The sequence below is a fragment of the Arthrobacter sp. BPSS-3 genome, assembly GCF_044628475.1.
Taxonomy (GTDB): Bacteria; Actinomycetota; Actinomycetes; order Actinomycetales; family Micrococcaceae; genus Arthrobacter.
Window position 1 is genome coordinate 57,672 of record NZ_JBIMMV010000007.1, and the last position, 113,243, is coordinate 170,914.

Annotated in this window: 102 protein-coding genes, 1 tRNA gene, 1 pseudogene and 2 riboswitches (2 of these 106 cut by a window edge); of the genes and pseudogenes, 41 read left to right on the forward strand and 63 right to left on the reverse strand. The window is 69.5% G+C overall.

Going from position 1 to position 113,243, the window contains the following annotated elements; genetic code table 11:
* Both ACFVY3_RS11940 and ACFVY3_RS11945 read right to left on the reverse strand, forming a co-directional pair.
* A protein-coding gene (locus ACFVY3_RS11940; RefSeq protein ID WP_400159880.1) for a Tex family protein crosses the window boundary here: on the reverse strand, nt 1-840 show its 5' portion. 1,566 nt of this gene lie to the left of the window's left edge; the window shows 840 of its 2,406 coding nt (coding positions 1-840); the start codon lies at nt 838-840; the stop codon falls past the left edge of the window.
* Between the two features lie 14 nt (nt 841-854).
* The gene (locus tag ACFVY3_RS11945; protein ID WP_400159881.1) at nt 855-1,436 is read right to left on the reverse strand and encodes an SOUL family heme-binding protein; all 582 of its coding nucleotides are present in this window, start codon (nt 1,434-1,436) and stop codon (nt 855-857) included.
* A gap of 137 nt (nt 1,437-1,573) precedes the next feature.
* Between ACFVY3_RS11945 and ACFVY3_RS11950 the strand changes: the two genes are divergently transcribed.
* On the forward strand, nt 1,574-5,227 hold the full coding sequence (locus ACFVY3_RS11950; protein ID WP_400159882.1) for a TM0106 family RecB-like putative nuclease: 3,654 nt from the start codon (nt 1,574-1,576) through the stop codon (nt 5,225-5,227).
* A gap of 76 nt (nt 5,228-5,303) precedes the next feature.
* Here the strand turns inward: ACFVY3_RS11950 and ACFVY3_RS11955 are convergent, their stop codons facing one another.
* From ACFVY3_RS11955 to ACFVY3_RS11965, 3 genes are all read right to left on the reverse strand, one after another.
* Nucleotides 5,304-6,374, reverse strand: a complete 1,071-nt coding sequence (locus tag ACFVY3_RS11955) for an alkene reductase (protein WP_400159883.1) — start codon at nt 6,372-6,374, stop codon at nt 5,304-5,306.
* 118 nt (nt 6,375-6,492) lie between these two features.
* A complete protein-coding gene (locus ACFVY3_RS11960; protein ID WP_400159884.1) occupies nt 6,493-6,882 on the reverse strand; it encodes a hypothetical protein in 390 nt (129 codons plus the stop codon).
* A gap of 533 nt (nt 6,883-7,415) precedes the next feature.
* Nucleotides 7,416-8,093: a DUF6318 family protein gene (locus tag ACFVY3_RS11965; RefSeq protein WP_400159885.1), complete on the reverse strand. Its 678-nt coding sequence runs from the start codon at nt 8,091-8,093 to the stop codon at nt 7,416-7,418.
* A gap of 161 nt (nt 8,094-8,254) precedes the next feature.
* Between ACFVY3_RS11965 and ACFVY3_RS11970 the strand changes: the two genes are divergently transcribed.
* The 3 genes from ACFVY3_RS11970 (at nt 8,255) to ACFVY3_RS11980 (ending at nt 9,775) form a co-directional block, all read left to right on the forward strand.
* Complete coding sequence (locus ACFVY3_RS11970) at nt 8,255-8,689, forward strand: pyridoxamine 5'-phosphate oxidase family protein (protein ID WP_364138627.1); 435 nt, start codon at nt 8,255-8,257, stop codon at nt 8,687-8,689.
* Nucleotides 8,690-8,763: 74 nt separating this feature from the next.
* Entirely contained in the window at nt 8,764-9,276 is a 513-nt protein-coding gene (locus ACFVY3_RS11975) for a very short patch repair endonuclease (protein WP_400159886.1), read from the forward strand.
* 241 nt (nt 9,277-9,517) lie between these two features.
* On the forward strand, nt 9,518-9,775 hold the full coding sequence (locus ACFVY3_RS11980) for a hypothetical protein (RefSeq protein WP_290258644.1): 258 nt from the start codon (nt 9,518-9,520) through the stop codon (nt 9,773-9,775).
* A gap of 15 nt (nt 9,776-9,790) precedes the next feature.
* Here ACFVY3_RS11980 and ACFVY3_RS11985 read toward each other — a convergent pair whose 3' ends face one another.
* From ACFVY3_RS11985 to speB, 10 genes are all read right to left on the reverse strand, one after another.
* Nucleotides 9,791-10,987 (reverse strand): restriction endonuclease, encoded by a 1,197-nt coding sequence (locus ACFVY3_RS11985; protein ID WP_364138847.1) that lies wholly within the window; start codon nt 10,985-10,987, stop codon nt 9,791-9,793.
* Nucleotides 10,988-11,063: 76 nt separating this feature from the next.
* Nucleotides 11,064-13,295 carry an McrB family protein gene (locus ACFVY3_RS11990; RefSeq protein ID WP_400159887.1) on the reverse strand — a complete coding sequence of 744 codons (2,232 nt, stop codon included), beginning with the start codon at nt 13,293-13,295 and terminating at the stop codon, nt 11,064-11,066.
* Between the two features lie 92 nt (nt 13,296-13,387).
* Complete coding sequence (locus ACFVY3_RS11995; RefSeq protein ID WP_290258646.1) at nt 13,388-13,642, reverse strand: hypothetical protein; 255 nt, start codon at nt 13,640-13,642, stop codon at nt 13,388-13,390.
* Nucleotides 13,643-13,827: 185 nt separating this feature from the next.
* Nucleotides 13,828-14,247, reverse strand: coding sequence for an acyl-CoA thioesterase (locus tag ACFVY3_RS12000; RefSeq protein WP_400159992.1), 420 nt, complete (start codon nt 14,245-14,247; stop codon nt 13,828-13,830).
* Nucleotides 14,248-14,300: 53 nt separating this feature from the next.
* On the reverse strand, nt 14,301-16,241 hold the full coding sequence (locus ACFVY3_RS12005; protein WP_400159993.1) for an ABC transporter ATP-binding protein: 1,941 nt from the start codon (nt 16,239-16,241) through the stop codon (nt 14,301-14,303).
* A gap of 134 nt (nt 16,242-16,375) precedes the next feature.
* Complete coding sequence (locus tag ACFVY3_RS12010) at nt 16,376-18,109, reverse strand: ABC transporter ATP-binding protein (RefSeq protein WP_400159888.1); 1,734 nt, start codon at nt 18,107-18,109, stop codon at nt 16,376-16,378.
* 209 nt (nt 18,110-18,318) lie between these two features.
* A complete protein-coding gene (locus ACFVY3_RS12015; RefSeq protein ID WP_400159889.1) occupies nt 18,319-20,469 on the reverse strand; it encodes an MFS transporter in 2,151 nt (716 codons plus the stop codon).
* Nucleotides 20,470-20,473: 4 nt separating this feature from the next.
* Nucleotides 20,474-20,959, reverse strand: coding sequence for a MarR family winged helix-turn-helix transcriptional regulator (locus ACFVY3_RS12020; protein WP_290258649.1), 486 nt, complete (start codon nt 20,957-20,959; stop codon nt 20,474-20,476).
* Between the two features lie 178 nt (nt 20,960-21,137).
* A complete protein-coding gene (locus ACFVY3_RS12025; RefSeq protein ID WP_400159890.1) occupies nt 21,138-22,802 on the reverse strand; it encodes a thiamine pyrophosphate-binding protein in 1,665 nt (554 codons plus the stop codon).
* On the reverse strand, nt 22,799-23,890 hold the full coding sequence (gene speB / locus ACFVY3_RS12030) for an agmatinase (protein ID WP_400159891.1): 1,092 nt from the start codon (nt 23,888-23,890) through the stop codon (nt 22,799-22,801). The genes ACFVY3_RS12025 and speB overlap by 4 nt, the downstream gene beginning before the upstream one ends.
* 329 nt (nt 23,891-24,219) lie before the next feature.
* Between speB and ACFVY3_RS12035 the strand changes: the two genes are divergently transcribed.
* Complete coding sequence (locus ACFVY3_RS12035; protein WP_400159892.1) at nt 24,220-25,032, forward strand: DUF559 domain-containing protein; 813 nt, start codon at nt 24,220-24,222, stop codon at nt 25,030-25,032.
* A 139-nt stretch (nt 25,033-25,171) separates the two neighbouring features.
* On the opposite strand, the gene ACFVY3_RS12040 is transcribed toward ACFVY3_RS12035, so the two are convergent.
* Entirely contained in the window at nt 25,172-25,747 is a 576-nt protein-coding gene (locus ACFVY3_RS12040; protein WP_400159893.1) for a helix-turn-helix domain-containing protein, read from the reverse strand.
* Nucleotides 25,748-26,016: 269 nt separating this feature from the next.
* Here ACFVY3_RS12040 and ACFVY3_RS12045 point away from each other — a divergent pair, with 269 nt between their 5' ends.
* Entirely contained in the window at nt 26,017-27,543 is a 1,527-nt protein-coding gene (locus ACFVY3_RS12045) for a sodium:solute symporter (RefSeq protein ID WP_400159894.1), read from the forward strand.
* An 86-nt stretch (nt 27,544-27,629) separates the two neighbouring features.
* On the opposite strand, the gene ACFVY3_RS12050 is transcribed toward ACFVY3_RS12045, so the two are convergent.
* Together ACFVY3_RS12050 and ACFVY3_RS12055 are read right to left on the reverse strand one after the other, a co-directional pair.
* Nucleotides 27,630-27,863, reverse strand: coding sequence for a hypothetical protein (locus ACFVY3_RS12050; RefSeq protein WP_400159895.1), 234 nt, complete (start codon nt 27,861-27,863; stop codon nt 27,630-27,632).
* A gap of 198 nt (nt 27,864-28,061) precedes the next feature.
* Complete coding sequence (locus ACFVY3_RS12055) at nt 28,062-29,963, reverse strand: FAD-binding monooxygenase (protein ID WP_400159896.1); 1,902 nt, start codon at nt 29,961-29,963, stop codon at nt 28,062-28,064.
* A gap of 250 nt (nt 29,964-30,213) precedes the next feature.
* On the opposite strand from ACFVY3_RS12055, the gene ACFVY3_RS12060 reads away from it, so the two are divergent.
* From ACFVY3_RS12060 to ACFVY3_RS12095, 8 genes are all read left to right on the forward strand, one after another.
* Nucleotides 30,214-31,692 (forward strand): fumarylacetoacetate hydrolase family protein, encoded by a 1,479-nt coding sequence (locus ACFVY3_RS12060; RefSeq protein ID WP_400159897.1) that lies wholly within the window; start codon nt 30,214-30,216, stop codon nt 31,690-31,692.
* Nucleotides 31,685-32,365 (forward strand): GntR family transcriptional regulator, encoded by a 681-nt coding sequence (locus ACFVY3_RS12065; RefSeq protein WP_400159898.1) that lies wholly within the window; start codon nt 31,685-31,687, stop codon nt 32,363-32,365. The genes ACFVY3_RS12060 and ACFVY3_RS12065 overlap by 8 nt, the downstream gene beginning before the upstream one ends.
* Nucleotides 32,366-32,397: 32 nt before the next feature.
* Complete coding sequence (gene hpaE / locus ACFVY3_RS12070) at nt 32,398-33,924, forward strand: 5-carboxymethyl-2-hydroxymuconate semialdehyde dehydrogenase (protein WP_400159899.1); 1,527 nt, start codon at nt 32,398-32,400, stop codon at nt 33,922-33,924.
* 53 nt (nt 33,925-33,977) lie between these two features.
* Nucleotides 33,978-35,063 carry a 3,4-dihydroxyphenylacetate 2,3-dioxygenase gene (gene hpaD, locus ACFVY3_RS12075; protein WP_400159900.1) on the forward strand — a complete coding sequence of 362 codons (1,086 nt, stop codon included), beginning with the start codon at nt 33,978-33,980 and terminating at the stop codon, nt 35,061-35,063.
* 2 nt (nt 35,064-35,065) lie between these two features.
* Entirely contained in the window at nt 35,066-35,851 is a 786-nt protein-coding gene (gene hpaH / locus ACFVY3_RS12080; protein ID WP_290258661.1) for a 2-oxo-hept-4-ene-1,7-dioate hydratase, read from the forward strand.
* Complete coding sequence (locus ACFVY3_RS12085) at nt 35,836-36,687, forward strand: HpcH/HpaI aldolase/citrate lyase family protein (RefSeq protein ID WP_400159901.1); 852 nt, start codon at nt 35,836-35,838, stop codon at nt 36,685-36,687. Before hpaH ends, ACFVY3_RS12085 begins: the two co-directional genes overlap by 16 nt.
* Before the next feature lie 233 nt (nt 36,688-36,920).
* Nucleotides 36,921-38,006 carry a VIT1/CCC1 transporter family protein gene (locus tag ACFVY3_RS12090; protein ID WP_400159994.1) on the forward strand — a complete coding sequence of 362 codons (1,086 nt, stop codon included), beginning with the start codon at nt 36,921-36,923 and terminating at the stop codon, nt 38,004-38,006.
* On the forward strand, nt 38,006-38,965 hold the full coding sequence (locus tag ACFVY3_RS12095; protein WP_400159902.1) for a matrixin family metalloprotease: 960 nt from the start codon (nt 38,006-38,008) through the stop codon (nt 38,963-38,965). Before ACFVY3_RS12090 ends, ACFVY3_RS12095 begins: the two co-directional genes overlap by 1 nt.
* 6 nt (nt 38,966-38,971) lie before the next feature.
* Here the strand turns inward: ACFVY3_RS12095 and ACFVY3_RS12100 are convergent, their stop codons facing one another.
* On the reverse strand, nt 38,972-40,105 hold the full coding sequence (locus ACFVY3_RS12100; protein WP_400159903.1) for an LOG family protein: 1,134 nt from the start codon (nt 40,103-40,105) through the stop codon (nt 38,972-38,974).
* Nucleotides 40,106-40,111: 6 nt separating this feature from the next.
* Complete coding sequence (locus ACFVY3_RS12105; protein WP_400159904.1) at nt 40,112-40,600, reverse strand: polyketide cyclase / dehydrase and lipid transport; 489 nt, start codon at nt 40,598-40,600, stop codon at nt 40,112-40,114.
* 73 nt (nt 40,601-40,673) lie between these two features.
* On the opposite strand from ACFVY3_RS12105, the gene ACFVY3_RS12110 reads away from it, so the two are divergent.
* Complete coding sequence (locus tag ACFVY3_RS12110) at nt 40,674-41,450, forward strand: gamma-glutamyl-gamma-aminobutyrate hydrolase family protein (protein WP_400159905.1); 777 nt, start codon at nt 40,674-40,676, stop codon at nt 41,448-41,450.
* Here ACFVY3_RS12110 and ACFVY3_RS12115 read toward each other — a convergent pair.
* Nucleotides 41,447-42,715, reverse strand: coding sequence for an MFS transporter (locus tag ACFVY3_RS12115; RefSeq protein WP_400159906.1), 1,269 nt, complete (start codon nt 42,713-42,715; stop codon nt 41,447-41,449). The genes ACFVY3_RS12110 and ACFVY3_RS12115 overlap by 4 nt on opposite strands.
* A gap of 169 nt (nt 42,716-42,884) precedes the next feature.
* Here ACFVY3_RS12115 and ACFVY3_RS12120 point away from each other — a divergent pair, with 169 nt between their 5' ends.
* From ACFVY3_RS12120 to ACFVY3_RS12130, 3 genes are all read left to right on the forward strand, one after another.
* Entirely contained in the window at nt 42,885-43,334 is a 450-nt protein-coding gene (locus ACFVY3_RS12120; RefSeq protein WP_400159907.1) for a MarR family winged helix-turn-helix transcriptional regulator, read from the forward strand.
* Between the two features lie 196 nt (nt 43,335-43,530).
* Nucleotides 43,531-43,890, forward strand: a complete 360-nt coding sequence (locus ACFVY3_RS12125; RefSeq protein ID WP_364138691.1) for a metalloregulator ArsR/SmtB family transcription factor — start codon at nt 43,531-43,533, stop codon at nt 43,888-43,890.
* Nucleotides 43,887-44,369, forward strand: a complete 483-nt coding sequence (locus ACFVY3_RS12130) for an SRPBCC family protein (RefSeq protein WP_400159908.1) — start codon at nt 43,887-43,889, stop codon at nt 44,367-44,369. Before ACFVY3_RS12125 ends, ACFVY3_RS12130 begins: the two co-directional genes overlap by 4 nt.
* Before the next feature lie 19 nt (nt 44,370-44,388).
* On the opposite strand, the gene ACFVY3_RS12135 is transcribed toward ACFVY3_RS12130, so the two are convergent.
* From ACFVY3_RS12135 to ACFVY3_RS12150, 4 genes are read right to left on the reverse strand one after another with little or no spacing between them, the layout of a single operon-like run.
* Complete coding sequence (locus ACFVY3_RS12135) at nt 44,389-44,859, reverse strand: RpiB/LacA/LacB family sugar-phosphate isomerase (protein ID WP_400159909.1); 471 nt, start codon at nt 44,857-44,859, stop codon at nt 44,389-44,391.
* A 17-nt stretch (nt 44,860-44,876) separates the two neighbouring features.
* Complete coding sequence (locus tag ACFVY3_RS12140) at nt 44,877-46,628, reverse strand: dihydroxyacetone kinase family protein (protein ID WP_400159910.1); 1,752 nt, start codon at nt 46,626-46,628, stop codon at nt 44,877-44,879.
* A 48-nt stretch (nt 46,629-46,676) separates the two neighbouring features.
* Nucleotides 46,677-47,450 (reverse strand): SDR family NAD(P)-dependent oxidoreductase, encoded by a 774-nt coding sequence (locus tag ACFVY3_RS12145; protein ID WP_400159911.1) that lies wholly within the window; start codon nt 47,448-47,450, stop codon nt 46,677-46,679.
* Between the two features lie 26 nt (nt 47,451-47,476).
* A complete protein-coding gene (locus tag ACFVY3_RS12150) occupies nt 47,477-48,304 on the reverse strand; it encodes a sugar phosphate isomerase/epimerase family protein (protein ID WP_400159912.1) in 828 nt (275 codons plus the stop codon).
* A 184-nt stretch (nt 48,305-48,488) separates the two neighbouring features.
* On the opposite strand from ACFVY3_RS12150, the gene ACFVY3_RS12155 reads away from it, so the two are divergent.
* The 4 genes from ACFVY3_RS12155 (at nt 48,489) to ACFVY3_RS12170 (ending at nt 52,621) form a co-directional block, all read left to right on the forward strand.
* Complete coding sequence (locus ACFVY3_RS12155; protein WP_400159913.1) at nt 48,489-49,826, forward strand: MFS transporter; 1,338 nt, start codon at nt 48,489-48,491, stop codon at nt 49,824-49,826.
* 36 nt (nt 49,827-49,862) lie between these two features.
* Nucleotides 49,863-50,819, forward strand: a complete 957-nt coding sequence (locus ACFVY3_RS12160) for a transketolase (RefSeq protein WP_400159914.1) — start codon at nt 49,863-49,865, stop codon at nt 50,817-50,819.
* Nucleotides 50,816-51,841: a transketolase family protein gene (locus ACFVY3_RS12165; protein ID WP_400159915.1), complete on the forward strand. Its 1,026-nt coding sequence runs from the start codon at nt 50,816-50,818 to the stop codon at nt 51,839-51,841. The genes ACFVY3_RS12160 and ACFVY3_RS12165 overlap by 4 nt, the downstream gene beginning before the upstream one ends.
* Before the next feature lie 114 nt (nt 51,842-51,955).
* Nucleotides 51,956-52,621, forward strand: a complete 666-nt coding sequence (locus tag ACFVY3_RS12170; RefSeq protein WP_364138709.1) for a GntR family transcriptional regulator — start codon at nt 51,956-51,958, stop codon at nt 52,619-52,621.
* A gap of 92 nt (nt 52,622-52,713) precedes the next feature.
* Here the strand turns inward: ACFVY3_RS12170 and sucD are convergent, their stop codons facing one another.
* The 5 genes from sucD to ACFVY3_RS12195 all read right to left on the reverse strand — a co-directional run bounded on the left by sucD (nt 52,714) and on the right by ACFVY3_RS12195 (nt 59,221).
* Nucleotides 52,714-53,616: a succinate--CoA ligase subunit alpha gene (sucD, locus tag ACFVY3_RS12175; RefSeq protein WP_290258672.1), complete on the reverse strand. Its 903-nt coding sequence runs from the start codon at nt 53,614-53,616 to the stop codon at nt 52,714-52,716.
* A 10-nt stretch (nt 53,617-53,626) separates the two neighbouring features.
* Nucleotides 53,627-54,796, reverse strand: a complete 1,170-nt coding sequence (gene sucC / locus ACFVY3_RS12180) for an ADP-forming succinate--CoA ligase subunit beta (RefSeq protein WP_290258673.1) — start codon at nt 54,794-54,796, stop codon at nt 53,627-53,629.
* Nucleotides 54,797-55,020: 224 nt separating this feature from the next.
* On the reverse strand, nt 55,021-55,728 hold the full coding sequence (locus tag ACFVY3_RS12185) for a hypothetical protein (RefSeq protein WP_400159916.1): 708 nt from the start codon (nt 55,726-55,728) through the stop codon (nt 55,021-55,023).
* A gap of 55 nt (nt 55,729-55,783) precedes the next feature.
* A complete protein-coding gene (gene pcrA / locus ACFVY3_RS12190) occupies nt 55,784-58,291 on the reverse strand; it encodes a DNA helicase PcrA (protein WP_400159917.1) in 2,508 nt (835 codons plus the stop codon).
* Nucleotides 58,292-58,336: 45 nt separating this feature from the next.
* Nucleotides 58,337-59,221: an inositol monophosphatase family protein gene (locus ACFVY3_RS12195; RefSeq protein ID WP_400159918.1), complete on the reverse strand. Its 885-nt coding sequence runs from the start codon at nt 59,219-59,221 to the stop codon at nt 58,337-58,339.
* Nucleotides 59,222-59,278: 57 nt separating this feature from the next.
* On the opposite strand from ACFVY3_RS12195, the gene ACFVY3_RS12200 reads away from it, so the two are divergent.
* Nucleotides 59,279-59,920, forward strand: a complete 642-nt coding sequence (locus ACFVY3_RS12200) for a hypothetical protein (RefSeq protein WP_400159919.1) — start codon at nt 59,279-59,281, stop codon at nt 59,918-59,920.
* Here ACFVY3_RS12200 and ACFVY3_RS12205 read toward each other — a convergent pair.
* On the reverse strand, nt 59,917-60,987 hold the full coding sequence (locus tag ACFVY3_RS12205; protein WP_400159920.1) for a hypothetical protein: 1,071 nt from the start codon (nt 60,985-60,987) through the stop codon (nt 59,917-59,919). The two genes, ACFVY3_RS12200 and ACFVY3_RS12205, sit on opposite strands and share 4 nt — an antisense overlap.
* Nucleotides 60,988-61,183: 196 nt before the next feature.
* Here ACFVY3_RS12205 and ACFVY3_RS12210 point away from each other — a divergent pair, with 196 nt between their 5' ends.
* Nucleotides 61,184-61,330, forward strand: a complete 147-nt coding sequence (locus ACFVY3_RS12210) for a hypothetical protein (protein ID WP_400159921.1) — start codon at nt 61,184-61,186, stop codon at nt 61,328-61,330.
* Nucleotides 61,331-61,430: 100 nt separating this feature from the next.
* On the opposite strand, the gene ACFVY3_RS12215 is transcribed toward ACFVY3_RS12210, so the two are convergent.
* The 3 genes from ACFVY3_RS12215 to ACFVY3_RS12225 form a co-directional block, all read right to left on the reverse strand.
* Nucleotides 61,431-62,963 (reverse strand): putative bifunctional diguanylate cyclase/phosphodiesterase, encoded by a 1,533-nt coding sequence (locus ACFVY3_RS12215; RefSeq protein WP_400159922.1) that lies wholly within the window; start codon nt 62,961-62,963, stop codon nt 61,431-61,433.
* The gene (locus ACFVY3_RS12220; RefSeq protein WP_400159923.1) at nt 62,960-63,370 is read right to left on the reverse strand and encodes a hypothetical protein; all 411 of its coding nucleotides are present in this window, start codon (nt 63,368-63,370) and stop codon (nt 62,960-62,962) included. Before ACFVY3_RS12220 ends, ACFVY3_RS12215 begins: the two co-directional genes overlap by 4 nt.
* A gap of 283 nt (nt 63,371-63,653) precedes the next feature.
* Nucleotides 63,654-64,427 (reverse strand): DUF998 domain-containing protein, encoded by a 774-nt coding sequence (locus ACFVY3_RS12225; protein WP_400159924.1) that lies wholly within the window; start codon nt 64,425-64,427, stop codon nt 63,654-63,656.
* Nucleotides 64,428-64,512: 85 nt separating this feature from the next.
* Between ACFVY3_RS12225 and ACFVY3_RS12230 the strand changes: the two genes are divergently transcribed.
* The 3 genes and pseudogenes from ACFVY3_RS12230 to ACFVY3_RS12240 all read left to right on the forward strand — a co-directional run bounded on the left by ACFVY3_RS12230 (nt 64,513) and on the right by ACFVY3_RS12240 (nt 65,525).
* Nucleotides 64,513-64,585: transfer RNA gene (locus tag ACFVY3_RS12230), tRNA-Arg, on the forward strand.
* 70 nt (nt 64,586-64,655) lie between these two features.
* A pseudogene (locus ACFVY3_RS12235) lies at nt 64,656-65,066 on the forward strand (DUF6314 family protein); the annotation flags it as partial.
* A 60-nt stretch (nt 65,067-65,126) separates the two neighbouring features.
* Nucleotides 65,127-65,525, forward strand: coding sequence for an NUDIX domain-containing protein (locus ACFVY3_RS12240; protein ID WP_400159995.1), 399 nt, complete (start codon nt 65,127-65,129; stop codon nt 65,523-65,525).
* Between the two features lie 78 nt (nt 65,526-65,603).
* Here the strand turns inward: ACFVY3_RS12240 and ACFVY3_RS12245 are convergent, their stop codons facing one another.
* Together ACFVY3_RS12245 and ACFVY3_RS12250 are read right to left on the reverse strand one after the other, a co-directional pair.
* Nucleotides 65,604-67,517 carry an ABC transporter ATP-binding protein gene (locus ACFVY3_RS12245; RefSeq protein WP_290258685.1) on the reverse strand — a complete coding sequence of 638 codons (1,914 nt, stop codon included), beginning with the start codon at nt 67,515-67,517 and terminating at the stop codon, nt 65,604-65,606.
* A complete protein-coding gene (locus ACFVY3_RS12250) occupies nt 67,514-69,184 on the reverse strand; it encodes an ABC-F family ATP-binding cassette domain-containing protein (protein ID WP_400159925.1) in 1,671 nt (556 codons plus the stop codon). Before ACFVY3_RS12250 ends, ACFVY3_RS12245 begins: the two co-directional genes overlap by 4 nt.
* 235 nt (nt 69,185-69,419) lie before the next feature.
* Here ACFVY3_RS12250 and ACFVY3_RS12255 point away from each other — a divergent pair, with 235 nt between their 5' ends.
* The 4 genes from ACFVY3_RS12255 (at nt 69,420) to ACFVY3_RS12270 (ending at nt 72,514) form a co-directional block, all read left to right on the forward strand.
* Nucleotides 69,420-70,199: a hypothetical protein gene (locus ACFVY3_RS12255; RefSeq protein WP_400159926.1), complete on the forward strand. Its 780-nt coding sequence runs from the start codon at nt 69,420-69,422 to the stop codon at nt 70,197-70,199.
* A 102-nt stretch (nt 70,200-70,301) separates the two neighbouring features.
* Nucleotides 70,302-71,021, forward strand: a complete 720-nt coding sequence (locus ACFVY3_RS12260; protein ID WP_290258688.1) for a hypothetical protein — start codon at nt 70,302-70,304, stop codon at nt 71,019-71,021.
* Nucleotides 71,018-71,767, forward strand: coding sequence for a hypothetical protein (locus tag ACFVY3_RS12265; protein ID WP_400159927.1), 750 nt, complete (start codon nt 71,018-71,020; stop codon nt 71,765-71,767). The genes ACFVY3_RS12260 and ACFVY3_RS12265 overlap by 4 nt, the downstream gene beginning before the upstream one ends.
* A 12-nt stretch (nt 71,768-71,779) precedes the next feature.
* Nucleotides 71,780-72,514 (forward strand): hypothetical protein, encoded by a 735-nt coding sequence (locus ACFVY3_RS12270; protein WP_400159928.1) that lies wholly within the window; start codon nt 71,780-71,782, stop codon nt 72,512-72,514.
* 231 nt (nt 72,515-72,745) lie between these two features.
* On the opposite strand, the gene ACFVY3_RS12275 is transcribed toward ACFVY3_RS12270, so the two are convergent.
* The 9 genes from ACFVY3_RS12275 to ACFVY3_RS12315 form a co-directional block, all read right to left on the reverse strand.
* On the reverse strand, nt 72,746-75,766 hold the full coding sequence (locus ACFVY3_RS12275) for an alpha-mannosidase (protein ID WP_400159929.1): 3,021 nt from the start codon (nt 75,764-75,766) through the stop codon (nt 72,746-72,748).
* Nucleotides 75,767-75,851: 85 nt separating this feature from the next.
* Nucleotides 75,852-76,739, reverse strand: a complete 888-nt coding sequence (fdhD, locus tag ACFVY3_RS12280) for a formate dehydrogenase accessory sulfurtransferase FdhD (RefSeq protein ID WP_400159930.1) — start codon at nt 76,737-76,739, stop codon at nt 75,852-75,854.
* Nucleotides 76,740-76,895: 156 nt separating this feature from the next.
* Entirely contained in the window at nt 76,896-78,269 is a 1,374-nt protein-coding gene (locus ACFVY3_RS12285; protein ID WP_400159931.1) for a molybdopterin-binding protein, read from the reverse strand.
* Nucleotides 78,266-78,550 carry a DUF6457 domain-containing protein gene (locus ACFVY3_RS12290; RefSeq protein ID WP_364138734.1) on the reverse strand — a complete coding sequence of 95 codons (285 nt, stop codon included), beginning with the start codon at nt 78,548-78,550 and terminating at the stop codon, nt 78,266-78,268. Before ACFVY3_RS12290 ends, ACFVY3_RS12285 begins: the two co-directional genes overlap by 4 nt.
* Before the next feature lie 10 nt (nt 78,551-78,560).
* Nucleotides 78,561-79,208: an NTP transferase domain-containing protein gene (locus ACFVY3_RS12295; RefSeq protein WP_364138735.1), complete on the reverse strand. Its 648-nt coding sequence runs from the start codon at nt 79,206-79,208 to the stop codon at nt 78,561-78,563.
* A 36-nt stretch (nt 79,209-79,244) separates the two neighbouring features.
* A complete protein-coding gene (locus tag ACFVY3_RS12300) occupies nt 79,245-79,745 on the reverse strand; it encodes an HNH endonuclease (protein WP_364138737.1) in 501 nt (166 codons plus the stop codon).
* Nucleotides 79,746-80,000: 255 nt separating this feature from the next.
* Nucleotides 80,001-80,771 (reverse strand): NlpC/P60 family protein, encoded by a 771-nt coding sequence (locus ACFVY3_RS12305; protein WP_400159932.1) that lies wholly within the window; start codon nt 80,769-80,771, stop codon nt 80,001-80,003.
* Between the two features lie 266 nt (nt 80,772-81,037).
* A riboswitch (cyclic di-AMP (ydaO/yuaA leader) is annotated at nt 81,038-81,231 on the reverse strand.
* A 112-nt stretch (nt 81,232-81,343) separates the two neighbouring features.
* Nucleotides 81,344-82,162 carry a M23 family metallopeptidase gene (locus ACFVY3_RS12310; protein ID WP_290258699.1) on the reverse strand — a complete coding sequence of 273 codons (819 nt, stop codon included), beginning with the start codon at nt 82,160-82,162 and terminating at the stop codon, nt 81,344-81,346.
* A gap of 2 nt (nt 82,163-82,164) precedes the next feature.
* Nucleotides 82,165-82,407, reverse strand: a riboswitch (cyclic di-AMP (ydaO/yuaA leader).
* Between the two features lie 119 nt (nt 82,408-82,526).
* Nucleotides 82,527-83,222 carry a metal-dependent transcriptional regulator gene (locus ACFVY3_RS12315; protein ID WP_364138741.1) on the reverse strand — a complete coding sequence of 232 codons (696 nt, stop codon included), beginning with the start codon at nt 83,220-83,222 and terminating at the stop codon, nt 82,527-82,529.
* A gap of 253 nt (nt 83,223-83,475) precedes the next feature.
* On the opposite strand from ACFVY3_RS12315, the gene serC reads away from it, so the two are divergent.
* Nucleotides 83,476-84,606 (forward strand): phosphoserine transaminase, encoded by a 1,131-nt coding sequence (gene serC / locus ACFVY3_RS12320; RefSeq protein ID WP_400159933.1) that lies wholly within the window; start codon nt 83,476-83,478, stop codon nt 84,604-84,606.
* A 25-nt stretch (nt 84,607-84,631) separates the two neighbouring features.
* On the opposite strand, the gene ACFVY3_RS12325 is transcribed toward serC, so the two are convergent.
* The 3 genes from ACFVY3_RS12325 to ACFVY3_RS12335 are packed head-to-tail and all read right to left on the reverse strand — an operon-like array spanning nt 84,632 to nt 87,077.
* A complete protein-coding gene (locus ACFVY3_RS12325) occupies nt 84,632-85,963 on the reverse strand; it encodes an MFS transporter (RefSeq protein WP_400159934.1) in 1,332 nt (443 codons plus the stop codon).
* A 42-nt stretch (nt 85,964-86,005) separates the two neighbouring features.
* The gene (locus tag ACFVY3_RS12330) at nt 86,006-86,683 is read right to left on the reverse strand and encodes a DUF3027 domain-containing protein (RefSeq protein ID WP_400159935.1); all 678 of its coding nucleotides are present in this window, start codon (nt 86,681-86,683) and stop codon (nt 86,006-86,008) included.
* 10 nt (nt 86,684-86,693) lie between these two features.
* On the reverse strand, nt 86,694-87,077 hold the full coding sequence (locus ACFVY3_RS12335) for a cold-shock protein (protein ID WP_400159936.1): 384 nt from the start codon (nt 87,075-87,077) through the stop codon (nt 86,694-86,696).
* 177 nt (nt 87,078-87,254) lie between these two features.
* Here ACFVY3_RS12335 and ACFVY3_RS12340 point away from each other — a divergent pair, with 177 nt between their 5' ends.
* From ACFVY3_RS12340 to ACFVY3_RS12350, 3 genes are read left to right on the forward strand one after another with little or no spacing between them, the layout of a single operon-like run.
* Nucleotides 87,255-87,488, forward strand: a complete 234-nt coding sequence (locus ACFVY3_RS12340; RefSeq protein ID WP_400159937.1) for a hypothetical protein — start codon at nt 87,255-87,257, stop codon at nt 87,486-87,488.
* A gap of 11 nt (nt 87,489-87,499) precedes the next feature.
* Nucleotides 87,500-90,010 (forward strand): helicase-associated domain-containing protein, encoded by a 2,511-nt coding sequence (locus ACFVY3_RS12345; protein WP_400159938.1) that lies wholly within the window; start codon nt 87,500-87,502, stop codon nt 90,008-90,010.
* Nucleotides 90,007-91,653: a DNA repair helicase XPB gene (locus tag ACFVY3_RS12350; protein ID WP_377973092.1), complete on the forward strand. Its 1,647-nt coding sequence runs from the start codon at nt 90,007-90,009 to the stop codon at nt 91,651-91,653. Before ACFVY3_RS12345 ends, ACFVY3_RS12350 begins: the two co-directional genes overlap by 4 nt.
* A gap of 114 nt (nt 91,654-91,767) precedes the next feature.
* On the opposite strand, the gene ACFVY3_RS12355 is transcribed toward ACFVY3_RS12350, so the two are convergent.
* On the reverse strand, nt 91,768-92,643 hold the full coding sequence (locus ACFVY3_RS12355; RefSeq protein WP_400159939.1) for an FHA domain-containing protein: 876 nt from the start codon (nt 92,641-92,643) through the stop codon (nt 91,768-91,770).
* Between the two features lies 1 nt (nt 92,644).
* Nucleotides 92,645-92,911 (reverse strand): hypothetical protein, encoded by a 267-nt coding sequence (locus ACFVY3_RS12360; RefSeq protein ID WP_290258710.1) that lies wholly within the window; start codon nt 92,909-92,911, stop codon nt 92,645-92,647.
* Between the two features lie 184 nt (nt 92,912-93,095).
* Between ACFVY3_RS12360 and ACFVY3_RS12365 the strand changes: the two genes are divergently transcribed.
* The 3 genes from ACFVY3_RS12365 to ACFVY3_RS12375 all read left to right on the forward strand — a co-directional run bounded on the left by ACFVY3_RS12365 (nt 93,096) and on the right by ACFVY3_RS12375 (nt 95,844).
* On the forward strand, nt 93,096-93,806 hold the full coding sequence (locus tag ACFVY3_RS12365; protein ID WP_290258711.1) for a response regulator transcription factor: 711 nt from the start codon (nt 93,096-93,098) through the stop codon (nt 93,804-93,806).
* 2 nt (nt 93,807-93,808) lie between these two features.
* On the forward strand, nt 93,809-95,392 hold the full coding sequence (locus tag ACFVY3_RS12370; RefSeq protein ID WP_400159940.1) for an ATP-binding protein: 1,584 nt from the start codon (nt 93,809-93,811) through the stop codon (nt 95,390-95,392).
* A gap of 164 nt (nt 95,393-95,556) precedes the next feature.
* Complete coding sequence (locus tag ACFVY3_RS12375; protein WP_377973089.1) at nt 95,557-95,844, forward strand: WXG100 family type VII secretion target; 288 nt, start codon at nt 95,557-95,559, stop codon at nt 95,842-95,844.
* A gap of 3 nt (nt 95,845-95,847) precedes the next feature.
* On the opposite strand, the gene ACFVY3_RS12380 is transcribed toward ACFVY3_RS12375, so the two are convergent.
* From ACFVY3_RS12380 to ACFVY3_RS12405, 6 genes are all read right to left on the reverse strand, one after another.
* Entirely contained in the window at nt 95,848-96,897 is a 1,050-nt protein-coding gene (locus ACFVY3_RS12380; RefSeq protein WP_377973088.1) for an RNase H family protein, read from the reverse strand.
* Between the two features lie 161 nt (nt 96,898-97,058).
* Complete coding sequence (gene groL, locus ACFVY3_RS12385; RefSeq protein ID WP_290258716.1) at nt 97,059-98,696, reverse strand: chaperonin GroEL; 1,638 nt, start codon at nt 98,694-98,696, stop codon at nt 97,059-97,061.
* Between the two features lie 286 nt (nt 98,697-98,982).
* Complete coding sequence (locus ACFVY3_RS12390) at nt 98,983-100,224, reverse strand: ABC transporter substrate-binding protein (protein ID WP_400159941.1); 1,242 nt, start codon at nt 100,222-100,224, stop codon at nt 98,983-98,985.
* 140 nt (nt 100,225-100,364) lie between these two features.
* Nucleotides 100,365-100,568: a cold-shock protein gene (locus ACFVY3_RS12395; RefSeq protein WP_290258717.1), complete on the reverse strand. Its 204-nt coding sequence runs from the start codon at nt 100,566-100,568 to the stop codon at nt 100,365-100,367.
* Nucleotides 100,569-100,734: 166 nt separating this feature from the next.
* Nucleotides 100,735-101,373 carry a LytR C-terminal domain-containing protein gene (locus ACFVY3_RS12400; RefSeq protein WP_364138759.1) on the reverse strand — a complete coding sequence of 213 codons (639 nt, stop codon included), beginning with the start codon at nt 101,371-101,373 and terminating at the stop codon, nt 100,735-100,737.
* Nucleotides 101,374-101,475: 102 nt separating this feature from the next.
* Nucleotides 101,476-101,721 (reverse strand): DUF3263 domain-containing protein, encoded by a 246-nt coding sequence (locus ACFVY3_RS12405; RefSeq protein ID WP_400159996.1) that lies wholly within the window; start codon nt 101,719-101,721, stop codon nt 101,476-101,478.
* Nucleotides 101,722-101,956: 235 nt separating this feature from the next.
* On the opposite strand from ACFVY3_RS12405, the gene ACFVY3_RS12410 reads away from it, so the two are divergent.
* Both ACFVY3_RS12410 and ACFVY3_RS12415 read left to right on the forward strand, forming a co-directional pair.
* Nucleotides 101,957-102,769 (forward strand): uracil-DNA glycosylase, encoded by an 813-nt coding sequence (locus tag ACFVY3_RS12410; RefSeq protein ID WP_400159942.1) that lies wholly within the window; start codon nt 101,957-101,959, stop codon nt 102,767-102,769.
* Nucleotides 102,770-102,876: 107 nt separating this feature from the next.
* Nucleotides 102,877-103,719 (forward strand): siderophore-interacting protein, encoded by an 843-nt coding sequence (locus ACFVY3_RS12415; RefSeq protein ID WP_400159943.1) that lies wholly within the window; start codon nt 102,877-102,879, stop codon nt 103,717-103,719.
* 66 nt (nt 103,720-103,785) lie between these two features.
* On the opposite strand, the gene ACFVY3_RS12420 is transcribed toward ACFVY3_RS12415, so the two are convergent.
* Both ACFVY3_RS12420 and ACFVY3_RS12425 read right to left on the reverse strand, forming a co-directional pair.
* Nucleotides 103,786-105,282 carry a threonine/serine exporter ThrE family protein gene (locus ACFVY3_RS12420; protein ID WP_400159997.1) on the reverse strand — a complete coding sequence of 499 codons (1,497 nt, stop codon included), beginning with the start codon at nt 105,280-105,282 and terminating at the stop codon, nt 103,786-103,788.
* Between the two features lie 32 nt (nt 105,283-105,314).
* Nucleotides 105,315-106,439, reverse strand: a complete 1,125-nt coding sequence (locus ACFVY3_RS12425; RefSeq protein ID WP_400159944.1) for a lipid II:glycine glycyltransferase FemX — start codon at nt 106,437-106,439, stop codon at nt 105,315-105,317.
* A gap of 82 nt (nt 106,440-106,521) precedes the next feature.
* On the opposite strand from ACFVY3_RS12425, the gene ACFVY3_RS12430 reads away from it, so the two are divergent.
* Nucleotides 106,522-107,085 carry a TspO/MBR family protein gene (locus ACFVY3_RS12430; protein ID WP_400159945.1) on the forward strand — a complete coding sequence of 188 codons (564 nt, stop codon included), beginning with the start codon at nt 106,522-106,524 and terminating at the stop codon, nt 107,083-107,085.
* Nucleotides 107,086-107,094: 9 nt separating this feature from the next.
* On the opposite strand, the gene ACFVY3_RS12435 is transcribed toward ACFVY3_RS12430, so the two are convergent.
* The 5 genes from ACFVY3_RS12435 to gcvP form a co-directional block, all read right to left on the reverse strand.
* Nucleotides 107,095-108,507: an L-serine ammonia-lyase gene (locus ACFVY3_RS12435; protein WP_400159946.1), complete on the reverse strand. Its 1,413-nt coding sequence runs from the start codon at nt 108,505-108,507 to the stop codon at nt 107,095-107,097.
* A 366-nt stretch (nt 108,508-108,873) separates the two neighbouring features.
* Nucleotides 108,874-110,202, reverse strand: a complete 1,329-nt coding sequence (gene glyA / locus ACFVY3_RS12440) for a serine hydroxymethyltransferase (protein ID WP_400159947.1) — start codon at nt 110,200-110,202, stop codon at nt 108,874-108,876.
* Nucleotides 110,199-110,585: a glycine cleavage system protein GcvH gene (gcvH, locus tag ACFVY3_RS12445; RefSeq protein WP_400159948.1), complete on the reverse strand. Its 387-nt coding sequence runs from the start codon at nt 110,583-110,585 to the stop codon at nt 110,199-110,201. The genes glyA and gcvH overlap by 4 nt, the downstream gene beginning before the upstream one ends.
* A 73-nt stretch (nt 110,586-110,658) precedes the next feature.
* Nucleotides 110,659-111,822, reverse strand: a complete 1,164-nt coding sequence (gene gcvT, locus ACFVY3_RS12450; RefSeq protein WP_400159949.1) for a glycine cleavage system aminomethyltransferase GcvT — start codon at nt 111,820-111,822, stop codon at nt 110,659-110,661.
* An 8-nt stretch (nt 111,823-111,830) separates the two neighbouring features.
* Nucleotides 111,831-113,243, reverse strand: the 3' portion of a protein-coding gene (gene gcvP, locus ACFVY3_RS12455) for an aminomethyl-transferring glycine dehydrogenase (RefSeq protein WP_400159950.1). It continues 1,461 nt past the right edge of the window; only the last 1,413 of its 2,874 coding nucleotides appear in the window; the start codon falls outside the window, past its right edge; it ends in the stop codon at nt 111,831-111,833.

The following is a 113,243-nucleotide window of genomic DNA, read 5'->3' on the forward strand; positions in this document are numbered from 1 at the left end:
GGGCCGGCCGCGGTCGGCGACGCCGAGGAACCTGGCCACGGCGGCCTCGTAGCGGGCGCGGGCGGCGGCCAGGGCGGCGTCGTCGTCCGGGGCCGCCTCGCTCAGGTCCAGCTCCAGCACGCCGTCCTTCTCGCCGCGCAGCAGCGCGAGGACCCGGTGGGAGGGCATGCCGGCCGGAGTCTGGGCGAACTCGAAGTAGTCCTTGAACTTCTGGCCCTCCGCCTCCTTGCCCTTCTTCACGCGGGAAACCATCCGGCCCTGTGTCCAGAGCCGCTCCCGCAGCGTCTCGGCGAGGTCGGCGTCCTGGGCGACGCGTTCGACCAGGATGGACCGGGCGCCGGCGAGTGCGGCGGCGGCGTCCCCAACGGCGTGCTCGGGGTTGAGGTAGCGGGCCGCCTCCCGCTCCGGGTCGCGGTCCGGGTGCCGGAGCAGCGTGTCCGCGAGCGGCTCCAGCCCGGCCTCGCGGGCGGCCTGGGCCTTGGTGCGGCGCTTGGATTTGAACGGCAGGTAGATGTCTTCGAGCCGGGACTTGGTCTCGGCCCCGACGACGGCTGCCTCCAGTTCCGGGGTCAGGGCGCCCTGGGCGGCGATCGCTTCGAGGATGGTCCGGCGGCGGTCCTCGAGTTCGCGCAGGTAGCGGAGGCGCTCCTCCAGGGTGCGCAGCTGCGTATCATCCAGGGTGCCGGTGGCTTCCTTGCGGTACCGGGCGATGAAGGGCACCGTGGAGCCGCCGTCGAGCAGGGCTACCGCGGCCGCGACCTGCCAGGCTTTGACGCCCAGCTCCTCGGCAATGAGGGTCTCGATGGCGGTGGCTGGACGGTGCTGGGAGCTGGAGTTCACCCAGCCATTTTGCCCTATCCGGGCTCCCGCACGTCCTGGACCACCTCGTTATGGCGCAGGAACCAGGGCTTGAACGGCGGGTCGAACCGGGCGAACCGCGGCGGTCCCACGGGGGTAAGACCGGCGAGGGCCAGCGCCGCGTGCAGGCCCTCGAGGCGGCGCCGGAACGCGTCCTCGGTTCCGGCGCCGGAGAACCGGACGGCCGCGGCCAGGGACCCGGGCACGGAGCGGATGTGCACCTCGGGGCTGGTGGGCACCGGCGCCGTCTCCGCCGTCATGCCGGCCGGGAGCACGAACGCCACGGCGAAGTCCGCCGGGCCGTCGCTGCCCGGCAGGGGACCCTGCTGCAGCACGGGTGCGGTCATGGCGATTTTCTGCCCGGATCCGGAAGCCTGCAGTACCGGGGCGGTCATGGCCACCTTCTGCCCGGCGGTGTTGGCGCCGCTGATGTAATTGAAGAGGTAGCGGAAGGCCGCGTTTCCGGCCCGGTCGAACCGGGCGTTGACCTGCACCTCGGCCACGACGTGGGCAGGGTAGCGGCGGAGTTCGAAGTGCGGATAGCTCCGCACCAGGTCAAAGGGCTGCTGTTCGGTCATGGTCGTACCGACCCTACGCCGGTCCTCGCGGCGCGGCCAGACCTGGCCGCGTGCCAGGGGCCCGGCGGCTTTGTTGTCGGTGGGCTTTGGTAGCTTGGCAAAAGAGGCACGGCGGACAGAGACGAGGCGGGGACACAGTGTTTTTCCTTGAACCGGAAGTACCCGGCGCGGCCCCGGACCTGGTCTACTCCGCGAGCGACCTGGTGGTGGCCGCAGAGTGCGAATATCAGTTGTTGCGCAAGCTGGACGAGAAGCTCGGCCGGGCGGCGAAGGCCGACTTCGGCCCGGACGAGATGCTCCGGCACGCGGCTGCGCTGGGCGACGTGCACGAACACAAGGTGCTGGACACCTTCGTCGCGGAGTTCGGCCCCTGGGATGCTGCCCGCGGGGCCGGGGTGTACGACGTCGTTCCCGCCGAGGGCATGGAGCGCGCCACCCTGGTGGCCAAGCACGAGGAGTCGATCGCGGCGCTGGGGGCCGACGCCGACGTCGTCTTCCAGGCCGCCTTCTTCGACGGGCAGTTCCACGGCCGTTCCGACTTCCTGGTCCGGCAGGGAGACGGCGCCTACGCGGTGTTCGACACCAAGCTGGCCCGCCACGCCAAGGTGACCGCCCTGCTGCAGCTGGCCGCCTACGGTGACCAGCTGCTCAAGGCCGGCATCGACGTCGCCCCGGCCGTGACCCTGGTCCTTGGCGCCACGGTCCCCCTGCCCGGCGGCGGCTTCGACTACGTTCGCAGCCACCACAAACTTGCGGACATCCTGCCCGTCTTCCGGGAACGGCGCGAACGGTTCCTTACCCTGACCGGGGCGCACGCGGCCCGGCCCGGGACCGTCGCCTGGGGCGCGGAGGGGATCAGCGCCTGCGGACGCTGCGACTACTGCCGGGAGCAGGTGGCCGCCACGGACGACCTGCTGCTCGTGGCGCGGATGAACGCGGTGCAGCGGAAAAACCTGCACGCACTGGGTATTTTCACGGTGGCGCAGCTCGCGGAGGCCAACCTGACCGGCGCCTCCTCCACGCTGCTGCGGCTGCAGGAACAGGCCCGGATCCAGAGCGGGCGCGGCCCGGTAGACGGGGAGGTCACTTACCGCAAGGACGGCGAGGAGCACACGCTGCGCTACGCCGTGCTGGGTCAGAACACGCTGGCGGAACTGCCGCCGCCCAGCCCCGGGGACATCTTCTTCGACTTCGAGGGCGACCCGCTCTGGCAGGACGCGGCCACCGGGATATGGGGGCTGGAATACCTCTTCGGCGTCATCGAGGCGCCCGTCTCGCCCGGCATACCGGGGGTCTTCCGTCCGTTCTGGGCACACAGCCGGGAGGCGGAGAAGCAGGCGTTCCTGGACTTCCTGGACTACGTCGAGAAGCGCCGCAGCGAGTTTCCCGACATGCACGTCTACCACTACGCGCCGTACGAGAAAACGGCGCTCCGGAAGCTCTCGGTGCAGCACGTCGCCGGCGAGGACACCGTGGACCAGTGGCTGCGCGACGGACTGCTGGTGGACCTGTACCAGACGGTCCGCAACAGCATTCGGATCTCGGAGAACTCCTACAGCATCAAGCGGCTCGAGCCGCTCTACATGGGCAGCAACCTCCGCACCGGGGACGTCAAGGACGCGGGCGCCTCCGTGGTGGCCTACGCCCAGTACTGCGAGGCTCGCGACGCCGGACGGGACGAGGAGGCGGCGGCGATTCTGGCCGGGATCTCGGACTACAACGAGTACGACTGCCTCTCGACCCTGGAGCTGCGGGACTGGCTTCTGCGGCGGGCGGCCGAACGCGGCATCTCCCCCGCGGCGGACGGTAGGAACGGTCCGGCGACGGCTGGCGACAGCTCGGCTGCGGGGTCCGGCTCCGCCGGAGCGGTAGCTGCCGACGGCGGCGGAGATGAAGCGGGTGCCGCGGAGCCGGTGGGCCCGGCCGAGGCCACACTCCTCCGTTTCGCCGCACCCGACTCGGGGCTGGCCGAGGACGACCGCAAGGCCGTCGCCATGCTGGCCGCCGCCGTCAGTTACCACCGGAGGGAACGGAAATCGTTCTGGTGGGCTCATTTCGACCGATGCGAGCTGGGACCGGACACCCATGGTGAAGACCGGAACGTCTTCCTGGTCGAAACCGCGGAGATCCTGGACGACTGGCATCGGGAAGGCCGGAAACTGCCGGAGCGCCGGGTGAAGTTGACCGGCACCATCAGCCCGGGATCGGACCTGCGTGAGGGCAGCAAGTGGTTCCGGATGTACGGCCACCCGCTGCCCGCCGGACTTGAAAGCACCGGCAAGAGCGGGACCGGCCGCAACGGCTGGTTCGGCACCGAAGTCTTGGAACTGGGTGACGAGGACGGCAAGGACACGGTCATCATCCGGGACCGGCTGCACCGAAACATCGAGCCTTACACTGACATGCCGATCGCGCTCACCGAGGACCAGCCGATCGCCACCAAGAGCCTGGAGCAGGCGCTGGAAACGTTGGCCGCCGACGTCGCCGCGGGGCTGGAGTCGGGAACCCTTCCGCGGCACCCGGCCCTCGATCTCGTCCGCAGGCTGCCGCCCCGGCTGGCGGGAGGCTCACCGTTGCCGCAGCCCGGGGAGGGGCCGAACCGGTTTATCGACGTCATCACCGGCGCCGTGCTGGGTCTGGAGCGCTCCTACCTTGCCGTGCAGGGCCCGCCCGGGACGGGAAAGACCTACGTGGGTGCCCGCGTCATCGCCCGGCTGGTCGAGCGCGGCTGGAAGATCGGCGTCGTCGGACAATCCCACTCCGTGGTGGAGCACCTCCTCGGCACCGCCATTTCGGCCGGCGTGAGCCCCGCCCTCGTGGCCAAGGACGTGAAGCACTCCGAGCCGCTCCCCTGGGAGGCCCGGAGCGCAAAGGACGTGTCCGCGCTGCTCGCCTCGCGGGGTGGGGCTCTGATCGGCGGCACCGCCTGGACCCTAACCGGCGCCACCGTCCCGGCTGGAGCCCTGGACCTGCTGGTGATCGACGAGGCCGGGCAGTTCTCGCTGGCCAACACCCTGGCGGTGGCGCAGGCCAGCAGCAGACTCTTGCTGCTCGGCGACCCGCAGCAACTGCCGCAGGTCAGCCAGGGCCAGCACCCGGAGCCCGTGGACGAATCGGCGCTCGGCTGGATCTCCGCGGGGCACGCGACACTCCCGCCGGAGCTCGGCTACTTCCTGGCCGACTCCTGGCGGATGAACTCGGCGCTCTGCCGGGCCGTCTCAGAGCTCGCCTACGACGGCCGGCTGCGGTCGGCGTCGGCAGCCGACCAGCGCCACCTCGACGGGGTCCCGGCCGGAATCGAGACGGTCATGGTCCCGCACTTCGGAAACACCACTTCGTCCCCGGAGGAAGCGGCGGAAGTCGTCCGCCAGGTCAGGCGGCACCTCGGCCTGATGTGGCACTCCCCGAAGGAGAGCCGGCCGTTGGGCACCGAGGACATCCTGGTGGTGGCCGCCTACAACGCCCAGGTCAACCTCATCCGCGAGGCGCTGAGCCGTGCCGGCCTGGGCGGGGTCCGGGTGGGCACGGTGGACAAGTTCCAGGGCCAGGAGGCGGCGGTGGTGCTGGTGTCGATGGCCTGCTCGGCCGTGGCCGACGCACCGCGCGGCATGGAATTCCTGCTCTCCCGCAACAGGATCAATGTGGCCGTGTCCCGGGGGCAGTGGCGCGCCGTGATCGTCCGGTCGCCGGAGCTTACCCACTATCTGCCGCCGCAGCCGGCGTCGCTGGAGCAACTGGGCAACTTCATTGCCCTGTGCCAGCGCTCGGTGGGGACCGGTACCGGGAGTTAAACGCCAGGCGGCGGGGAGGAAGGCACTTCCTCTCCGCCGCCTGATGGCACCCCGTTGCATTCAGGGCCGCCGGGATTTAGTTCTGGTAGAACGGGTAATCCGTGTAACCCTCGGCGCCGTCGGCGTAGACCGTGGACTGGTCCGGCTCGTTGACCGGCAGCCCTTCACGCCAGCGGCGGGCCAGGTCCGGGTTTGCGATGGCCGGGCGGCCCACGACGACGGCGTCGGCGTGGCCGTCGGCGACCAGCGAGACGGCCTCGTCACGGGTGGTGATGACGCCGAAGCCCGTGTTCAGCAGGAACGGGCCGTCGAAGCGGGCGCGCAGGTCCTTGACCAGCCCGCTGTCGGCGTCCTTGTGCAGGACGCTCAGGTAAGCCAGCTTCAGCGGCGAAAGGGCGTCCACCAAGATGCCGTACGTTTCGCGGACGTCGGCTGCATCGGTCTCGGTGGCACCCTGGACGTTGTGCTCCGGGGAGATGCGGATGCCCACGCGGTCCGCGCCCACGGCGTCGACGACGGCCTGGGCCACCTCGATGACGAAGCGTGCGCGGTTCTCCGGAGAACCGCCGTAGATGTCATCGCGCTGGTTGGCGGCGGGGGTCAGGAATTCGTGCAGCAGGTAGCCGTTTGCCGAGTGCAGCTCGACGCCGTCGAAGCCCGCCTCGATGGCGTTGCGGGATGCGCGGACGAATTCGTCGCGGATAGACGGCAGTTCGTCGGTGGTGAGGGCGCGCGGTACCGGGAAGGACTGCTTGCCTTCGTAGGTGCGGGTGACGCCGTCGATCGCGATGGCGCTGGGGGCGACGACCTCATGGCCGCCGGTGGTGGCCTCGTGGGTGACACGGCCGGCGTGCATGACCTGGGCGAAGATGCGGCCGCCCTCGGCATGAACGGCGGCGGTGACGTCGGCCCAGCCCTTGAGCTGTTCCTCGGTGACCAGGCCGGGCTGGCCCGGGAAGCCGCGGCCGGCTTCGCTGGGGTAGGTGCCCTCGCTGACGATCAGGCCGAGCGATGCGCGCTGCCGGTAGTGCTCGGCCACCAGCGGGCCCGGGACGCCTTCCTTGCCGGAGCGCAGGCGCGTCAGCGGCGCCATGACGAGTCGGTTCGGGAGCTCCATTTGGCCAACGGTCAAAGTGGAAAACAGCATGCGCGGTTCCTTTCGCTGTGGATGATGTCCACGTAGAACAGCAAGGAGGCGCGTGCAACTATTCCGGCTGAGACTCGAATCACTTTCCTCAGGCTGGGGTTACAGGTCGATAAGGCGATTACGGCGACGGTGACGGTCCGGCGGGGCAGCCTTGGCCTTGCGGGTTGCGGAGGCAGTCGTCGGCAAAGTTCCGGGTGATGGACCGCCACACGCTGACGGTCTGCGAGGGACCGCTGAACTGCCCCTGCCCGGGGATGGGCAGCGGGGGGCCGCCGTTGACGGAATACGTTCCCTGGAAGTGGGTGGTGAGGACGACGCCGAAGTCACCGGTCTCGGCGTACGCGTGACTGGTGGAGGTCTTCTCTCCCCAGCGTTCCTGCGGCAGTGGGCCGCCGGCCGCCGGGGTGGGTCCCAGCGAGGTGCCGTCGCCGTACGTCCAGGTGTACTGGACGGGGGTGGCGATGACGCGGACGGCCTGTCCGAACATGTCGACGTCGAAAGCTTGCACTTCCGCTTCCGCATAGAAATTAGTTTCGGCTCCCTTGAGGGTGTGGGGGCTCGGCTGGACGACGGATGTTCCAGGACTTACTGGGAGTTGCTGAAACTTGGCTGCAATCTGGCCGGCAATCTTGCCAAGCACGTCCTCGGGCTTCTCCGAATAGACGCATCTATCGGGCTGCAGTGCCGCCCAGACGGGGGGCGAAAAGACTCTCAAGGATGCGTACCACCGCACGGGTCTGCCGTCCGGAGCCTTGTCGCATCTGACGGCGCCGCCCAGGCAAGCGATGTCGAAGTTGTTTTTAGTAGTGTCCAAACAGAGGTACTCGAACTTGTAGACATTTGGATCTTGTGGTGCCGTGCCAGGAATGTCGAGCCACACCCCGCTTACTTCGTCATAGCGCCACACGCCTATACCGGAAGCGCCCCAAGACACCTCAGAGTCACCCGCGATTGCCGGTCCGGCCACTATCCCTACAGCCAAGATTGCTGACAGGACGCAAGACCTGACAACGGTCGCTAGGCCTCGAGACTTGGCCAAGGCTATGACCCGAGCCGGTCGACGTTAAGTGCCTTCCACTCTCCGTTAGCAAATTTGGCGATCATTAGATCACCAAGAACAGTCGAGGGCTGCACCTGTTGCGCTTCGGTTCCATCAGCATTTCGGAGTGAACCGGATTGCTGCTGCGATTGGATGACAACCTGAAAACTGCCGTCGGCAGTTCGAACAAATTTCGATTGAGCGGCCTGCACTGCCACTGTGCTTCCGATTATCCATTTTCCGTCTGCATTCCACTTTTGGATGCCGGGAAAGACGCGTCCGCACAGAGCACAGGACGGATCAGAGATGGAGCCAATCGGCGTCAGATCGCCGGTCTCATACGCGTAGTTCAGGGTCGAATACCAATACTTCGCAAAGGCCTCGAGTCCTTCCTTGGTCTCGGCTTTGGCGGCCTCGGGCAAGACCGGGACGGGGACATTCTGGGCGCGGCCGGAGGCATCGGCCGGTTTGTAGGCGGGAGCGGCAGTGGGCGTGGCCGACGTCGTTCCCGGCGATGCGGACGCGGTCGACTCCACGGGGGCCGCCGTCGTCGGCGCCGGCGGGGACTGTCCGCCCGAGCAGGCCGTCGTACCGACCAGGGCGGCAAGAAAGAGGGCGACTGCGGCGCTGAGCCGGCGGGGCATTGGACTATGAAATGGCATGTTCAGCTGATCCCCCAATAGAAAATCATGACGCCTGAAATCCAAACAATGCCTAAGGGTAACTGAACCGCAGGCCCCCGGTAAGAGTTATCCACAGATCATTCGGACCGCCCACATCCCGGCCAAACAGTTCCTTTCGGCCTCTGGCGTCCCTCTACGCCGGATAGAAGAATGGGCCCATGATGTTCGAACACGCTGAAGGTCAACCGATCCTGACTCTGACCGAGGATCAATGTTGGAAACTCGTCGAGGGCACCAAGCACGGGCGTCTGGTGGTCACCGTCGGCGGCGAGCCGGACATCTTCCCGGTGAATTACGCCGTCGCAGACCGAAAGCTTTATCTCCGCACCGCCCCCGGCAATAAACTTGCCGAGCTGACCATCAACGCCAAGGTCCTCTTCGAAACAGACGGCATCCTCTCCGAAGAAGCGTGGTCGGTGGTGGTGCGCGGCACGGCCCGCACCCTGGAACACTCCGCCGAGATCGCCGCCGCAGAGGCCTTGGAGCTCAAGCCCTGGGTCCCCACCCTCAAGGACTTCTACGTCGAGATCGCCCCCACCGCCGTCAGTGGACGCCACTTCCAGTTCGGCGAACATCCGGAACGGGACATCTAAGGCCGAGCCGCAGGAAGAACCAACCACCAGAGGCAGGGCCGGCCGCAGCCGGCAGCCCTGCCTAGACTTAACGCATGGCGGACAGTCTGACCCCGGAGCGGCGCAGCTGGAACATGTCCCGCATCCGGGGCAAGAACACCAAACCAGAGCTCCTGGTCCGAAGGCTGCTGCACGCCAAGGGCTACCGCTACCGCCTCCACGGCACCGCCCGGGGCGGCAAGCTCCCGGGCAACCCGGACCTCGTATTCGCCGGCCGGCGCAAGGTCATCTTCGTCAACGGCTGCTTCTGGCATTTCCACGACTGCCGCGTGGGCCAGCACGCACCCAAGAGCAACGCCGAATTCTGGGACACCAAACGCAGCCGCACGAAGGCCCGCGACGCCGAACAGCGCCAGCGGCTCGAAGACCTGGGCTGGGAGGTCCTCACCCTCTGGGAGTGCGGCATCAAAGATCTCCCCGCGCTGGAAGCCGAGCTGGAATCCTTCCTCGGCCCGGAAACGGCCGGCACCACAAAGCACCGCGCCCCCGGCGCCGACGTGACGCACGACACGCCGCCGAACCCTTCGAGGACCGCCTCCGCGTCCTAGGCCCTACCGGCCGGTAATCTCGGCTTCGCCGGCACTGCCCCAGCGCCGGTTTGCTGCAACCCGCCGTCGTGGATTTGTGACGATTTCGGGGGAACTGATCTGTGCCGGTATGCTCGCGACGGAAATATCTGGACTATGCCCAGAGACAGTCTTGCGCACCTGGGCTAAACTCGGCATTCGGGGAACTAGGACTCTATCGGTCAGTACGTGGGGGTACTACTCACTCCTCAGGAGAAGCACGATGCCACACCTATTGTTGTCCACCGAGGCCCGCCCGCTGCACGCGGTTCGCAGTCCGGAGGCCGCGTCGGAGCTCGATCCCCTCCGCAGGCAGGTGACCGACATCATCGACGCCATTCTTTCCGACGAGAACCCCGACGAGGCACTCGTCCGCGAACGTCTCCGCCAGCACGTGGCGGACAATCCGGGCCAGCCCGAGAAGGCCCTGCTGAACCACCTGCTCTCGGTTTCCACCACCGTGCAGGACGGCACGGCCTAACCACAGGCCACCGGCCTAGCGGCTGATGGTTGCCTGACGTACGACTTCGCCCCAGGACTGCTGGGCAAGGTCCGCCACCGAGGCGAGAATCTGCGCGGGCGGCTGGGACAGGTCAAGCGGGAACTCCACCACGTCGATGTCCGTGTTCAGTATCCGGCGCAGCTTGATCTCCCCCGACCCGGGGTAGATCAGCCACGCGGTGGGCACCCGCAGGGACGTGCAGTAGGCCAGCATCCGGTAGTGGTCCCCCGAGAGGGACGCGCCGACGTCGGACGCGGCCTGGTACTTGGCGTCGTACACCATCACGGGGCGGCCGCCGAGCAGGTGCACGGCGCCCGGCTGGACCATGATCCGGTCCGCGTCGTCCACCGCCTCGTTCAACATGGCGTTGTACCGCAGCCGCATCTCCCCCGGAAATGCACCCATCGCCTCGCGCAGGGCGACGCCCACGAAGTCGGAAAACACCTTGGACATGTCGACGACGAACGACGCCGCCTGCTGCTTGCCGTCGCCGGCCTCGGCCGAGGCGTTGCGCAGGATCAGTTCGGCCAGGCGCAGCGCCGGGTGGTAACGGACATTCATCCGGCTGGCCCGCCACGGCGGCAGCGGCGCCCCGGACTGCAGCCGGGTGACCGCGTCGAGCTTGCCCTTCAACCGCCGCAGCCGGCTCAATACGTCCGCCCGGACCCCCGGCACCTGCGACATCCGCTCCAAGGCCGCGCGCAGGATCCGGTTTTCCGGGATGTCCTCGGTGAATTCATCGTAGGAGACCTCCAGGGGCACCAGCATGCCGGGCCGGCGGGAAATCTGGTCCGAGATCCGGATCCTGCCCTTGACCGTCCGCAGCGATTCATCCACGTTCAGGTACCCCTGCAAGACGCCTCGGCTCAACGCCCGGTCGGCGAGCTGGGCCAGGGACTCGGCCAGGGCGCTCCAGAGTTCGGCGTCCTCCACGGCGGCGACGGCGTCATCGCGGAAGCCCTGGTTCTCGGTGTAGCCGAGCAGGAACAGCAGCCGGGCCAGGCCGAGGCGCTCCTTGGGCCGGACCTCCAGCTGGACGGTGGGGGTGCGGACCGAGCCGACCTTCCCGACCGGTTCGATCCGGAACAGGCCCATGCCCAGCGGCGACGCCTTGGCCAGGCCGCTGCCGTTGATGTACGCGGCGCTGCCGGGATCGAGGCGCTCCACCACGCCCTGGGACAGCTCGTCCATGGCGATCTGCCGGACGGCCGGCTGCCCGGCGGCCTGCCCGGCGCCCGGCGGCTGGGCGTACCCGTCCCGGAGGGCGCTAGACGCGGGCAAGGCGACCCATCAACTGCTCGAGCCCGAACCGCTCCTGCAGCTGGGCGCGGTTCAGCTGACCGTGGTAGTGCTCCTCGAGCAGCGGCATCAGTTCGTACTTCCAGATCCGCCGCAGCCCGGCGGGGGTCTGGGCAGCCTTCTTCATGAAGTAGGACGGTCCGATCATCAGGTCCCGGTCCCACTCGTCGATCGCGTTGTTCAGCTCATCGAGCAGCAGCGCCGGCGTCGTGTCGAGGCCGCGGGCCTGCAGGAACCGCAGCAGCGTCCCCTTGACCGGTTCGGTGCTGGGGTGCAGCTCGATGAAGGAGAACCGGCGCCGGATCGCGGCGTCCATCATGGCGATGGAGCGGTCTGCCGTGTTCATGGTGCCGATGATGTAGAGGTTGTCCGGCAGCGAGAACGGCTCGGTGGGGCTGTACTGCAGGTAGATCCGGTCGTCGCGGTACTCCAGCAGGAAGTACAGCTCGCCGAAGACCTTCGCCAGGTTGGCGCGGTTCATCTCATCGATGATCAGGAAGTAGGGCTTCTTCTCGTTGCCCGGCTTCGCGGCTTCCTCGGCCAGCCGGCGCAGCGGCCCGGCCACCAGCTTGAAGGAGACCTGGCCCTCGTCGGTCTTATCCGGCCGGTAGCCCTCGAAGAAGTCCTCGTAGGCGTAGGAGGGGTGGAACTGCACCAGCTTGACCCGCTCGTCCCCGGTGTCGCCGGCGAGTTCAGCGGCGAGGTGCTTGGCCAGGTAGGTCTTGCCGGTGCCGGGCGGGCCGTACAGCACCAGCTGCCGGTTCTCCTCCAGCATTTCGGCGATTTCCTGGAGCGGCTCCAGGTCCATGTGCAGGGTCGCGGCGAACTCCGGGGTCAGGGGACGGAAGCCCTCGCACGGGGGTTCGACGACGGCGGCCGGCTCGGCGCCGTCTGCGGCATCGCCCTCCGCCTCGGCCGGGAGCAGCGCCTCAAGCGCCTGGATCACGCGGGTGACGTCCACGACAACGCCGGAGCTGGCCAGCTGCCGCTGCACGTGCCGGGGCAGCTCGGCGAGCTGGTGGTCGCCGTCGAACCAGCGGACCTTGCGGCGCAGCCGGCGGTTGTCCTCGTTCTGTTCGGGTTCGCCCAGCACCACGCCCACGCGGACCGCGCCGGCGCTCTGGTAGAGCGTGAGGTCGCCCGGCTTCATGACGGTCAGGAAGGCGAAGACGGCGGTCTTGGTGTCCTCGCGCTCGACGTAGCTCAGGTGCTTGTAGTCCTCGTCGACGGCGTGCTGGACCAGGCCCGCGGTGACGCCCGGGTCAAGCTGGCGGAGGTGTTCGACGTCGAGCGTCACCGCTTCCTCGTCCTGCCACGCGGCGAGCAGCTCGGCGTTGTCGTGGTGGCTGCGCAGCAGCCAGGCGCGGCGGCCGGGGTCCCCCACCTTGCGCCACTGGCTGACCAGCTGCCGGGAGTACCAGTCGATCCGCTGGCCGGCCTGTTCGTCCAGGTGCAGGCGGATCCGGTGGATGTCGGCGGAGATCTCCTCATCCGAATCGCCCTTCGCGCCGCCGACCAGGGAGGCGAACGCGTCGCGGATCTCCTGGCGTTCGACGTCGGCCACGATCGGTTCGAAGTAGGCCGGCCAGACCAGGAATTCGATGCTGCGGCGGATCGCCGGCTGGTCATCCGGGGTGCCCATGGTCAGCTCGTGGAACGCCAGCGGGTCCTTGATGGCGGCCTGCACGACGCCGGCGGGACGCTGCGCGACGTGGCGGACGAAGCGGCAGAGCCACTTCAGGTGGTCCCAGATGGTCCAGTTGAACTCGGCGGTGCGGTCCCGAATCACACCGTGGTCCGTCATGCCGGCGTAGAGCTCCTCCGGCAGGTCCAGCGGAGGCTCGAGCCAAGACGCGGCCTCGGCCACGCGGGCGCGCTTGACCTTGAGGGACTTGACCTCGTGGGCCAGCGGGAGGGACTGAAGGAAGAGCAGTTCGACGGCGAGCTGCTTCGCGCCGCGGGTGGCCCCCTCAAGGTTTTCCCGCAGGTTGGTCATCATGGGCGCCTTGGGGTCCGGGATGCCCCGTTCCAGCCGCTCCAGCAGCTCCGAGGCGGCGGCCACGGACCAGGTCCGGGTGCGGCCGTCCAGCGGCGAGGCCTTGCCGAGCAGACCCGGGCCGAGCACAAACCACGCCGCGTCTTCGATTTCCTTGGAGATGCCGAGGGCGCGGTGCATGGCAGGCTTTTTGTGGGGGGTCATGCCCTCCAATTTACAGGCTTAAGCTGAACGCCCGCATCACGGGCCGGCCCGCCGCCGGGCCGTCCGGGGCGTTCTCGGGGCGCCCGGGCGGGCTACTTGCCGCCGGCCCTGCGCTTCACGCCGAAGGTGAAATAGCTGCCGGGTCCGACGAAGTTCACCAGCGTGGCGACCCGCCAGAGCGCCTTGCTGCCGCGGATTTCCTCGGCCGGCCGGCGGGAGATGTCCCGCTGCGCCGCGACCAGGAGGGAAAGCTGCACGAGGGCCGCCGTGACGGTGCCGAACTTCGCCATCGGCGAGAGTTCCTTCCACGTCTTCTTTTTGCCCGCCGCCTTGCTTCGCTTGGCCATGGTCCTGCTCCTCGCTTTGGTCGGTTCTGGTGCCGATGCCCGTGGGGCGCGTCCAGTCTAGGGCGGCGCGGGCGGCCGGGGTAAGGGCCTCCCGCCCCATCCCTTTTGGTCAACTGACTCGCAGCCGGGGCCGTTCCGGGGTCTCACAACGGCCTGAGGTGCGAGTCAGTTGGGGGTCCGCGCGGTCAGTGGGCGGTGAACTGCTCCAGCTTGGCCTTCTGCTCCGGGGTCAGCCGCACCACCCGGCCGGTGGCCTCGTCCACGAACGCCAGGTGGCTGCTGGCCTTCACGCAGTCCTCGCCGGTGACGGGGTCCTGGACCAGGTAGTGGATGTCGAAGCTGGCACCCTTGACCGCGCCGATCCAGAGCTGCACGAGGGCCGGGATGTTGCGGTACTCCAAGGTCCGGACGTAGCGGATGCGGTGTTCGACCACCAGCGCCAGGGTGCCGGCGGGAACCTCGCTGAAGAGCGGGACCACCGGCTCCAGGCCGGGCAGCCCGGTGCCGCCGGGCGGCCCGAAGGCGGCGATGCGCGCTTCCTCCAGGATCCGGACCAGCTGGACGTTGTTGATATGGCCGTAAGCGTCCATGTCGCCCCAGCGCATCGGCACCCGCACCTCCAGCCGGCGCGGCTCCGCTCCCCCGGCCGCCGCGGCGCTCAGCTGTGCACCGGCGTCGGGCCGCCCGCGGCGTCGGCCAGGGCCGCCTCCGCATCCTCGCCGGCGAACTGGGACATGTACAGCCGGTAGTAGGCACCCTGGCTCTCGAGCAGCTCGGCGTGCCGGCCCTGCTCCACGATCCGGCCGGCCTCCATCACCAGGATGGTGTCCGCGTCCCGGATGGTGGAGAGCCGGTGCGCGATCACGAAGCTGGTCCGTTCGGTCCGCAGCGCGGCCATGGCCTTCTGGACCAGGGCCTCGGTTCGGGTGTCCACCGAGCTGGTGGCCTCGTCCAGGATCAGCAGGGACGGGTCGGCTACGAAGGCGCGGGCGATGGTGATCAGCTGCTTCTCGCCGGCGCTGACGTTGTTGCCTTCCTCGTCGATGACAGTGTCGTACCCGTCCGGCAGGGCCCGGACGAAGCGGTCCACGAAGGTGGCCTTCGCGGCGGCCATGATCTGGTCCTCGGTGGCGTCCAGCTTGCCGTAGCGGATGTTCTCGTAGATGGTGCCGCCGAACAGCCAGGCGTCCTGCAGCACCATGCCCACCTTGGAGCGGAGCTCGGCGCGGCTGAGCCGGGTGATGTCCACGCCGTCCAGGGTGATGGTGCCGGCGTTGAGCTCGTAGAAGCGCATCACCAGGTTCACCAGCGTGGTCTTGCCGGCGCCGGTGGGTCCGACGATCGCGACGGTGTGGCCGGGTTCGGCGGTGAAGGACAGGTCCTCGATCAGTGGCTTGTCCGGGGTGTAGCTGAAGGTGACGTGGTTGAACTCCACGTGACCGTCGGTCCTGGCAGGCAGCTGGTCCGTAACGGTCTCCGGATCCTGCTCGTCGGCGTCGAGGAATTCGAACACGCGCTCGGCGGAGGCGACGCCGGACTGCAGCATGTTGGCCATGCCGGCCATCTGCCCCAGCGGCTGGGTGAACTCGCGGGAGTACTGGATGAACGCGGTGGCGTCGCCCAGGCTCATCCCGCCGGAGGCCACGCGCAGGCCGCCGACGACGGCGATGCCCACGTAGCTGAGGTAGGAGACGAACTGCATGACCGGCATGATCATGCCGGAGACGAACTGGGCGCCGAAGCTGGCCTTGTAGAGTTCTTCGTTCCGTTCGTCGAAGCGGGCCAGCATGTCCGCGTCGCGGCCGAAGACCCGGACCAGGTCGTGCCCGGAGAAGGACTCCTCGATCTGGCCGTTGAGGTCGCCGGTGTTCTTCCACTGCGCGGCGAAGAGCTTCTGGCTGCGCGCGCCGATGACGCCGGCGGCCACCCCGGAGAGCGGCAGTGCGATGAGGGCGATCAGGGCCAGCTGCCAGGACACGATGAACATCATGATGACGATGCCGATCACGGTCAGCGCCGAGTTCACCAGCTGCGCGAACGCCTGCTGCAGGGCCTGCTGGATGTTGTCGACGTCGTTGGTGACGCGGGAGAGGATGTCGCCGCGCTGGCGGGTGTCGAAGTAGTTCAGCGGCAGCGCGTTGAGCTTCTTCTCGGTGTCATCCCGCAGCCGGCGCACCACCCGCATGACCAGGACGTTGAGGACGTAGCCCTGAAGCCAGAGGAAGATGTTGGCGACGAAGTACATCACCAGCACCACGCTGATGAGGAACGCCAGCTTCTGGAAGTCGATGCCGACGCCGGGGACCACGTCCATCCGGGAGAGCATGTCCGCGAAGTTGTCCTGGCCCTGGGCACGGAGCCCGGCGATGAACTGGTCCTTGGTGGCCCCGGCCGGGAGCTGCTTGCCGACGACCCCGCCGAAGATCACGTCCATGGCCTGGCCGAGGATCCGGGGCGCGACGACGTTGAGGACGACGGCGACCGTCACCATCGCCAGGACGGCGATGATGCCGGCGCGTTCGGGTTTCAGCAGGCCCATCAGGCGCTTCGCCGAGGGCCAGAAGTGCTGGGCCTTCTTTGCCGGGACCGCGCCGAACATGCCGCCGTCGGCCTCGCCGGGGGTGAATTCCTCCTCGACAAAGTCCTCGTCGGCGGTGTCCGGTGCGTCCTGCGGGCCGGTCACAGCGCCGGCCGTTTCGTCGGGCGCGTTGCGGCCGAGCTTTTCGTTGGTGCTCACGCGATGGCCTCCGCGGTCAGCTGGGATTCGACAATTTCCTGGTAGGTGCTGGAGCTCTCGAGGAGCTCCTCGTGGGTGCCGCGGTCCACGATCCGGCCCTTGTCCAGCACCAGGATCTGGTCCGCGTCGGCGATGGTGGAGACCCGCTGACCGACGATGATGACTGTGGCGTCAGCGGTCTTGGCCTTGAGGGCCTTGCGCAGCCGGGCGTCGGTGGCGACGTCGAGCGCGGAGAACGAGTCGTCGAAGAGGAAGACCTTGGGTTCGGTGACCAGGGCCCGGGCGATGCAGAGCCGCTGGCGCTGGCCGCCGGAGACGTTGGTGCCGCCCTGGGCGATCCGGGCGTCGAGGCCGTTCTTCTTCTCGCGGACGAAGTCGGCTGCCTGCGCCACGGTGAGGGCGTCCCAGAGCTCGGCGTCGGTCGCCTCGGACTTGCCGAACCGCAGGTTGTGCCCGATGGTTCCGGAGAACAGGTAGGGCCGCTGCGGGACCATGGCGACGCGGCTGGTGATCTCGGCCCGGTCCAGGTTGGTGACGGGGACGCCGTCCAGCAGGATCTCGCCGGAGGCGGCGTCGAAGAGGCGCGGCAGCAGGGCCAGCAGCGTGCTCTTGCCCGCGCCGGTGGACCCGATGATCGCCACGGTCTGGCCGGGTTCGGCGGTGAAGCTGATGTCGCTGAGCACGGGGGCCTCGGCACCGGGGTAGGCGAAGGAGACGTTCCGGAATTCCACCCGGCCGGCCCGGGCGGCGGGAGCCACGGGGGTTCCGGGTTCGTGGATGGAGGGTTCGACGTCGAGCACCTCCCCGATGCGGTCCGCGCAGACGGAGGCGCGCGGGATCATCATGGCCATGAAGGTGCCCATCATGACCGCCATCAGGATCTGGAGCAGGTACTGCAGGAACGCGGTCAGCGACCCGACCTGCATCTCCCCCGCATCCACCCGCTGGCCGCCGAACCAGAGCACGGCCGCGGTGGAGATGTGCAGGATCATGCCGATCGCCGGGAACATCAGGACGAACAGCGAGCCGATCTTGAGCGAGACGTTGGTCAGGTCCTGGTTGGCCGCGCCGAAGCGCTGCTCCTCGTGCGGTTCACGGACGAAGGCGCGGACCACGCGGATGCCGATGATCTGCTCGCGCAGGACGGCGTTGAGCCGGTCGATCTTGGCCTGCATGGAGCGGAACAGGGGCATCAGCCGGACCACCAGGTAGCCGACCACCACCACCAGCAGCGGCACGGAAACCCACACCAGCCAGGAGAGGTTCAGGTCCTCGCGGAGGGCCATCACGATGCCGCCGATACACATGATGGGCGTGGCCACCATGAAGTTGAGCGCCATCAGCATCAGCATCTGCACCTGCTGCACGTCATTGGTGCCGCGGGTGATCAGCGACGGCGCCCCGAAGACGTTGACGTCGCGGGCGGAGAAGCTGCTGACCTTGCGGAAGACCCCGCGGCGCAGGTCGCGGCCGAAGGCCATCGCGGCACGGGAACCGAAGTAAACGCCGGCGATAGCCGTGACCACCTGGACCAGGGCTACGCCGAGCATCAGGGCGCCGGTGCGCCAGATGTAGTCGGTGTCCCCACGGGAGACGCCCTCGTCGATGATCTGGGCGTTGAGGCTGGGCAGATACAGCGCGGCGATGGTGGAGGCCAACTGGAAGACGACGACGGCCGCGATGAACGGCAGATACGGCCTCGAGTAGCGCCGGATGAGGGTGAGAAGCATGCCCACTGGTCCTTCTGGAAGAAGCGGTTAATCCAAATACATGACAAAAGTAAAGCAGCAGGGGCCGACAGCCTTAGCCGTCCAACTCTACGAGGTCTTGGGCGCCGGCGGAACAGCGTCCGGAAAGGGAGACCAACGGCCCCGCACCTCCCCTCGCGGGAGGTACGGGGCCGCCGGATCCTGGCTGCGACGCCTGGCGGTGCGCGGGGCTATTCGCCGCGGTGCCGGCCGTGCGTGGCGATGTAGTCCGCGGCGGCGCGCTGCAGCTTCCGTTCCTTGGCCAGCTGGCGGCGGAGCGTGGTGAGCTGCTCGGCCACGCGGGCCTGTTCAGCGGCGATCGCGCGCTGCTCGGCGGCCTGGTCATGCACCGCGCGGAGGGCGTCCGCGAGCTGGACCTGCTGCTCGGCGAGCAGCCGCTGGGTCTGCATGAGCAGCTGCAGCACGTCGGCGTCGTCGGCCTTCGCGTCCGCCACCATGGTCCGGGACCGGAGGCGGGCACCCTCACGCTCCGCGCGGGCGTCGGCGTCGTCGGCCGGGCCCTGCTCGCGGGCCGCGGCGGGGAACCGGGTTCCGCCGTTCCGCTGCCGGCTCAGGACCTCGATGAACTCGCGGTCCAGGTCCACGATCCCGGTGGGGGTGGTGTCCGTGGACGGCTCGCCGGGACCCTGGGCGGAACCCCCGCCGGCAGGACCGTGGGCGGCGACGGCGTGGGCGGCAGCCCCGGCGTCGATGTCCGCACCGGATCCGGTGATGGCTCCGGACGCCGCGGTCTGGGCGGCGGGCTCGGGCTGGACATCCACGGTGCGGCGCAGCGGCTTCTCCTTGATGAACAGGACGGAAACCAGCGCCAGGATGCCCACGATCGCCGAGATCATGAAGATTTCCGCCGTGGCATCACCGTAGGCGGCGCGCATGATGTCGCGGATCTGCGGGGGCAGGTCCTTGAGGTCCAGGCTGCCACCGGAGGAGCCGCCCTGGACGGGGATGCCGGCCGCGGCCAGGCCCTGGGTGGCGAGTTCCTTGACCCGGTTGCCCAGGACGGCGCCGAGGACGGAGACGCCGATCGCGCCGCCGACGGAGCGGAAGAACGCGACCGAGGCGCTGGCGGTGCCGATGTCCGTGGCCCGGACGGTGTTCTGGACGGCGAGGACGAGGTTCTGCATCAGCAGGCCCAGGCCGAGGCCGAGGACCGCGGTGTAGAGGCCGGTGATCCAGAGTTCGGTGGTGTGGTCGATGGTGCCGGCGAGGCCCAGGCCGCCGATCAGCAGGATGGAACCGGCGATCAGGTAGCGCTTCCACTTGCCGGTGCGGCTGATCAGCTGGCCGGAGAGGACCGAGCCGATCAGGTTGCCGGCGATCATCGGCAGGGTCAGCAGGCCGGCCTCGGTGGGGCTGGCGCCGCGGGCCACCTGGTAGTACTGGCCCAGGAACGCGGAGGAACCGAACATCGCGACGCCGACGGCGACGGAGGCCAGGATGGCCAGGGCCGTGGTGCGCTCGGAGATGATCTTGAGCGGGATGACCGGCTGCGCGACGCGGCCTTCGACGAAGACCAGCAGGGCCAGGAGGGCGATGCCGCCACCGACCATGGCGACCGTCTGCCAGGACCACCAGTCGTAGTAGTCCGGGTTGCCGGCGAAGGAAACCCAGATCAGCAGCAGGCTGACGCCGGAGGTGAGCAGGATCGAGCCCAGCCAGTCGATCTTGGCGGGACGCTTGACGTGCGGGAGCTTCAGCGTGATCTGCAGCAGGATCAGCGCGACGATGGCGAGCGGGACGCAGACGAAGAAGGTCCAGCGCCAGCCCAGCGGGCTGTCCACGATGAAGCCGCCCAGGAGCGGGCCGCCCGCGGTGCCGACGGCCATGACGGCACCCATGTAGCCGGAGTACTTGCCGCGGTCACGCGGCGGGATCATCGAGCCGATGATGGCCTGGGCGAGCGCGGTGAGGCCACCCATCGCGATGCCCTGGATGACGCGGGCCGTGAGCAGGAACGGGATGGTCTGCGAGAAACCCGCCATCACGGAGCCGGCGACGAAGACGACGATGCTCAGCTGGACCAGGAACTTCTTGTCGAAGAGGTCCGCGAGCTTGCCCCAGATGGGGGTGGTGGCCGCGTTGGCCAGCAGCGCGGCGGTGATCACCCAGGCGAAGTCGGTCTGGGTGCCCTTGAGCTCCGACATGATGGTCGGCAGGGCGTTGGCGACGATGGTGCTGCTGATGATCGCGGTGAAGAACGCTGCCAGCAGGCCGGTGAGGGCCTCCATGATCTGGCGGTGCGACATCACCACCTGCGGCGCGGGCTGGGGATTCTGCGTGGCTGTCGGGGCTGGCCCGGCGGCCGCTGCGTGACTGGCCATATCTTTACTCCTCAACAAAGGTGGTGGTATCGGTGGATCCGGCCGTCTTTGCCCGGGCCGAGTTCCGAAGGGACTCGGCAAGTTTTTTCAGTGAGCGGGCGGTCTCTTCGACGTCGTCCTCGCTCCAGTCCTGCAACAGGGACTGCAGGCTGGCCGCCCGGTGTTCCTCGATGACGCGGAGCTTCTCCACGCCGGCCGGGGACAGCGCCACCAGCTGGGCGCGGCCGTCCTCGGGGTCGGGCCGGCGCACGACGTAGCCGTGGTCGACCAGCTCCGAGAGGTGCCGGCTGAGGACCGGGGCGCTGACGCCGAGCCGTTCCGCCAGGTGGGTGGCGCGGGTCTCGCCCTCCCCCACGAAGCGGAGGACGCCCTGAAGCGCGACGCCGGTATCGTCCCCGCGCAGGCTCGCGGCGGCAACGCACCGGACGGCGCGCTGAAGATCAAAAATGTGGTGGACCAACTTGGCTGCAGTGGTCGATGCGACTGACATATGAGGATGCCCCCTTATTTGCTTGCCCGAAGCAACAATACATGAAATTGATTGCTTTGGGAAACTAAGGGCGTTCGTGGGCGGCCTCGCGGGTCTGCCATGGGGCTGCCATGAGGGTCCTCCGGAGACGGCGAAAGGCCCCGATCCAGGCGGATCGGGGCCTTTCGTGCTGCTGGTTTTAGACGTCCAGGTGGGTAGGGGCGAACATCTTGAGCAGGGTCTCGACGACGACGACGTTGGGGCCGTCCGCGGCGAAGCCCGCCGTCAGCGCCTCCCCGACGTTCTCGGGGGCCACCCGCACCGCGGGAACGCCGAACGCCTCGGCGAGCTTGACGAAGTCCGGCCGCGCGAGTTCGGTGGCGGTGGCCTTGCCGAAGGCGCCCACCATGTACTCGCGCAGGATGCCATACCCGCCGTCGTCGACGATCAGCCAGGTGACGGGGACGTTGTGCTGCTTGGCCGTGGCGAGCTCGGAGATGGAGTACATTGCCGAGCCGTCGCCGGAAACTGCCAGGACCCGGGCCGAGGCGCCGGCCTGCCCTGTCGTCTCGAGGCCCACCGCCCCGCCGATCGCGGCGGGGAAGCCGAAGCCCAGGCCGCCGGCGCCCTGCGCGGAGTGGAACTGGCCTTCGCGGGCGTCCCAGCAGCTCCAGGCCCAGTACGCGGAGATGGTCATGTCCCAGAAGGTCTGCATGGTGGCGGGGACCGCCTCGCGGATGTCCGCCATGAACTGCAGTTCCTTGCCGAGGTCCTGGGACTCCAGCCGGGCGCGGACCTTGGCGAGGGTGTCCTTGACCAGGGTTTCCGGCGGGGTTCCGTGCCAGTCGGCGCGTTCCCCGTGGGGTTCGGTCAGCGCCTCGTCCAAGGCGGCGAGGGCCTGCCCGGCGTCGGCCCGGATGCCCAGGCCCGGCCGGTTCGACTCGAGCACGCGGGGTTCGGCGTCGATCTGGATGATCCGGCCGCGCGGCTCGAAGGTGAAGTAGTTGGAGGTGACCTCGCCCAGGGAGGAGCCGATGACGATCAGCACGTCGGCGTCCTCGAGCAGCTCGGTCATGTGCTGGTCTTCGATCCAGGACTGCAGCGAGAGTTCGTGGGTCCAGGGGAAGGCACCGTTGCCCCCGGGGGTGCAGATCACCGGAGCGCGGAGCTTCTCGGCCAGCGACAGCAGGGACTTCTCCGCGTGGCCGCGGCGGGTGCCGCCGCCGGCGATGATGGCCGGGCGCTTGGCGTCCTCGAGCCACTTCACGGCCTCGCGGACCAACTCCACCCGGGGCGGGTTATCGGCGGCCTCGGCGAGGGCGTCCTCCACCGGGGGCACCATGATCGGGTCCAGCAGCACGTTCTGCGGGATTTCGATCCAGACCGGGCCCTGCGGGGAGGAAATGGCCTCGGTCCAGGCGTCCTGGATGGCGGATGGGATGCCGGAGGCGTGCTGGATCAGCCGCTGGCTCTTGGTGACATTGGCGGCGGAGGCCTTCTGGTCATCGAGCTGGTGAAGCATGCCCTTGCGCCGGGCACCGAGTCCCTCCAACGGGATCTGGCTCGCGACCACGACCATGGGCACGCCGGTGGCGTAGGCCTCCTGCAGGCCGGCCAGGGAGGTCAGGGCGCCCGGGCCGGTGGAGAGGAAGAGCACGCCGACCTCGCCGGTGGCGCGGGAGTAGCCGTCCGCGGCGAAGGCGGAGTTGTTTTCCACCCGGGAGGAGACGAACTGGAGGTTGCCGCGGCCCATGGCGTCGAACAGGCCCAGGGCGTGCTGGCCGGGGATGCCGAAGACGGTTTTGGCGCCGAGCGCTTCCAGGGTTTCGACGACGAGGTCGCCGCCATTGCGGACGCCGTTCATCGGGCCGCCTCCGCGGATGCGGCCGGGGCCTGGGCGGGAGCGGCGGCAAAGCCGGCCGGGCGGCGGTTTTCGCGGCCCAGCGCCTGCGCCGCGTAGCCGTTGCCCGACGTCGGGCCGCCTTCGTCCGCGTTATCCGCCATCAGGGTCACCAGTTCGTAGGCGACGTGGCTGCCGGCGACGCCGGTGATGTCCGCGTGGTCGTAGGCCGGGGCGACCTCGACGACGTCGGCGCCCACGAGGTTCATGCCGCGGAAACCGCGGATGATCTCGATCAGCTCGCGGCTGGTGAGGCCGCCGGCCTCCGGGGTGCCGGTGCCGGGGGCGTGGGCCGGATCGAGGACGTCGATGTCAACGGAGATGTAGAGCGGGCGGTTGCCGATCCGGTCGCGGACCTTGGCGACGGTTTCCAGCACGCCCTGGTAGTAGACGTCCGCGGAGGTGACGATGCCGAAGCCGAAGCGGTGGTCGTCGTCGAGGTCCTTCTTGCCGTAGAGCGGGCCGCGGGTGCCGATGTGGCTGATCGCCTCGGTGTCGAGGATGCCCTCCTCGACGGCGCGGCGGAAGGGGGTGCCGTGGGTGTACTCGGCGCCGAAGTAGGTGTCCCAGGTGTCCAGGTGGGCGTCGAAGTGCAGCATGGCGACGGGCTGGCCGGAGCGTTCGGCGGCGGCGCGCAGCAGCGGCAGGGCGATGGTGTGGTCCCCGCCGAGGGTCAACAGCTTGCTGCCGGCGGCGGTCAGGTCCAGCGCGTTCTGCTGGATGGACTCGATGGCCTCGTTGATGTTGAACGGGTTGACAGCCATGTCGCCGGCGTCGGCCACCTGGAGGTTCTCGAACGGGCTGACGTCCCAGGCCGGGTTGTAGGGCCGCAGCAGGCGGCTGGCCTCGCGGACGTGGTTGGCGCCGAAGCGGGCGCCGGGCCGGTAGGACACCCCGGAGTCGAAGGGCACGCCCACCACCGTGACGTCCGCCTTGGCCACCTGGTCGAGGCGGGGCAGGCGGGCAAAGGTGGCCGCGCCGGCGTACCGGGGGATGCGGGCGGAATCGATGGGGCCAAGGTTTCCGTTGGCCTCGATGCGCAACTCTTCCAAGCGGGCGTCTCCTTCTGGATACGGGGGTGGATGTGACTGTCATCATACACTCGGAGTTGCCTGCTGCGCACCTGTTGTTTACCTCTAGCGCCTGGTCCGGGCGGCCCCGTGCGTTCCTCCCCAGTTACTCCAACCCGCATACCGGTCCAGCCGGCCGAACCCCCGTCGTTCCGCGGATCGGACCGGACGGGATCGGGTAGCCGCGGAGGTAACCGGGGAGGATCGCACGCCGGACCGGGCGGAGGAGGTCCCGGAGTTGTCCAGATAGACCCGCTCCCCCGTTCCGGGCGGCCCCGTCCGGGCCTGGACTGGGTCCCATGGATCCACTCATGCACCTCTCACAGCTCGGCGGCGTCGCCCGGACCGGTCAACTGCTGGCCGCGGGCTACTCCCGGCGGGATATCGCGCGGCTGGCCGCACTCGTCCGGCAGCCGCGGCGGGGCATCTTTACCCTCCCCGACTGCCGCCCCGAGTTCCTCGCCGCGGTCCTCAACGACGCCCGGGTGACCTGCGCGAGCGCCGCCACCCACTACGGGCTCTGGCTCCGCGGCGCCCCGGACAGCCACCATCTGGCCTGCAACCACGGCCACGGCGGGGGCTTTATCCGGCACCGGACCATCCGCTTCGGGGCACCTGCGGGACCGCCGGTGGCCGCCGTCGAGGATGTGGTCCTGCACGCCCTGGGATGCCTCGCCCCGCCGGCCTCCACCGCGATTGCCACCTCCGCCATGCGGCTGCTCGGCGTGCCGCGGGAGTTGCTGGCAGACCAGCTGCGGGCCGACCGCTCCGGCACGGCGCGGACGGTGCTGCGGGAACTGGACCTGCGGGCCGAGTCGATCGTGGAGGTGGACGCCATCCACCTGTTCCGCACTAACGGCATCTCCTACGAGGCGCAGGTCTTCCTGGCGGGGATCGGCCGGGTGGACTTCCTTCTGGCGGGATTCCTGATCGTCGAGGTGGACGGCTTCGCGTTACACTCGGGGCGGGAGGCGCTGCGGCGCGACCTGGGCCGGAACAACGCCTCGACGCTGAACGGGTTCGCCGTGCTGCGCTACATGCCCGAACACCTATGGTTCGAGCCGGAGCGGGTCGTGGCCGAGATCCGCGCAGCGCTGGCAGTGAACCGCCGGGGCGGACGTTAGGGCGGCGTACGCTCCCGCCCGGTTACCCGCTCCCGCGCCAGAGACCACCCGCGGAGCGGCGGGCGCCACCCATGACCGCCGCCCAACCCCAAACCCGGCCGGGCGGAGGCAACCGGGGAGGAACGTACGGGGAGGGGAGCTACTGGCTGGCGGCGGGGACCAGCACCCAGAGCACCTCGACGGGCTCGTCGGTGGGGTTGATCCAGGTGTGCGGTTCACGGCCCGGGAAGGTGACGGTGTCGCCGGCCGCCAGATCGAAGGCCTCATTGGTCAGGACCAGCCGGATGCTGCCCCTGACCACGTGCAGGACGTCGACGTCGCAATCCACGGCGTACAGCTCGGACTCACCGCGGCCGCGGGGTTCGATCACGGCCTGGATGATCTGCAGCCGCCGCTCGGACCGGGCCGTGAGCAGCCGCTCAACGATTCCCTCGCCGCCAAGGGAGATCCGCGGACCCTCGCCCCGTCGGGTCAGGTGCGTCTCCGGGGCGGCGAAGAGGTCGCCGATGGAGATGGAGAGGACCTGGCAGAGCGTCACGAGGGAGCTCACCGACGGGGAGGTCAGGTCCCGCTCCACCCGGCTCAGGAAGCCCTTGGTCAGACCGGTGGCGTCGGCGACCTGTTCGATGGTGAGCCGCTGGGACTGCCGCGCGGCGCGGATTCTGGAGCCGATGGCAACCGGGACGTTGCTCGGTTCAACAGGGAGAGCCTTCATATGGGAACCTTTCACGGCCGGCCGCGCGGCCCCAGCATTGGTGCCAATCCTAGCCGTTGCCCCGAGGCCGTTCCCCGCTGGGACACACGGCGTTCACGGGTTGACTGTAAGCACCATCACAATCTAGCGTTTGGCAACAGGTGTTGCCTATTTGGCAATGAACGTTACACCTCGCACCCTCCGCATGTTCTTCCGTCCAGCAGATCCGGCGGCCGCTTCGCAGTGCCGCGGCCGGCCCGCGGCTGCCACAACCGCTCCAAGGAGCCTCTATGGATGCACAAATCCTCAACATCGCCATCGTGGTGGTGTACCTGATCGCCATGCTGGCGTTCGGCTGGTGGGGCAAGTCCCGCACCAGGAACAACAGCGACTTCCTCGTAGCCGGCCGCCGGCTCGGACCCTTCCTCTACACCGGCACCATGGCCGCCGTCGTCCTGGGCGGCGCCTCCACCGTCGGCGGCGTCGGCCTGGGCTACAAGTTCGGCATCTCCGGCATGTGGCTGGTGGTGGCGATCGGCGCCGGCGTCCTGCTGCTGAGCCTCCTCTTCGCCGGGACCATCCAGAAGCTGAAGATCTACACCGTCTCCCAGATGCTGACCCTGCGCTACGGCAGCCACGCCACCCAGGCCTCGGGCATCGTCATGCTGGCCTACACCCTGATGCTCTGCGCCACCTCCACCGGCGCCTACGCCACCATCTTCGTGGTGCTCTTCGGCTGGGACCGGGCGCTCGCGATCGCCGTCGGCGGCGCAATCGTGCTGGTCTACTCCACGATCGGCGGCATGTGGTCCATCACGCTGGCGGACCAGGTCCAGTTCGTGATCAAAACGGTCGGCATCTTCCTGCTCATGCTCCCGTTCACCCTCAACGCCGCGGGCGGCCTGGACGGCATCCGCAGCCGCGTGGACGCCAGCTTCTTCCAGATCGACGGCATCGGCGCCCAGACGATCATCACCTACTTCGTCGTCTACACGCTGGGCCTGCTGATCGGCCAGGATATCTGGCAGCGCGTGTTCACCGCCAAGACCCCCTCCGTCGCCCGCTGGGGCGGCGCCACCGCAGGCATCTACTGCATCCTCTATGGTGCCGCCGGTGCCCTGATCGGCCTGGGCGCCCGCGTGGCCCTGCCCGCCATCGACGTGAAGGCCCTCGGCAAGGACGTGGTCTACGCGGAGGTCGCCACCAACCTGCTGCCGATCGGCATCGGCGGCCTGGTGCTCGCCGCCGCCGTCGCCGCCATGATGTCCACCGCTTCCGGCGCCCTGATCGCCGCGGCCACGGTGGCCCGCGCCGACGTCGTGCCCTTCGTCGCCGGCTGGTTCGGCAAAACCGTCAACACCGACGACACGGACAACCCGGAGCACGACGTCAAGGCCAACCGCGTCTGGGTCCTGGGCCTGGGCGTCGTGGCGATCGTCATCGCGATCATCACCAAGGACGTCGTCGCCGCGCTCACCATCGCCTACGACATCCTGGTCGGCGGCCTGCTGGTGGCAATCCTGGGCGGCCTGGTCTGGAAGCGCGGCACCGGGATCGCCGCCGCCGCGTCCATGGCCGTGGGATCGGTCATCACCCTTGGCACCATGATCATCCTCGAGATCAACGCAGAGGTCCCGCTGGACGGCATCTACGCCAACGAACCGATCTACTACGGCCTGATCGCCTCGGCGCTGGTCTACGTGGCGGTCTCGCTGCTGACCAAGCCGACCGACGCCGCCGTGATGCGCTCGTGGCAGCAGCGGGTCGCCGGCGGTTCGGCGGAGGAGTCGGACGAGGTCCCGGTTCTCACGCACTAAGGATCCGCGTGCATTAAAACGACGGATTAAGAACGACGGCGGCGCCTCCCATGGGGGCGCCGCCGTCGCGCTGTGTGGGGCCGGGGCTACCCGCCATCCTCGGGGCCGCGGAACTCGTCCGCGTCCGGCGACCCGACGGGCTGGTCCTCACCCAGGAAGTCCTCCGTGTCCAGCGGGAGGCGCTGGTCGGCCTCCTCCAGCAGCTCATCCTCGACGGTCTCCGAGTCCTCGACCGGCGCGTCGTCGGCGAAGTCGTAGTCGGGGTCGGACTCAACGGAGTCCCTCGACGGCCGGGCGGCCTGTGATCCGGTGTTGTCCATGGTGCGACCTCCGTGCGCTCGGGCTGGCAGCGGTGTGCGGTTGCTCCGCTCACGTTTCCGGGAGCGGCTGGCGGGCCTGCCGGGAATCCCGCCTGGCGTTTTCATTCGAACACCGGCCGCGCTTCCGGTCAAGGAAACGCCGCCGGCGCCGTAGGGGCGCCGGCGGCGATTCGCGGGACTGCGCGGCTGGCGCCGCCCTCAGGAGACTTGGACGGCCGACTGCCGGGGAAGGAGCGGGGCGAAGAAGGCAGCGAGTTCCGCCGTCGCCGTGAGCGGCAGCACCGTGGCGACGTATTGGTCCGGCCGGACCACGACGACGGCGCCGTCCCGGCTGATGCCGCGCAGGTCGAAGATGTCCGCGGACGGGTCCGTGCCGTAGACCTTCTCCAAATAGGTCAGCGCGAAGGGGCCCACCTGTGGCTTGAATACGTCCGGGACGGCGGTGATGTCCACCTCCGTGTGGGGCTGCTGGTAGATGACCTTGACGTCGAACCAGGCATCCCGGTCCAGGCCTTCGGGCGTCGCGGCGAGCGGCGAATCCGGGGCCTCCGCCAGCCAGGCCGCCAGGTCGGTGGTGGGCGAGGGTGCGCCGGCCACAGCGGGATCTGCGAAGACGTAGATCCGCCAGCGGCCGTCCGCCGTGGCCTGGTGGCCCAGGTGCAGGGGGTTGGTGTCGCAGACCCGGACCACGGGCGCGGACTTGAAGCGCTTGCCGATCGGGAACCCGGCGGCGAGGTCCTGATGCGCCGGCTCACCGATCAGGATGGAGGGGGCGTACTGGGTCATGAAGCCGGCCGGGAATTCGGCGGTGCTGACGTAGAAGTCCTCCAGCTCGGAGGGGCTGTTGAACTCCTCCGGCTTCTTGGCCATCAGGGTGGACCATTCCTTATCGAAGTCGATGAGGTTCTTGGCCACCACCTGGCGCTCGGCCGAGTAGGTCGCCAGCAGCTCCTCCGGGCTGCGTCCCTCGAGCACGTGGCCCAGCTTCCAGCCGATGTTGAAGCCGTCCTGCATGGAGACATTCATGCCCTGGCCGGCCTTGGCGCTGTGGGTGTGGCAGGCGTCGCCGGTGATGAACACCCGCGGGGTGCGGGTCCCGCGGTCCGCGGGAACGACGTCGTCGAACCGGTCGGTGAGCCGGTGGCCCACCTCGTAGACGCTGTGCCAGGCGACGTTGCGCACGTCCAGCGTGTAGGGGTGGATGATGGCGTTGGCCTTGGCGATGATCTGCTCGATGCTGGTCTGCCGGACGGCGCCGGCGTCGCCCTCGGGGACCACACCCAGGTCCACATACATGCGGAACAGGTGTCCTCCCTCGCGCGGAATCAACAGGATGCTGCCGCCGGAGCCGGAGGTGATGGCGCACTTGGTGCGGATGTCCGGGAAGTCGGTGTTGGCCAGCACGTCCATGACACCCCAGGCGTGGTTGGCCTTGTCCCCGGCCATGGTGCAGCCGATCGAGTCGCGGACGCGGCTGCGGGCGCCGTCGGCACCGACGACGTATTTGGCCCGGACGGTGCGCTCGGTGCCGGCGTCGGGCCCGGCGGCGCGGGTGAGGGTGACGGTGACGGGGTAGTCGCCCTCCCCCACCTCCAGGCGGACGAAGTCCCAGCCGTAGTCCGGCCGCATCCGGGCCGGGGAGTTGGCCATGAACTCGGCGAAGTAGTCCAGGACGCGGGCCTGGTTGACGATCAAGTGCGGGAATTCGCTGATGCCGGAGGGGTCGTCCAGGGCGCGGGCGGAGCGGACGATCCGGGAGGGGTCGGCCGGATCCGGCTTCCAGAACGCCATCTCGGTGATCCGGTACGCCTCGGCGATGATCCGCTCGGCGAAGCCGAAGGCCTGGAACGTTTCGACGCTGCGGGCCTGGATGCCGTCGGCCTGGCCGATGGCGAGGCGGCCCGGACGGCGTTCGATGATCCGGGTACTGACGCCGGGGAACTGGGCAAGCTGCGCTGCGGCCAGCATGCCGGCGGGGCCGGTACCGACGATCAGCACGTCCATCCGGTCGGGCAGCTCGTCGGGACGGTCGAGGCCGACGCCGGCGGCGGGCTGGACCCGCGGGTCACCGGAAACGTATCCGTGGTGGTGGAAATGCACGGGCTGTCCTCACTTCGTTGTGTGGCGTTGGGCTTCGGGCGCCGGAGACCACCGGCTCCCCACCCTAGAGTGTTCGATAATAGAATTTTGCGTTCGATAATAGAACGCTTGTGACTACTCGTCGACTGTACGGCAGGTATGACGCAGCTTACAAGTGGCCCGAAATATCCCGCGGTGACGGGGTTGACAGAGCCCCGCCCCCAGGGGGACAGTGATCGTATACGATTTCGTACTCGATGAGGAGTAGCCCTTGGAACAGGTCACCGACCACACCCTGGCCGCGGCACGGAAGGTCATTGCGGTCCACCTCAATTACCCCAGCCGGGCCGCCCAGCGCGGCCGCACGCCGGAGCAGCCCTCGTATTTCCTGAAGCCATCGTCCTCCCTGGCCCTCTCCGGCTCAAGCGTCGAACGTCCGGCCGGCTGCGAACTGCTCGGCTTCGAGGGCGAGGTGGCCCTGGTCATCGGCAAGGACGCCCGCCGCATCGGCATCGAGGACGCCTGGAGCTACGTCGCCGCGGTGACCGCCAGCAACGACCTCGGCGTCTACGACCTGCGCTACGCGGACAAGGGCTCCAACGTCCGTTCCAAGGGCGGTGACGGGTTCACCCCGGTGGGCCCGGCCCTGATCCCGGCCGACGCCATCGACCCCGCCGGGCTGCGGATCCGCACCTGGCACAACGGCGAGCTGGTCCAGGACGACACCACCGCGGACCTGCTCTTCCCCTTCGCCCGGCTGGTCGCGGACCTCTCCCAGCTGCTCACGCTGCAGGAGGGTGACATCATCCTCACCGGCACCCCGGCCGGAGCCTCCGTGGCCCGGCCCGGCGACGTCGTCGAGGTCGAAGTCAGCGGCGGCGCGCACAGCACCGGCCGGCTGCGCACCACAGTGACCGAGGGAACGACGCCGTTCGCCGACTTCGGCGCCGGGCCCAAGGCCGACGACACCCAACGCGAGGAGGCGTACGGCTGCCGTGCGGCGGCAGGCCTCCCCGAGTCCGGTACCGCCGAAAACACCGCATCTGCCCTGTCCCCCGAGCTGAAGGCGAAACTCGAGAGCGTCTGCACCGCCACCCTGTCCTCGCAGCTGCGCAAGCGCGGCCTGAACAACGTCAGCATCGACGGGCTCCAGTCCACCCGCCCCGGAAAGCGGATCGTGGGCCTGGCCCGGACCCTGCGCTACGTGCCCAACCGGGAGGACCTCTTCAAGACCCACGGCGGCGGCTTCAACGCCCAGAAGCGCGCCATTGACACGGTCAACGACGGCGAAATCCTGGTCATGGAGGCCCGGGGCGAGAAGGGCACCGGCACGGTCGGGGATATTCTGGCCCTCCGCGCCCAGGTCCGCGGCGCGGCCGCCATCATCACCGACGGCGGCGTCCGCGACCTGTCCGCCGTCGCCGCCCTGGAGATGCCAACCTACTTCGCCAACCCGCACCCGGCCGTCCTGGGCCGCCGACACGTCCCCTGGGACACGGACATCACCATCGCGTGCGGCGGCACCACCGTCCAGCCCGGGGACATCATCGTCGCCGACGCCGACGGCATCCTGGTGATCCCACCGGCCCTCGCCGCGGAACTGGCGGAGGACTCCATCGCCCAGGAACGCGAGGAGGCCTTCATCGCCGAGATGGTGGCCCAGGGGCACAGCGTGGACGGCCTCTACCCGCTCGACGCCGCCTGGCGCGGGAAGTACGAAGCCTGGGACGCGGAGCAGCCCCGTGACTGAGACCGCCGCTCCGGGCGCCGGAACCACCGCTGCCGCCAGCAAGTCCCAGCAGGCCTACGACGCGGTCAAGGCCAGGATCGTGGACGGCAGCTACTCCCCCGGCTACCGGCTGGTGCTCGGCGCCATTGCCAAGGACCTGGGCGTCAGCGTGGTCCCGGTCCGGGAGGCGATCCGGCGGCTCGAGGCCGAGGGACTGGTGACGTTCGAGCGGAACATCGGCGCCACCGTCGCCGGGATCGACCCCACCGAGTACCTCTACACGATGCAGACCCTCAGCATCGTCGAGGGTGCCGCGACCGCACTGTCCGCTCCCCTGATCGGCGCCGCGGACGTGGCCCGGGCCCGGGCGGTCAACGCCGAGATGCGCGAGTGCCTGGAGTACTTCGACCCCGTCCGGTTCACCCGGCTGAACCAGGACTTCCATAGCGTCCTGTTCGAACACTGCCCCAACCCGCACATCCTGGACCTGGTGCACCGGGGCTGGAACCGCCTCGCCGCGCTGCGGTCCTCCACGTTCCGCTTCGTCCCGGGCCGGGCCAGCGAATCGGTCGAGGAGCACGAGGCGCTGCTGCGGCTGATCGAGGACGGTGCCGACGCCGACGAGATCGAGCAGGCTGCCCGCCGGCACCGCAGCGCCACCCTGGACGCCTACCTCGCCCAGACCAACCACTGACTGACCACCGATCACCAGATAGGACCTCAACGATGACGACTCCTGCAGAAACCACCGTCACCCGGCACGTTCCGGCAGACCTTCCCACCACCATCCAGCACTACATCAACGGCCGGTTCGTTGACTCCGTGTCCGGGAAGACCTTCGACGTCCTGGACCCGGCCTCCAACCAGACTTACGCCACCGCCGCCGCCGGCCAGAAGGAGGACATCGACCTCGCCGTCGCCGCCGCCCGGGAGGCCTTCACCAACGGACCCTGGCCGACGATGAAGCCCCGCGAGCGCGCCCGGGTACTGAACAGGATCGCCGACGCCGTCGAGGCCCAGGAGGCTCGTCTCGCCGAGCTGGAAACCTTCGACACCGGCCTGCCGATCACCCAGGCCAAGGGTCAGGCCCTCCGTGCGGCCGAGAACTTCCGCTTCTTCGCGGACCTGATCGTGGCCCAGTTCGACGACGCCATGAAGGTCCCCGGCGCCCAGATCAACTACGTCAACCGCAAGCCCATCGGCGTCGCGGGCCTGATCACCCCGTGGAACACCCCGTTCATGCTCGAGTCCTGGAAGCTTGCCCCGGCCCTGGCCACCGGCAACACGGTGGTGCTCAAGCCGGCCGAGTTCACCCCGCTCTCGGCCTCCCTGTGGGCAACGATCTTCAAGGACGCCGGCCTCCCGGACGGCGTCTTCAACCTGGTCAACGGCCTGGGCGAGGAGGCCGGCGACGCGCTGGTCAAGCACCCGGACGTCCCGCTGATCTCCTTCACCGGAGAGACCACCACCGGCCAGACGATCTTCCGGAACGCGGCGGAGAACCTCAAGGGCCTCTCGATGGAGCTCGGCGGCAAGTCCCCCTGCGTCGTCTTCGCCGACGCAGACCTGGACGCCGCGATCGACTCCGCCCTGTTCGGCGTCTTCTCGCTCAACGGCGAGCGCTGCACCGCCGGGTCCCGGATCCTGGTCGAACGCCCCGTCTACGAGGAGTTCTGCGAGAAGTACGCCGCCCGGGCGAAGAACATCGTCGTCGGCGACCCGCAGGACCCCCGGACCGAGGTCGGCGCGCTGGTCCACCCCGAGCACTACGCGAAGGTGGCCTCCTATGTCGAGATCGGCAAGACCGAGGGCCGCCTGCTGGCCGGCGGCGGCCGCCCGGAGAACCTTCCCCAGGGCCTGGACAACAGCAACTACATCGCCCCGACCGTCTTCGCCGACGTCGCCCCCGACGCCCGGATCTTCCAGGAGGAGATCTTCGGCCCCGTCGTCGCCATCACCCCGTTCGACACGGACGAGGAGGCCCTCGCCCTGGCCAACAACACCAAGTACGGGCTCGCCGCCTACATCTGGACCCAGAACCTGACCCGCGCGCACACCTTCTCACAGAACGTCGAGGCCGGCATGGTGTGGCTCAACAGCCACAACGTCCGCGACCTGCGCACCCCGTTCGGCGGCGTCAAGGCCTCCGGGCTGGGCCACGAGGGCGGCTACCGCTCGATCGACTTCTACACCGACCAGCAGGCCGTCCACATCACCCTCGGCAAGGTCCACACCCCCAAGTTCGGCGCCTGAGTCTTCCAGCCAGCGCTCACCTGCCCCCCTACTTTCAACGAAGAGAGACCCCCATGACCGATTTCATCCCCACCCCCACCGTCCCGGCGCCGGACATCGTCCGCTGCGCCTACATGGAAATCGTCGTCACCGACCTCGCGGCATCCCGCGCGTTCTACGTGGACCTGCTCGGCCTGCACGTGACCGAGGAGGACGAGAACGCCATCTACCTGCGCTCCCTCGAGGAGTTCATCCACCACAACCTGGTGCTGCGCAAGGGACCGGTGGCCGCCGTCGCCGCCTTCGCCTACCGGGTGAAGTCCCCCGCCGAGGTGGACGCCGCCGAGGCCTACTACCGGGAGCTCGGCTGCCGGGTGGAGCGCCGCAAGGAGGGCTTCGCCAAGGGCATCGGCGACGCCGTCCGGGTCGAGGACCCGCTGGGCTTCCCCTACGAGTTCTTCTACGAGGTGGAGCACGTCGAGCGCCTCACCCAGCGCTACGACCTGTACTCCGCCGGCGAACTGGTGCGCCTGGACCACTTCAACCAGGTCACCCCGGACGTCCCCCGCGGCCGCAAGTACCTGGAGGACCTGGGCTTCCGGGTCTCCGAGGACATCAAGGACTCCGACGGCGTCACGTACGCTGCCTGGATGCACCGCAAGCAGACCGTGCACGACACCGCCCTGACCGGCGGCAACGGCCCGCGCATGCACCACGTCGCGTTCGCCACGCACGAGAAGCACAACATCATCCAGATCTGCGACAAGATGGGCGCCCTGCGGATCAGCGACCGGATCGAGCGCGGCCCCGGTCGGCACGGCGTCTCCAACGCCTTCTACCTCTACATCCTGGACCCGGACGGGCACCGGATCGAGATCTACACCCAGGACTACTACACCGGCGACCCGGATAACCCCACCATCACCTGGGATGTGCACGACAACCAGCGCCGCGACTGGTGGGGCAACCCGGTGGTCCCGTCCTGGTACACCGAGGCGTCCCTGGTCCTGGACCTGGACGGCAACCCGCAGCCGGTCATCGAGCGCACGGACGCCTCGGAAATGGCCGTCACGGTCGGCGCCGATGGCTTCTCCTACACCCGCAAGGACGGCTCGCCCGAGGGCGACCGGACCGGGTTCAAGCTCGGCGCGCAGCTCTGACCATGATGGAGCAGGCGGCGATCGAGGCGATCGCAGACGAACTGGTCGACGCCGGCCGGACCCGCACCCCGGTGCCCCGGCTGACGGCCCGGTACCCGGAGATGACGGTGGAGGACTCCTACGCCGTGCAGCGGCTCTGGCGGCGCCGCAACGAGGACGCCGGCAGGACCCTGGTAGGCCGGAAGATCGGCCTGACCTCCAAGGCCATGCAGGCCGCCACCGGCATCACCGAACCGGACTACGGGGCGATCTTCGATGACATGGTGCTGGAGACCGGCTGCTCCGTGCCGTGGGACCGGTACACCCACCCGCGGGTGGAGGTGGAGCTCGCCTTTGTGCTCAAGGACGGGCTCAAGGGCCCCGGCGTGACGCTCTTCGACGTGCTGCGGGCCACCGAATACGTGGTGCCGGCACTGGAGATCCTGGACTCCCGGATCGAGATGGAGGGACGGACCATCGTGGACACCATCGCGGACAACGCCGCGATGGGCGCCATGGTGGTGGGCGGCAACCCGGTGAAGCCGGGCGACGTCGACCTCCGCTGGGTCTCCGCCATCCTCTACAAGAACCAGACCGTCGAGGAAACCGGCGTCGCCGCCGGCGTCCTTGACCACCCGGCCAACGGGGTGCACTGGCTGGCGAACAAAATCGCCGCCCACGGGGACGCCCTGGAAGCCGGGGACATCATCCTGGCCGGGTCCTTCACCCGCCCGCTCTGGGTCTACCGGGGCGACACCGTCCACGCCGACTACGGACCGCTGGGAGCCGTGACATGCCGTTTCGACTAGAAGAAACCTTCCGCGACGCCCTCCACCGCCGGGCCGAAGGGGTCCGGCCCCTGGCGGGCATGTGGGTCTGCTCCGGCAGCCCGCTGATCGCCGAACTCTGCGCCGGGTCCGGCCTGGACTGGCTGCTGGTGGACGCCGAGCACAGCCCCAACGGGCTGGAATCGATCCTGGCCCAGCTCCAGGCCGTCCACGGCTACCCGGTCCACACCGTGGTCCGGCCGCCGGTCAACGACACCGTCCTGATCAAGCAGTACCTGGACCTGGGCGTGCAGAACCTGCTGATTCCCATGGTCAACTCCGCGGCGGAGGCCGAAGCCGCGGTAGCCGCCACGCGCTACCCGCCGCAGGGAGTCCGCGGGGTGGGCTCCGCCCTTGCCCGCGCCGCGCGCTGGAACCGGGTCCCGGACTACCTCGCCCGGGCCGGGGACACCATCAGCGTCACGGTCCAGATCGAGTCCACGGCCGCCGTGGACGCGGTGGCGGACATCCTCGCCGTCGACGGTGTGGACGCCATCTTCCTGGGCCCCTCGGACCTCGCCGCCTCGATGGGGCTGCTGGGACAGCAGGAACATCCCGACGTCGTCGCCGCCGTCGAACGCTGCCTCGCCGCGGCGCGGGAGGCCGGGAAACCCACGGGCGTCAACGCCTTCAGCCCGGCGACGGCGGACCGCTACCGGGCGGCCGGAGCTGCCTTCATCCTGGTGGGCGCCGACGTCGCGCTCCTGGCCCGGGGTTCCGAGGCGCTCGCCGCCCGGTTCTGCGTGGACGGCCCTTCTGGAGAACACACGGGGGCGGACGACGGCGCCGCGGCGGGCGGCGGGACGGCCAGCTACTGAGGCCGCCGGAGGGGCCGCCGGAGCCCGCAAATTTTACGGCGGCCCTAAACTTTTCGGTGAGGAATACCGGCCGAAAATCCGCGGAATACCGGGGTACGCTGGGAGCTGATCCGGGCCCGACGAGGCCACATCCAGCCAGGAGTTTTTCCGTGTCCCAGCACGCACCATCCAACCAAAACCACGCCCACGGCGACGCCCGGCCGGCCGGCTCCGGCCACACCCCGGCAGCGTCGATGACGGAGCACAAGCCCGCCGACATCCGGCGCTGGCGCCAGTACCTGGCCGACGAACGCGCCGAGGCCCGCGTCTACCGGGAACTGGCCCAGAACCGCAGCGGCGAGGAACGCGCCATCCTGCTGGCCCTGGCCGAGGCCGAGGGCCGGCACGAGGCGCACTGGCTGCAGCTGCTCGGCGAGCACGCCGGCCGGCCGCGTCCGGCGTCGCTGCGCAGCCAGCTGCTGGGCTTCCTGGCCCGGCACTTCGGCTCGGTGTTCGTCCTGGCCCTGGCACAGCGGGCCGAGAGCCGCTCCCCCTACGCCAACGACCCGTCCGCAACCCCGGCCATGGTCGCGGACGAGCAGATCCACGAGGAGGTGGTCCGGGGCCTGGCAACCCGCGGCCGCAACCGGCTCGCCGGCAGCTTCCGCGCCGCCGTGTTCGGCGCCAACGACGGACTGGTTAGCAACCTCTCCCTGGTCATGGGCATGGCGGCGTCCGGCGTCGGCAGCTCCGTGGTGCTGCTCAGCGGCGTCGCGGGCCTCCTGGCCGGTGCGCTGTCCATGGGCGCCGGCGAGTTCATTTCCGTCCGCTCCCAGCGTGAGCTGCTGGCCGCCACCCGGCCCACCCAGATCACCCTCGCCGCTGCGCCATCCCTGGACATCGAGCACAACGAACTCGTCCTCGTCTACCTGGCCCGCGGCATGTCCCGGGAGGCCGCCGAGCACCGCGTCGCCGAGCGGATGGGCCTGCTGGACTGCGACTGCGATCCGAGCCTCTCGCTCCAGCCGGAACTGCCCGAGGCCGAGGACCAGCACGAGGCCGTCGGCACGGCCTGGGGCGCGGCGGCCTCGAGCTTCTGCTTCTTCGCCTCCGGCGCGATCATCCCGATCATCCCGTTCGTCCTGGGCATGACCGGCATCGGCGCCCTGGTGGTCTCCGCCGGCCTGGTGGGCATCGCGCTGCTGCTGACCGGCGGCGTCGTGGGCCTGCTCTCCGGCACCTCCCCGGTCACCCGCGGCCTGCGCCAGCTGGCGATCGGCCTGGGCGCCGCCGCCGTCACCTACCTGCTGGGCCTGGTCTTCGGCGCGGTGGTCGGCTAGTGGAAGACCCGGGCCCCCGGAACCGGCCGCCGCGGCACAGCCGTGCCGCCGGCGGCTTCCGGGCGGCCCGGAACCTGGCGGCCGTCGCGTTCATCGCGGTGGCCGCTTTCGCTACCGCCGGGCTGGTCTACAACGATCCCCGGCTGACCGAGCTGCTGGGGCTCTCCCACGACTCCACCGCCCGACGCGTGCCGGGGACCGGGCTGGGTACCGGGCCCGGCGCCGTCGGACACGCCACGGCCAGCAGCCCCGCCCGGCAGGCCGGGGTCCCGGCCGACGGCACGGCCATGGCCGTCCCGCCGCCCGGCTACGAGGAACAGGACCAGCCCCTCGGCCAGGCCCGAAAACCCGCGGCGGCCAGCAGCTCCTTCAAGTTCCTGGCCACGAACCCGGACGGCGGCCCCGTGGGCTACTCGCCCTGCCGGCCGCTGCACTACGTGGTCAACGCCGCCCTGGCCCCGGCCGGCGCGGAACGTTTGGTGGAGGATGCCATCGCCGCCGTCGCCGCCGCGACCGGGATCAGGTTCGTCAGCGACGGCTCCACCACCGAACTGCCGTCCCAGACCCGTGCCCCCTACCAAAAGGACACCTACGGCGACCACTGGGCACCCCTGCTGATCGCCTGGACGACGCCGGCGCAGGCACCCCAGCTCGACGGTCCGGTGATCGGCACCGGCGGCAGCACGCACTTCAGCTTCGGGGGCGGTCCCAAAACCTACGTCACCGGCAGCCTGGAACTGGACGCCCCGCAGATCACCGAGGAGCTGCGGCGCGGCGACGGGTCCGCCTACGCCACCGCCGTCATCCTGCACGAGCTGGGCCACGTGATGGGCCTGGAGCACGTCACCGACCCAAACCAGTTGATGTATCCGGAGATCGGCGCCCCGGACGGACTGGCCGCCGGCGACCTGAACGGCCTCTATGAACTCGGCCGGGTGCCCTGCCGCAAGGATCTCTAGGCCGGCTCAGGCGTCCAGGACGGCCAGCGCTTCCTCGACGGTGTCCACCAGGAAGACCCGCCGTTCCATCCGCCGGCCCGAGGCGATGCTCTGCAGCAACGGCCACGCCGGGTAGCGTCGCAGCCAGTGCTCCCGCCCCACCAGGACCATGGGCGTGATGGTCTCCGGCGCGGCGTAGTAGTTTTCGCAGGCATCCTGGAAGATCTCCTGGATGGTGCCGCCGGAGCCTGGCAGGAAGACGATCCCGCCGTTGCACAGCTCCAGCAGGACCGCCTCGCGGATGGAGTTCGCGAAGTACTTGGCGATGTGGGTGGCGAAGTAGTTGGGCGGTTCGTGGCCGTAGAACCAGGTGGGGACGCCCAGCGACGGCGTCCCGTCCGGGTGGCGCTCGACGACGGCGGCGGCCGCCCGGGCCCAGGCCGACACGGACGGGCGGAAGCCGGGAACCGCGGCCAAGTCCCCCAGCGCCTGCCGGAAGTCGGAGTCGGCCGCGCCGCTGAGGTAGGCGCCCAGGTTGGCGGCCTCCATGGCGCCCGGTCCGCCGCCCGTGGCCACCAGCCGCCCCGCGCGGGCCAGCAGCCGCCCAAGCAGCGCGGCCTCCGTGAAGCCGGCCGCTCCCCGGGTGGCCGTGTGGCCGCCCATCACCCCCACCAGGGTCTTTCCGCGGACCACATCGGACCGGGTGAACTCGTCGAGGGCGTCCCCGATCGCGTGGTCGTGGAGGGCGGCGGCCAGCGTGGCATCGAGCCGGCGGCGCTGCCCGGAGTGGATGCTCCAGTGGTAGATCCGCGCGTCCGGAGTGTCCTCGTAGGGGGTGTCCGCGATGCCGGCGTAGAGCTCCTCCGGGGTGTAGAGCGTTCCGCGGTACGGATCGAACGGGACCTTTTCCAGCCGGGGAAAGATCAGTGCGCCGCCGGCCCGAAGCATGGCCTCGACGCCGTCGTCGAAGGTGCAGCCGAGGAAGACGGCGCCCTGGACGTCGGCGGCCTCCAACACCGCGCGCCGGCCGCGCAGGTCCAGGGACTGCAGGTGCCAGCCATGCAGGGACCGGGCGCCGCCGGACAGCAGCCGGTCGAAGCTCTCCAGGCTCTCGACCTCAAGGGTGCGGGGGCTGGGGTGCAGGCTGCGGGCGGCGCTCATCCGGCGCTACGCCCGGGCGTCCGGGGCGGGAACGTCCCGGGGTGCGCGGGCGGCCAGGTACCGGTCCAGCCGGAGCAGGGTCTGCTCCAGGTTCGCCGGATGCCGGCGCAGGTACCCGGCCAAGCGCAGCAGAAACCGGCCGCGCACCGGGCGGGCGTCCCACTGTTCGGTCACCAGGGTCCCCTGGACGCCGGCCTCGGTGGCCGGTTCCAGCAGGTACCGCCAGATGTGGCCGTAGAAGTGCCGCCACGCGATGCGCCAGCCCTCCTCGAACTCGCAGATGGTGTTGAGGATCTTGTAGTCCACACCGATCTTCATCTCCATGCCGAACCTGGCGCCCGGACCCAACCGTTCCGGGCCGCGCGGCTGGGCGCCCTTGACCGTGCCCGAACCGTCGATCTCGCTGTGCAGCGCGGGCGTGGCGAGGACCTCGAAGATCTCCTCCGGTGAGGCGGCGATGAAGCGGCTGCGGGAGATCAGGTACCGGTTGTTCATCCGGCCATCCTAGCCTCCGGCGCGCGCGGGACGGGCACCGCGGCGGGGCCCGGAACGTGGTGCAGAATGAGGCATGCAGATTCCGTCTTCCTCCGCCGGCGGTCCCCGCATCGGGGTGCCCGTCCGGCTCAGCAGTTCCTCCGATCCGGACCCCAGGGTGGGCGAGGCCAACGAGCTCTTCGACTACATCGTGGCCCTGCTGCGCGAGGCCGGTGGCGAGCCGGTGCTCCTGACCGATGCGGAGGGCGTGAGCGGACTCGACGGCGTCATCCTGCCCGGCGGCGGGGACCTCGACCCTGTCCTCTACGGGGAGACCGACGGCGGCACGTGCTACGACGTGAACGCCGGCCAGGACCGGCTGGACCAGGCGGTGGCCCGGGCGGCGATGGAGGCCGGTGTGCCGCTGCTGGGCATCTGCCGGGGCCACCAGCTGCTGAACGTGCTCTACGGCGGCACCCTGGTCCAGGACATGGACCCGGGCGCGGTGCCGCACCGGGAGGCCGGCCCGTCCGGCGCTCCGGACCACGATTCCGGGCCGTGGGCCTGGCACGACGTGGACATCGTGGCCGGATCGAAGGTCGCCGCCCTGTACGCGGGCTGGAATCCCGAGCGGGTCCGGATCGCCTCCGGACACCACCAGGCCGTCGCCCGGGTGGGCGACGGCCTGGTGGTCACGGCTCTCGCCGACGACGGGACCGTGGAGGCACTGGAGGATCCGGCGCGCTGGGTGGCCTCGGTGCAATGGCACCCCGAGGCCGCCGAACTTCCCGAGGCCGAGCGGCTGGCGCCGTTCGCGGCGTTCGTGGCAGTCTGCCGGCATCGGGTGCCGGCAGACCGGGCGGGAGCCTAGCCCCGGCCCGCGGCCACCGGCTCCGCGGTTTCCGCGGCGGCGGCGCCGTCGTCGTTCATGGCGTCGCTCTTCGTGTCCCCGCTCCGCGCGGGGACGTTCCGTGCCCGCTTCGCGGCGCCGGCGGCGGCGACGGCCATCACCACGAGCCCGGCCAGCGTGGTGGCCGCGCCCGCCCAGATCGGGGAGGTGTAACCCAGGCCGGCGGTGATGGTGAAGCCGCCCAGCCAGGCGCCCAGGGCGTTGCCGACGTTGAACGCGCCGATGTTGGCGCCCGAGGCCAGCGTGGGGGCGCTGTCCGCGTACTTCATGACGCGCATCTGCAGGCCGGGGACGGTGGCGAAGCCGAAGCCGCCCAGCAGCACCATGGAGGCGATGGTCATCGGCTGGTTGGCGGCAGTGAGGGCGAAGCTCACGAGCACCACGACGAGGGCAGCGAGCACCACCAGCAGGGTGCGGTCCACGTTCCGGTCGGCGGCCTTGCCGCCGATGGTGTTGCCGATGAACAGTCCCACGCCGAAGACGATCAGCAGCCACGGGACGGTCGCGGCGGAGAAGCCGGTGACCTCGGTCAGCGTGAAGGCGATGTAGGTGAAGGCGCCGAACATGCCGCCGTAACCCAGGATGGTGACCAGGATGGACAGCCAGACCTGTCCGGACCGGAAGGCACGGAGCTCACCGTGCAAACCGCCTGCGGTAGAACCAGCGCCGGTGTCGCCGGCACCGGTCCGCGGGACCAGAGCCAGGATGCCGGCCAGTGCCAGGACCCCGATGACGGTGATGGCCCAGAAGGTGGAGCGCCACCCCGCCGCCTGGCCCAGCATGGTGCCGAAGGGGACGCCCAGGACGTTCGCGGCGGTCAGGCCGGTGAACATGATGGCGATGGCGCCGGCCTTCTTGGTGGGCGCGACCATGCTGGCGGCGACCACCGCGCCGATGCCGAAGAAGGCACCGTGCGCGAGTGCGGCGATGATCCGGCCCACCATCATGACGGTGTAGCCGGGTGCGAGGGCGGAGATGAGGTTGCCGGCAATGAACAACACCATCAGGGCGGCCAGCACGGGCTTGCGCTCGAACCGGGTCACGGCGGCGGTCAAGGCCAGCGCCCCCACGACGACGGCGAGCGCGTACCCGGAGATGAGCCAGCCGGCGACCGCCTCGGTGACGTGGAAATCCGCGGCGACCTGCGGCAGCAGGCCCATGATGACGAACTCGGTGAGTCCGATTCCGAACCCGCCGAGGGCGAGTGCTATCAGGCCGATAGGCATGGATGACTCCTTCGAAAACTGTACTGAAAGTGGGGGGACGCGTAAGCTATTAGTTGCAGACGCGTTATTTATTGTTGCACACGCAACTATAGCGCGCAAGCAACTACTTTGGGTCGGCCGGGCACTCGACGGTGCCGCGGACGGTCCGATTGGGAAAGGAAGCACGCGAATGGGCATCAAGGACGACGCCGTGGAGGTCCGCGCACAAGGCTGGCGCACCCTCGCGGCCCTGCATGGACTGATCGAGACGGAGCTGGAACGGGCCCTGCAGGCCGAGGCGAAACTCTCGGTCGTCGAGTACACAGTTCTGGACGCACTCAGCCGCCAGGACGGCTGGCACATGCGGATGCAGCAGCTCGCCCGCGCGACCGCACTGAGCGCGAGCGCCACCACCCGGCTGGTAAACCGGCTGGAGGACCGGGGCCTGCTGACCCGGATCCTCTGCGATGACGACCGCCGCGGCATCTATACCGAACTCACGGCCAGCGGCATCGCGCTCCTGGAGCAGGCCCGGCCGGTCCACGACGGCACACTGGAGCGCGCCCTGGCGGCGGCGCAGGACATCCCGGAACTCGCCCCACTGGTGGATGCCCTCCCCCGGCTGCACGCCGTCGCCTGAGTCCGGGGAGGGAAGCGGCCCGGAGAGCCGGTCCCGCTCGAGGTATCCGCCACTCCGGGTCTGGCGCATGCGCGCCCGCGGCGGTACCTTTAAACAACCACCTGGTTGATCAAGCGATGAGTTGACTACTTCCCGCTGACCACTCGATGGCATGCCACGCACCGCGGCTGCACCTCCGGCTTTGAGGGGGCACTTCATGGTCCACGACGACGACCAGCTCGACTCCGCCTTCCTGGCGCTGGCCGATCCCGTCCGCCGCAGGATCATCGCCCGGCTCAGCCGGGGGCCGGCCACGGTGAATGAACTGGCGGAACCCTTCGCGATCACCAAGCAGGCGGTCTCGAAGCACATCCAGGTCCTCGAACAGGCGGGGCTCGTCACGCGCACACGCGACGCCCAGCGCCGGCCCGTCCACCTGGACCCCGCGCGGCTGGAGGCACTCACCGCATGGATCGACCAGTACCGGCTGGTCCGCGAGGAGCAGTTCCGCAGCCTCGACGCCGCGCTCCACACCCAGGCCGCAGCACGCGGCACCCAGGCAAAGGACTCATCATGAGCAACGCCCTGAAACTCAGCGTCCCGGAAGGGTTGCCCTTCATCGACTTCGAACGGGACTTCGACTTCCCCGTGGCGGACGTGTTCCGCGCCCACAAGGACCCCGCCCTGATCGTGCAGTGGCTTGGCCCGCGCGGGATGAGCATGGAGGTGGACCACTACGACTTCCACACCGGCGGCAGCTACAGCTACACCCACACCGGGCACGACGGCGTCCCGCACGTTTTCAGCGGCGTCTTCCACACGGTCCGGGAGAACGAGTTCGCCATTCAGACCTTTGAATTCGACGGCTACCCGGACGTGGTCAGCATCGAATTCATGACCTTCACGGATCTCGGCGGCGGCCGCACCCGGCTCAGCGCCCATGCGGTCTACCCCAGCATGGAGGCCCGGGACGGCATGGCCCAGTCCGGGATGGAAGGCGGCGTCAGCGAGGGCTACGAGCGGCTCGAGGAACTGCTGGCCGGCGCCACGGCCTGAGGGGCCGGACGAACCCGCCCTAGCAGCACTCGAAGTCGGTCAGTACCCGGACCTTGGCCGCCGACGCGGACGACGGATCGAAGGTGTAGCCGATCCACTCGGCGGCCAGCCGGCGCGCGAGTTCGATGCCGACGACGCGCTGGCCCATGGTCAGGACCTGGCAGTCGTTGGACAGAATGGAGCGTTCCACGGAGAACGAGTCGTGGGCGGCGGTGGCGCGGATTCCCTCGACCTTGTTCGCGGCGATCGCCACCCCGATGCCTGTCCCGCAGAACAGGATGGCCCGGTCGGCGGCGCCGTCGCGGATCATTTCGCCGGCGGCGATGCCGACGTAGGGGTAGGGCCGGGTGAAGTCGTCGGGGTCGTCGCCGCGGCGGACGCCGATGTCGATGACCTCGCTGACCCGCGGGTCCTTGCGCAGGTCTTCCAAGACCCGGTCCTTGTAGTCCACGCCGGCCTCGTCCGCGCCCACGATCAGTCGCAGTCCCATGCTGTGCTCCTTCGATGTCATTGTCCGGCTCCCGCAGCGGCGGGGGTGGCGGTGCTGATGGTGAGGTGCGGGCCCATGACGCCGAAGACCATGGCCAGGGAGGTGGCACCGGGGTCCGCGGTGCCGAGGCTCTTCCCGGCCAGCGGGCGGGCCCGGCCCTTGAGGGGCAGCAGGTCTGCAGTAGCCTCCGCCGCCGAGGCCGCTTCGCCGGCCGCCGCCTGCCAGGCCCGGCCCGGGTCGGCGCCGTCCTCCACCGCGCGGGTGAAGGAGGCGGCGAACGGCAGGAGCGCGTCCACCATGGTCTTGTCGCCGGGTTCGGCCTTGCCGAGCTGGACGATGCGGTCCGCGAACGCCGTCACGGCAGATGCGACGGCGGCGGCGTCGGGGGCGGCGGTGTTTCCCACCGCCTCGCCGAAGGCGCGCAGGCCCGCGCCCCAGAGCACCCCGGAGGTCCCGCCGGCTTTGTCCGCCCAGGCGTCGCCGGCGGCGGCGAGGACGTCGCCCGCTCCCGCCCCATGGTCGAAGGCCTCGGCGGCGGCGGAAACGGCGGCGTCGATGCCGCGGACCATGCCGCGGCCGTGATCGCCGTCGCCGGCGACGGCGTCCATCCGGCCCAGCCGTTGCTCGGCCCCATGCAGGGTTGATTGGGCCGCCGTCAGGGCCTCGATGCAGGACGCCGCGAAGCCACGGGAGGCGTCGGCTGCCTCAAACGATGCGGGCCCGGCGCCGGCGTCGTCCGTGTCCTCATCGGCGGCAGGCCCGGACCCGGCCGCCACCGCACCACGGCGGAACGCCGGCGTTTCCGCCGCCGCCGTCCACAGCGGCTCCAGCTCCTGGTCCAGCCAGGTGACCGTGAGCGATACCCCGGCCATGTCCAGGCTGGTAACCAGCTCGCCGACCTCCGGCATGACCAGGGTGTGCCCCGCGGCGCGGAGCAACGGCGCGACGGCACCCCAGAGCACAAAGAGCTCCTCGTGCTTGGTGGAGCCGAGCCCGTTGAGGATGACGGCCAGCCGGTCCCCCGCCCCCTCGGGCTTCTCCGCCAGGACCCGGGCCACCAGTTCCCGGCCCAGCTCCGCGGCCGACGGCAGGTCCGTATCGTGCAGCCCCGGTTCACCGTGGATGCCCAGACCAAGTCCCATCTGGCCTGCGGGAAGGGAGAACAGCGGCTCCCCTGCACCCGGGAAGGTGCAGCCGCCGAACGCGCTGCCGATAGTCCGCGTCAGGTCGTTCGCCTTGCGGCCCAGGCGGACCACCTCGGCCAGGGTGGCGCCGGCGTCCGCGGCCGCACCCATCACCTTGAAGACGGTGAAGTCGCCGGCGATGCCCCGGCGCTTAGCCGCCTCCGCCGCGGGGGCACTGGCAATGTCGTCCGTCACCAGGACGTTCTCCACGGCGATCCCCTCGGCGGCCAGGCGGTCACTGGCCAGGCCGAAGTTCATCACGTCCCCGGCGTAGTTGCCGTAGGCGAAGACGACGCCGGCGCCGGATTCGGCGGCCTTCGCCACCGAGTAGGCCTGCTGGGCGGATGGTGAGGTAAAGATGTTCCCCACCACGGCGCCGTCGGCCAGACCCGCGCCGATCAACCCGGCGAAGGCAGGGTAGTGGCCCGAGCCGCCGCCGGCGAGGACGGCGACCTTCGGCTGCGCCGGGCGTCGCCGGCGGACGGCTCCGCCGGCAACCGGCCGGACCAGGTCCGCGTGGACGTCGCAGAAGCCGGTCAGGGCTTCCTCGGCGAATGCTGAGGGGTCGTTGAAGATTTTCGTCATGGTGGTTCTCCGGCGTCCGGGTGGTCGGGTGGGCTAGGTGGCGGACTGCTAGTGCAGGTGGCTGCCGCCGTTGATGTCGATGGTCGTGCCGGTGAGGTAGGCGGAGTCCTCGGAGGAGAGGAAGGTGATGACGGAGGCGACCTCCTCGGTGCTGGCGTTGCGGCCCAGCGGGATCCCTGCGTTGATGGCCGCTTCCTGCTCCGCGGTGCTGCCCACCCGGATGTTGGTGTCGACGGCGCCGGGGGTAATGGCGTTGATGGTGACTCCGGTGGTGCCGAGCTCGCGGGCCAGGGCCTTGGTGAAACCGAGGATGGCCGCCTTGGCCGCGGAGTAGGGCACCTTCCCGAAGACGCCGCCGCCGCGCTGGGCGGAGACGGAGGACATGTTCACGATCCGGCCCCAGCCGTTGGCGATCATGTCCGGCAGGAAGGCCTTGGTGACCAGGTAGGTGCCGGTGGCGTTGACGTCCATGATCTTGTGCCAGAGCTCAAGGGTGGTCTCCAGGAACGGAACCGGCGAGGTGATTCCGGCGATATTGGCCAGGGCGCCGACCGGCGGGAGGTTCCCGGCAGCCACCTCGGCGGCGACGGCGGAATGCGCGGCGGTCACGGAGGCTTCGTTGGCGACGTCGATCTCGTGCCCGAAGGCGGGGACGTTGAAGTCGTTGCCGATCTCGGCGGCGACCTTGGCCGACTTCTCGCCGTCGAGGTCGAGGATCACCACCGCCCAGCCCTCCCGGGCGTAGCGGCGGGCGGTGGTGATGCCGATACCCCGGTCGGAGGTGGCTCCGGTGAGGACGGCGGTGCGCTGGATGGTGGTCATGGTGGTGCTCCTTGGGTGTGTGCAGGTCAGATGAGGTCGGTAATGAAGCTGGCCGCCTTGGCGGTGGCCGCGGGGCGTTCGTCGTTGGTGACGTCCCGGGTTTCCAACTCGAGGGAAAAGTGGCCGGCATACCCGTCGGCGGCGAGCCGCCGAAGTCCGCCGGCGAAGTCAGCGTCGCCGTTGCCGATACTGAGGTTGATGTTGCCCGGCACGGCGTCGCGCAGGTGGACGTGGCTGATCCGGTCCCGGTGCCGGTCCAGGTAGGCCTCGAGGTCCTCGCCCGCGGCGACGATGTGGCTGAAGTCCATGACGATCCCGACGCCGGAGCCCGCCAGCCGGTCAGCCAGCCGGCTGGCCCGGTCCAGGTTCCAGCAGAGCCGGAGGAAGTGCAGGGATTCGGTCCAGAGTTCGACGCCGAACCCGGCGGCCCGTTCGGCGGCGCCGGCGAGCCGGGCTGCCACGAGGTCGAGGTCCTGGTCCAGGCTGCCGCCGATGGGTGCGTGGCCCAGGGCGCCGCACGGGAGGACCAGGGCCGTGGCTCCGACGGCTGCGGTGAGGGTGAGCAGGGCGTCCAGGTGCCGGCGCCTCCGTCGCTCCCCCGCCGCGTTCAGGAGGGCATTCAGGTCACCGATGTCCCCGTTGACCGACCGGGTCCGGAGCCCGGAGCCGTTGACCGTGGCCGCGACCGCCGCCACCGCGGACGCGTCCAGGTCGTAGGGCACGTGGTCGCAAACGCCGGGCAGGGCGCCCAGGTCAATCTCCTCGAAGCCCAGGTCCCCCATGGTGGCCAGGGCCGGCCCGAGCTTCAGGTGCCGGAAGCTGATGGATGAGCATCCGAGTCTTGTGTGGAACATCGCTGGTCCTTTGATGTGCGGCTGTCGTAGTGACGGGCACCACTCTAGTCCCGTCTACTGTCGACAGTCAACCGTCATAGTTGACTGTTGACAGTGACCATGATGAAGGTCACACTTGCCATATCATTTGTTAACAGTCGACAGCGGCGGACCTCCTTCAGCCGCTTTTCGAAAGGGAACCACCATGAGCAAAGATGCTCTGAGCATGCGAGGCCCGGTCCACGGCACCAAGGACGCCCGGCGGGTGGCCATCGGATCCGGCGTGGGGGCCGTGATTGAGACGTACGACTTCATCGGTTTCGGCACAGCTGCGGCGCTGTACTTCGGCACCGCCTTCTTCCCCGGCACGGATCCGGTGACCGGCACCCTCGCTTCCTTCGCCACCCTCGGCGTCGGCTTCGCCGCCCGCCCGCTCGGCGGCATCATCGGCGGGCACCTCGGTGACAAGGTCGGCCGCAAACCCGTCCTCGTGGCCTCCCTCATCCTGATGGGCCTCGCCACCTTCGCCATCGGCCTGCTGCCCACCTACGCCGCGGTGGGGCTGATGGCTCCGGCGCTGCTGGTGTTCGTCCGCATCGTCCAGGGCCTGGCCTTTGGCGCCGAGTGGGGCGGGGCCATCCTGATGAGCTACGAGCACGCGCCGTGGAAGGCCAAGGGCAAGTACACCGGCATCGTCCAGGCCGGCTTCCCCGTCGGCCTGCTGCTGGCCAACCTGACGTTCCTCTTCAGCGTCCAGCTCGGCGGCGAACTCGCCTGGCGCATTCCGTTCCTGGCCAGCATCCTGCTGGTGGCCGTGGGCCTGGTCATTCGATCCAAGGTTCCCGAGTCCCCGGTCTTCGATGAGGTCAAGGACAGCGGGGCAATCGTGAAGGCCCCCATCGTGGAGGTCATCCGGACGGACTGGCGCAACATCGTCAAGGGCATCGGCCTCCGGATCGCCGAGACCGCCGGCTACGCCGTGTCCATCACGTACATGATTTCTTACCTCAACAGCCAGCACCTGGCGGATAAGAGCCAGACACTGATCGCTCTCTGCATTGCCTCGGCCATCGGCATCTTCGCCACCCAGGCCTGGGCGGCGCTGACCGACCGGATCGGCCGCCGCCCGCTCTACGTCTGGTCCACCGCCTTCGCGGCCCTGTTCGCGATCCCGATGTTCCTGCTGGTCAACACCGGCCTATTCATCGCCATCATCCTCACCATCGTCATCTCCTACGCGGTGTGCCAGAACTCGCTGGCCGGCGCCCAGGGCGCCTGGTTCCCGGAGCTCTTCCAGGCCAAGACCCGCGCCTCCGGTGCCAGCCTGGCCTACCAGATCTCCGCCATGGTCTCCGGCTTCACCCCGTTCATCACCACCCTGCTGTTCGTCAGCTTCGGCTGGATGGGTCCCGCGCTGCTCTTCGGTGCCTACGCCCTGATCGGCCTCTGGGCCGCGATAGCCACCCGCGAAACCTGGGGCAAGCGGGAACGCGAACTGGCCGACGAGGCCACCAAAAGCACCCCCAGCACCGTCAACGCCTGAATGACCGGCACGGACCACACCACCACGGAGTCAGCAATGCCTACAGAAACCCTCCAGGACGCCGTCCCTCCGGGACAACCACAACAGGGACAACCACAGCAGGGCCAAACACCGCAGCGACACACACCGACCACCGCGGTGAGCGCCGAGCGGGCGCAGAAGATCGCCGCCGCCGCCTACCGGATCCGGCACCACGCCCTCATGATGGGCGAGGTACAGGGCCAGGGCTACGTCGGCCAGGCCCTCGGTGCCGCCGACATGCTCGCCACCGTCTACCGCGACCAGCTCCGGTTCCGGCCCGAGGACCCGCATTGGGAAGCCCGCGACCGCTTCCTGCTCTCCACCGGCCACTACGCGATCGGTCACTACGCGGCCCTGGCCGAGGCCGGAGTCGTCCCGGTCGAGGAACTGGAGACCTATGGCTCGGACGACTCGCGGCTGCCCATGTCCGGGATGTCCACCTACACCCCGGGGATGGAAATCTCGGGGGGCTCCCTGGGCCACGGCCTGACCATCGCCGTCGGCATGGCCCTGGGCCTGCGCTACCAGGGGTCCACCGCCCGGATCTTCAACTTCCTCTCCGACGGGGAGCTGGATGAGGGCTCCACCTGGGAGGCCGCCATGGGGGCGCACCACCACCAGCTGGGCAACCTCACGGCCATGGTCGACATCAACGCCCTGCAGGCGGACGGCAAGACCGACACGGTGCTCCGCACCGAACCGGTCACCGAGAAGTGGGAAGCCTTCGGCTGGTACACCCAGCGGGTGGACGGCAACGACGTCGGCGCGCTGCTGGCGGCGTTCGACAACGCCGCCGCCCAGGCCGCCGCCGTCGGACGCCCCTCCGTCATCCTGTGCGACACCAAGGTGGGCCGCGGAGTCCCGCTGCTGGAGAACCGCGAAAAGGCGCACTTCATGCGCATCGAGGAACACGAATGGCAGATCTGCCGCGAGCAGCTCACCGCCGGATACGAAGGAGAAGCGTCAGCATGAGCACCACCACCCCTGCCGCCCCGGCGTCCGCGGCCGGCACGGCCAAACCGAAACTGAAGACCTCGGCCATGATCGCCTCCTTCGCCGACCCGGGCCAGAAGACCGCCAGCGCCCCGTTCGGGCACGCCCTGGTCAAGGCCGCACAGGAGAACGACAGGATCGTGGGCCTCACCGCAGACCTGGGCAAATACACAGACATGCACATCTTCGCCCAGGCGTTCCCCGAACGGTTCTTCCAGCTGGGCATGGCCGAGCAGTTGCTCTTCGGCGCCGCGGCCGGCCTGGCCGAGACCGGGCTGGTCCCCTTCGCCTCGACGTATTCGGTGTTTGCCGCCCGCCGCGCCTACGATTTCCTGTGCCTCGACGCGGCCGAACCGAACCTGAACGTCAACATCGTCGGCGGCCTGCCGGGCCTGACCACCGGCTACGGCCCCAGCCACCAGGCCACCGAGGACATGGCAATCTTCCGCGGCATGCCGAACCTGACCATCGTGGACCCCTGCGATTCGGTGGACATCGAGCAGGCCGTCCCGCAGCTGGCCGGCTCGGACGGGCCCACCTACCTGCGGTTGCTGCGCGGCAACGTGCCCACGGTGCTGGATGAGTACGGCTACACCTTCGAGCTGGGCAAGGCCAAGGTGCTGCGCGGCGGCAACGACGTCGTGTTCGTCTCCTCCGGCCTGATGACCATGCGGGCGCTGCAGGCGGCGAAGGCGCTGGCGGCGCACAATGTGGACGTCGCCGTCGTCCATACCCCGACGATCAAGCCGTTCGACGCCACCACCGTCCTCACGGAAATCAACACCGATCGGCTCGCCGTGACGCTGGAGAACCACTCGGTGGTGGGCGGGTTGTTTGAAACGGTGGCCTCCGCCGTCGTCACCGCGGGGCTCGGCAAGCGGGTGGTTCCGATGGCCCTGCCGGATCAGTTCCTCGACGCCGGCGCGCTGCCCACCCTGCACGAGCGCTACGGCCTCGCGGTGGACCGGATCGTTGCCAAGGTGCTGGCGGAACTCGGCTGATACCCGGCCGGGACAAGGGGCACGGAGTCGGGAGGTCCCGATCCGTGCCCCTTGTCGTACTATCGGAGCACAGGCAACTGTAGACAGTCGACCATTAACACAGAGGACCACCCCATGACCGGAGCATCCACCTCCCTCCCCCTCCTCGGGCTGGAGAAGAAGAGCCTGCGGGAACAGGCCGTGTCCTCCCTGCGCACCGCCATTACCAGCGGCGACCTGGAGCCGGGCCGGCATTTGGTCGAAACCGAGCTCTCCGAGATGCTGCACATCAGCCGCGGAACGTTGCGGGAGGCGCTGCGGCAGCTGGAGCAGGAGGGTCTGCTCTCGGCGGGCCCGCGGGGCCGGCTGTCCGTCCGCCACCTGGACGAGAAGGAAATCCGGGACATCTACGCCGTCCGCGCGGCGCTGGAAAGCCTGGCCGCCCGCAGCCTCTGCGAACTCCATGACCGCGAGCAGGTGATCGCTGCGCTGCGGACTGCGGTCGACGCCATGCGCACCGCCGAGGCGGAAGGGCTGCAGGCCCGGGTGGAGCGGGACCTCGACTTCCACCGCACCCTCTGCCGCCTCACCGGCAACGAAACCCTGCTGCACACCTGGGAATCCCTGGAAGGATCCATCCGGATGTCCATCATGTTCGCCGGCCTGGATAAGGGCGTGCGGAACATGAGCGTGGACCGGCACCACGACATCGTCGCCGCCATCGAGACCGGTGACGCGTCGCTGGCCCGGAAAACCATCCGCGAGCACATGGACCAGGCGGCCGACAACCTGGTCGGCTAGGACCCGCCGCTTAAACCACAAACGCGGGGCCACCCCGGCCCGCCCGGCGAAACCGGACGGGCGGGGTGGGCCCCGCGTTGTGGTGCTGTGGCCTAGAGCGCGGCGAACACTTCGCGCAGCAGCTTGGCGGTCTCGGACGGCGTCTTGCCGACCTTCACGCCGGCAGCCTCGAGGGCTTCCTTCTTGGCCTGCGCCGTACCCGCGGAGCCGGAGACGATGGCGCCTGCGTGGCCCATGGTCTTGCCCTCGGGGGCGGTGAAGCCGGCCACGTAGCCGACAACCGGCTTGGTGACGTGGGCCTTGATGTAGTCGGCCGCACGCTCCTCGGCGTCGCCGCCGATTTCGCCGATCATGACGATCGCCTTGGTCTCGGGGTCGGCCTCGAAGGCCTCGAGGGCGTCGATGTGGGTGGTGCCGATGACCGGGTCCCCGCCGATGCCGATGGCGGTGGAGAAGCCCAGGTCACGCAGTTCGTACATCATCTGGTAGGTCAGGGTGCCGGACTTGGAGACCAGGCCGATCGGGCCCTTGCCGGTGATGTTGGCCGGGGTGATGCCGACCAGGGCCTCGCCGGGGGTGATGATGCCGGGGCAGTTCGGTCCGATGATGCGGGTGACCTGCTTGCCGTTGGCGTCCACCTTGGACTGGGCCAGGGCCCAGAATTCGGCGGAGTCCTGAACCGGAACGCCCTCGGTGATGACGACGACCAGGCCGATGCCGGCCTCGATGGCCTCGACGACGGCGTCCTTGGTGAAAGCCGGCGGCACGAAGACGATGGAGACGTCGGCGCCGGTCTCCGCCATGGCTTCCTTGACGGTGCCGTAGACGTTGATTTCCTTGTCGCCGTGGACGACGGTGGTGCCGGCCTTGCGGGCGTTGACGCCGCCGACGACGTTGGTGCCGGCCTTGAGCATCAGGGCGGTGTGCTTGGTGCCTTCGCCGCCGGTGATGCCCTGGACGATGACCTTGGAGTCCTTGTTGAGGTAGATAGACATGTCGCGTCCCTTACTTCGCTGCGTTGGCGAGCTCGGCGGCCTTGTCGGCGCCCTCGTCCATGGTGGCGGCCAGGGTAACCAGCGGGTGGTTGGCCTCGGCCAGGATGCGGCGGCCTTCCTCGACGTTGTTGCCGTCGAGGCGGACGACCAGCGGCTTGTTTGCGGAGGAGCCCAGTTCGGCGAGAGCGCCGACAATGCCCTTGGCGACGGCGTCGCAGGCGGTGATGCCACCGAAGACGTTCACGAACACGGCCTTGACCTGCTCGTCGCCGAGGATGACGTCCAGGCCGGCGGCCATGACCTCGGCGGAGGCTCCACCGCCGATGTCCAGGAAGTTGGCGGGCTTGACGTTGCCGTGCTTCTCGCCGGCGTAGGCGACGACGTCGAGCGTGGACATGACCAGGCCGGCACCGTTACCGATGATGCCCACCTCGCCGTCGAGCTTGACGTAGTTCAGGTCCTGCGCCTTGGCCTTGGCCTCCAGCGGGTCCGCTGCGTCCTTGTCCTCCAGGGCGGAGTGCTTCGGGTGGCGGAAGTCGGCGTTCTCGTCCAGCGAGACCTTGCCGTCCAGGGCGACGATGTCGCCGGCGCCGGTCTTGACCAGCGGGTTGACCTCGACCAGGGTGGCGTCTTCCTTCTTGAAGACGTCCCAAAGCTTGAGGATCACGGCGGCGACCTTGCCGCGCAGTTCCTCGGCGAAGCCGGCGGCGTTGACGATTTCGTCGGCCTTGGCCTGGTCGATGCCGACGGCCGGGTCGATGGCAACCTTGGCCAGCGCTTCCGGGCGTTCGACGGCGAGCTGCTCGATTTCCATGCCGCCCTCAACCGAGCACATGGCCAGATAGTTGCGGTTGGCGCGGTCCAGCAGGACGGAGAAGTAGAATTCCTCGGCGATGTCGGCACCCTGGGCGATCATCACCGTGTTGACGGTGTGGCCCTTGATGTCCATGCCGAGGATGTTGGTGGCGTGTTCCAGAGCCTCGTCGGCGGTCTTGGCGACCTTAACGCCGCCGGCCTTTCCGCGGCCACCGACCTTAACCTGTGCCTTGACGACAGTTACGCCGCCGATCTTCTCGGCAGCTGCCTTTGCTTCTTCAGGGGTGTGCGCCACGATGCCAGCAAGCACGGGTACACCGTGCGCCTCGAACATATCGCGCGCCTGATATTCAAACAGGTCCACGGTTTAGTGTCCTTCTACGTCGAAGTAGTTTCTGTACAGCCGCTCGCCGCGGATTCGCGGTGACCGGGCTGCGGATTAAAGGCACCCTGCGACAGGTCCGGAGACGAGCCGCACGACGCAATGCTCCTTGTGGAACTCTAGTCCTTTGGAGCGGGCAGCCCGACCCACAGTACAGGTTATGTGAGTAACGACACTATTCTATTGAGCGTAGAAAAACCCCTACATTACGGGGATTTTGAGGCCTTCGGAGCCGCCGCGGAGGGCGTCGCGCCGGGTCCCTTAATGAGCTCGTAACGGTCGCGGGAGACGAAGAAAGCGACCTGCGCGGAGACGTTTCCGCAGGCCACGCCACCGTCGTAGGCGGAGCAGCGCAGGCCGTTCCGCTCCACGTTGCCGCCCTCCGGCAGGACCGCCAGCTGGGAGATCGGCCCGGTGGGGCTCCCCTTTGGCCCGTATTCGGCCTCCTGGGCGGTGACGCCGGAGCGGCATTCACCGTAGACGGCCTTGTCCGGGGTGAGCAGCGCCGTGCCGCCGAGGTAGCCCAGCCCGGTGCCGGCGCAGTCATCGGTGATGTCCTGGGCGGCGGGGCGGGGGTAGGCGGAGAGTTCGCAGTGCGCGACGGGGACGGTGGCCAGCTTGGCGTTGGCCGGCGCGGTGAAGCTGTTGGGCTCGTAGGGGAGGTTGATGCTGGTGCCCCGGGCCGAGGTGAGGCTGCAGGCGACCGTGTGGTCCGCGGTCACGAAGCTGACGGCGTCCGTGCCCGCCCCGAGGGTGGCCGGGTCCGTCAGCGGCGCCTGGCGGAGCTGCTCGAGGACCGGCAACGGCGCCGGCGGGACGTAGTCCGGGTCCTGCCGGGTGACGCTGCAGCCACTGGCCGCGAGCAGCACCAGGACGGCGAGGGCGGCCTGCTTGGTTCGACGCATGGGCTTCATTATGCCAATCACGGGAGCCGGCGCCGGGCGGAGCCCCGCCGGACGGTGGCGCCGGTCAGGCCGTGATCTTGGTCAGCGGCGCGTAGCGGAGCAGGAGGCGCTTCTCCCCCACCGCGAAGGTCACCTTCGCGACGGTCTTGTCCCCGGCGCCCTCGACGGCCAGCACGGTGCCGTCGCCGAAGCTCGTGTGATTGACCCGGTCCCCCACGCTGACGGCCACGATCTCCTTCTGCGGCTGGACCCGGTTCCGGGCGATCGCCGCCGGGACATCCGCATTAAAACCGGCAGCGGAGTCGGCCCCGGTGCCGCGGGCTGTGCCCGCGCCCCAGAAGGATCCGCTGTAGCGGCTGGAGCCGATGGACCCGCCGCCCCAGCTGGCCGCCTGGTGGCTGGTACCCTCGCGTTTCCACTCGACCAGTTCGGCCGGGATCTCCTCGATGAACTGGCTGGCGGGGTTGTACTGGCTCTGCCCCCACATGTTCCGGACCTCGGAGCGGGTGAGGTAGAGCCGCTTCCGGGCCCGGGTCAGGCCCACGTAGGCGAGCCGGCGTTCCTCCGCCAGTTCTTTGGGGTCCGTGGCCGAACGCTGGTGCGGGAAGAGTCCGTGCTCCATGCCGGTGAGGAACACCACCGGGAACTCGAGACCCTTGGCGGTGTGCAGGGTCATCAGGGTGACCACGCCGAGCCGCTTGGCCTCGGCAACGGCGGCGTCAATGTCCGCCCCCGGGGCGTCCGGGATCTGGTCCGCGTCCGCTACCAGGGAGACCTGCTCCAGGAAGGCACCGAGCGAGCCCTCGGGGTTGTCGCGTTCGTATTCACGGACGACGGCGACCAGTTCGGCGAGGTTTTCGACCCGGGATTCGTCCTGTGGGTCCGTGCTGGAGCGCAGGGTGGCGAGGTATCCGGTCTGTTCCAGCACCGCCTCGAGCGCCGCGGCCGCACCGGAGCCGGCGGCCACCTCCGCCAGGTCATCCAGCATCTTCACGAAGCCAAGGACCGCATTCACGGAGCGGGTGGCCATGCCCGGCGCCTCGTCGGCCCGGCGGGCGGCGGCCATGAAGGAGGTGCGGTCGCGCTGGGCCAACGAGGCGATGGCACCCTCGGCCCGGTCGCCGATGCCGCGCTTGGGCTCATTGAGGATGCGGCGGAGGTTGACGTCGTCGTCGGAGTTGACCAGGACGCGCAGGTAGGCCAGGGCGTCCTTGATTTCCTTGCGCTCGTAGAAGCGGGTGCCGCCGACCACCTTGTAGGGAAGGCCGACGCGGACCAGGACGTCCTCGATGGACCGGGACTGGGCGTTGGTGCGGTAGAAGATCGCGACGTCGCCGGGCCGGAGGTTGCCCTCGTCCTGCAGCCGATCGATCTCCTTGGCGATGAACTGGGCCTCATCGTGCTCGTTCTCACCCACGTAGCCGACGATCTTCTCGCCGTCGCCCTCGGCCGTCCAGAGCCGCTTCTCCGGCCGGTTGGGGTTGCGGGAGATGACCGCGTTGGCGGCGCTGAGGATGGTCTGGGTGGAGCGGTAGTTCTGCTCCAGCTTGATGGTGCGCGCGTCCGGGTAGTCCTTCTCGAACTCCACGATGTTGCGAATGTCCGCCCCGCGGAAGGCGTAGATGGACTGGTCCGAGTCGCCCACCACCGTCAGTTCCGCCGCGCCGTCGCCCTCGCCGACGATCTCGCGGACCAGGGCGTACTGGGCGTGGTTGGTGTCCTGGTACTCGTCCACCAGCACGTGCCGGAAGCGGCGCCGGTAGGAATCCGCGAGCGCCGGGAAGGCCCGGAACATGTAGACGGTCTCGGCGATCAGGTCGTCGAAGTCCATGGCGTTGGCCTGGCGCAGGCGCTGGGTGTACCCCTTGAAAACCTCCGCCACGGCCTGTTCGAACGGGTCGTTGTGGTTGGCGCTGGAGGAGTAGCTGTCCGCGTCGATCAGTTCGTTCTTGAGCGCGGAGATCTTGTGCTGGATGGCCTTGGGCGCGAACTTCTTGGGGTCCAGGTCCAGGTTCTTGGCCACCAGGGTGATCAGGCGGAGCGAGTCGGCCGAGTCGTAGATGGAGAAGTTGGAGTTCAGGCCCACGTTGGCGGCCTCGCGGCGCAGGATGCGGACGCAGGAGGAGTGGAACGTGGAAATCCACATGGTTTTTGCCCGGCCGCCGACGAGTGCCTCGATCCGCTCGCGCATCTCGGCGGCGGCCTTGTTGGTGAAGGTGATGGCCAGGATCTCGCCGTGGTGCGCACGCCGGGTGGCGATCAGGTAGGCGATGCGGTGGCTGAGCACCCGGGTCTTTCCGGACCCCGCTCCGGCCACGATCAGCAGGGCGCCGCCGGCGTGCTTGACGGCCTCTTCCTGCTGCGGGTTGAGGCCTTGGAGGAGCTCCTCGGCACTGGGCAGCCGGTGCCGTTCGCCGTCGGCATGGCCCTGTCCGCCGTCGCCCCCGTGGCCGTGCGCCAGGGCGGGCATCCCGGTGCCGGCGCCCGCGTGAGCCGCCGCTTTCGCGGGCGCGCCCGGGGTCGCAGCTGCTTGGAAGGGTCCGTCGGCGTAGGGGTCAAACAACATATCCATGGTGTTAACAAGTCTAGGTGGTGCCACCGACGGTGAGGTTCGGGGCTACTGCACGGACCCCCGCTGGAGCGCGGCGCGGAGCTCCCGCACCGCCGTCGCTCCCCCGGCGATGAACCACTCGAGCCCGTTGACGCGGACGACGTCGGTGCTGCCGCCGGCCGCCCGCACGATCGCCTGGCCGGGCAGCCAGTCCCATTCCGGGCAGCTGTGCTGGAACCAGCAGTCGAGTTCGCCGTCGGCCACGCGGGCCAGGTCGCAGGAGCCGGATCCGAACATCCGCAGCGATGCCGCGGAGACGGCGGCCGCGTGCCAGGGCATGGCGCACATCGGGTCCGCGAGCCAGGTGGGGTGGATGTAGGTGGCTGCACCCTGCTCCGCGAGGGGCGCCTGGTCCCTCGCCGGAGCTACTCCCTCGGGGGCGAAACCGGTCAGCCGCTCCCCGTTCAGGGTGGCGGGGTGGTCCGTGCCGCCGAGCCAGAGCTTATCCGCCTCGGGCTGGAAGATGGCCCCGAGGATCGGCCCGGTTGCGTCCTTGAGCGCCAGGGCGGAGCACCAGTAGCTGGAGCCGTGCAGGAAGTTGTAGGTGCCGTCCACCGGGTCGATCACCCAGGTCCGTCCGCTGGTGCCGGTCTTGGCGGCGCCCTCCTCGCCGAGGATGCCGTCCTCGGGCCGGCACCGCTGGAGCTGTTCGAGGACGTAGGCTTCCGCGGCGTGGTCGGCGGCGGTGACGACGTCGGACACGGAGGTCTTCTGGTGGCCTTCCAGCCCGGCGTGGCGCATCAGCAGGGCCAGGTTTCCGGCCTCCCGGACCAGCGCGGCCGCCAATTCGGCGTCGTCGAGGTCGGGGCTGAGGTCCGCGGCGCTGTGCCGTCCGAGCCGATGCCTGCCGAGGTCGCTGTGGCCGAAGTCGTTGCTGCCTGTTTCGCTCATTCGTTCAGCCTACCGGCGCCGGGCATAGGGGCGGGGTGCAGGGGCGATAATGGGTCCATGGCCAAAACACCCGCCCAGCGGCTCAAAAAACATGGCGCCAACGCTGCCCTCCCCCAGCATCAGCTGCCTCCGGTGATCAACCCCAGCACCTCCCGGACGCCGCAGAAAGCGCAGAGCAACGGCAACCTGATCCTGATCGCCGGGGTGGTGGCGAGCCTCTTCCTGTTTTGGTACCTGCACCTCCTGACCCTGAACCAGTTGACCCAGCTCAGCGCCGGGCTGCCAATGCCCGATTCGCTGATCGGCGGCTTTGACCAGGGGTTCGTTGACCAGCTTCGCACGGCCATGGATAACGACGCCCGCGGACAGTTGAACTATGTGCATAAGACCGCCGGGACGCTCTTCCCGCTGATCTTCGGCTTCACCTGGCTGCTGTTGATCGGGGTGAACGTGGCCAGGAAGCCGCTGCGCTGGGCGTTCTGGGCACTGCCGCTGCTGTTTGCCGTGGTGCGGCTCTGGGGGAATGCCGCGATCGACGGCATGATGTCGGCCGGCACCCTCGACGGCGGCCAGGTGGCGCTCGCTTCCGCGCTCACGGTGGCCGGGTGGGTCCTGTTGCTGCTCAACCTGCTGGCCGGCGGCGCGGCCGTGTTCCTGAACCGTAAGTCGGCCCCGGCGCGCGGAGCTGCTGCCGACTAGTGCCGGCCGAAGCCGGCCGCACGCCACAGCCGTGACCACAGTGACACGGGGCCCAGTTCGACGGCGATGAACTCCCTGGCCTGCTCGGCGCGCAACTTTGCGCCTGCATTCTCGAAGTGAGCGGCAGCCTTTTCGAGAGCACATCTCGCAGCACTCTTTTCACCAGTCTCCAACAAAGCCCTTCCGAGCAGGAAACAGGAGTCTCCGGTGTTTTGCGGCGTCATTCCTCCACTACGGCAGAGTTCCTGCAGCATTTCCGCCGCGGTCTGCGGATCGCCTGCCAGTAGAGTCCAATGCCCGCGGATAAGCCGCAGAAGGAGAAGGTCGTTCTCACTCCCTCCGATGATGTCCGTGGCCAGCTCGGCGCGTTCGATACACCGAAGTGTGTCTTCGTCGGCGACATTGGCTGCGAGCCGCATCGCCGCGGACGCTTTATTGAACTTCGCCCAGATGTCCAGGTCCCGCGCAGGGGAAAAAGTCGCCGCCGCCAGTTCGTGATAGCGCAGCCCTTCCGAGACCTTTTCGGAGAGGAACGCCACGTTGCCTATCACCCAATAGCCCTTGCCCGCTTGTTGCTCATCGACCTCGTCGGAGATGACGGAGGCGAGGATCTTACTCTCCCTCCATGCCTCATCCATTTGTCCGGCATCTGCCAAGGCAGCGATGAGCGCCTGGCGTGCTTTGACGTTGATATCGATGTGAGCCTCGTCGTCAGTGAGCACGACGGCCGCGCGTGCCTCTTCGGCAGCGAATTCAAGTAGACCTACGCCTTGGTTTGCGCGGGCCAAGAGAACGTGCGCGCGGGCTAAGTCGTGCGCCTGCCGGAACCCCGGTGCATCGGAAAGCAAATACTTGGCCAGCCCTGCACAGTCCTCAAATCGGTCGGCATCAAGGAGGTTCTCTGCTTGAAGGAACGTCATGTTCCACGAGGAAGTGTTGTCACCGTCTCGGTGTGCGATGTCCGCTGCTTCTCGCGCGCTGTCCGCCGCCTTTGCGAAGGCGTGATTGCTCCGATGCTCGTGCGCCTTGAGCTCGGCGGCGGCGTACAGCGGCGATACGGAGTGCATGAGACCAGTATCGAGTGCATTCGAAGAAAAAGGGGAACGCGGCACGCAAACTACGCCGACTCGTAACCTCAGCGACGCACGATTAGCACAGTTTTTTGAAAGATCCTGAATTCTTGCTGTGCGGCGTGTCCAATGCCCCTATACTGAAGCTGCATTACACGAGTCACTTCAGCCACTTTAGTAACAGGAGCCCTCCATGAAGAAAACCCTCGCAACTCTCCTCGTCGCCGGCGCCTTGGCTGCAGCAGGCGTCTCCGCGGCTTCCGCCGTGTCCGCCAACGGCTCGAACACGGGCTCCGTCGAGGCTGTCGGCTTCTGGCCGAACTCCACCCCGAAGAACTAACGCTGGGGTTAGCCGCTGAGGGCGGGTGACGGATTTCGATCCGGCACCCGCCCTTTGTTTTGCGCCTCTTTTCTGCGGTTCAGAAGACGAAAAGATCGCCTTACTCCGCGGCCGCGCTCCAGGAAAGAATGTTCTCCGCAACGGTCTCGGCCGGGGCCGGCCTGCTGAAGTAGTAACCCTGGCCGCTGGAGCAGCCCAGCCGCACGAGTTCATCGGCCTGCTCCGCCGTCTCGATTCCCTCCGCCACGGCCCGCAGCCCGCAGGCGTGGATCAGGTGCAGCACCGCCTCGACGAACCGGCCCTGCTCCTCGTCGGTACCCAGCCCATCGATGAGGCTCCGGTCGATCTTGACGACGTTCACCGGCAGCCGCCGCAGGTAGCTGATGGACGAGTAGCCGGTGCCGAAGTCGTCGATTTCGAGCTGGACACCCAGCTGACGCAGGCCGCTGAGCGAGTACTTGTCCACGTCGCCGCCGGTCACCGCCATGGATTCGGTCAGCTCGATGATGAGGTTGGCGGCATCCACGCCGGTCTCGCGGAGAATGTCCTGGACGTGCTCGATCAGCTCCAGGTTCTGCAGCTCGGTGGTGGAGATGTTGACCCGCATGGAGAAGTCCTCATCCAGCGGGAGCTCCTCCTGCCAGGTCCGCAGCTGCCGCACAGCGGTCTTCAGCACCCAGTGGCCCAGGTCCACAATCATCCCGGTTTCCTCGGCGAGCGGGATGAACTGGTCGGGCATCAGCAGTCCGCGCTCGGGGTGGTTCCACCGCACGAGCGCCTCGACGCCCTCCATTCGGCCGGTCGCGAGCTCCACGACGGGCTGGTAGTGCAGCACCAGCTGGTCCTCGAGGATGGCCGTGCGCATCTCGGTCACCATCAGGCTCTGCAGGCGGCGGGCGTAGAGCAGGGCCGGTTCGAAGACCTTAATCCCGCTGTGCGGCTGGGCCTTAGCCGCGTACATCGCGGTGTCCGCCTCCATCACCAGGTCGTCCACGGACTGGCCGGGTTCGGCTACCCGCACGCCGATGCTGGTGCCGCAGGTGATCCGCAGGTCGCCGATCTCCAGGCTTTCGTTCAGTGCCTTCAGGATCCGGTTCGCCACCCGGCGGGCGCGGACCAGGTTCGATTTGGGCAGCATGACGGCGAACTCGTCGCCGCCCAGCCGGGCGACGGTATCCGTGACGCGCACGGCGTCCTGGAGGCGTCGGGCGATGACCCGCAGGACGTCGTCGCCGGCGCTGTGGCCCAGCGTGTCGTTAATGCCCTTGAAGGAGTCCAGGTCAAGGATCAGCAACGCGGGCGGGGCCTCGCCGCGGGAGGTCTCGGCCAGGGCGTGGCTCAGGACGGAGTTCAACGCGGTGCGGTTCGCCAGCTGGGTGAGCGGGTCCGTCAGGGCCATCCGCTCGAGTTCCACCTGGGCTTCGCGGAGCATGGCGGTCCGGCTGTCGACCCGCTCCTCAAGCTCCTGGTAAATGGTCTGCAGGTCATCGGCCATCAGGTTGATGCCGGCGATGACGGCGGCGACGTCGTCCCGCGCACCCGAGTGGGGAATGCGGGTGCTCAGATCGCCGCTGGCGATCCGGACAATGCCCTCGACCAGGTTATGGAGCCTGGGATCCGGTTCACTTTTCACTCGGTGTACTGCCTTAACCATTCGAGGGCCGCTGGACGGGAAAGAAAGAATTGCGCCGGGATGCTCTCGCTGCGGGAGCGCAGCAGGTAGTGCGCGATCACCCGGTCCACGGGACCCTCCCCCACGATGGCGACGGCGCGGGCGGCGATCGACTCGGAGTAGGCGTGCCGGGCCTCGGGGCTGACGCCGATGACACCGGAGATGTTGAGCATGACGCCGACGCGGTTGCGGCCGGCGATCGTCTGGACGGCGGCGGCAGCCCGCCGCGCCTCGGAGGCGCCGATTTCGACGTCGCGCGGCATTTCCAGTTCAACGAGCGACGGAGTGACCAGCGTGACGGTGATCTCCGACGTCGTCCTTTCGGGAGACATATCCAGCGGCGGGGCCACCGGGGGTGCTGCCGTCATGGGCGTCCCTCCGGCGCAACAAATACGCGCCCGCAGGCGGGGGCGGGGTCGCCAAAGGCCGTCGCTGCCGTGACCGGCACAACCCTTGGTTCAGACATTCGTCCCCAGCACTGCTCAGTCCTTGATTTCGCATGCGCCGGATGGAACCCGGCACAAGACTCCCGGCGTTCCGGCGAATGACCCCATGATAGTGCACGCCAGCGGCCGAATGAGATGTACGACACCCCGTCGCCGGGACGGCCCGGCCGCCCGGTCTCCAGCCGGCCAGCGCCCCGCCGGCCGCTTACCCTCGGGAACGCAGGGTCTGCGCCTTGCGCGTCGTCCGTTCCTTCCGCACCCGCTGGGCCACGACCAGACCCACCGCCGCGGTGCCGATGGTGATCGGGTAGCCCATCAGCCGTTCGAGGGTTCCCGGCTCGGGGACGGCCATCCCTGTGATGCCACCGGTGATCAGGGCGGCGATTCCCATTGCACCGCAGGCCAGGATGAACCAGCCCAGCGGCGTCCGGCGCCGCCAGAGCCAGCCGATCAACCCCAGGGCCAAGCCGCCGGCCGAGAAGTACGCCACGGCGCCGATGTAATGCCACGGGGAGCCGGCGTCCTCGGGCACCAGCCCCACCACCACGGTCCCGGCACCGGCGATGGTGGTGAGAGCCCGGGCGATGAACGCCGGCACGGACGCCGGGCGCCGGCCCCTGGTGCGGGGCAGCCGTTCGCCGGCGCGGGCCGCCACGCCGATCACCGCGGAGGTGAGCAGCATGGCCCCCACCATCATGCCGATGCCCTGAACGATGAAGGAGGCGTTCATGAGCAGGTGGGCCGGGGAGCAGACGTCGCGGCCCGAGTAGGTGCCGCAGTGCAGGGCCCCGAGGTCGCTGATGTAGCCCGTGCGGCGGCTGTAGGCCTCCCTGCCGGCCCAGGCGCCGATCACCGCGGTCTCGGCCACGAAATATTGGAGGACACTCAGTTTGGCCAGCGCCCCGGCGTAGAACCGCGTGGACGCCACATCCGGAAGGTAGAGGAGCTCTCGGTTTGCTGCGCGTGCGGGGGCGGTCATGCCTTGAGCGTAGTACGCGCCCCCACCTTGTATGCTGGTATCCGTGTTCGGACGGGTCGGCTGTGGCCGGCCGCGACGGACGCCCGCCCTCGTAGCTCAGTGGATAGAGCACGGCTCTCCTAAAGCCGGTGTCGTTGGTTCGATTCCAATCGAGGGCACGTGGATTCCCAGAGACCAGGCACTCCTGCCGGCAGCCACGCCACCGGTCATCACGGGGCGGTCGAGGACATGCACTCCTACCTCGCGGGCACCTGGACCGTGGCCCGCACCATGCTGGACCGCGCTACGGGCACCCGCGGCTCCTTTGCCGGCGTCGTGCGCTTCACCGCGACGGACGACGGCGGCCTCCGCTTCCGCGAAGAGGGCACGGTGACCTGGAACCCGGCCGGCGCCCCGCCCTTCACCGGGCCTGCGAGCCGTGAGTACCTGCTCCGCCCCACCGCCGCCCCCGGCCTCATGGACATGCACTTCGCCGACGGCCGCCCCTTCCACCGGATGGGTTTCGGGCCTGACACCGCCAGCGACCGCCACTGGTGCGATCCGGACACGTACCGGGTCCGCTACACCCGGCTCGGCCCGGACGCCTTCCGCTACACCTGGGATGTCACCGGCCCTGCCAAGGACCTGCTGCTGGAGTCGGAACTGCGCCGGGACCCAGTTTCCGGCTCCGCGCCGCCGCCCGGCACCAACCCGGACATCGTGGTCTCCGCCGTCTGTGTGTACGACGCCCACGGCCGGCTGCTCACCGTCCGCAAGCGCGGGACGGACAAGTTCATGCACCCCGGGGGCAAGCCCGAAGCCGGGGAATCAGCGGCGCAGGCAGCGGCCCGCGAACTGGCCGAGGAGGTCGGCATCGTGCTGCCGCCCGAGGCCCTGCAGCCGCTGGGCCGGTGGCTGGCCGACGCCGCCAACGAGGCCGCCACCCGGATCGACGCGACGGTCTTCACCGCGCCCGGGATCTGGACCGCGGCGCCGTCGGCCGAGATCGCGGAGATCCGCTGGCTTGACCTGGCCGGCGAGCTTCCGGGCGACCTGGCCCCGCTCCTGACCGACCACGTCCTGCCGCTGCTCGCGGCGGCACGCGACGCCGGGGCCTAGGCGGGGCCGGGCAGGCGGGACCCAGCCCCGGCTTCCCTTCGGGCCGGGCCCCCTACGGGCCGGGTCCCTGCGTCCGCCCTATGCGTCCGGCAGCGCGTCGGCAGCCACCGCGGTGGCCTCGGCGAACTGCGTCCGGTACAGCTCCGCGTAGCGGCCCTCGGCGGCCAGCAGCTCGCTGTGCGTCCCCCGTTCGACAACCACGCCGCCCTCGATCACCAGGATCGCGTCCGCGGCGCGGATGGTGGAGAGCCGGTGGGCGATCACGACGGCGGTGCGGCCTTCCAGCGCGGCACCGAGCGCGTCCTGGACCGCGGCCTCGTTGGTCGAGTCCAGCGCGGCGGTGGCCTCATCGAGGATGACCACCCGCGGCTGGGCGATGAGCAGCCGGGCGATGGTGAGGCGCTGGCGTTCGCCGCCGGAGAGCCGGTAGCCGCGCTCCCCCACGATGGTGTCCAGGCCGTCCGGCAGCGAGCGGATCATGTCCTCGAGGCGGGCCTGCCGCAGCACGTCCCACATCAGCTCCTCGGTCGCGTCCGGGCGCGCCAGGCGCAGGTTGGAGGCGATGCTTTCGTGGAACAGGTGGCCGTCCTGGGTCACCATGCCCAGGGTCTCGCGCATCGAATCGAAGGTCAGGTCGCGGACGTCGACGCCGGTGCCCGGTTCGCTGCCGCCGAAGCGGACCGCGCCGGAATCGACGTCGTACAGCCGGGAGAGCAGCTGGGCGATGGTGGACTTACCGGCGCCGGAGGACCCCACCAGCGCCACCGTCTGGCCGGGTTCGACCCGGAAGCTGATGCCGTGCAGGACTTCCTCGCCGCCCCTGGTGTCCAGGGTGGAAACGTCCTCGAGGGAGGCCAGGGACACCTTGTCGGCCGAGGGGTAGGAGAACCGGACGTTGTCGAATTCCACGGAGAGCGGTCCGCGCGGGGATGCCACGGCGTCCGGCTTCTGCTGGATCAGCGGCTTGAGGTCCAGGATCTCGAAGACCCGCTCGAAGCTGACCAGGGCGCTCATGATCTCCACCCGGGCGCTGGAGAGCGCGGTGAGCGGGGCGTAGAGGCGGGTGAGCAATAGGGCCAGCACGACGACGTCGCCCGCGGCGAGCTGGCCGCCGAGCGCCAGCCAGCCGCCCAGGCCGTAGACCAGCGCCAGTGCCAGCGCGGAGACCAGGGTCAGAGCGGTGACGAACGTGAACTGCAGCATCGCGGTACGGACGCCGATATCCCGCACCCGGCCGGCGCGCACGGCGAATTCATGGGATTCCTCGTCCGGGCGGCCGAAGAGCTTGACCAGGGTGGCGCCGGGCGCCGAGAAGCGCTCGGTCATCTGCGTACCCATGGTGGCGTTGTGTTCGGCCGCCTCACGCCGCAGCTCGGCCAGCCGGGAACCCATCCGCCGGGCCGGGATCAGGAAGATCGGCAGCAGGATCATGGCCAGCACCGTCACCAGCCACGACTTGTTCAGCATCACGGCCAGGGTCAGGACCAGGGCCACCACGTTGCTGACCACGCCGGAGAGGGTGCCGGCGAACGCGGACTGGGCGCCGATGACGTCATTGTTCAGCCGGCTCACCAGGGCGCCGGTGCGGGTGCGGGTGAAGAATGCGATCGGCATCTTCTGGACGTGGTCGAAGACCCGGGTGCGCAGGTCCAGGATCACGCCCTCGCCGATGGTCGAGGACAGCCACCGCGTCACCAGTCCCAGGCCGGCCTCGGCCACGGCCACGATCGCGATCAGGACAGCCAGCCAGATGACCGTGCCCGCGTCCGTCTTGGCGATGATCGCGTCGACCACCTGGCCGGCGAGCACCGGCGTCGCGACGGCCAGGACCGCCATCACGATGGAGAGCAGCACGAAGGCGATCAGCCGGTTGCGGTGCGGCCGGGCGAAACCGAAGACGCGCTTGACCAGGGCCTTGGAGAAGGTCCTGGAACCGTCGGCGCCGCGGGTGATGTTGTAGAGGGAGCTCCAGGCGACCCGGTCCATACTCATGTGTTGGTGCCTTTCGGGGCGCTCGCGCCCAGCAGTTCGGTGACGGTGCCGTCCACGACGTTCCAGCGGACGTCGAGGCGGACGTTTTCCAGGAGCCGGCGGTCGTGCGTGACCAGCAGCAGGGCGCCGTCGTAGCTCTCCAACGCCTGCTCCAGCTGTTCGATCGCGGGCAGGTCGAGGTGGTTGGTGGGTTCGTCCAGGACCAGCAGGTTCACGCCGCGGGCCTGCAGCAGCGCGAGGGCCGCGCGGGTCCGTTCCCCGGGTGAAAGGGAGTCGACGGTTCGGGAGGTGTGGTCCGCCTTGAGCCCGAACTTGGCCAGCAGGGTCCGGACCTCGGCCGCCGTCTGGTCGGTCAGGACGGCCTCGACGGCGTCGGCCAGCTTAAGGTTTCCGGCCAGCAAGCCGCGGGCCTGGTCGATCTCCCCAACGGCCACGGAGGCGCCCATCGAGGCGTCCCCGGAGTCGGGCCGCTGGACGCCAAGCAGCAGGCGCAGCAGGGTGGACTTGCCGGCCCCGTTGGGGCCGGTGATGCCGATCCGTTCTCCGGCGTTGAGCTGCAGGTTCACCGGGCCCAGGGTGAAGTCGCCCTGGCGGACGACGGCGTCGCGCAAGGTGGCGACGACGGCGCTGGAGCGGGGGGCGGCGCCGATGCTGAACTGCAGCTGCCACTCCTTGCGCGGCTCCTCGACCTCTTCCAGCCGGGCGATCCGGGACTCCATCTGCCGGACCTTCTGGCCCTGCTTCTCCGAGGACTCGGTGTTGGCGGCGCGGCGGATCTTGTCGTTGTCCGGGCTCTTCTTCATCGCGTTGCGGACGCCCTGGGAGCTCCATTCCCGCTGGGTGCGGGCCCGGGAGACCAGGTCTGCCTTGGTGGCGGCGAACTCCTCGTAGCGTTCGCGGGCGTGCCGACGGGCGACGGCCCGTTCCTCCAGGTAGGAATCGTAGCCGCCGTCGTAGACCGCGACGGCGTTCTGGGCCAGGTCCAGTTCCACCACGGTGGTCACGCAGCGGGCCAGGAACTCGCGGTCGTGGGAGACCAGCACGACGCCGCCGCGCAAGCCCTGGACGAAGGCCTCCAGCCGCGCCAGGCCGTTCAGGTCGAGGTCGTTGGTGGGCTCGTCCAGCAGCACGATGTCGAAGCGGCTGAGCAATAGGGCCGCGAGCGCCACCCGCGCCGCCTGGCCGCCGGAGAGCCCGGTCATGGCCGCGTCCTCGCCAACCTCCAGGCCCAGGTCCGCGAGCACGGCCGGGATGCGGTCGTCCAGGTCGGCGGCGCCGGAGGCCATCCAGCGGTCGAAGGCGGCCGCGTAGGCGTCGTCGGAGCCGGGTGCACCGGAGCCGAGGGCCTCGGCGGTGGACTCCATCTCCACCGTGGCCTGGGCGCAGCCGGTCCGCCGGGCGATGTAGCCCGCTACGGTTTCGCCGGGGATCCGCTCGTGTTCCTGGGGCAGCCAGCCGACAAACGCGTCCGCCGGGGCCAGGCTGACCGTTCCCTCCTGGGGTTCGTCGACGCCGGCCAGCAGCCGGAGGAGGGTGGACTTGCCGGCACCGTTCGCTCCGACGACGCCGACCACGTCGCCGGGTGCCACCGTGAGGGAGAGTTTGGAGAAAAGGGTGCGGTGGTCGTGGCCGCCGGAAAGGTCTTTTGCAACGAGGGTTGCCGTCATGTATCCATCCTCTCACCGGCCGCCCGGGCCAGGCGGCGGGGGCATCTGCCGGCCGGCAGCGGGCCGGGCATAGAAGAACCCGCTGGTCCGGACTTGGGGGGTGTACGGACCAGCGGGTTCGAGCAACTAGCATAGTTGATTCGGGCCCGCCGGCAAAATCGTTGGCGTCAGGGTCCGGACTCATGACAGGGCACAGCGGGGGCAGGTGCGAACACGCCGAAAGAGGAACCAGCCCGTGATCACCACTCTCCTGGTCTGCGTCCTGGCGGTCTGCGCCGTCATCACGGTGCTAAGGATTCCCGCTGCGTTGCGCGGCGAAAACCGATCCCTGTTCGGCATTTTCCTGCTGGCCACCGTGGCCATGGTGCTCAGCATTCAGGCAAGCTATAACGCCATCGACCATCTACTGGGGTCTCAAAACTACGCCAACCTGATCCTGCGGTTCGTCATCTACGGCACCGTGCTGCTGGCCGGCTACAAGATCGCCAAGGGCTTCGAGAACAAACGGAGCCTCCGGCTCCTGCTGGGCCCGGTCGGGCTGACCGCTCTGGCGCTGATCTGCCTGGCCACCGCCGTGCCATTCCTGCTGGCGAACACCGCCGGCACCTCGGTAGGACTGGCCACGCTGCCGGACCAAAGCGAGCACAACCGCCAGCTCATCGCCCTCTACACCCTGGCCGGTCGGCTCTACCCCGCCTACGTGGCCGCCTGCCTCCTGCCGGCAACCATCCACGCGCTGCGGTCCCGCCTCCCGGGGCTGGTTCGGGGAGGGGCCGCGCTCCTGACGCTGGGTTCTATCGCCATGGTTGTGATGCCGTTCAGCGATCTCGTCCCCCGCGGCCTGACTTTCCTCCAGTACTACATCAGCTCGGCTGCCGTCATGGGGCTGGTACTGGGACTGGCCCTGATCTGGCTGGGACGGCTGTCCGCCCGGCGGTCCGTGGGCTCCGGGCTGAAGAATTCCCACGAATCCCGCATGGCGGGACCGGCGAAGACGGGCAAGAGCGACCTATAATGGTTCTCAGCATTGGGGGGTGCCGGCCATCGTCGGCGGCGTACCGTTAGTGCTGTGAGGCCCTGCCAACCCGCTCCGGTACGAATCCGCAGAAAGTCATAGATGCCCTTACCCGCCAAAGCCTTCCAACTCTGGCTCCATGGTGTTGCGCCCGCGGCAAGCACCGCTGACATCTGCAGGATCTCGGGACTGAAACGGACGACCCTGGCGCAGCAGTTGGTGCGGGGCAAGGTGGCCGAAACCTCCGTGGTCAGCATCAGCCGGGCACTGGGGATCAACCCCGCCGAGGCCCTGTCCTCTTTCGATCAGTACGCCGAGCTCAAGCAGCTGAGGCGGCCTCCCACCTCCGCGGAACTCGTGAGCCAGATCGCCACCATGGACCTCCTGGAGGCTGTCGTGGCGCGCTCCTCGGGCCGGAGCGGACGACTGACACTGAGCCCGCCGCCCCACGCCACCTCCGTGCGGAACTGGGTGGACGCCGTCGACGACGGCGAACTGCGGCACCGGGTGTCGGCCGCCTCCGGCGTCGCCCCGCAAAATTACTCGGCGCAGCTGACCGCCAACCGGTTGTCCCCGGAACTGGCCATTGCCACATCGCGGGCTGCCGGCGTCGGCTTCAGCGCCGGCTTTGTGGCTACCGGCCTGATCACGGAGGCGGAGGCCGGTTGGTCCCCCTCAGCCCGGCAGGAAGCCCTCGACGCCCTGTCCGACGGTGACCTCGTTTCCCTCGCCGGTGACCGGCTCCAGGCCCTGGGCCGCACCCTGCGGCGGCAGGAACAGGAACAGGCCCAGACCGAGAAGATCTGGGAGAACCTGGGGTGATCGACATCCTGCAATGGACCACGCTGGGCGTCTGCGCACTCCTGGCCGTGTTTCGCATCCCTAGCGCCCTCCGCGGGGAGAACCGGCTCATGTTCGGGATCTTTCTGCTGATGACGCTCGCCATCCTGCTCAGCATGGAGGCGCCCTACGTCGCGGTGGACCAGCTCCTGGGCGGCACCAACATTGCCAACCTGGTGCTCAGGTTCGTCATCTTCGGGGTCATTCTGCTGATCGGGCTGCGCGTCGCCCGCGGTTTCGGCGCCGGGCGGGCGCTCTCATGGATTGCCGGGAAGCCGGGCGTCACCGCACTGGCCGTGGCCTGCGCCGCCGTCATCGTGACCTTCCTGCTGATGGACACCCAAGGGTCCTCTGCGGGCCTCAAAGCTATTGCAGCCAAGGACGCTCGAAACGCCGCACTGGTAGAGGTTTACGGCGCGTTCGGCCGGCTTTACCCCTGCTACATCGCGGTGGTCCTGTTGCCGACCATGATCCGTACCGTGCGCAGCCGCCTCCCGGTGCTGATCCGGCTCGCGGCGGTGTTCCTGTCGGTCGGCGCGGTGGGGTTGGTCCTCAGCCTGTCGTCACCGATCATCCCACCGGGCATGGGATTCATCCGGTTCATCGTCAATTACACCGCCGTGCTCTGCTACGTCCTGGGCCTGGCCGCCGTCTGGGCGGACAAAATCAGGGCGCAGGCCCGGCGCCGAAATCCGCTGCCTTCATCCGAGAGCAGCTTCTCCCCCTAGAAACGAGGCATCATGACGTTGCTGGGATGGGGAACCCTGATTGTTTGCGGCGTGGCTCTGCTGCTCCGTGTGCCCGACGCCGTCCGCGGCCGGAACCGGACCGTCTTTGGCATCCTGTTCCTGGCCACCCTCTGCAGCCTGCTCAGCCTCCCGGGCCCCTATGCCGCCGTCGACGGCGCCCTCGGCGGGATCAACCTGACCAATCTCGTCCTGCGCTTCCTGGTCTGTGCCATGGTCCTGCTGGTGGGGCTGCGCCTATCCCGGGCCCTGGGCGGCGCCCGTACCCGGGAACTGGTGACGGGCAGGTGGGGACGCCTGGCCCTGGCAGCGGCGTGCGTGGCGCTTGCGGTGACGTTCTTCCTGATGGACACCCGCGGCTCCTCGGCGGGGCTGGAGGCGCTGCCGGACCGGGGTGGGCGGAACGCAGCGCTCGAGCCGCTGTACGCGGGCTTCGGCCGCGTCTACCCTGCTTACATCTCGCTGGTCCTGCTGCCCGCCCTTCTCGCCGCGGTGCGGGCACAGTTGCCCCGGCTGGTGCGCAGCGGCGCGGGCCTGACCGCCGCCGGAGCGGTCGCCGCCATCCTCACGGTCCCCGTTAGTTTTGCGCCAGACGCCTGGGACGACGCAAGCATCGTGGTGAACTACGCGGCGGTCCTCGGCTACGTGCTCGGGCTGCTGCTCTTCTGGTTGTCGGGGCGCCTGTCCCGGCCGCAAGATAACGCTCCGGCAACGTTCCGGGAAAAATAACGTCATGCATTCACAAAATCATTAGACCGTGAGAGAATCATGAATGTGTGAAAACGCCGCCCGGTCCCTTGAATGGGGATTCAGTCTGATTGGACCGGCGGTCGTCCAAGCGCCATTGGGGGGATGAGTGGTAGCGGTCCGCAAGGACCGCTCCCACTCAGCCTGGTTTAAGGCCCCTTTTCCGCTCCGCGGGCTTTCAGCAGGCCGCCGAGCCCGCCGGAAAGACCCGGTTCAGCGGGCCAGGCGCAGGGTCACCAGCTGGAACGGGCGCAGCTCCAACACCGCATCGATCCCGCGGATCTCGACGCCGGGTGCTTCCGCCGGACGCTCCAGCAGGTCCACGGGCCAGACACGGGACGCGGCGAAGGTCGCCGAGAGTACGCCCCGCGAGCGTCGGCCGAGGGCCTCATAGAGCCTGACCACCACGTCACCGGAGCCGTCCTCGGCCAGTTTTACCGCCTCCACCACCAGGGCCGGGTTGCTCACGGCGACCAGCGGCTCCGCCCCATGCGCCCCCTTGACCACGCGGGGCGCAAGGTTGGTGCGGTACCCCTCCTCGACGGCGTCGGCAATGCCCGCACCGGGCCGCACCGTCACGGTCAGCTCGTGCGGCCCCTGGTCTGCGCCGGGGTCGGGGAACTTCGGCGCCCGCAGCAGCGAGACCCGCACCGTGGTGGTGGTTCCGCCGTCGTCGCGGACCTGGCGGGTGACGTCGTGGCCGTAGCTGGCCGCGTTGCTGACCGCCACGCCGTACCCGGGCTCCTCCACGTGGATCCAGCGGTGGGCGCAGATCTCAAACTTCGCCGCCTCCCAGGACGTGTTGACGTGCGTGGGCCGGAAGACATGGCCGAACTGGGTCTCCGCGGCGGAACGGTCCGCCCGGAGGTCGAAGGGGAACCCCAGCTTGAGCAGTTTCTCGCGCTCCCGCCAGTCCACGGCCGTGGCGATCTCCAGCGACGCGGACCCCGGCGCCAGCCTCAGCCGCTGCGTCACGGGTGAGCCGCCCGCCATCCGCTCGATCACGACGATGGCGTCACCGCCGTCGCGCTCCAGGGTCACGGACCGAGCCTCGGTCAGGGCGGTGACGTTGCGCCGGTAGAAGGAATCGATGTCCCAGGCGTCCCATTCGTTGGGGGTGTCCCGGTGCAGTTCCAGGAGGTTGCCGGCGGTGCCGGGGGCGATCGCCTCCCGTCCGCTCGCGTGGTCCCGGAGTGAGACCAGCAGCCCGTTCGCGTCCACTACGGCACGGATGATCCCGTTGTCCAGCACGAAGCCGCTGTCGGCCGCCGTCGCGTTCACGGCGGCGCCGGCGGTTTGAGGTTCGGCCGCGCCGAGCGCGGGGACCCCGGCGCGGGCGTGCGGGGCGGCGTTGAGCAGGATATCGCGGTCCCCGTCCCCGAGAGCGGCGGCGGCCGCGGCCGCGATGATCGCCTCGAGGTCACGGGCGACGGCGTCGTAGTTCCGTTCCGCGTCCTGGTGCACCCAGGCGATCGAGCTGCCGGGCAGGATGTCGTGGAACTGCTGCAGCAGCACCAGGCGCCACAGCCGCTTCAGCTCGGCCGCCGGGTAGGCTGCGCCGGCCCGGACCGCCGCGGTGGCGGACCAGAGCTCCGCCTCCCGGAGCAGGTGCTCGCAGCGGCGGTTCCCCCGCTTGGTGTTGGCCTGGCTGGTGTAGGTGCCGCGGTGGAGCTCCAGATACAGCTCCCCCACCCACACCGGCGGTGACGGATAGTCTTCCGCCGCCCCGCCGAAGAAGTCCGCCGCGGAGCCGATCCGCACCCGCGGCGAGCCCTCCAGGTCAGCGGTGCGCCGGGCGGCCGCCAGCATCTCCCGGGTGGGTCCGCCGCCGCCGTCGCCGTAGCCGAAGGGCAGCAGGGACATGCTGCCGCGGCCGTGGTCCCGGTAGTTGCGCTCGGCGTGGGCCAGTTCGCGGCCGCTGATCTCGGAGCTGTAGCTGTCTACCGGCGGGAAGTGGGTGAAGAGGCGGGTGCCGTCGATTCCCTCCCACTCGAAGGTGTGGTGCGGCATCCGGTTGACCTGGTTCCAGGAGATCTTCTGGGTCAGGAACCAGCGGCTGCCGGCGGCCTTGACGATCTGCGGCAGCGCGGCGGAGTAGCCGAAGGTGTCCGGCAGCCAGGCCTCGTGGCATTCGACGTCGAACTCGGCCAGGAAAAAGCTCTTGCCCTCGAGGAACTGCCGCGCCATGGCCTCGCCGCCGGGCATGTTGCTGTCCGCCTCGACCCACATCCCGCCGACGGGGACGAACTGGCCGGCGCGGACCTTGTCCCGGATCCGTTCGAACAGTTCCGGGTAGAACTCCTTCATCCAGGCCAGCTGCTGCGCGGAGGAGCAGGAGAAGACGAAGTCCGGGTCCTCGTCCATCAGCGCCACCACGTTGGAGAAGGTCCGGGCGCACTTGCGGATGGTCTCCCGGACCGGCCAGAGCCAGGCCGAGTCGATGTGCGCGTGGCCGGTGGCCAGCAGCCGGTGGGCCGAGGCGTAGGCCGGGCGGGAGAGCACCTCGGCGAGCTCCGCCCGCCCGGCGGCGGCCGTGCCGGCGACGTCGTCCGGGTCCATGGTGTCCAGCATCCGCTCCAGGGCGCGGAGGATCTCGTGGCGGCGGGGCAGCTCCATGGGCAGTTCGTGCATCAGCCCCCGCAGCGTCCAGATGTCCTGGTGCAGTTCCCAGACGCACTGGTCCAGTTCGGCGATCACGATCCGGCCCAGCCGGTAGCGGGGCTCGGTACCCGCGGTGGCCTTGTCCCCCAGCGGCGTGGCGGCGAAGGTCCAGCCCTGTGAGAGGTCGGGGTTCGCGGCCGCCTCGACGTAGAAGTCCACCGTCATGCCGCTGCCGAGGAGTTTCAGCGGAATGTACTGGTTCCGCGGCGAGATGGCTTTGATCACGGTACCGTCCGACCGCCAGGCGGTGCCCTCACACTGGAAGCCCGGCAGGTCCGCGCTGAACCCCAGGTCAACCAGGACCTCGACGGCGGTGTCCGGCGCGCTGCCCCAGGTCTCCGGCACCTCGCCCTGGAGCCGCAGCCAGGTGGTGGACCACGGGCCGCCCCAGGGTTCCTCGGGGTCCTGCGGGGTGAAGTCCTGCTGCAGGGCTTCGAGGGCCGGGACGGGTTCCCCGGGCGCGGTCCAGCTGCTCAGGCGCAGCGGGACGGTGCGGGGGTAAATGGCCGGAACGATGCGTTCGCGCACGAAGCGGTCCAGCCGGACTTCCGTGAGACGGCGGTCGTCGTGCACAGTGAACCTCTTTTTGCTCTGGTGCGGAGGAACCGGGCGCAGGCCTGAATCCAGTCGTTGGATTAATCTACGGCGCCACGGGTGCTTAGGCCAGCCGTCCGGTTGAGGGCAGGGCGGCCGGCACGCCGATCCGTTCGTGGCCGGCGTACACGTTCAGGCTGGTGCCCCGGCTGAAGCCCGCCAGCGTCATCCCGCTGGCTTCGGCGAGTTCCACGGCCAGGCTGCTGGGTGCGCTGACGGCGGACAGGACGGGAATTCCGGCGAGCGAGGCCTTTTGCACGAGTTCGAAGGAGGCGCGGCCGGAGACTTGCAGGACGGTGCCGCGCAGGGGCAGCAGCCCCTCCCGGAGTGCCCAGCCCACTACCTTGTCGACGGCGTTGTGGCGGCCGACGTCTTCGCGCAGGCAGAGGAGCGCGGCGCCGCCGTCGTCGGAGATGCGGAACAGCCCCGCGGCGTGCACGCCGCCGGTCGCGTCGAAGACCGCCTGGGCCTCACGCAGCCGGTCCGGGAGCGCGGCCAACGTCTCGACGGGCACGGCCACCGGGTCCCCCGCGGGGCTGAAGTGCGAGGACTTCTCGACGGCCTCGATCGAATCGGTGCCGCAGATCCCGCAGGAGCTTGAGGTGAAGAAGTTCCGTCCGGTGTCGGGGCGGACGACATCGGGCCGGAGCTGGGCTTCCACCACGTTGAAGGTCTGCACGCCGTCTTCGTCCTCGCCGGTGCAGAAGCGCAGCGAGACGAGCTGGTCGGCGGACCAGATGATCCCCTCGGAGACCAAGAAGCCGGCCACCAGGTCGAAGTCGTTGCCCGGGGTGCGCATGGTGACGGAGAAGGACGTGCTGCCCAGCCGCACTTCCAGTGGTTCCTCCACCGCCAGCACGTCCTCGCGGTACCGGACCGGGAACTCACGCGCCTGCGGGGATCCGTCCAGGACAAACTTGTGCACTTTGCGGCGTTGCGTCACGCGGCCCATTCGGTACTCCTCATCAGCGGTGCGGTGGGGCGGCCCGGCCTGCGGCCGGTTCCCGCCCCTGGATCCATTCTGAACTCGGCCGTGGTGCCAGCCAAGCGGGCGCCAGTGGTGCCGGCCGAGCGGGCGCCAGCCACGCCGGGCTCCGTCTGGCCGGTGTCAGCCAAGCAGGGCGCTCCAGTCGACCGGACCGTTGCCGGCCGGTTTCTTCGGGGTGCGCCGGGCGGCGGGTTTCGGTGCGGGCTTGCCGGCGTCGGGCTCGGGCAGCGGCCGCCCCCAGGGCAGCGCGAACGCCGGGACCGGTTCGCCCAGCTGCGCACCGTGCGGCGGGACCACCAGGACCCCGTCGGCGGCGGCCAGTCCGCGCATCATGCCGGGGCCGGTGTGCTGGGCCGGGGAGGCCATGCCGTAGACCATGCGGAAGGGCATCAGCCGGGTGCGGCCGGGATCGGCGTCGATCATCGTGCCGCACGGGACCTCCGTGACGGGCGGCGGGGGCCGGTGACCCAGCGCGGCCAGGAGTGGTCCGCCGATGGTGGAGAGCGCCATCATGGCGGCGAGCGGGTTGCCGGGCAGCCCGATGATGAAGCGTCCGTCGGGTAGTTCGGCGAGGACTGCGGGGTGCCCGGGACGCATCGCGATGCCGTCGATCAGCAGCCTGCCGCCCAGCTGCTCGACGGTGCGGCGCAGGTGGTCGGTCCCGGACCGGCCGGTCCCCCCGGTGGTGATGACGACGTCGGCGGGCGGGGTGTCCTCGTCGTCGCCCACGGGTTCGGGGTCCTCCAGGGCGGCGAGCCATTCCGCGTCCCCGTCACCGATCTTGATCTCGCCGGCGGGGACGCCGCCGAGCAGGTCGACGACGGCGGACAGTTGAGGGCTGAAGGTGTCCCGGACCTCCCCCGGTTGGGGCATGCCGCTGGCGACCACCTCGGAGCCGGTGAAAACCAGGCGGACCACCGGTTTTCCCAGCACGGGCAGGGCGTCGTGGCCGGCGAGGGCGGCGAGGGCCAGGTGGGCCGGGTTGAGCACGGTCCCCTTGGGGATCAGGACCTCGCCCTCGGCCGCTTCCTCGGCGGCTTTGCGGATGTGGTCGCCGTTGCGGGGCTCCCCCGGCTTCGCGCCGCCGCCAAGCTTGAGCACCGGCAACTGGTCCTCGTCGGGGCCGATCACACCGCTCTCGCTGCGGAGCACGGCCTTCGCGCCGGCCGGGATCAACCCGCCGGTGACAATGGGACTGGCCTGGTGAGGGGCGAGGCGCTGCCCCGGCTCGGCCAGGATCCAGGGGCCGCTGCCGTTCACCGCCCAGCCGTCCATGGCCGAGGACGCGTAGTGCGGCATGTCGTGCAGGGCCGTGACGTCGGCGGAAAGGGTGCGGCCGAGGGCGCGGCGCAGGGCCACGGGGGCCGGCGGGATCGGGCTGGCGCAGTCGAACGAGAGCTCGCGGGCTTCCTGCCACGTGTGGGCCAGGTGCCGGTGCGCGGCGGGCTCGGTCCGGGCGTCGTCGGCGTCGTCGCGGGGTGGCTCGGACGTCATTCCCCGGGGGCCTCGGCGGCGTATTCCTTGGCGAGTTTCCGCGCGACGCCCATGGCGGCGCGCATGGAGACCTCGTCGGTGGCCTGGCCGGTGCCGGAGGCCAGCCCGGCGGCGAAACCGGCGATGAAGGTGGTCAGCGGTGCGGCCGGGCGGATCACGGAGTGCGCGGCAACCCCGGCGAGTCCCAGTACCTCGTTGATGTCGATGTCGACGCCGTCGAGCTCGAGGGCCTGGAGCAGCGCGCGGCACCAGTCCTCGAGGGTTTCGTCCTGGCTCTTCACGGTGGGCCTTTCATGTCGTGTGCGGGCGGCCGCTTCCGTTCCCGGCCACGCCGGGACGCGCGACCCCCAGGGCCTGGGCGTCCGCCCAGGTGTCGACGTCGTCGGTGGACCCGGGCGGCACGGGAACCGTCCGCAGGTCCAGACTAGCAAGCAGGCCGAACAACGATCCGCCCACCAGCGTGCCGTGCCGTGCCGCGTCCGCCACCGATCGTTGTAGCGCGGCCGTGTCATAAAGACCGGCCAACGGCTGGATCCGGCCGTCCGCGGAAACGGCGACGCTGCCTTCCGAGCCGGGCTGCGCCCGGGAGCGGTCGGCGAAGAGGGCGTGGACGGCGTCGGCAACCAGCGGCATGTCGCAGGCCAGGACCAGCGTCAGCGGCGCGGGGTTTCGGCCCGCCGCCCCGCCGCCGGCAAGGGCCTCGAGCCCGGCGGCCAGGGCTGCCGCGGGTCCGGCGAAGGGCGGGTCTTCACGGCACAGGAGGATGCCGCCCGGGAGGCTGCCGGCTTCCGGGCCCACGACGGCGACGCTGCGTGCCCCGGCCGCCGCGAGCAGCGACCGCTCCAGCAGGGTGTCCCCGCGAAAGCGGAGGGCGGCCTTGGGGGTTCCGCCCAGCCGGGAGGACCTGCCCCCGGCGAGGATGACGGCGTCGAATTCCACCCGCCCAGCCTAGCCGCCTGCGGGCGGCCGACGGTGCTAGTGCGCGGATTCCGGCAGCAGGAACGGGTCCCATGCGGGGGTAGGCTTCTCCAGCTCCTTGATCTGCCAGATGGTGCCCTTCGGCGGACCGGGAGTGAAACCGAGCTTCCAGCCCATCTCGGCCGGGGTGTGATCGCCCTTGACGTTGTTGCAGCGCAGGCAGGCGGCCACCAGGTTCTCCCAAGAGTCGGCGCCGCCCCGGGACTTGGGCTGGACGTGGTCGATGGTGTGGGCCGGTTTGGCGCAGTACGCGCACCGGTGGCCGTCCCGGCGGAGCACTCCGCGGCGGCTGACCGCGGTCACCGTGTTGTAGCGGGGGCGGATGTAGCGGTTGAGCAGGATGACGCTCGGCCGGCCGAGGATGTCCTGCGGCCCCACCACCGGGTCGTCCCCCTCGGCCACGACACTGGCCTTGCCCGTCAGCACGAGCACCAGTGCCCGGCGGAAGGTCACTACCGCCAGCGGTTCATATCCAGCATTCAGAACGAGTGTGCGCATCCGCATCCCTCTTCACGGCCGCACCCGCCAGTGGCACGAGGGCCGGCTGCCCTCTGCATGGTCAGGCTAAGGATCGACACCACAAGAGTAAACACGGGTGGCCCGGATTACCGAATTTCGGGCTCTGGGCCCTCCGTGGCGGATCCCGGGCCGGTCCGGCTCCGGGGCCTTCCGGCGAGAGCCCGAGGGCTTAATGGAAAAGGACCCCCGCCGGTGACAGGGGTCCTTTTCGAAGCTTCGCGGGAAGCGGGGGTCTTAGCCGCCGACGCGGATGAAGACCGGGCCGGAACCGACGTTGACGCTGTAGAGGGCGGTGGTGCCGCCGTTCCAGCCGCCGTGGACGGCCATGCCGTTGCCGACGTAAACGGCGATGTGGGCCATGCCCATGCCGCCGTTCTGGTAGTACGCGAGGTCACCCGGCTGCGCTTCGGCGGCGCTGACGGTGCGGCCCAGGGACAGGTAACCTGCCGGCCAGCCGTGGTAGTGGATGCCGACGGCGGCCAGGGCGTTGGTGGCCAGCATGGTGCAGTCCTGGGACACGCCGATCTGGGCGTAAGCGGCGGCGGCGATCGAGGCGCCCATGCCGCTGGTGGCGGCCGGAGCCTTGGTGGCGACGGACGCGTTGACCGCGGTGCCGGCAGCCGGGGTGGCAGCGGCGGTGTTGGCGGTGGTGTCAGCTTCCTGCACCTTGACGACGGGCTTCGGGGCCTCGACGACGGGGGCGGCCGCGGTGGTCACAGCAGGCTTCTCGTAGGAGATGGCGATGCTGGAGGCCGCCGAGATGGTGGCTGGAGCGGTGGACTGAACCTCGGTGGCGGAAGCAGAGGTGGATTCGCGCTGAACGTTGGTCTCGGCGGCGTTGGCCGCGATACCGCTGGTCAGGACCAGGCCCGAGGCAGCAGCGATAACCGCAGCCTGGCGACCCATGCCACCGGCGTTGTCGCCGACGGCCTTGGCAATGACAGCCAGCGAGTTGGTCTTGGTGACCTCCGCGCGGTGGCGTGCAATGGTTGCACGAGTAGTCATTTAGTTCTCTCTTTCGTGATCCTTTGTGTCCGCGCTCTTGAACAGGCGGGACTAAGGACGCTCCGGCATCTTGGGGGTACGCCGGATCGCCCCGAAACGGGTTTCTTTAGCGAAGGGTGTACTGCGAAGACGCGCCAAAAGCAGGAACTGCATTGCGTGAACCATCCCGGGCGCCGGCAAGGGCAACGCGGTGCATGGTCATCAGCGGGCTCGACTGAGCCTCGCCGGCGCGAAAACGCGCAGCATTGTGGCGTGAAGACACGAAAGTAGCCTCTCCCAATGCCTACGAGGTGAGCTGTCGGATTCGGATGGGAGTCACCCGGCCGCTCCGCTTCCTGGGAAGCTTTGCGACTTAACCCCTAGGCCCTCTTGCGAAGACCAAAATTGGTTCCCCCGCCCCTGCCAGACGATGTCATGCGAACGGACCTTGAGCGGTGGCAGAGTTAGGCAATCCACTCAAGAGCGCCAACTTCGGTGAAGTTGGCGTGCTTCATACGGTACAACAGTTCGGACTCAATGTCACATTCAGATCACGGCGTGTCACGGAAGTGTGAGCATTGCGAAGGGCTCTTCTAGAGCCAGCCCAGCGGATCAACGACGTCCCCATTGACCATCACCTCGAAGTGGAGGTGGCAGCCGGTGGAGGCACCGGTTGTTCCGCTCATCGCTATCACATCGCCACGGGAGACCTTCTGGCCGACGTGGACGCTGGATGACGACAAGTGGTTATACGTGGTCTCCAGGCCATTGCCATGGTCGACCACAATCCGGTTGCCGCCCCCGTAGGGGTGCCAGCCGGAGAAGGTTACGGTGCCGCTTGCTGCGGCATGGACGGCCGTCCCGCACTGGGCGGCGTAGTCCTGGCCGCGGTGGAATTCGCCCACCGCGCCGGTAATGGGGCTGATCCGGTAACCGAAGGGCGAAGCCGTGATCATGGTGTCCAGCGGGGCGCCGAGCGTCCCCGCGGATGCGGCGCGGGTGATGGAGCCGACGGATTGCGCGCTGAGCAGCTGCTTGAGCTTGCCGTCCGGGTCGCCCTTGGTGGTGACGGCGGTGCGGTTGAAGTCGATCTGGGCCGCGGCGGCCTTGACCTCGGGCTGGGCCGCCGCGGAGACAGATCCCGAGGTGGGGGCGTCGACGGCCAGAGCGGGGCCGGTAACGGGGACGGCCACGGTGAGCGCGATGCCAGCGGCGGCCAGGGTCATGCCGGCCTTCTGGCCCATGCCGGTGACGGCGGCGAAGTCTGCGACCTGGCGGAGCGGGCTGCGCCGGCTGCGGCGCTCGTCCCGGTGCGCGTCGCGGGGGCGCGGGGCGGTGACGTCGACGGCGGGGCGCGGCTCCGGAGCCGGGCCGGCGGCGCGGCGGCGCCCGCGGACGGTCTGCGTGCTCAAGTGGTTCCTCTCTGAAAAGCCTGCGAAGTTAGCTGTCGGATTCGGGTCAGAGAGTGCATAGACCCGGTCCGCCGATGCAAGCATCCAGGCAGAGAGGCACCCGGAAATGGTGTCCTCAGAGAGTTCGCTTGCCGCTAGCGGACTTCACCCCAAGGCCGGAATTACCGGCCGGTAGTGGTTCCCCCGCCTCTGCCAGAAGGTGATTCGCACCCTGATCCGCTGGCAGAGCTCGGCTTCGGATCAGGTAACGCTTTAGTCTCGGTACTAGTCGATAACTATAGGGGATTAAGACCCGTAGTAATAATTTCGTTATCTCCTAGACGGGCTAGTAAACAGCACCCTTACGGTATGCTTCCGCGTCGACCTACCCGCGGGTAACGAAAACGTGGGCGGCGACCTCGGGCGGCAGCTCGAGCGCGCCCTCAATGTCGGGGACGCGGACGGAGATGTACTCCCCCACCCGCTCCAGCGAGACGGTGGCCCCGGGCCGGATACCGCCCTCGTCCAGCTGCACCAGCAGCTCGGGTTCCACCTGGATGGGTTCGGCAAGCCGGCTCACGGTGATTCTGGAGTCCGCGGCATATCCCGCCATGGCGTCCAGGAGGTTGACGACGCCGTCGGCCTGTTCCGCCGTCGGCAGACCGCCCAGTTCGGCGAGGCCCGGGATGGGGTTGCCGTACGGGGAGACGGTGGGGTGGTCCAGCATCTCGAAGATGCGGCGCTCAACCCGTTCGCTCATCACGTGCTCCCAGCGGCAGGCTTCCTCATGGACATAGGCCCAGTCCAGGCCGATCACGTCGGCCAGCAGCCGTTCGGCGAGGCGGTGCTTGCGCATCACCTCGGTGGCGCGCCGCCGACCCACCTCGGTCAGCTCCAGGTGGCGGTCGCCGGAAACCACTACCAGCCCGTCGCGTTCCATCCTGCCGACGGTCTGGGAGACGGTGGGTCCGGAGTGGCGGAGTCGCTCGGCAATGCGGGCCCGGAGCGCGACGATGTTCTCTTCCTCAAGCTCCAGAATGGTCCGAAGATACATCTCCGTAGTGTCGATCAGATCCGTCATCCAGCTCAGCTCCTTGAGCGCCGTCCTTGCGTCATTCCACCGTACAACGTGCGGGGTGCGGCCACCCGGGATCCGCCATACGCTCCGGACAGCCTAGCCTATTGTGAATTACTCCGGATAATTTGAGGGCCGACTTCCTGACCGGACTATGACAGCCCGTTTTCCGGCGCCGGGGCCGCCGTCGGGCAGAATGGAAGCGGTCCTTACCGGCCGACCAGCCACCTCTCGCACCCAGCCGACCATTGGAGCCATTGTGAGCGACACCAGCATCACCATCCCCGCGAACCTTCTTCCCAAGGACGGCCGGTTTGGCGCCGGGCCCTCGAAGGTGCGCCCGGAACAGATGGAGGCCCTGGCGTCGGCCTCGGCCACCCTGCTCGGCACCTCGCACCGCCAGGCCCCGGTCAAGAACCTGGTGGGCTCGGTCCGTTCCGGCCTCAGCGACTTCTTCCGCGCCCCCGAGGGCTACGAGGTGGTCCTGGGCGTGGGCGGCTCCACGGCGTTCTGGGATGTCGCCAGCTTCGGGCTCGTGGAGAACAAGGCCCAGCACCTCTCCTTCGGCGAGTTCGGGTCCAAGTTCGCCGCGGCCACGAACAAGGCGCCTTTCCTGGCCGAGTCCTCGATCATTAAGGCGGAGCCGGGCACCCGGCCCGAGGCGCGGGCGGAGACCGGTGTGGACGTCTACGCCTGGCCGCAGAATGAGACCTCCACCGGCGTGGCCGCCCCGGTCCGGCGGGTGGCCGGCGCGGACGAGGGCTCGCTGGTCCTGGTCGACGCGACCTCCGCCGCCGGCGGCCTGGATGTCGACGTCGCGGAGTCCGACGTCTACTACTTCGCGCCGCAGAAGAACTTCGCCTCCGACGGCGGACTGTGGCTTGGCCTGTTCTCCCCCGCGGCCCTGGAGCGGGCCGCCCGGGTCAAGGCCTCCGGCCGCTGGATCCCGGACTTCCTGGACCTGCAGACTGCCATCGACAACTCGCGGCTGAACCAGACCTATAACACCCCCGCGCTGGCGACCCTCGTGACCCTGGACGCGCAGGTGCGCTGGCTCAACGCCAGCGGAGGCCTGGACTTCGCCGCGGCACGCACCGCCGACTCCGCGGGACGGATCTACCGCTGGGCCGAGGCGTCCAGCTTTGCCACCCCGTTCGTTACGGACCCGGCCGACCGCTCCAACGTGATCGCCACGATCGACTTCGACGAGTCGGTCGACGCCGCCGCGATCGCCAAGGTGCTGCGCGCCAACGGGATTGTCGACACCGAGCCGTACCGGAAGCTGGGCCGTAACCAGCTGCGGATCGCGACCTTCGTCGCGATCGAGCCGGACGACGTGTCGGCCCTGCTGGAGTGCATCGACTACGTCGTGGCAGAGCTGGCGAAGTAGGCCCGGGGCCGCCCTCCGGGGCGGCCTAGCGGCTGGGGGCGTCGTCGGGGTTTACCGCCCGGACGACGCCGTCGTCGTCTGCCGTGCCGATCGCCCCACCGGGCACCAGCCGGAAGAAGCGCAGGCCGCGGGCCCGCCGGTTGAAGGCGATCCGCAGGTGGCGTGCCCGGATGATCCAGACCATCCCGATCAGGGCCGCGCCCACGCCGGCGGCGGCGGCGACGCCCATGGACCAGCGAGGGCCGGCGACGTTTGCCACCCAGCCCACGAACGGTGCCCCGATGGGTGTTCCGCCCATGAAGATCGCCATGTACAGGGCCATCACCCGGCCGCGCATGGCCGGGTCCGTGGTGGTCTGCACATAGCCGTTGGCGCTGGTCATCATGGTGATGGCGCACAGCCCCACCGGCACCAGCGCCACGCCGTACCAGAAGTAGTTCGGGGCCAGAGCGGCCAGCCCGGAGGTGATGCCGAAGACCCCGGCGGCCCCGAAGATCATCCGCATCCGCGGGCGGCCGCGGCCGGCCGAGAGCAGGGCCCCGGCAACCGAGCCGATGGCCATGATCGAGTTCATCAGCCCGAAGGCGCCGGCGTCGAGGCCGAACTCGGTGCCCACCATCGCGGCGATGAAGAGCACGAAGTTCAGGCCCAGGGTCCCGACGATGAAGACCGCCACGAGGACCACCACGATGTCCGGCCGGTGCCGCACGTAGCGCAGTCCCTCCCGGATCCGGCCCTTGCCGCCGCGCGCCTTGGGGAGTTTCCGCAGCGACGCCGTCGGGATCCGGGCGAGGCTGGCCAGCAGCGCCACGAAGGTCAGGGTGTTGACCAGGAACACCCAGCCGGGCCCGATCGCGACGGTCAGGACACCGGCGACCGCGGGCCCGATCATCCGGGCGACGTTGAAGGAGGCGCTGTTGAGGGCGACGGCGTTGGGCAGGTAGTCGTCCTTGACCAGCTCCGAGACGAAGGTCTGGCGGACCGGGGCGTCGACGGCCGAGACGACGCCCAAAAGCAGGGCAAAGATGTACACGTGCCAGAGCTGCGCCGCCCCGGAGAGCACCAGCGCGCCCAGCAGGGCGCTCAGCAGCGCCATGGACGACTGGGTGAGGTTCAGGAGGGTCTTGCGGTTGAAGCGGTCGGCCACCAGTCCGGCGACCGGGGCCAGGAACAGCTGTGGTCCCAGCTGGAGGGCCATGGTGATGCCCATGGCGCCGGCGTCCTGGTGGCTGAGGTGATCGAAGACCAGCCAGTCCTGGGCGGTCCGCTGCATCCAGGTGCCGATGTTCGAAACCAGGGCCCCGAGGAACCAGATGCGGTAGTTCAGGATGTGCAGCGATTTGAAGGTGGACCTCATGGAAGGTCCTCCCGCTGCTCCGCCCTGAACGCCGCCAAACCGCTAGTCGGTCCCGGCGACGGACCGGGCGTCCGCTGCGCGTTCGTCGGGTTCGTCCCCGGGCTCGTCCGTCGCGCCGGTCCCGGACTCCGCGGGAGCATCGTCCTGGCCCGACTCGTCCTGGGGGGCGTCCTGCACGGCGTCGTCCCGGGCGGCGTCGGGGCTGCCGGCATGGTCGGCCTCGGCGTCGGACTCGTCCCGGTGCTCAGCCCCGGCGTCCTCGTGACCGTCGTCGGGCTGGGCGTCCTCGGGCCGGACGCGTTCGGCCCACGGCACCCACTCGGGGGCCAGGATGGAGTCCTCCGAGGGCAGCAGCCCCAGCTCGTCCACCGTCACCACCTTGGAGCGGGAGTTGCGGGTCAGCACGGCGTACCACTGCCAGCCGCCGTAGCCGGGAAGCTTGGACTCGAACAGATGGGTCACCAGGCGGTCACCCTCGCTCTTGGCGGCCAGGTGGCGGCCCACCTGCCCGGGCTCGGCGATGCCCTCCACCGCGGCACGGGCGACGTCGACGGACGCGGCCAGGAAGGCGTCGGGCTTGCCCACCCGCCACACGGGCACCCCATAGCGCGGTTTGGCCGCCGACTTCGTGCCCTTCGCTCCGGCGGCGGACGCCTTGGACGCCGGCTTCCGTCCGGAGTCGGGCACCGGGGAGCCGGTCTCTTCAGGTTCCGCAGTCATCGGCCGGACCCTACGCGTCCAGCTCGTCGGCAACCTTGCGCAGGGCGGCGGCAATAGCCTTCGCCTTGTTGCCCTCGGGGTACTTGCCGGCCGACAGGGTGCCGGAGAGGTTGTCCAGCACCGTCACCAGGTCCTGGACCAGGGGCGCGAGGTCCTTGGCGCTGGGCCGCTTCGCCTTGGCGATCGACGGAGTCTTGTCCAGCACCCGCAGGCCCAGGGCCTGGGCGCCCTTGCGGCCGTCGGCCACGCCGAACTCAACCCGGGTTCCGGCCTTCAGCTCAACGACGCCCTCGGGCAATGCGGACTTGGGCAAGAAGACCTCCTGGCCGTCCTCGCCCGCGAGGAATCCGAAGCCTTTGTCCTTGTCATACCACTTGACCTTGCCGGTAGGCACGTAATCAACCTTCTTCGTTCTGCTGGGACGCGGCCGGCGGTCACCGCATCCGCACCGATGTGCGGGTTCAGGGTATGACCGCCCCGACCGTGTTGGTCTGTTCCTTCAAGGTTATCGTGCCCGGGCAGATTTGAGCGCTTGAGGCGCGGATGCAGGCGGACTGTTAGCGTTGCTGTCATGACTCCACAGCGTCTCCGGCGCTCCCTGCTGATCCTCGCCGCCGCCGTCGCCGTCCTTTCCCTGGCCGCCTTCGGCGCGGTGATCGCCCTGGCCGCCGGCAACGCCGTGGCGCCGGTCTGGCTGACCGCGGCCGCGCTGTACGGCCTCCCGGCTGCGTTCCTGCTGATGGCCCTCCTGGTGCTCGACGCCGTCGTTGCCCGCCGCCGTGCCCGCGGCCTCGGCAGGGGCTGACGGAAACGACCATGTCCCAGATCCGCGCGCTCGGCGAGGACCTGCAGGCGCGCAGCGACGAGTCGTTGCGCGCCCTTTTCGCCGCGCGGCCGGACCTGATGATCCCCGCGGTCCCCGACTTCGCCGCCCTGGCCGCCCGGGCCAGCGGCCGCGTCAGCGTCCAACGCGCCTTGGAACGGCTGAACCGGCCGCAGATGCAGGTGCTGGAGGCGCTGCACCTGTGCACCAACGCCGACACCGGCCACAGCGCCTCGGCGGCAACCCTCAAGCGGCTGATCAAGGGCGCCACCGTGGCGGCGCTGGAGCGGCTGCTCGCCTCGCTCCAGGACCTGGCCCTCGTGCACCGGGCCGACCCGCCGCACGGCACGGGGGCCCCGGCGGCACGGCAACGCCACTACCTGCCGGTCGGCAGCCTGAAGGATGTCATCGGCATCTATCCGGCGGGCCTGGGCCGCAGCTACACCGAGCTCGTGCGCCTGCAGCCGGCGTTCGCGCAGCGGGTGGTCCAGCTGGTGGCCGAGCTGCACCAGTCCGGGGCGGGCATCGCGCCGGCGGACACCCCGATGGACGCCGCCCTCGCCCTGCAGCACTGGACCGGCTCGCCCGAGGCGCTGCAGGCCTTGCTCTCCCGCGCCCCGGACCGGACCGCCGCGCTGCTGGACCGGTTCGGGAACTGGGCCATGGGCGCCGTCCCGCAGGCGCAGCGCCGCGTGTCTGTACTGACCGAGACCCCCGACGCCGGGCCGGTCGACTGGCTGCTGGCCCGCGGCCTGCTGGTCCCGCTGGACGCCGCGCACGTGGAACTGCCGCACAGCGTGGGGCTGGCCCTGCGCGGCGGGTACGTGATCGACCACTTCGCCCTGGCCCCGCCGGTGCCGAACCTGGGCCTGACCAGCGCCGCGCTGCGCCGGAACGCGGCGCTCGGCGCGATCGCCGAGACCCTCCGGCTGGCCGGCGAACTGCTGCACGCCGTCCAGGCCCAGCCGCTTGTCACGCTCCGCAGCGGCGGCGTTGGCGTCCGGGAAATGAAGCGGCTCGCGGACACGCTGCGGATCGGGCTGCCGGAAGCCGGGGTGCTGGTGGAACTGTGCGCCCTGGCCGGACTGCTCCGGCTCGACGTGGACAGCTCGGCCTGGGTCCAGCCCGAGCAGCTGGAATGGTTGACCCTGCCGCGGCAGGAGCAGTGGCTGTGGCTGGTCAACGCCTGGCTCTCCAGCGAACGCGTCCCCTCCCTCGTGGGCCAGCCTGCCGGCGGCGCGTCCGCCCCGGCGGGCCGGGCCGCGGGGGCCGCCGGCACCATCAACGCGCTCTCCGCCGAGGCCCAGCGGCCGGACGCTCCGGTGGTGCGCAAGCGGATCCTGGAGATCCTGCAGGAACTCACCATTGAGGCCGGTGCCGCGGACGGCCAGGCCCCGGTGCTGGACGCCGCGGCGGTGCTGGAGCGGGCCGACTGGTCGCAGCCGCGCATGGCCCGCCGCTTCAGCTCGCTGATCCGCGGCGTGCTGGCGGAGGCGGAGATGCTGGGCCTGGTGGGTTCCGGGGCGCTGAGCCAGATCGGCGCCGAGATCGCCTTGGACCATCCGGAGACGGCGCTCGGCATCCTCGGCGAACACCTTCCGGCGGCCGTGAACCACGTGCTGCTTCAGGCCGACCTGACCGCCGTCGCCCCCGGCTACCTGGACCCGGAGCTAAGCGGGAAGCTGCTCGCCATGGCCGACGCCGAGGGCCAGGGCCCGGCGACCATCTACCGGTTCTCGGTCGGCTCCATCCGGCGCGCCCTCGACGCCGGCCAGGACGCCGCGGGCCTGCTGGAATTCCTCCGGACGCACTCGGCCACCGCGGTGCCGCAGCCGCTGGAGTACCTGATCGAGGACACCGCGTCCCGCCACGCGCGGCTGCGGGTGGGCCCGGCCTCCAGTTTCATCCAGAGCGAGGACGAGACGGCGCTCCTGGAACTGCTCAACGCCCCCGCCGCCGCGGGACTGGGCCTGGTCCGCCTCGCCCCGACGGTCCTGGTCTCCACGGCCGCTCCCCGGGACGCGGCCCAGGTGATGCGCGGACTGGGCATGACGCCCTCCCTCGATGACGCCGCGTCCGCCGTCGTCCGGCTGCGGCGCAGCGCCGCCGCGCCCGGCAGCGCACGCCCCGTCTACACGGCGCCACGGTCGGCCCCCGAGGACGCCGACGTCGACGCCCAGCTCGCGGTGCTCCGCGGCGGGCACCCGGCCGGCGGCGCGGGACCCGGCTCCGCCCACGGTCCGGGCCGTCCCGGCGCCGCGGGGACGGCCGCCGAGGCGAGCACCCAGCTGGGGCTGGAGACCCTGCACCGGGCGATCCGGTTGAAGCAGGCGGTGATGATGAACATGGTCGACGGCCTCGGGAATGCCACCCGCGAGCGCGTTGTTCCGCTTGCTGTGAGTGGCGGACGGGTCCGCGTGTTCGACCCCGCGAGGGAGACCGAACGGGTCCTGTCCGTCCACCGGATCATTGATGTCGAGGCCACCGAGGAACTGCTCCCGTGAATGACGGACCACTGATCGTCCAGAGCGACAAGACCATCCTTCTGGAGGTCGACCACGAGCTGGCCACCGAGGCGCGCCACGCCATCGCCGCCTTCGCCGAACTCGAACGCGCCCCCGAGCACGTGCACAGCTACCGCCTGACGCCGCTGGGCCTCTGGAACGCGCGGGCCGCGGGCCTGGATGCCGAAAAGGTGCTGGACACGCTGCTGAAGTACTCCCGTTTTCCGGTGCCCCATGCCCTCCTGATCGACATCGAGGAGACCATGTCGCGGTACGGCCGGCTGCGGCTGGAGAAGGACCCCCAGCACGGCCTGGTCATGCGCACCTCCGACTACCCGGTGCTCGAGGAGATCAGCCGCGCGAAGAAGATCGCGCCGCTGCTCGGCCCGCGGATTGACGCGGACACCGTGGTGGTCCATTCCTCCCAGCGCGGTCAGCTCAAGCAGCTGTTGCTGAAGCTCGGCTGGCCCGCGGAGGACCTGGCGGGCTACGTGGACGGGACCCCGCACCCGATCATGCTGGACGAGACCGGCTGGAAGCTGCGGCCCTACCAGCAGCTGGCGACGGAGAACTTCTGGGCCGGCGGCAGCGGCGTGGTCGTGCTCCCCTGCGGCGCCGGCAAGACCTTGGTGGGCGCGGCGGCGATGGCCACCAGTTCCACCACCACGCTCATCCTGGTCACCAACACCGTCTCGGCCCGGCAGTGGAAGGACGAGCTGCTCAAGCGCACCTCCCTGACCGAGGAGGAGATCGGTGAGTACTCCGGCTCCATCAAGGAGGTCCGGCCGGTGACCATCGCCACCTACCAGGTGCTCACCACCAAGCGCGGCGGCCTCTACCCGCACCTGGAACTGGTCGACGGCAACGATTGGGGCCTGATCATCTATGACGAGGTCCACCTGCTGCCGGCGCCGATCTTCCGGATGACCGCGGACCTGCAGGCCCGGCGCCGGCTGGGGCTCACGGCCACCCTGGTCCGCGAGGACGGCCGCGAGGGCGAGGTCTTCAGCCTGATCGGCCCCAAGCGCTACGACGCCCCGTGGAAGGACATCGAGGCGCAGGGCTACATCGCGCCGGCGGACTGTGTTGAGGTCCGGGTGGACCTGCCGCGGGACGAGCGGGTGGCGTACGCCATGGCCGACGACGCCGACAAGTATCGGCTCTGTGCCACGTCCGAGACCAAGACCGGGATCGTGGAGCGGCTGGTTGCGGAGCACAAGGGCGAGCAGCTGCTGGTGATCGGCCAGTACATCGACCAGCTGGACGAGATCGGCGGGCGTCTCAAAGCCCCGGTGATCAAGGGCGACACCTCCGTCAAGGAACGCCAGCGCCTCTTCGATGCCTTCCGCGCCGGCGAGGTCCGCACCCTGGTGGTGTCCAAGGTGGCCAACTTCTCCATCGACCTGCCGGAGGCGTCCGTGGCGATTCAGGTCTCCGGATCCTTCGGGTCCCGGCAGGAGGAGGCGCAGCGGCTGGGCCGGCTGCTGCGGCCCAAGCAGGACGGCCGCGCCGCCCGCTTCTACTCCCTAGTGGCACGGGACACCCTGGACCAGGACTTCGCCGCGAAGCGCCAGCGGTTCCTGGCCGAGCAGGGCTACGCCTACCGGATCATGGACGCCAAGGACGTCGGCGCTGGGGACTAGGCCCCGCCGCTCCCCTGTCGCGCTAGCCGCATCACTGCCCGGACACGGATCGGCCCGGTCCCGCCGCCGCAGCGGACGGGCCCGGGCCGCCGTTGTCCTTGCCTGCCTCGCCGCCTAGGTGACGCCGGTGGAGCCGTCCTGTTCCATCAACCCGGTCCGCGGGTCGAGCTGCGGCTTCTGGTAGGCGAACTCCCCGCCGCTGCGCCCACCGAAGGGGCGTCCGTGGTCGGCGAACTCCTCCCGGAAGTAGGCCAGGCACCACGGACCCATCTGCAGCCGGGCGCCGGTGCGGAGGATGGAGCTGTCCGCGGGGCCGAAGCTTCCGGTGACCACCCCGTGCCGGACCAGGACGTACTCGTCCCGTTCGTTGTGGACGATCTCCGCATGGATTGGTTCGAGGCCGTCCAGCCGCAGGTCGGCGTCCGGCCCGCTGCCGATGCTCATCCGTTCCCCGGAGAGATTGAACTCGCGCGGCACCTGGCCGTCCCACGTGGCCGAGTCCTGAACGAAGATCAGGCGGGGGCGGCCGCTGCCCCTGGTGTGGTGCGTCGTGGTTACCTTGCGCACGATCCGGCGTTTGACCGTGGGCAGCAGCGGCAGCGGGGTTTCCGGCGGGAGCAGGGACATCCCGACGTCCTTGGTCCGCCCGCCGCGCCGGGCCAGCGGAGCCACGGTGCGCACGTTGCCGAGCCGGATATGCGGGGACCGGGTCAGCAGCCGCTGGGCCCGGCCCGTCCGGACCGACCCCAGGGATGCGATGAGACCCTGCGGTCCCTCGATCACTACGGTGAGTCCCTGCTCGGCCAAGGTCTTAGCCAGCGGGCGCAGCTGCTGCAGGGATGGCATACGCTGGCCAAACGACGCGTCGAGGCTGCCCAGCGTCACCTTCACCTCGGTGCCGGCCGCCTGCACCGAGCCGGACGTACCCCCACCTGAAGGTTCCGTCACGGAGAACTCCAGGTCGGCGTCGACCCTGAACCGGGGTCCCATGTCAGCGTCTGTTCTTATCGGACCCCGCCGCATCGCGGTCGCTGGTTGTGACGCGAAGGCTGCCGTTGAGCTTCCACGTGGCCCGCGGCGCATCCGGGCCGATGTCACGCGGAACCTCCACGGTCATGTCGACGAACTCGTAGTTGATCGCGGCGCCCTTGCCCGTCAGGTAGGACCACATTTCCTCTGCAAGATCCGCCCAGTCCCGGATGGAACGGTTGGCCGCTGAGTCCGCCCCGCCGGACTGTGGAATTGTCGCTTCAGACATCGTTTACTCCAGTCGTAGAGTGACGCTCCCGGCTGGAACCGGGCCGTTAGCCAACTCTAATCCGGGACCCGCCGCACGGGAATGGCTTCGCCAAGGTTCTCTCCGGAAGGGCACCCGGAGATGATCACGCAACACACACGATTCGTCCAGAAAACTCACAGAGTCTGGGAGCAAGATGGGAATCATGAAAAAGAACGGTCCCGAAGCCAAGCTGCTCGTCGTCGATGATGAACCGAACATCCGCGAGTTGCTGTCCACCTCGCTGCGTTTCGCAGGCTTCGAGGTTGTCTCGGCCGGCACCGGGCGCGATGCCCTGGCAGCCGCCGACCAGCACTCCCCCGACCTGGCCGTCCTGGACGTCATGCTCCCGGACATGGACGGGTTCACCGTCACCCGGCGCCTGCGTGCCGCCGGGAAGCACTTCCCCGTGCTGTTCCTGACCGCCAAGGACGACACCGAGGACAAGGTCACCGGGCTCACCGTCGGCGGCGACGACTACGTCACCAAACCGTTCAGCCTCGACGAGGTCGTGGCCCGGATCCGCGCGGTGCTGCGCCGCACCCAGCCGCTGCAGGACGACGACGCCGTCATCCGCGTCGATGACCTGGAGCTCGACGACGACGCCCACGAGGTGCGCCGCGGCGGCACGGTGATCGAGCTCTCCCCCACCGAGTTCAAGCTGCTCCGCTACCTGATGCTCAACCCCAACCGGGTGCTCTCCAAGGCCCAGATCCTTGACCACGTCTGGGAGTACGACTTCAATGGCGACGCCTCGATCGTGGAGTCCTACATCTCGTACCTGCGGCGCAAGGTGGACACCGACCCCGGTGCCGCCGCCCTGATCCAGACCAAGCGCGGCGTCGGCTACGTGCTCCGGACGGCCGAGAAGCGCTGACCTTGCTGCGCCGGTGGAAGGCGGCCTCGCTGCGTTCGCAGCTGGTGGCCATCATGATGGCTTTGATGCTGGTGGCGTTGACCGCCACCGGCGCGGGAACGCTGGCCCTGCTGCACAGCTACCTGCAGGGCCAGGTCGATGACCGGCTCAAGGTCGCCGTCGAAACTGCCCGCCAGCAACAGTCCTTCGAGCAGTTGCAGGATCAGGGGCCCAACGTTCCCACCGACTACTCGCTGTTGCTTTTCACCCCGGGACAGCCATCGGTGATCCTGGGCGGCAAGGGTCCCCGGCCGGCCATCGGCAGCATCAGCCCGGAGGACGCCCACAGCCGTGCTGAGGTACCGTTCCAGGTCCGCGGCACCGACGGCCGGAACTGGCGGGTGGTGGCAGTCAACGTCCTGGACGCCAACCGGCGCAACGCCGTCGTCGTCATCGGCCTGCCCCTCTACCCGGTGGACTCCGTCATGGAGCATGCCACCCTGGTGGTGGTCGGCGTCGGACTGCTGACGCTGGTGCTGGCCTTCTTCATCGCCACCTGGACCGTCGGCCGGTCCTTCCGTCCGCTGTCCCGCGTGGAGAAGACCGCGGCCGCGATCGCCGCCGGGGACCTCTCCCGGCGCGTGGACGTGGAGAATCCGGACACCGAGGTGGGCCGGCTCAGCCGCTCCCTCAACGCCATGCTGGCCCACATCGAAACCGCGTTTGCCGCGCGGATGGCCTCCGAGGCCAAGATGCGCCGCTTCGCCGCCGACGCCTCCCACGAGCTGCGCACCCCTCTGGTGACCATCCGCGGGTTCTCCGAGCTGTACCGGCACGGCGCCCTGGCCACCCCCGAGGACGTGGCCACCGCGATGGGACGGATCGAGAGCGAGGCCATTCGCATGGGCGCGATGGTGGAGGACCTCCTGCTCCTGGCCCGGATCGACGAGCAACGGCCGCTGCAGCAGAAACCCATTGACCTGCTCCTGCTGGGCCATGACGCCGTGGTGGACACCCAGGTTGCCGACCGCAGCCGGGTCGTCTCGCTGCGCGGGCTTGACGGCGGCTCCGCGTCCCCGGCGCCGGTGCTGGGCGACGAGGCCAAGCTGCGGCAGGTGATCAGCAACCTGGTGGGCAACGCCCTGCGCTACACGCCGGAGGGCAGCCCGATCGAACTGGCCGTGGGGGTGCGGACCGAGGCCGACGGCGGTCGCCGCTCGGTGATCGAGGTGCGTGACCACGGCCCCGGCGTCTCCGAGGAGGAGGCCGCCAGGATCTTCGAGCGGTTCTACCGCGCCGATACCTCCCGCACCCGGGAGACCGGCGGCAGCGGGCTGGGGCTGGCGATCGTCGCCGCCATCGTCGCCTCCCACTCCGGCAGCGTCCGGGTCCAGCCGACCGACGGCGGCGGCGCCACCCTGGTGGTCAGCCTGCCGTACCTGGACGAAGCGCCGTCGGAGGAGCCCGGGACGGCGGAGACCCTCCCGGCGTCCGGCGGCGGCGCCGACCGGGCCGTACCGGCTGACGGGCCTGCCGACGAGGTTGCTGCAACCGGTGGTGCGGACCGCGCCCCGGGCGGCAGCCAGGGAACCGGGTTATCCACATAGCGACTTTGCGGCGTGGAAGCCGACGGCGGCGCCTTCGTAGGCTCGAGGAGTCCGGAAAGCCCGGACCCTCCACCGCAGGCAGCCGGGAGCCCGCCGCACGGCCCTCCCTGTGGCCGCCCCTACCGGTCCGGCGCCCGGCTGCCTGCCCCTCGAAAGGCCGCACCGTGAGCATTCTTTCCGTCGATACCGAGCTGTTGCAGCTCAAGTCCGCCACCGTCCAGGCCACGGTCGACCGGATCAGCGCCGACGTCCAGGCGATGAAACGCGGGCTGGAGGAGCTTCAGTCCAGCTGGCGCGGCGCCGCCGCCACCAACTTCCAGGCGCTGGTCGTCGAGTGGTCCCTGACGCAGGGGAAGGTGGAGGCCTCCCTCGCCTCGATCAACCACGCCCTCAGTTCGGCGGCCGCGACCTACGACCAGACCGAGCTGAGCAACGCGCAGCGCTTCGGCTAGGGATCAGGCCTCGGCGGTGCCCTGGTGGAACCGCAGCCGCCACTGGTGTCCGTCGAGGACCCAGAGCGAGCTGCGCAGCACCGTTCCGGCGCGGGTCCGGCTGCGGTAGGTGAGCAGGACAGTGTCCGGGCCGATGCGCTCCGCCGCCAGCGTCTCCAGGGCCGCGTGCGGGCCGGGGTTTTCCTCCAGCGCCATCATCACCTCGTCGCGGGTCCAGAGCCGCCCGGAGCTTCCGATCTCGGTGAACTCCGGGTGCAGCAACACCCCGGTCCGGCCCAGGTCGGCCCTGGTCTCCGGCTGCAGCAGTTCCCGCTCCAGGGCCTCCACGATCTGCTCCGGCTCCTGCGCCGTCGCTGCGGCCGCGGTCTGGTCCGCCAGCTCACTGAACAGGTCCGGTTCCGCGTACCCGTCCGGGCCGCCGAAGAGGGTGGGCTCGTCAAAGGCCACGGGTGTCGCGGCGGCCGGAGCGGCGGCTGCGGCGGCCGGAGCAGCCGTCGCCGGGGGCGGCGTGGTTGGGCGGCCGGAGCCAGTTGCCGGGGCCTGGGCGGTCGCCGGGGCGGTTGTTTGCGGGGCCGCGGGGGTGCCGGGGCGGACGAAGCCGGGGCCTTGCCGGACGGCGACACCCTGCTGGTAGGCCATGGCGGCGCCGCGGGCACGGTCGTCAGCGGCCTCGTTGAGTTCGTGGCCGGCGTGGCCGCGGACCCACTCGAACCGGTATTTGCGGCCGACCAGGGCCCGGTCAATGTCCTTCAGGAGGTCCACATTGAGCACGGGTTTGCCGTCGGACTTCTTCCAGCCCTTCCGCTTCCAGCCCGGCATCCACTTGGTGACCGAGTTGATGACGTACTGGCTGTCGCAGAGGATGTGCAGCTCCTCGTCGGCGAGGTGGGCCGTGGAGCGGAAGAGGTCCAGCACGGCCATCAGCTCGCCCTGGTTGTTGGTGCCGTGCGGCCAGCCGCCGGCGTGCCAGCAGTTGTCATTCACGTACCAGGCCCATCCGGCCGGACCGGGGTTTCCAAGGGCCGAACCGTCGGCCGCAGCTGTAATCGTCACTGCACCATCCTGCCAGACCTCCCCGGCTTCGCTGCTCTCTCACGCCCGGCGCGGGCGGCTTAAACGCCGGCGGCGGCCCCACCATAAGGTGGGACCGCCGTCGTCGTTGTACCGGGGCCGGCAGCGGACTGCCGGCCGGGGTGGGCCGGGTGGCCGGGTGGCTAGAAGCCGCCCATACCGCCCATACCGCCCATGTCGTCGCCGCCGCCCATGGCCGGAGCGTTCTTCTCCGGCTTGTCGGCCACGACGGCCTCGGTGGTGAGGAACAGGCCGGCGATGGAGGCCGCGTTCTGCAGGGCAGAGCGGGTGACCTTCACCGGGTCGTTGATGCCGGCAGCTAGCAGGTCGACGTATTCGCCGGTGGCGGCGTTCAGGCCGTGGCCGGCGGCGAGGCCGCGGACCTTGTCCACCACAACGCCCGGCTCGAGGCCGGCGTTGAAGGCGATCTGCTTCAGCGGAGCGTCGATGGCAACGCGGACGATGTTCGCACCGGTAGCCTCGTCGCCCGAGAGCTGCAGGTTGGCGAACGCCTTGGCGCCGGCCTGGATCAGGGCCACGCCACCGCCGGCGACGATGCCCTCTTCAACGGCAGCCTTCGCGTTGCGGACGGCGTCCTCGATGCGGTGCTTGCGTTCCTTGAGCTCGACCTCGGTTGCGGCACCGGCCTTGATGACTGCAACGCCGCCGGCCAGCTTGGCCAGGCGCTCCTGCAGCTTCTCGCGGTCGTAGTCGGAGTCGGAGTTCTCGATCTCGGCGCGGATCTGGGACACGCGGCCGGCGATCTGGTCGGCGTCGCCGGCACCTTCGACGATGGTGGTCTCGTCCTTGGTGACAACAACCTTGCGGGCCTTGCCGAGCAGCTCCAGGCCGGCGGTCTCAAGCTTGAGGCCGACTTCCTCGGAGATGACCTGGCCACCGGTGAGGATGGCGATGTCGGCCAGCTGGGCCTTGCGGCGGTCGCCGAAGCCCGGAGCCTTGACGGCGACGGACTTGAAGGTGCCGCGGATCTTGTTGACGATCAGGGTGGCCAGGGCCTCGCCCTCGATGTCTTCGGCGATGATCAGCAGCGGCTTGTTGGACTGCATGACCTTCTCGAGGACAGCAACCAGTTCCTTGACGTTGGAGATCTTGGAGTTGACGATCAGGATGTACGGGTCCTCGAGGACCGTTTCCTGGCGCTCGGCGTCGGTGACGAAGTAGGCGGAGATGTAGCCCTTGTCGAAGCGCATGCCTTCGGTGAGCTCCAGCTCGAGGCCGAAGGTGTTGGACTCCTCGACCGTGATGACGCCTTCCTTGCCGACCTTGTCCAGGGCCTCGGCAATGAGGGCACCGATCTCGTTGTCGCCGGCGGAGATGGACGCGGTGGCGGCGATCTCTTCCTTGGTCTCGATTTCCTTGGCGGAGGCCAGGAGCTCGGCGGTGACGGCATCGACAGCCTTCTCGATGCCGCGCTTGAGGGACAGCGGGTCAGCGCCGGCCGCGACGTTGCGCAGGCCTTCCTTGACCAGGGCCTGGGCCAGCACGGTGGCGGTGGTGGTACCGTCGCCGGCGACGTCGTCCGTCTTCTTGGCAACTTCCTTGACCAGCTCGGCGCCGATCTTCTCGTACGGGTCGTCCAGCTCGATCTCCTTGGCGATGGAAACACCATCGTTGGTGATCGTGGGGGCGCCCCACTTCTTCTCGAGGACGACGTTGCGTCCACGCGGGCCGAGGGTGACCTTGACGGCGTCGGCGAGGATGTTCAGACCCCGCTCAAGACCGCGGCGTGCCTCTTCATCAAATGCAATGATCTTGGCCATAACGGCAGTAGTCCTTTCGGGACAGTCGTTAAAGAATGAACCTTGGCGTCGGTGCCCGCGACGGACGATACCTGCCCGGCAGCCTCTGTATGCAGCCGAACCGGGATCTCACCCAGCCAGGTGTTTCCTTTGCTCCCGCGGCACCGATGCTGTACCCGGACCGGGGCCCGGCGTTAGCAGTCGATGAGCGGGAGTGCTAACTCCATAATTAGCACTCCCCCGGGGAGAGTGCAAGAAGGCTTCGCGCTCCGGGGCCTGTCCCCGCGGGACGCTTCGCCGAGGGCGATCAGGACCCGCCGCTGCGGGCCGTTTCGCTGCCGGTCATCTTCGCCGTGTTGTCCGGCCCGTAGGTGTAAACCATGTAGGCCGCGGCAGTCACGTCCCCGTTGCTGTCGAAGTTCACGGGCCCGGACTGGCCCTCGTAGTTGGGGCGCTTGCCTGCGTGGAGGGCGTCGAGGCACTCCTTGTACGTGTGGCAGTCGGCGGCCTCTCCGCCGGCGGAGCCCTGCGCGCCCGCGGCGTTCCCGCCGGAGACGGCGATGAGCCGGGAGGCGATGGAGGTACCGGCGTCGTCCTGCGCCGCGGCGGCGGCGATGGCGGCGAGGTTGACGGCGTCGTAGGCCTCAGCGGCGAAGGTCATGTCCTTGAGCCCGGGATCGATGCCGACCAGGCCCGCCTGGAACTGCGCGCTGGGGAACGTGCCGGGGAGCACTCCGCGGGCACCGTCCAGGGCGTGGGAGCCCAGGCCCTGACCGTACTGGCCCACGGCGCCGTCGGAGAGCACCAGTTTCTTCCCCGCGAGTCCGGCGTTGTTAAGTTCGGCGATGGCGCCCTGCGCACCCTGCCGGGCGATGAGGACGACGGCGTCGGGCGCGGCGGCCTTGGCCGCGGCTGCGGCCTGTTGTGCCTGGCCGGCCGGGAATTCGGCGTCGATGGGCGTGCCGAGACCGGCGGACTTCGCCGCGGCGGCAACCGCCACGGACACCTCCTTGCCGTAGCTTCCTGCCTCGTGCAGGACGGCGACCGTCTTGGCGCCGCCGTCCTTGGCGAGCTTGACCAGGATGAAGGCCTGGGCGACGTCGGCGGCGGCGGTGCGGAAGTAGTAGCCGCCGCTCCGGTAGCTGCTGAGTCCCGGTGCGGCGTTCGCCGGGGAGATCATGGCGATTTTGGCGTGGGAGAGCACGTCAATCGCGGCGGCGGCGTGGCTGGAATCCGTGGGGCCGATGACGACGTCGGCCTTGGCCGCCACGAGGGCCTTGGCCTGGGCAGCGGTGTCGGAACTGATCGTTTCGGGGATCAGTTCCACGGGCTTCCCCTTGTGGCCGCCAGCGGCGTTGATCTCCTTCACGGCGAGTTTGACCGCGGCCAGCTGCGGTGCGTTGAGGAAACTCTGGTCCCCGGTGTTGTCCAGCAGCACGCCGATGCGCAGGGTTCCGTCGCCGCTGGCCTCGGCGGCGTCCGTCCGGGCGTTGCCGGTGGCGCCGGAGCACCCGGTGAGGGCCAGGGCGGAGGCAAGAAGCGTGGACACGACGACGGCGGCGCTGCCGGCCGTTCGTTGGCCGGCAGTGGGTCGGCCGGCCGTGCGACGGCCGGCAGTGGGTCGGCTGGCAGTGGGCCGGCCAACGGTGGTCTGAGCCGCGGCGGTCGGCGTTGAGTCAGGACGGGCCACTAGGCGGGCCTGACGCTCTCGGCCTGGGGGCCCTTTTCGCCTTCGCCGACCTCAAGTTCCACCCGCTGGCCCTCGGCCAGTGCACGGTAGCCCTCGCCGGCGATGGCTGACCAATGGACGAAGACGTCGATGCCCGAGCCGTCCACGGTGATGAAGCCGTAGCCCTTCTCCGCGTTGAACCACTTGACGGTGCCCAGAGCCATCGTTCCCACACTTTCAGCTAGCTTGGCCGCGGTGCACCTCGCTGTGCGCCGCGGAGCGGTCATGAACTCCGGCCACTGTACCCGCCGGTCCCGGGCGCGCCGGTCCGCGCGTCACGGGGTCGGCCGGAACGTTATGCAGGCGTAACCGGCCCGGCCAGCAACCGGGTCAGCGGTAGCCGGGGCCCAGGACGACGACCAGGGGCATCTTGAAATCGGCCGAATCGACCAGGGTGGCGATTCCCAGCAGGGCGGCGAGTTCCTGCGCATTGGCCTTCTGCGCGGCGCCGTTGTAGTAGACCACGGAGGTCTGCTGCCGCGGGCCGGTCCAGTTGCCGAGCGGGCCCAGGACCCACCCGTCGGAGGTGACCGTGCTGCCGACACGGCCGGCGAGGCCCGCCGTCGTCGTCCCGTTGTAGACCGCCACCGGCTGCGTCTTGTCGACGGCGGCCGCGGTTGCCGTCGGGGCCGGAGTGGTGCCGGAGGAAGCGGCAGCCACCGTACTGCCCGGGTCGCTGGTGGGCGACGTTGTCGGCTGCGCGGTCGGGGCCGCGGTGGGCTGCGCGGTGGCGGACGCGGCGGCCGTGGCGCTGCTCTTATCCGCGGCCATCGCCGTTCCGCCGGCGGGACCAAAGCCCAGCCGGGGCAGCAGCAGGAAGGCCACCAGGCCGACGGCCAGGGCGAACGCTCCTACCGACAGGATGGGTGCCAGTCCGCGGGACCTGGCGGCCGCGACGGTGCGGTGAACCCCTTGGCGCGTGGAGGTCTCCGGGACCCGGTCAAATTCATCCCGTGGGTATCTGGTCATGGTGAAGCGCTGTCCTTGCTGATTTCTAGTGGTCCGCAGCCGGAACCGGTGCAGATTCCGGGACTCCGGAGCCGCGTTCTGCCCGGGGCGTACCCGGCGGGTTCAGGCGTCCGAACCCAGGCGCCGGGCCGTGCGGGCACGTTGTCGTGACGTACGTAGTCTACGCAATCGCTTCACCAGCATCGGGTCATGGGCCAGCGCGGCCTCGGTGTCGATGAGGGCGTTGAGGATCTGGTAATAGTGCGTGGCGGACAGGTCGAAGAGCTCCCGGACGGCCTGTTCCTTGGCCCCGGCGTACTTCCACCACTGCCGTTCGAGGGCCAGCATTTCCTTCTCGCGGCTGCTCAGCCCGGACTCGTCCGGTCCGGCTTCCCCGTGGCCTGCGTCGACCGGAACCTCGTCCGCCGTCGCGTTGTCAGGCACTGCTTCGGCCACGGCTCACTCCCTGCTCGCTGTTGTGGATTCCTCCCCAATGCTACGGGCGAATAACAGCCCTGTCATTCGGTCGGCGCCGTGCCGCGCCGGAGGTCTGCCCGGATCGCCGGCCCGAAACGCCGCCTCGCGCGCCTGCCAGAATGAGGGGGTGAGCGAATTCCCGCAGACCGAAGCGCTGTTTCCCCTGGATGCCGTTTCCGACCCAACCGTTGGGGTGCCGCAGGGCTCCGACGACGGCGGCGGCGGTTTCGCCGCGCTGGTCCGGCGCCCGCTGGGCGAGCTGGTGGCCCCGGACTGGGCTGCCGCCCTGGAACCCGTGGAGCCGCAGCTGCGCCGGGCCCTGGAGTTCGTCGCCGCTGAGGCCGCGGCAGGCCGCCAGGTGCTGCCGGCTCCGGACCGGCTGCTCCGGGCTTTCCAGCAGCCGCTCGCCGGCGTCAAAGTGCTGATCGTGGGCCAGGACCCCTACCCCACCCCCGGCCACCCGATCGGGCTGTCCTTTGCCGTCGAGGGCCACACCCGCCCCCTCCCCCGCAGCCTGGCCAATATCTACAAGGAACTCGACGCCGACCTGGGCCTGCCGCCGCGGATCCACGGCGACCTGAGCCGCTGGACGGGGCAGGGAGTGCTCCTGCTGAACCGGGCGCTCAGCGTGCGCGCCGGCGCCGCCGGATCGCACCGGAACAAGGGATGGGAGGCGGTCACAGCCGCCGCAATCCGCGCCGTGGCGGACCGCACGGACCCCCAGGGCGGGCCGGTCCCGCTGGTCGCCATCCTGTGGGGCAAGGATGCGGAGTCCGTCCGGCCACTGCTCGGTGGGACCGCCGTCGTCAGCAGCCCGCACCCAAGCCCGCTCTCGGCTGCCCGGGGATTCTTCGGATCCCGGCCGTTCAGCCGGGCCAACGAGCTGCTGGCCGCCCAGGGCGCGGCGCCGGTCGACTGGGAACTGCCTCCGCTGCCCTAAGCTTTCCCTGAGCCTCCCCCGGACCCCGGCGCCGCCCCTCTGTCCCGTCTGTCCTGGGACGGCGGTCCCGGCGCCCTGGCGCGGCCTGGTTGGCTAGGCTTAGCCGCATGACTTCTGTACCCGCCGCCACCTCCGCCAACCGGAACTCCCGGCCCCAGACCACCCTGACGGTGCTGCGGCGCGAGCAGCTTTCACCGCACATGGTTCGGATCATCGCCGGCGGCCCCGGCTTCGCGGACTACCGCAACAACGCGTACGTGGACCGCTACGTGAAGATCGCTTTCCCGCAGCCCGGCGTGGACTACCCCCAGCCGCTGGATCTGTGGGCCGTCCGTGAGACCCATCCCCGGGAGCAGTGGCCCTACACCCGCACCTACACGGTCCGCTGGGTGGACGAGGCGGCGCAGGAGCTGGCCATCGACTTCGTGATCCACGGGGATGAGGGGCTCGCCGGGCCCTGGGCCGCGTCCGCGCGTCACGGGGACGCCCTGATCTTCACCGGCCCGGGCGGCGGCTACAACCCGGATCCGGAGGCGGACTGGCACCTCTTCGCCGGGGACGAATCGGCGCTGCCCGCCATCGGCGCGGCCTTGGCGGTTCTCCCCCGCGATGCCCGCGGTCTGGCCTTCCTGGAGGTGGGCTCCGCGGCGGACGTCCTGGCCCTGGCCGCCCCCGCCGGCGTCGAACTGCGCTGGCTTTTCCGCGGAAACGAAGGGTGCGCAGGCGACGAGCGCCGCCTGGCTGACGCCGTCGGGTCCGCCGACTGGCTGGAGGGACGCGTCTCGGTCTTCGCGCACGGCGAGCGGGGCGCCATGAAAGCCCTGCGGGAGGTGTTCTTCACCCAGCGGGGGCTGGAACGCGGGCAGGTCTCCCTCTCCGGCTACTGGGCCCGCGGCCGGGTGGAGGACGACTTCCAGGCCGAGAAGAAACTCCCCATCGGCAAGATCTGATTGCCCCGGCAGCCCGCTGACGAGCGCTGGCGCGGGCGCCGGCCGCTGCCGCCGGGCGGGGACGGCCTAGCGGCGGCGGGCCCGGCGCCGTTCGTTGCTGGCCAGGCTGCGGGTCAGCGGCCGGGCGAGCGTGTCGCCGAGGACGATGCCCGCGGCTACGCCCAGCACGATGGCGCCGGCGTTGAGCATCCCGCCGGCACCCATGAGGATTTCCTGCTCCTCGATGGTCAAGACATACATGGACCGGAATATGGTCAGGCCGGGCAGCAGGATCAGCGCGGCGGGCACGGCCACCACCAGCTGCGGGGCGCCCATCCGGAGCGCCACCACCCGGGCCAGCAGGCCGATGACGACGGCGGCGAGGGCCGGGGCGAAACGCGGCCCGATGCCCAGTTCCGTGCCGCCGATCAGCACGAGGTGGCCGACGACGCCGACCGCCGCCGTCGGCAGCAGCAGCTTCGCGGAGGTCTGCTCCGTCACGCCGATCGCGACGACGGCGATCGCCACCAGCGGCACCAGCACCCAGAGCGGATACCTTGGCGGGAATGTTTCGGTTACGTCGATGGACTGCATGCCCGTCATCGCCCCCACCACGAAGCCGACGGCGATACCGGAAACCAGGGCGCCGAAGGTCAGCATGGTGGAGAGGAACCGGCCGGCGGCGGTGACGGGGAAGCCGTTGATGGCATCCTGCACCGAGGACACGAGGCGTCCCGTGGGCAGCAGCAGCAGGATGCCGCCCACCACCACGATCGCCGGGGCGATGGTGATCCCCACCGGGCTCCCGAACCGCCAGAGCAGCAGGGCGATGATGGTCACCACGAAGGAGCAGGAGGCGGTGATGAAGAAGTCCGGGGTACGCCAGCGGCCCAGCTGCCGGGCCAGGAGGCTGACCAGGAGGTTGGACAGGAACGCGATCCCGGACGCCGCAATGCCGCCGCCGAGTACCGCCACGAAGACGGCGGAGAAGACGCCGAAGGCCACGGTGACCATCCAGCGCGGGAACGGCTTGGCGCTGTGAGTGATCTCCTCGAGGCGCCGGGCGGCCTCCTCGCGGCCCACCCCGCCGGCGACGATGTCGGTCACCAGCTGGTGCACCTCGGCGAGGCCGGCATAGTTGTTGGTCCAGGACCGGACCACGCGCAACAGCGAGAGCGGCGTCTGGTCCTTCGGGGCGTAGTTGATTGCCACCGACTGGTTGGTGATGTCCACCTCGATGTTCTTCAACCCCAGGGCGGCGGTCACCGCGATGATGCTGGTCTCCACCTCGAGGGCGCCGGCGCCGTATCGGAACATCGATTCCGCGAGCTTGAGTGCGAAGTCGATGGTTTTCCTGGCGGACGCGTCCACGCCGCCGACCTGGATCATCGGGTTCGCGTAGGGGCTGCCGGCGAGCCGGTCCACGATGCTCAGCGGCGCCGTCGGAGGGTTCTCCCCCTGGACCAGGCGGCGGAGCATGCGCCGGGCGGCGGCGTTCTGCCGCACCTGCATGGCCGACATCGGTTCGGTGCGGGGCAGGCCGTCCGTCTGCGGTCCGCGGCGGCCCTCGGGGGTCTTATTCATCCCGGCCATCTCACTTCACCTTGCTGGGCGGTCTAGTAGAACTGCTGGCCGGTGCGGCGCGTGTAGAGCTGGCGGGCAACCCGCTCCCCCGCTGCCGTCCAGGCCTTGTACTTCAACGGGCTGAGGACCTGGTCGTAGCAGCCGACGAAGTCCGTGACGGTCTTGCTGAAGCTGGTCTTGAACAGGCCCAGGCCGTGGAAGGGGTTGGACGTGTCCTTGAGCTTGTCGCTCGGCGGGGTGCCGCAGAAGTCGTACTCGGTGCAGCCGAGCTCTTTCAGCTGGTTGATGGCGGTCCACTGGACCAGGTGGGAGTCGCCGTACTGGCCGCGCTGCTGCAGGGAGCCGCCGTCCTTGTACGTTCCCTTGCGGCCGTAGTTGATGACGAAGGCACCCACGGACGGGACACCGTTTTCGTAGACGAACAAGAGACGGCCCTGGCCGCGCTTGAGGAAGTTGGTCCAGAAGCGCTGGTAGTACCCGAAGTCCCGGACGCGGACCTGGGACTTGGCCTCGACGGTGGTACTCATCAGGCCGTACATGGCCCGGAAGTTCTCCTCCGTGGGCTCGACGTTGTGCACTTCCACGCCCTCGCGGATGGCGCGGCGGACGGCGTTGCGGCCGCGGGAGTGCAGGTTGCGCAGCAGCTGGTTCTCCTCCGGGGAGATGTCCAGCAGGGCGGTGGAATCGTTGGGCTGCAGGTTGTGCGTCTTGACCAGGCCCGCGCCCTCGATGACGCGCCGGGCATCGTCGGTGAGGACGACGTCGGGCTCGATCTTGATCGCGAAGACGCCCAGCCGGGCGCGCTTGACGAAGTCGGCGTTGGCCTTGGCGATCCCCGGAATGTCCTCGACGGAGGCGACGTCGGGTCCCTTGATCATGTACCAGAGCTTGCCGAGGACGGGGAAGCTCTTCTCCAGGACCAGGTTGTAACTGGTGTAGTCGGCCGTCTCGTACACCAGGTGCAGGGGCTTCCAGCCGTAGTGCTGCTTGACCTCGGCGAAGGCCTCCGACTGCAGCAGGTTCCCGCCGTTGGGGTTCGCGGTGACGCGGGCGTCCCAGGTGGCGACCTCTTCGGCGGAGGCAAAGCGGGCGGTGAATTCTCGCAAGGGTGCGGTATCCAATCTTTGCGGGACGAGCTTCGGCGGCATGGCTGGCATGCACCACCAAGTCTATCGGCGTCACGGGTGGCCGGGACGCCGGCCCTGTGGCCGCCACCGGCTCCCGGGCTAGGCTGAAGGCATGAAACCTCAGCCGGACCCGCAGCCGGAATTAGACGTCTCCCGCCGGGTCGGCCCGGGCGCGTCGGCGCACCGGGGAGCCGGAGCCCAGGTGCTGGGCCTGCTCGTGCTGCTCGCCGCCTCCGCGCTGGTGGCCGGACTCGGCGGCCTGGCCTCCGCCAGCAACGTCGACGGCTGGTACGCCGGGGCGGACAAGGCCCCGTGGTCCCCGCCGAACTGGGTGTTCGGACCGGTCTGGACGCTGCTCTACACCGTCATGGCGGTGGCGGCGTGGCTGGTCTGGCGCACCCGCGCCGAGGGCACCGGCCGGGCGTTGACCTTGTACGCCGTCCAGCTTGTGCTGAACCTGCTGTGGACGCCGGCTTTCTTCGCCCTCTACCCGGCCCTGGGCACGCCGGCGCTGTGGATTGCCCTGGCCATTATCGTCGCGCTGGCCCTGGTCCTGGCCGCAACGCTGGTCCGCTTCCGGCGGATCAGCCGCCCGGCCGGGTTGCTTCTGGTCCCCTACCTGGCGTGGGTGGTCTTCGCCTCGACGCTGAACCTGTGGGCGGCCGTCACCAACTGAGCGGGCGCCTCAGCACTCCACCACATTGACGGCGAGGCCACCCATGGCGGTCTCCTTGTACTTGGAGCTCATGTCCTTGCCGGTTTCGCGCATGGTCACGATCACCTCGTCGAGGGAGACCCGGTGCGACCCGTCGCCCCAGAGCGCCATTTTGGCGGCGTTGATGGCCTTCGCGGCCGCGATCGCGTTGCGCTCGATGCACGGGATCTGCACGAGTCCGCCGATCGGGTCGCAGGTCAGGCCGAGGTTGTGTTCCATCGCGATTTCGGCGGCGTTCTCCACCTGCTGCGGGGTGCCGCCCATGACCTCGGCAAGGCCGGCCGCGGCCATCGACGACGCCGAGCCCACCTCGCCCTGGCAGCCGACCTCGGCGCCGGAGATGGAGGCCTGTTCCTTGTAGAGGACACCGATGGCACCTGCGGCGAGCAGAAACTTCACCACGGTCTCGTCCCGGTCCTGCTGGGTGGCCTTGTCCATGCCGGGGGCGAAGTGCAGTGCGTAGTAGAGCACGGCGGGGATGATCCCGGCGGCGCCGTTGGTGGGTGCGGTGACGACGCGGCCGCCCGAGGCGTTCTCCTCGTTGACGGCCAGGGCGATCAGGTTCACCCATTCCTGCCAGTACTTCGGGTCCCGGAAGTCCGGGTCCTCCTCACAGCTTTCCTTCATCAGCCGCTCGTGCCAGTCCGGGGCGCGGCGACGGACGTTCAGGCCGCCCGGCAGCAGGCCCTTGCGCTTGAGGCTGACGGCCACGCATTCCTCCATGACGGAGTAGATGTGCAGCAGACCGGCGCGGATGTCCTCGGCGCTGCGGCTGTCCTCCTCGTTGACCAGCATCACGTCGCTGATCCGCAGGGAGGTGTTCCGGCAGTGCTCGAGCAGTTCCGCGGCGGTGCGGAACGGCAGCGGCAGCTCCTTCTTGGATTCGTCGAGTTCCTGCTGCGCCGCTTCCTCCTCGCCCTCGCGGACGATGAAGCCACCGCCGACGGAGAAGAACGTCGCCTGGTGCAGGATCCCGCCGTCGGCGTCCGAGACGGTGAACGTCATCCCGTTGGTGTGCCGGGGCAGCACCGTGAGGGGGCGGAGCACCATGTCCTTGACCCCGTAGGGAAGGCCGACGGCGCCGGCCAGCTGCAGCGTCCCGGTCCCGGCGATCGCGGCGAGCCGCTCCTCGACCTCGTCGGGGAGGATCTTCTCCGGGTGGTACCCCTCGAGGCCCAGCAGGATGGCGGTCATGGTGCCGTGCCCGTGCCCGGTCGCGGCCAGCGAACCGTACAGATCCACCCGCAGCGACGCCACCCGCTCAAGCTCGCCGGATGCCTTCAGCTCCTCGGCAAACACCGCCGCGGCCCGCATCGGCCCCACGGTGTGCGAACTCGAGGGCCCGATCCCAATCGAGAACAGATCAAAGACGCCTACAGCCATTACTAAATCCTAACTAAACACTGCTTGAGTGAGCTTCGCCGTCGGGGCGGCTTGGGTGGGAGTGCACCGGACATCCTCTGCATGCTGCTCCTTCGTCGCTTTGACGCATGCTGCCGGATGCCCGGCACCCTCCCTTGGCCCCTCACCTTGGCGCCGTGGTCCCGGACGCCAATTGAGTAATGACAACAACGGCAAGCGACCCACGAGGGGTCGGCGGAGCCGGGCTTTTCGAAAGCGTGCGTCTAAGCGAGGTACGAGCGAGCACGCGTGAAAAGTCCGGTCCGCCGGCCCCGGAGCCAACCACGGAGGACGGCACCGGAGCGAGCCACGCCAGCGGGCACCGGGGGCAGGAGAACGAGGGGCGAGTTAGCCCAGGTTCGTGACCGACGGGTAGAGCGGGTGGGCGGCGGCGAGGGCCTGGACCCGGTCGCGGAGCCCGGCGAGGTCGGCGTCTGCGTCGGCCATGAGGGCCTCGGCAATGATGTCCGCCACCTCGGTGAAGGCCGCCTCGCCGAAGCCGCGGGTGGCCAGGGCCGGCGTGCCGATCCGCAGCCCGGAGGTGACCATCGGCGGGCGCGGGTCGAACGGGACGGCGTTGCGGTTGACGGTGATGTCAATCGCGGCGAGCCGGTCCTCGGCTTCCTGGCCGTTGAGCTCGCAGTCGCGCAGGTCCACCAGGACCAGGTGCACGTCGGTTCCGCCGGAGACCACGGAAATGCCCCTGGCGGCGACGTCGTCGCGGGTGAGCCGGTCGGCGAGGATCCTGGCGCCGGCCAGGACGCGCTCCTGGCGCTCCTTGAACTCCGGGGAGGCGGCGACCTGGAAGGCGACGGCCTTGCCGGCGATGACGTGCTCCAGCGGCCCGCCCTGCTGGCCCGGGAACACGGCCGAGTTGATCTTCTTGGCGATGTCGGCGTCGTTGGAGAGGATGATGCCGCCGCGCGGACCGGCGAGGGTCTTGTGCGTCGTCGACGTCGTCACGTGCGCGTGCGGCACCGGGGAGGGGTGCAGCCCGGCGGCGACCAGGCCGGCGAAGTGCGCCATGTCCACCATCAGGTAGGCGCCGACGGCGTCGGCGATCCGGCGGAACTCGGCGAAGTCGAGCTGGCGGGCGTAGGCGGACCAGCCGGCGACGATCAGCTGCGGCTTGTGCTCGTGCGCCAGGCGCTCGACCTCGGCCATGTCGATCCGGTGGTCGTCCTCGCGCACTTGGTACGGGATGACGTTGTAGAGCCGGCCGGAGAAGTTGATCTTCATGCCGTGGGTCAGGTGGCCGCCGTGGGCCAGGTTCAGGCCCATGATGGTGTCTCCCGGACGGATCAGGGCGTGCATGACGGAAGCGTTGGCCTGGGCGCCGGAGTGCGGCTGGACGTTCGCGTATTCGGCGCCGAAGAGGGCCTTCACGCGGTCGATGGCGAGCTGCTCGATCACGTCGACGTGCTCGCAGCCGCCGTAGTAGCGCTTGCCCGGGTAGCCTTCGGCGTACTTGTTCGTCAGGACCGAGCCCTGCGCCTGCATGACGGCGCGGGCGGTGTGGTTCTCGGAGGCGATCATCTCCAGGCCGTCGCGCTGGCGGGCGAGTTCGGCGTCGATCTTCGCGGCGATCTCCGGGTCCAGCTCCGAGAGGTCCGCGTCCAGGGACGGGGAGATGACCTGTTCGAACGCTGCGGTGTGGGTGCCTGCGGCCGCACTCACAGTTCGCCGCCGTTCTTGGAGGCGTAGTCCTGGGCGGAGAGGAGCGGTCCATCGGAGACGGCGGCGACCTTGAAGAGCCAGCCGGCGCCGTACGGGTCGCTGTTGATCAGGGCCGGGTCGTCGACGACGGCGGAGTTGGTCTCGGTGACCTCACCGGTGACGGGGGCGTACAGGTCGGACACGGACTTGGTCGACTCGACCTCGCCGCAGGTCTCCCCCGCGGTGACCGTGGAGCCGACCTCGGGCAGGTCGACGTAGACGATGTCACCGAGGGCGTCGGTGGCGACGGCGGAGATGCCGATGGAGACGACGTCGGTGCCGTCCTCCCGGGAAACCCACTCGTGCTCGTCGGAGTACTGCAGTTCAGGAGCTACTTTTGCCATGAAAAATTCCTAAGTTTAGAGGGTAAAAAGCCTAACGCGTGGGCGCGCCCCTGGAGGGCGCGCCCACGGAGTGTTACTTCTGGCGCTTGTAGAACGGCAGGGCGACGACCTCGAACGGTTCGGGCTTGCCGCGCAGGTCGATGTCCAGGGCAGTGCCGGGTTCGGTGTAAGCGACGTCGACGTAGGCCATGGCCACCGGGTAGCCCAGGGTGGGTGAGGGCTGGCCGGAGGTGACTTCGCCGACGACGGCGCCATCCTTGAGGACCGGGTAGTGGCTGCGTCCGGCGCGGCGGCCGAGGCCCTTGAGCCCGACGAGGCGGCGGCCGGTGGTGGTGCCGGCGCCCGCGTCCTTCTTGGCGGCGAGCGCGGCCTTGCCGACGAAGTCGGCCTCCTTGGAGAGCGCGACGACGGGGCCGAGTCCGGCGGCGAAGGGATCGCCCTGGAGCGAGAGTTCGTTGCCGTAGAGCGGCATGCCGGCCTCCAGCCGCAGGGAGTCGCGGGAGGCGAGCCCGGCCGGAGTCAGTTCCCCCTCCTCGGCGATGGCGATCAGCGCCTGCCAGAGGGCGGCGGCGTCGTCGTTGTCCACGAAGATCTCGAAGCCGTCCTCGCCGGTGTAACCGGTACGGGCGAGCAGCAGGTCCTTGCCGGCGCCGGCGACCATGAAGGGAACCTCGACGGCGGCGTAGTACTTCAAGCCGGTGACGAGTTCGTGCTGGGCGGCGGGAACCAGGCGGAGCAGGTTGGCCTCGGCCTTGGGGCCCTGGACCGCGACCAGCGAGATCTCGGCGGACGCATCCCGGACCGTGACGTCGAAGCCGCCATCCCGGGCAGAACCCGCACGCTCGGCCAGGGCCGCGGCGACGACCTTGGCGTTGCCGGCGTTGGGCACCACGAGGAAGGCGTCCGTACCGTCGGCCCCCGCCGGGCGGCGGTAGGTGATGAGGTCGTCGATGATGCCGCCGTCCTCGTTGCAGATCAGCGAGTACTTGGCCTTGCCGACGGCCATAGCGGAGATCTTGCCCACCAGGGCGTAGTCGAGGAAGGCCGCGGCGTCGGGGCCGGTGACCCAAACCTCGCCCATGTGGGAGAGATCGAACAGGCCCGCGGAGGCACGGACGGCGTGGTGTTCGGCGAGTTCGGAGCCGTACTTCAGCGGCATCTGCCACCCGCCGAAGTCGGTGAAGGAGGCGCCGAGCTTCTTGTGCTCTTCGTACAGGGCGGTGTAGTTCTCAGTCATCGGTGGCCTCAGTTTTCGAATTCGGACAGCGGCGGGCAGGAGCAGATCAGGTTGCGGTCGCCGGCGGCGCCGTCGATCCGGCCGACCGGCGGGAAGTACTTGTCCTGCTTGAGCGTGTGGACGGGGAAGACGGCCTGCTCGCGGGAGTAGGAGCGGTCCCAGTCGGTGCTGATGGCCGCGGCCGCGGTGTGCGGGGCGTTGCGCAGCGGGCTGTGCTCGACGGTGAAGTCGCCGTGGGCGACCTGGTCGATCTCGGCGCGGATGGCGATCATCGCGGTGATGAACCGGTCGATCTCGCCGAGGTCCTCGGATTCGGTGGGTTCGACCATCAGGGTTCCGGCCACGGGGAACGCCAGGGTGGGGGCGTGGAAGCCGTAGTCGATCAGGCGCTTGGCGACGTCCTCGGCGGTGACGCCGGTCTTGGCGGTGAGTTCGCGCAGGTCCAGGATGCACTCGTGCGCCACCAGGCCGCCCTCGCCGGTGTAGAGCACCGGGAAGGAGTCGTTCAGGCGGGCCGCGATGTAGTTGGCCGCGAGCAGCGCCGACTTGGTGGCCTCGGTCAGGCCCTCGCCGCCCATGAGCTTCACGTAGGCCCAGGAGATGGGCAGGACGCCAGCGGAGCCGTAGCGCGAGGCGGAGATCGGGGTGCCGTCCGCGCCGTTGGCCGGGTCCGCCGCGTTGCCGGGCATGAACGGTGCCAGGTGGGCCTTGGCGGCGACCGGGCCGACGCCGGGTCCGCCGCCGCCGTGCGGGATGCAGAAGGTCTTGTGCAGGTTCAGGTGCGAGACGTCCCCGCCAAACTGGCCCGGCTGGGCGAGGCCAACGAGGGCGTTGAGGTTGGCGCCGTCGATGTAGACCTGGCCGCCGGCGGCGTGGATCGCGTCGCAGACCTCGCGGACGTCGGCGTCGTACACGCCGTGCGTGGACGGGTAGGTGATCATGATGCAGGACAGGGCGTCCTTGTGCTCCTCGATCTTGGCCTGCAGGTCGGCGTGGTCGATGGTGCCGTCGGAGGCGGTGGCGACGACGACGACCTTCATGCCGGCGAGCACCGCGGAGGCGGCGTTGGTGCCGTGCGCGGAGGCCGGGATGAGGCAGACGTTGCGCTGCTCGTCGCCGCGGGAGAGGTGGTAGCCGCGGATGGCCAGCAGGCCGGCGAGCTCGCCTTGGGATCCGGCGTTCGGCTGGATGGAGACCTGGTCGTAGCCGGTAATCTCGGTCAGCTGGGCCTCGAGGTCATCAATCAGTTCGCGCCAGCCGGCGGTCTGGGATTCCGGGGCAAACGGGTGGATGGAGGCGAACTCCGGCCAGGAGATGGCCTCCATTTCGGCCGTGGCGTTCAGCTTCATGGTGCAGGAGCCCAGCGGGATCATGGTGCGGTCCAGGGCCAGGTCGCGGTCCGAGAGGCGGCGGATGTAGCG

Coding starts and splice junctions, on each gene's coding strand:
- ACFVY3_RS11945 (WP_400159881.1), bottom strand. CDS start 1,436: ATGACCGAACAGCAGCCCTTTGACCTGGTGCGGAGCTATCCGCACTTC.
- ACFVY3_RS11955 (WP_400159883.1), bottom strand. CDS start 6,374: ATGCTGTTTTCCACTTTGACCGTTGGCCAAATGGAGCTCCCGAACCGA.
- ACFVY3_RS11970 (WP_364138627.1), top strand. CDS start 8,255: ATGATGTTCGAACACGCTGAAGGTCAACCGATCCTGACTCTGACCGAG.
- ACFVY3_RS11975 (WP_400159886.1), top strand. CDS start 8,764: ATGGCGGACAGTCTGACCCCGGAGCGGCGCAGCTGGAACATGTCCCGC.
- ACFVY3_RS11980 (WP_290258644.1), top strand. CDS start 9,518: ATGCCACACCTATTGTTGTCCACCGAGGCCCGCCCGCTGCACGCGGTT.
- ACFVY3_RS11985 (WP_364138847.1), bottom strand. CDS start 10,987: ATGGACGAGCTGTCCCAGGGCGTGGTGGAGCGCCTCGATCCCGGCAGC.
- ACFVY3_RS11990 (WP_400159887.1), bottom strand. CDS start 13,295: ATGACCCCCCACAAAAAGCCTGCCATGCACCGCGCCCTCGGCATCTCC.
- ACFVY3_RS11995 (WP_290258646.1), bottom strand. CDS start 13,642: ATGGCCAAGCGAAGCAAGGCGGCGGGCAAAAAGAAGACGTGGAAGGAA.
- ACFVY3_RS12000 (WP_400159992.1), bottom strand. CDS start 14,247: ATGCGCTGGGGCGACATGGACGCTTACGGCCATATCAACAACGTCCAG.
- ACFVY3_RS12005 (WP_400159993.1), bottom strand. CDS start 16,241: ATGTTCGGCGCGGTCCCGGCAAAGAAGGCCCAGCACTTCTGGCCCTCG.
- ACFVY3_RS12010 (WP_400159888.1), bottom strand. CDS start 18,109: ATGCTTCTCACCCTCATCCGGCGCTACTCGAGGCCGTATCTGCCGTTC.
- ACFVY3_RS12015 (WP_400159889.1), bottom strand. CDS start 20,469: ATGGCCAGTCACGCAGCGGCCGCCGGGCCAGCCCCGACAGCCACGCAG.
- ACFVY3_RS12020 (WP_290258649.1), bottom strand. CDS start 20,959: ATGTCAGTCGCATCGACCACTGCAGCCAAGTTGGTCCACCACATTTTT.
- ACFVY3_RS12025 (WP_400159890.1), bottom strand. CDS start 22,802: ATGAACGGCGTCCGCAATGGCGGCGACCTCGTCGTCGAAACCCTGGAA.
- ACFVY3_RS12035 (WP_400159892.1), top strand. CDS start 24,220: ATGCACCTCTCACAGCTCGGCGGCGTCGCCCGGACCGGTCAACTGCTG.
- ACFVY3_RS12040 (WP_400159893.1), bottom strand. CDS start 25,747: ATGAAGGCTCTCCCTGTTGAACCGAGCAACGTCCCGGTTGCCATCGGC.
- ACFVY3_RS12045 (WP_400159894.1), top strand. CDS start 26,017: ATGGATGCACAAATCCTCAACATCGCCATCGTGGTGGTGTACCTGATC.
- ACFVY3_RS12050 (WP_400159895.1), bottom strand. CDS start 27,863: ATGGACAACACCGGATCACAGGCCGCCCGGCCGTCGAGGGACTCCGTT.
- hpaE (WP_400159899.1), top strand. CDS start 32,398: ATGACGACTCCTGCAGAAACCACCGTCACCCGGCACGTTCCGGCAGAC.
- hpaD (WP_400159900.1), top strand. CDS start 33,978: ATGACCGATTTCATCCCCACCCCCACCGTCCCGGCGCCGGACATCGTC.
- hpaH (WP_290258661.1), top strand. CDS start 35,066: ATGATGGAGCAGGCGGCGATCGAGGCGATCGCAGACGAACTGGTCGAC.
- ACFVY3_RS12085 (WP_400159901.1), top strand. CDS start 35,836: ATGCCGTTTCGACTAGAAGAAACCTTCCGCGACGCCCTCCACCGCCGG.
- ACFVY3_RS12090 (WP_400159994.1), top strand. CDS start 36,921: ATGACGGAGCACAAGCCCGCCGACATCCGGCGCTGGCGCCAGTACCTG.
- ACFVY3_RS12100 (WP_400159903.1), bottom strand. CDS start 40,105: ATGAGCGCCGCCCGCAGCCTGCACCCCAGCCCCCGCACCCTTGAGGTC.
- ACFVY3_RS12105 (WP_400159904.1), bottom strand. CDS start 40,600: ATGAACAACCGGTACCTGATCTCCCGCAGCCGCTTCATCGCCGCCTCA.
- ACFVY3_RS12110 (WP_400159905.1), top strand. CDS start 40,674: ATGCAGATTCCGTCTTCCTCCGCCGGCGGTCCCCGCATCGGGGTGCCC.
- ACFVY3_RS12115 (WP_400159906.1), bottom strand. CDS start 42,715: ATGCCTATCGGCCTGATAGCACTCGCCCTCGGCGGGTTCGGAATCGGA.
- ACFVY3_RS12120 (WP_400159907.1), top strand. CDS start 42,885: ATGGGCATCAAGGACGACGCCGTGGAGGTCCGCGCACAAGGCTGGCGC.
- ACFVY3_RS12125 (WP_364138691.1), top strand. CDS start 43,531: ATGGTCCACGACGACGACCAGCTCGACTCCGCCTTCCTGGCGCTGGCC.
- ACFVY3_RS12130 (WP_400159908.1), top strand. CDS start 43,887: ATGAGCAACGCCCTGAAACTCAGCGTCCCGGAAGGGTTGCCCTTCATC.
- ACFVY3_RS12135 (WP_400159909.1), bottom strand. CDS start 44,859: ATGGGACTGCGACTGATCGTGGGCGCGGACGAGGCCGGCGTGGACTAC.
- ACFVY3_RS12140 (WP_400159910.1), bottom strand. CDS start 46,628: ATGACGAAAATCTTCAACGACCCCTCAGCATTCGCCGAGGAAGCCCTG.
- ACFVY3_RS12145 (WP_400159911.1), bottom strand. CDS start 47,450: ATGACCACCATCCAGCGCACCGCCGTCCTCACCGGAGCCACCTCCGAC.
- ACFVY3_RS12150 (WP_400159912.1), bottom strand. CDS start 48,304: ATGTTCCACACAAGACTCGGATGCTCATCCATCAGCTTCCGGCACCTG.
- ACFVY3_RS12155 (WP_400159913.1), top strand. CDS start 48,489: ATGAGCAAAGATGCTCTGAGCATGCGAGGCCCGGTCCACGGCACCAAG.
- ACFVY3_RS12160 (WP_400159914.1), top strand. CDS start 49,863: ATGCCTACAGAAACCCTCCAGGACGCCGTCCCTCCGGGACAACCACAA.
- ACFVY3_RS12165 (WP_400159915.1), top strand. CDS start 50,816: ATGAGCACCACCACCCCTGCCGCCCCGGCGTCCGCGGCCGGCACGGCC.
- ACFVY3_RS12170 (WP_364138709.1), top strand. CDS start 51,956: ATGACCGGAGCATCCACCTCCCTCCCCCTCCTCGGGCTGGAGAAGAAG.
- sucD (WP_290258672.1), bottom strand. CDS start 53,616: ATGTCTATCTACCTCAACAAGGACTCCAAGGTCATCGTCCAGGGCATC.
- ACFVY3_RS12185 (WP_400159916.1), bottom strand. CDS start 55,728: ATGAAGCCCATGCGTCGAACCAAGCAGGCCGCCCTCGCCGTCCTGGTG.
- pcrA (WP_400159917.1), bottom strand. CDS start 58,291: ATGGATATGTTGTTTGACCCCTACGCCGACGGACCCTTCCAAGCAGCT.
- ACFVY3_RS12195 (WP_400159918.1), bottom strand. CDS start 59,221: ATGAGCGAAACAGGCAGCAACGACTTCGGCCACAGCGACCTCGGCAGG.
- ACFVY3_RS12200 (WP_400159919.1), top strand. CDS start 59,279: ATGGCCAAAACACCCGCCCAGCGGCTCAAAAAACATGGCGCCAACGCT.
- ACFVY3_RS12205 (WP_400159920.1), bottom strand. CDS start 60,987: ATGCACTCCGTATCGCCGCTGTACGCCGCCGCCGAGCTCAAGGCGCAC.
- ACFVY3_RS12210 (WP_400159921.1), top strand. CDS start 61,184: ATGAAGAAAACCCTCGCAACTCTCCTCGTCGCCGGCGCCTTGGCTGCA.
- ACFVY3_RS12220 (WP_400159923.1), bottom strand. CDS start 63,370: ATGACGGCAGCACCCCCGGTGGCCCCGCCGCTGGATATGTCTCCCGAA.
- ACFVY3_RS12225 (WP_400159924.1), bottom strand. CDS start 64,427: ATGACCGCCCCCGCACGCGCAGCAAACCGAGAGCTCCTCTACCTTCCG.
- ACFVY3_RS12245 (WP_290258685.1), bottom strand. CDS start 67,517: ATGAGTATGGACCGGGTCGCCTGGAGCTCCCTCTACAACATCACCCGC.
- ACFVY3_RS12250 (WP_400159925.1), bottom strand. CDS start 69,184: ATGACGGCAACCCTCGTTGCAAAAGACCTTTCCGGCGGCCACGACCAC.
- ACFVY3_RS12260 (WP_290258688.1), top strand. CDS start 70,302: ATGCCCTTACCCGCCAAAGCCTTCCAACTCTGGCTCCATGGTGTTGCG.
- ACFVY3_RS12270 (WP_400159928.1), top strand. CDS start 71,780: ATGACGTTGCTGGGATGGGGAACCCTGATTGTTTGCGGCGTGGCTCTG.
- fdhD (WP_400159930.1), bottom strand. CDS start 76,739: ATGGGCCGCGTGACGCAACGCCGCAAAGTGCACAAGTTTGTCCTGGAC.
- ACFVY3_RS12285 (WP_400159931.1), bottom strand. CDS start 78,269: ATGACGTCCGAGCCACCCCGCGACGACGCCGACGACGCCCGGACCGAG.
- ACFVY3_RS12300 (WP_364138737.1), bottom strand. CDS start 79,745: ATGCGCACACTCGTTCTGAATGCTGGATATGAACCGCTGGCGGTAGTG.
- ACFVY3_RS12305 (WP_400159932.1), bottom strand. CDS start 80,771: ATGACTACTCGTGCAACCATTGCACGCCACCGCGCGGAGGTCACCAAG.
- ACFVY3_RS12315 (WP_364138741.1), bottom strand. CDS start 83,222: ATGACGGATCTGATCGACACTACGGAGATGTATCTTCGGACCATTCTG.
- ACFVY3_RS12325 (WP_400159934.1), bottom strand. CDS start 85,963: ATGAGGTCCACCTTCAAATCGCTGCACATCCTGAACTACCGCATCTGG.
- ACFVY3_RS12330 (WP_400159935.1), bottom strand. CDS start 86,683: ATGACTGCGGAACCTGAAGAGACCGGCTCCCCGGTGCCCGACTCCGGA.
- ACFVY3_RS12340 (WP_400159937.1), top strand. CDS start 87,255: ATGACTCCACAGCGTCTCCGGCGCTCCCTGCTGATCCTCGCCGCCGCC.
- ACFVY3_RS12345 (WP_400159938.1), top strand. CDS start 87,500: ATGTCCCAGATCCGCGCGCTCGGCGAGGACCTGCAGGCGCGCAGCGAC.
- ACFVY3_RS12355 (WP_400159939.1), bottom strand. CDS start 92,643: ATGGGACCCCGGTTCAGGGTCGACGCCGACCTGGAGTTCTCCGTGACG.
- ACFVY3_RS12360 (WP_290258710.1), bottom strand. CDS start 92,911: ATGTCTGAAGCGACAATTCCACAGTCCGGCGGGGCGGACTCAGCGGCC.
- ACFVY3_RS12365 (WP_290258711.1), top strand. CDS start 93,096: ATGAAAAAGAACGGTCCCGAAGCCAAGCTGCTCGTCGTCGATGATGAA.
- groL (WP_290258716.1), bottom strand. CDS start 98,696: ATGGCCAAGATCATTGCATTTGATGAAGAGGCACGCCGCGGTCTTGAG.
- ACFVY3_RS12395 (WP_290258717.1), bottom strand. CDS start 100,568: ATGGCTCTGGGCACCGTCAAGTGGTTCAACGCGGAGAAGGGCTACGGC.
- ACFVY3_RS12400 (WP_364138759.1), bottom strand. CDS start 101,373: ATGACCAGATACCCACGGGATGAATTTGACCGGGTCCCGGAGACCTCC.
- ACFVY3_RS12415 (WP_400159943.1), top strand. CDS start 102,877: ATGACTTCTGTACCCGCCGCCACCTCCGCCAACCGGAACTCCCGGCCC.
- ACFVY3_RS12420 (WP_400159997.1), bottom strand. CDS start 105,282: ATGAATAAGACCCCCGAGGGCCGCCGCGGACCGCAGACGGACGGCCTG.
- ACFVY3_RS12425 (WP_400159944.1), bottom strand. CDS start 106,439: ATGCCAGCCATGCCGCCGAAGCTCGTCCCGCAAAGATTGGATACCGCA.
- ACFVY3_RS12430 (WP_400159945.1), top strand. CDS start 106,522: ATGAAACCTCAGCCGGACCCGCAGCCGGAATTAGACGTCTCCCGCCGG.
- ACFVY3_RS12435 (WP_400159946.1), bottom strand. CDS start 108,507: ATGGCTGTAGGCGTCTTTGATCTGTTCTCGATTGGGATCGGGCCCTCG.
- gcvH (WP_400159948.1), bottom strand. CDS start 110,585: ATGGCAAAAGTAGCTCCTGAACTGCAGTACTCCGACGAGCACGAGTGG.
- gcvT (WP_400159949.1), bottom strand. CDS start 111,822: ATGACTGAGAACTACACCGCCCTGTACGAAGAGCACAAGAAGCTCGGC.